This window comes from Novosphingobium sp. FKTRR1 (genome assembly GCF_020404405.1).
Lineage (GTDB): Bacteria > Pseudomonadota > Alphaproteobacteria > Sphingomonadales > Sphingomonadaceae > Novosphingobium.
In genome coordinates, this window is the sequence record NZ_JAIZDA010000010.1 from 1 (window position 1) to 113023 (window position 113023).

Annotated in this window: 107 protein-coding genes, 1 tRNA gene and 1 riboswitch; of the genes, 29 read left to right on the forward strand and 79 right to left on the reverse strand. The window is 64.0% G+C overall.

The features are described 5' to 3' along the window. Nucleotides 1-955: 955 nt before the first annotated feature. Together LDN95_RS11110 and LDN95_RS11115 are read right to left on the reverse strand one after the other, a co-directional pair. Complete coding sequence (locus LDN95_RS11110; protein ID WP_226017747.1) at nt 956-2383, reverse strand: oligosaccharide flippase family protein; 1428 nt, start codon at nt 2381-2383, stop codon at nt 956-958. Between the two features lie 102 nt (nt 2384-2485). Then, nucleotides 2486-3577, reverse strand: a complete 1092-nt coding sequence (locus LDN95_RS11115) for a glycosyltransferase family 1 protein (RefSeq protein WP_226017748.1) — start codon at nt 3575-3577, stop codon at nt 2486-2488. A 463-nt stretch (nt 3578-4040) separates the two neighbouring features. Between LDN95_RS11115 and LDN95_RS11120 the strand changes: the two genes are divergently transcribed. Continuing rightward, a complete protein-coding gene (locus tag LDN95_RS11120) occupies nt 4041-5222 on the forward strand; it encodes a glycosyltransferase family 1 protein (protein WP_226017749.1) in 1182 nt (393 codons plus the stop codon). Between the two features lie 951 nt (nt 5223-6173). On the opposite strand, the gene LDN95_RS11125 is transcribed toward LDN95_RS11120, so the two are convergent. The 13 genes from LDN95_RS11125 to rpsM form a co-directional block, all read right to left on the reverse strand. After that, nucleotides 6174-6935, reverse strand: coding sequence for a sugar transferase (locus tag LDN95_RS11125; RefSeq protein ID WP_226017750.1), 762 nt, complete (start codon nt 6933-6935; stop codon nt 6174-6176). Between the two features lie 134 nt (nt 6936-7069). Then, entirely contained in the window at nt 7070-7324 is a 255-nt protein-coding gene (locus tag LDN95_RS11130; protein ID WP_226017751.1) for a hypothetical protein, read from the reverse strand. 147 nt (nt 7325-7471) lie between these two features. Continuing rightward, a complete protein-coding gene (locus tag LDN95_RS11135; protein WP_226017875.1) occupies nt 7472-8266 on the reverse strand; it encodes an NUDIX domain-containing protein in 795 nt (264 codons plus the stop codon). A 354-nt stretch (nt 8267-8620) separates the two neighbouring features. Then, on the reverse strand, nt 8621-8947 hold the full coding sequence (grxD, locus tag LDN95_RS11140; RefSeq protein WP_226017752.1) for a Grx4 family monothiol glutaredoxin: 327 nt from the start codon (nt 8945-8947) through the stop codon (nt 8621-8623). Nucleotides 8948-8972: 25 nt separating this feature from the next. Next, nucleotides 8973-9206: a BolA/IbaG family iron-sulfur metabolism protein gene (locus LDN95_RS11145; RefSeq protein ID WP_226017753.1), complete on the reverse strand. Its 234-nt coding sequence runs from the start codon at nt 9204-9206 to the stop codon at nt 8973-8975. Continuing rightward, entirely contained in the window at nt 9206-9529 is a 324-nt protein-coding gene (locus LDN95_RS11150; RefSeq protein ID WP_226017754.1) for a DUF1476 domain-containing protein, read from the reverse strand. Before LDN95_RS11150 ends, LDN95_RS11145 begins: the two co-directional genes overlap by 1 nt. Before the next feature lie 101 nt (nt 9530-9630). Continuing rightward, nucleotides 9631-10353, reverse strand: a complete 723-nt coding sequence (locus LDN95_RS11155; protein ID WP_226017755.1) for a hypothetical protein — start codon at nt 10351-10353, stop codon at nt 9631-9633. Between the two features lie 96 nt (nt 10354-10449). Continuing rightward, on the reverse strand, nt 10450-12765 hold the full coding sequence (locus LDN95_RS11160; protein ID WP_226017756.1) for a prolyl oligopeptidase family protein: 2316 nt from the start codon (nt 12763-12765) through the stop codon (nt 10450-10452). A gap of 114 nt (nt 12766-12879) precedes the next feature. Beyond that, nucleotides 12880-15048, reverse strand: a complete 2169-nt coding sequence (locus tag LDN95_RS11165; RefSeq protein WP_226017757.1) for a prolyl oligopeptidase family protein — start codon at nt 15046-15048, stop codon at nt 12880-12882. Nucleotides 15049-15209: 161 nt separating this feature from the next. Next, nucleotides 15210-15635 (reverse strand): 50S ribosomal protein L17, encoded by a 426-nt coding sequence (gene rplQ / locus LDN95_RS11170; RefSeq protein WP_226017758.1) that lies wholly within the window; start codon nt 15633-15635, stop codon nt 15210-15212. Between the two features lie 113 nt (nt 15636-15748). After that, the gene (locus LDN95_RS11175; protein WP_226017759.1) at nt 15749-16813 is read right to left on the reverse strand and encodes a DNA-directed RNA polymerase subunit alpha; all 1065 of its coding nucleotides are present in this window, start codon (nt 16811-16813) and stop codon (nt 15749-15751) included. Between the two features lie 117 nt (nt 16814-16930). Then, complete coding sequence (gene rpsK, locus LDN95_RS11180; RefSeq protein ID WP_008065643.1) at nt 16931-17320, reverse strand: 30S ribosomal protein S11; 390 nt, start codon at nt 17318-17320, stop codon at nt 16931-16933. A gap of 54 nt (nt 17321-17374) precedes the next feature. Further along, on the reverse strand, nt 17375-17743 hold the full coding sequence (gene rpsM, locus LDN95_RS11185) for a 30S ribosomal protein S13 (protein WP_226017760.1): 369 nt from the start codon (nt 17741-17743) through the stop codon (nt 17375-17377). 382 nt (nt 17744-18125) lie between these two features. Here rpsM and LDN95_RS11190 point away from each other — a divergent pair, with 382 nt between their 5' ends. Beyond that, the gene (locus LDN95_RS11190) at nt 18126-19415 is read left to right on the forward strand and encodes an MFS transporter (protein WP_226017761.1); all 1290 of its coding nucleotides are present in this window, start codon (nt 18126-18128) and stop codon (nt 19413-19415) included. 190 nt (nt 19416-19605) lie between these two features. Then, nucleotides 19606-21537 carry a methyl-accepting chemotaxis protein gene (locus LDN95_RS11195; protein ID WP_226017762.1) on the forward strand — a complete coding sequence of 644 codons (1932 nt, stop codon included), beginning with the start codon at nt 19606-19608 and terminating at the stop codon, nt 21535-21537. 18 nt (nt 21538-21555) lie between these two features. On the opposite strand, the gene LDN95_RS11200 is transcribed toward LDN95_RS11195, so the two are convergent. The 4 genes from LDN95_RS11200 to rplO form a co-directional block, all read right to left on the reverse strand. Next, nucleotides 21556-22971: a hypothetical protein gene (locus LDN95_RS11200; RefSeq protein ID WP_226017763.1), complete on the reverse strand. Its 1416-nt coding sequence runs from the start codon at nt 22969-22971 to the stop codon at nt 21556-21558. Nucleotides 22972-23039: 68 nt separating this feature from the next. Then, nucleotides 23040-23684 carry an adenylate kinase gene (locus LDN95_RS11205; protein ID WP_226017764.1) on the reverse strand — a complete coding sequence of 215 codons (645 nt, stop codon included), beginning with the start codon at nt 23682-23684 and terminating at the stop codon, nt 23040-23042. Nucleotides 23685-23735: 51 nt separating this feature from the next. After that, nucleotides 23736-25103, reverse strand: a complete 1368-nt coding sequence (gene secY / locus LDN95_RS11210) for a preprotein translocase subunit SecY (protein WP_226017765.1) — start codon at nt 25101-25103, stop codon at nt 23736-23738. A gap of 134 nt (nt 25104-25237) precedes the next feature. Beyond that, complete coding sequence (rplO, locus tag LDN95_RS11215; RefSeq protein ID WP_226017766.1) at nt 25238-25720, reverse strand: 50S ribosomal protein L15; 483 nt, start codon at nt 25718-25720, stop codon at nt 25238-25240. A 186-nt stretch (nt 25721-25906) separates the two neighbouring features. Here rplO and LDN95_RS11220 point away from each other — a divergent pair, with 186 nt between their 5' ends. Then, the gene (locus tag LDN95_RS11220) at nt 25907-27478 is read left to right on the forward strand and encodes an oleate hydratase (RefSeq protein WP_226017767.1); all 1572 of its coding nucleotides are present in this window, start codon (nt 25907-25909) and stop codon (nt 27476-27478) included. Nucleotides 27479-27570: 92 nt separating this feature from the next. Here the strand turns inward: LDN95_RS11220 and rpmD are convergent, their stop codons facing one another. The 26 genes from rpmD to LDN95_RS11350 all read right to left on the reverse strand — a co-directional run bounded on the left by rpmD (nt 27571) and on the right by LDN95_RS11350 (nt 44687). After that, complete coding sequence (rpmD, locus tag LDN95_RS11225; protein ID WP_226017768.1) at nt 27571-27747, reverse strand: 50S ribosomal protein L30; 177 nt, start codon at nt 27745-27747, stop codon at nt 27571-27573. A gap of 5 nt (nt 27748-27752) precedes the next feature. Next, nucleotides 27753-28484, reverse strand: a complete 732-nt coding sequence (rpsE, locus tag LDN95_RS11230) for a 30S ribosomal protein S5 (RefSeq protein WP_226017769.1) — start codon at nt 28482-28484, stop codon at nt 27753-27755. Then, nucleotides 28485-28835, reverse strand: a complete 351-nt coding sequence (gene rplR, locus LDN95_RS11235) for a 50S ribosomal protein L18 (protein WP_226017770.1) — start codon at nt 28833-28835, stop codon at nt 28485-28487. Next, nucleotides 28835-29368 (reverse strand): 50S ribosomal protein L6, encoded by a 534-nt coding sequence (gene rplF, locus LDN95_RS11240; protein ID WP_226017771.1) that lies wholly within the window; start codon nt 29366-29368, stop codon nt 28835-28837. Before rplF ends, rplR begins: the two co-directional genes overlap by 1 nt. Next, nucleotides 29368-29763: a 30S ribosomal protein S8 gene (rpsH, locus tag LDN95_RS11245; RefSeq protein ID WP_226017772.1), complete on the reverse strand. Its 396-nt coding sequence runs from the start codon at nt 29761-29763 to the stop codon at nt 29368-29370. Before rpsH ends, rplF begins: the two co-directional genes overlap by 1 nt. Nucleotides 29764-29784: 21 nt before the next feature. Further along, on the reverse strand, nt 29785-30090 hold the full coding sequence (gene rpsN / locus LDN95_RS11250; RefSeq protein ID WP_226017773.1) for a 30S ribosomal protein S14: 306 nt from the start codon (nt 30088-30090) through the stop codon (nt 29785-29787). Nucleotides 30091-30119: 29 nt separating this feature from the next. Further along, nucleotides 30120-30698, reverse strand: coding sequence for a 50S ribosomal protein L5 (gene rplE / locus LDN95_RS11255; protein WP_226017774.1), 579 nt, complete (start codon nt 30696-30698; stop codon nt 30120-30122). Further along, complete coding sequence (gene rplX, locus LDN95_RS11260; RefSeq protein WP_226017775.1) at nt 30691-31008, reverse strand: 50S ribosomal protein L24; 318 nt, start codon at nt 31006-31008, stop codon at nt 30691-30693. The genes rplE and rplX overlap by 8 nt, the downstream gene beginning before the upstream one ends. After that, nucleotides 31008-31376, reverse strand: coding sequence for a 50S ribosomal protein L14 (gene rplN / locus LDN95_RS11265; RefSeq protein WP_225008631.1), 369 nt, complete (start codon nt 31374-31376; stop codon nt 31008-31010). Before rplN ends, rplX begins: the two co-directional genes overlap by 1 nt. 97 nt (nt 31377-31473) lie before the next feature. Continuing rightward, complete coding sequence (gene rpsQ / locus LDN95_RS11270) at nt 31474-31743, reverse strand: 30S ribosomal protein S17 (RefSeq protein WP_226017776.1); 270 nt, start codon at nt 31741-31743, stop codon at nt 31474-31476. A 10-nt stretch (nt 31744-31753) separates the two neighbouring features. Further along, nucleotides 31754-31957: a 50S ribosomal protein L29 gene (gene rpmC, locus LDN95_RS11275; RefSeq protein WP_226017777.1), complete on the reverse strand. Its 204-nt coding sequence runs from the start codon at nt 31955-31957 to the stop codon at nt 31754-31756. An 11-nt stretch (nt 31958-31968) separates the two neighbouring features. Further along, the gene (gene rplP, locus LDN95_RS11280) at nt 31969-32406 is read right to left on the reverse strand and encodes a 50S ribosomal protein L16 (protein WP_226017778.1); all 438 of its coding nucleotides are present in this window, start codon (nt 32404-32406) and stop codon (nt 31969-31971) included. A 3-nt stretch (nt 32407-32409) separates the two neighbouring features. Next, nucleotides 32410-33120, reverse strand: a complete 711-nt coding sequence (gene rpsC / locus LDN95_RS11285; protein WP_226017779.1) for a 30S ribosomal protein S3 — start codon at nt 33118-33120, stop codon at nt 32410-32412. Nucleotides 33121-33122: 2 nt separating this feature from the next. Further along, nucleotides 33123-33500 (reverse strand): 50S ribosomal protein L22, encoded by a 378-nt coding sequence (gene rplV / locus LDN95_RS11290; RefSeq protein ID WP_226017780.1) that lies wholly within the window; start codon nt 33498-33500, stop codon nt 33123-33125. After that, on the reverse strand, nt 33500-33778 hold the full coding sequence (rpsS, locus tag LDN95_RS11295; RefSeq protein WP_226017781.1) for a 30S ribosomal protein S19: 279 nt from the start codon (nt 33776-33778) through the stop codon (nt 33500-33502). The genes rplV and rpsS overlap by 1 nt, the downstream gene beginning before the upstream one ends. 6 nt (nt 33779-33784) lie before the next feature. Then, on the reverse strand, nt 33785-34621 hold the full coding sequence (gene rplB / locus LDN95_RS11300) for a 50S ribosomal protein L2 (protein WP_226017782.1): 837 nt from the start codon (nt 34619-34621) through the stop codon (nt 33785-33787). Nucleotides 34622-34634: 13 nt separating this feature from the next. Next, nucleotides 34635-34940 (reverse strand): 50S ribosomal protein L23, encoded by a 306-nt coding sequence (locus LDN95_RS11305; RefSeq protein ID WP_226017783.1) that lies wholly within the window; start codon nt 34938-34940, stop codon nt 34635-34637. Then, a complete protein-coding gene (rplD, locus tag LDN95_RS11310; protein ID WP_226017784.1) occupies nt 34933-35556 on the reverse strand; it encodes a 50S ribosomal protein L4 in 624 nt (207 codons plus the stop codon). Before rplD ends, LDN95_RS11305 begins: the two co-directional genes overlap by 8 nt. 3 nt (nt 35557-35559) lie before the next feature. Then, on the reverse strand, nt 35560-36288 hold the full coding sequence (rplC, locus tag LDN95_RS11315) for a 50S ribosomal protein L3 (RefSeq protein ID WP_226017785.1): 729 nt from the start codon (nt 36286-36288) through the stop codon (nt 35560-35562). Between the two features lie 276 nt (nt 36289-36564). Continuing rightward, nucleotides 36565-36876 (reverse strand): 30S ribosomal protein S10, encoded by a 312-nt coding sequence (gene rpsJ, locus LDN95_RS11320; RefSeq protein ID WP_226017786.1) that lies wholly within the window; start codon nt 36874-36876, stop codon nt 36565-36567. A 153-nt stretch (nt 36877-37029) separates the two neighbouring features. Further along, nucleotides 37030-38220, reverse strand: a complete 1191-nt coding sequence (gene tuf / locus LDN95_RS11325) for an elongation factor Tu (RefSeq protein ID WP_226017787.1) — start codon at nt 38218-38220, stop codon at nt 37030-37032. Between the two features lie 99 nt (nt 38221-38319). Continuing rightward, entirely contained in the window at nt 38320-40392 is a 2073-nt protein-coding gene (fusA, locus tag LDN95_RS11330; RefSeq protein WP_226017788.1) for an elongation factor G, read from the reverse strand. A gap of 103 nt (nt 40393-40495) precedes the next feature. Then, nucleotides 40496-40966 carry a 30S ribosomal protein S7 gene (gene rpsG / locus LDN95_RS11335; protein ID WP_226017789.1) on the reverse strand — a complete coding sequence of 157 codons (471 nt, stop codon included), beginning with the start codon at nt 40964-40966 and terminating at the stop codon, nt 40496-40498. Nucleotides 40967-41067: 101 nt separating this feature from the next. Further along, nucleotides 41068-41439 (reverse strand): 30S ribosomal protein S12, encoded by a 372-nt coding sequence (gene rpsL / locus LDN95_RS11340; RefSeq protein ID WP_010127208.1) that lies wholly within the window; start codon nt 41437-41439, stop codon nt 41068-41070. Between the two features lie 314 nt (nt 41440-41753). Beyond that, nucleotides 41754-42164, reverse strand: a complete 411-nt coding sequence (locus tag LDN95_RS11345) for a UrcA family protein (RefSeq protein WP_226017790.1) — start codon at nt 42162-42164, stop codon at nt 41754-41756. 222 nt (nt 42165-42386) lie between these two features. Then, nucleotides 42387-44687, reverse strand: coding sequence for a TonB-dependent receptor (locus tag LDN95_RS11350; protein WP_226017876.1), 2301 nt, complete (start codon nt 44685-44687; stop codon nt 42387-42389). Between the two features lie 220 nt (nt 44688-44907). Here LDN95_RS11350 and LDN95_RS11355 point away from each other — a divergent pair, with 220 nt between their 5' ends. Next, nucleotides 44908-45798 carry a kinase gene (locus tag LDN95_RS11355; RefSeq protein ID WP_370631681.1) on the forward strand — a complete coding sequence of 297 codons (891 nt, stop codon included), beginning with the start codon at nt 44908-44910 and terminating at the stop codon, nt 45796-45798. Nucleotides 45799-45855: 57 nt separating this feature from the next. On the opposite strand, the gene LDN95_RS11360 is transcribed toward LDN95_RS11355, so the two are convergent. The 3 genes from LDN95_RS11360 to LDN95_RS11370 all read right to left on the reverse strand — a co-directional run bounded on the left by LDN95_RS11360 (nt 45856) and on the right by LDN95_RS11370 (nt 47963). After that, nucleotides 45856-46257 carry a winged helix DNA-binding protein gene (locus LDN95_RS11360; RefSeq protein WP_226017791.1) on the reverse strand — a complete coding sequence of 134 codons (402 nt, stop codon included), beginning with the start codon at nt 46255-46257 and terminating at the stop codon, nt 45856-45858. Nucleotides 46258-46459: 202 nt separating this feature from the next. Continuing rightward, entirely contained in the window at nt 46460-46906 is a 447-nt protein-coding gene (locus tag LDN95_RS11365; protein WP_226017792.1) for a hypothetical protein, read from the reverse strand. A 283-nt stretch (nt 46907-47189) separates the two neighbouring features. Further along, nucleotides 47190-47963 (reverse strand): helix-turn-helix transcriptional regulator, encoded by a 774-nt coding sequence (locus LDN95_RS11370; RefSeq protein ID WP_226017793.1) that lies wholly within the window; start codon nt 47961-47963, stop codon nt 47190-47192. Nucleotides 47964-48475: 512 nt separating this feature from the next. Here LDN95_RS11370 and LDN95_RS23310 point away from each other — a divergent pair. The 8 genes from LDN95_RS23310 to LDN95_RS11410 all read left to right on the forward strand — a co-directional run bounded on the left by LDN95_RS23310 (nt 48476) and on the right by LDN95_RS11410 (nt 59675). Beyond that, nucleotides 48476-50158 (forward strand): histidine kinase, encoded by a 1683-nt coding sequence (locus LDN95_RS23310; RefSeq protein WP_226017794.1) that lies wholly within the window; start codon nt 48476-48478, stop codon nt 50156-50158. Beyond that, nucleotides 50155-50781, forward strand: coding sequence for a response regulator transcription factor (locus LDN95_RS11380; protein ID WP_226017795.1), 627 nt, complete (start codon nt 50155-50157; stop codon nt 50779-50781). The genes LDN95_RS23310 and LDN95_RS11380 overlap by 4 nt, the downstream gene beginning before the upstream one ends. Nucleotides 50782-50878: 97 nt before the next feature. Further along, nucleotides 50879-51250, forward strand: a complete 372-nt coding sequence (locus LDN95_RS11385; RefSeq protein ID WP_226017796.1) for a hypothetical protein — start codon at nt 50879-50881, stop codon at nt 51248-51250. 222 nt (nt 51251-51472) lie between these two features. Beyond that, a complete protein-coding gene (locus LDN95_RS11390) occupies nt 51473-53236 on the forward strand; it encodes a type I secretion system permease/ATPase (RefSeq protein WP_226017797.1) in 1764 nt (587 codons plus the stop codon). After that, entirely contained in the window at nt 53233-54594 is a 1362-nt protein-coding gene (locus LDN95_RS11395; RefSeq protein ID WP_226017798.1) for an HlyD family type I secretion periplasmic adaptor subunit, read from the forward strand. Before LDN95_RS11390 ends, LDN95_RS11395 begins: the two co-directional genes overlap by 4 nt. Nucleotides 54595-54607: 13 nt before the next feature. Then, a complete protein-coding gene (locus LDN95_RS11400; protein ID WP_226017799.1) occupies nt 54608-56425 on the forward strand; it encodes a TolC family protein in 1818 nt (605 codons plus the stop codon). A 123-nt stretch (nt 56426-56548) separates the two neighbouring features. Then, the gene (locus tag LDN95_RS11405) at nt 56549-58477 is read left to right on the forward strand and encodes a potassium transporter Kup (protein WP_226017800.1); all 1929 of its coding nucleotides are present in this window, start codon (nt 56549-56551) and stop codon (nt 58475-58477) included. Between the two features lie 91 nt (nt 58478-58568). After that, nucleotides 58569-59675: a CaiB/BaiF CoA-transferase family protein gene (locus LDN95_RS11410; protein ID WP_226017801.1), complete on the forward strand. Its 1107-nt coding sequence runs from the start codon at nt 58569-58571 to the stop codon at nt 59673-59675. Between the two features lie 9 nt (nt 59676-59684). Here the strand turns inward: LDN95_RS11410 and LDN95_RS11415 are convergent, their stop codons facing one another. Genes LDN95_RS11415 through modA form a run of 3 tightly spaced genes read right to left on the reverse strand, consistent with a single transcriptional unit; the run spans nt 59685 to nt 61769 of the window. Then, nucleotides 59685-60308, reverse strand: coding sequence for an ATP-binding cassette domain-containing protein (locus tag LDN95_RS11415; RefSeq protein WP_226017802.1), 624 nt, complete (start codon nt 60306-60308; stop codon nt 59685-59687). Then, complete coding sequence (gene modB / locus LDN95_RS11420) at nt 60298-61005, reverse strand: molybdate ABC transporter permease subunit (RefSeq protein ID WP_226017803.1); 708 nt, start codon at nt 61003-61005, stop codon at nt 60298-60300. The genes LDN95_RS11415 and modB overlap by 11 nt, the downstream gene beginning before the upstream one ends. Beyond that, on the reverse strand, nt 61005-61769 hold the full coding sequence (gene modA / locus LDN95_RS11425; protein WP_226017804.1) for a molybdate ABC transporter substrate-binding protein: 765 nt from the start codon (nt 61767-61769) through the stop codon (nt 61005-61007). The genes modB and modA overlap by 1 nt, the downstream gene beginning before the upstream one ends. A gap of 128 nt (nt 61770-61897) precedes the next feature. Here modA and LDN95_RS11430 point away from each other — a divergent pair, with 128 nt between their 5' ends. Further along, on the forward strand, nt 61898-62602 hold the full coding sequence (locus LDN95_RS11430) for a thioredoxin domain-containing protein (protein WP_226017805.1): 705 nt from the start codon (nt 61898-61900) through the stop codon (nt 62600-62602). Nucleotides 62603-62621: 19 nt separating this feature from the next. Here the strand turns inward: LDN95_RS11430 and uvrA are convergent, their stop codons facing one another. The 5 genes from uvrA to LDN95_RS11455 form a co-directional block, all read right to left on the reverse strand. After that, nucleotides 62622-65606 (reverse strand): excinuclease ABC subunit UvrA, encoded by a 2985-nt coding sequence (gene uvrA / locus LDN95_RS11435; protein ID WP_226017806.1) that lies wholly within the window; start codon nt 65604-65606, stop codon nt 62622-62624. A gap of 149 nt (nt 65607-65755) precedes the next feature. After that, nucleotides 65756-66505: an ABC transporter ATP-binding protein gene (locus tag LDN95_RS11440; protein ID WP_226017878.1), complete on the reverse strand. Its 750-nt coding sequence runs from the start codon at nt 66503-66505 to the stop codon at nt 65756-65758. Then, nucleotides 66505-67479: an iron ABC transporter permease gene (locus LDN95_RS11445; RefSeq protein WP_226017807.1), complete on the reverse strand. Its 975-nt coding sequence runs from the start codon at nt 67477-67479 to the stop codon at nt 66505-66507. Before LDN95_RS11445 ends, LDN95_RS11440 begins: the two co-directional genes overlap by 1 nt. Beyond that, complete coding sequence (locus LDN95_RS11450; protein WP_226017808.1) at nt 67476-68420, reverse strand: ABC transporter substrate-binding protein; 945 nt, start codon at nt 68418-68420, stop codon at nt 67476-67478. Before LDN95_RS11450 ends, LDN95_RS11445 begins: the two co-directional genes overlap by 4 nt. Further along, the gene (locus LDN95_RS11455; protein WP_226017809.1) at nt 68371-70281 is read right to left on the reverse strand and encodes a TonB-dependent siderophore receptor; all 1911 of its coding nucleotides are present in this window, start codon (nt 70279-70281) and stop codon (nt 68371-68373) included. The genes LDN95_RS11450 and LDN95_RS11455 overlap by 50 nt, the downstream gene beginning before the upstream one ends. A 107-nt stretch (nt 70282-70388) precedes the next feature. Then, a riboswitch (cobalamin riboswitch) is annotated at nt 70389-70591 on the reverse strand. 148 nt (nt 70592-70739) lie between these two features. Between LDN95_RS11455 and LDN95_RS11460 the strand changes: the two genes are divergently transcribed. From LDN95_RS11460 to lpdA, 6 genes are all read left to right on the forward strand, one after another. After that, nucleotides 70740-72131, forward strand: coding sequence for a cell wall hydrolase (locus LDN95_RS11460; RefSeq protein ID WP_226017810.1), 1392 nt, complete (start codon nt 70740-70742; stop codon nt 72129-72131). Nucleotides 72132-72312: 181 nt separating this feature from the next. Continuing rightward, nucleotides 72313-72615: a hypothetical protein gene (locus LDN95_RS11465; RefSeq protein WP_226017811.1), complete on the forward strand. Its 303-nt coding sequence runs from the start codon at nt 72313-72315 to the stop codon at nt 72613-72615. 333 nt (nt 72616-72948) lie between these two features. Continuing rightward, the gene (mdh, locus tag LDN95_RS11470) at nt 72949-73911 is read left to right on the forward strand and encodes a malate dehydrogenase (RefSeq protein WP_226017812.1); all 963 of its coding nucleotides are present in this window, start codon (nt 72949-72951) and stop codon (nt 73909-73911) included. Nucleotides 73912-74189: 278 nt separating this feature from the next. Next, nucleotides 74190-77030, forward strand: a complete 2841-nt coding sequence (locus LDN95_RS11475; protein WP_226017813.1) for a 2-oxoglutarate dehydrogenase E1 component — start codon at nt 74190-74192, stop codon at nt 77028-77030. A gap of 51 nt (nt 77031-77081) precedes the next feature. Further along, nucleotides 77082-78356 carry a 2-oxoglutarate dehydrogenase complex dihydrolipoyllysine-residue succinyltransferase gene (gene odhB, locus LDN95_RS11480; RefSeq protein WP_226017814.1) on the forward strand — a complete coding sequence of 425 codons (1275 nt, stop codon included), beginning with the start codon at nt 77082-77084 and terminating at the stop codon, nt 78354-78356. A 119-nt stretch (nt 78357-78475) separates the two neighbouring features. Further along, nucleotides 78476-79876: a dihydrolipoyl dehydrogenase gene (lpdA, locus tag LDN95_RS11485; protein WP_226017815.1), complete on the forward strand. Its 1401-nt coding sequence runs from the start codon at nt 78476-78478 to the stop codon at nt 79874-79876. Between the two features lie 83 nt (nt 79877-79959). On the opposite strand, the gene LDN95_RS11490 is transcribed toward lpdA, so the two are convergent. The 5 genes from LDN95_RS11490 to LDN95_RS11510 all read right to left on the reverse strand — a co-directional run bounded on the left by LDN95_RS11490 (nt 79960) and on the right by LDN95_RS11510 (nt 84892). Beyond that, nucleotides 79960-80286 carry a hypothetical protein gene (locus LDN95_RS11490; protein WP_226017816.1) on the reverse strand — a complete coding sequence of 109 codons (327 nt, stop codon included), beginning with the start codon at nt 80284-80286 and terminating at the stop codon, nt 79960-79962. Nucleotides 80287-80392: 106 nt separating this feature from the next. Further along, the gene (locus tag LDN95_RS11495) at nt 80393-80782 is read right to left on the reverse strand and encodes a hypothetical protein (protein ID WP_226017817.1); all 390 of its coding nucleotides are present in this window, start codon (nt 80780-80782) and stop codon (nt 80393-80395) included. Between the two features lie 67 nt (nt 80783-80849). Next, entirely contained in the window at nt 80850-82967 is a 2118-nt protein-coding gene (locus tag LDN95_RS11500; protein WP_226017818.1) for a molybdopterin cofactor-binding domain-containing protein, read from the reverse strand. Further along, nucleotides 82964-83437 (reverse strand): (2Fe-2S)-binding protein, encoded by a 474-nt coding sequence (locus LDN95_RS11505; RefSeq protein ID WP_226017819.1) that lies wholly within the window; start codon nt 83435-83437, stop codon nt 82964-82966. Before LDN95_RS11505 ends, LDN95_RS11500 begins: the two co-directional genes overlap by 4 nt. A gap of 102 nt (nt 83438-83539) precedes the next feature. Then, nucleotides 83540-84892: a glutamine synthetase family protein gene (locus LDN95_RS11510; protein WP_226017820.1), complete on the reverse strand. Its 1353-nt coding sequence runs from the start codon at nt 84890-84892 to the stop codon at nt 83540-83542. 266 nt (nt 84893-85158) lie between these two features. Here LDN95_RS11510 and LDN95_RS11515 point away from each other — a divergent pair, with 266 nt between their 5' ends. Both LDN95_RS11515 and LDN95_RS11520 read left to right on the forward strand, forming a co-directional pair. Continuing rightward, nucleotides 85159-87600: a TonB-dependent receptor gene (locus LDN95_RS11515; RefSeq protein ID WP_226017821.1), complete on the forward strand. Its 2442-nt coding sequence runs from the start codon at nt 85159-85161 to the stop codon at nt 87598-87600. Between the two features lie 136 nt (nt 87601-87736). Next, nucleotides 87737-87813 (forward strand) — tRNA-Met (locus LDN95_RS11520). Between the two features lie 236 nt (nt 87814-88049). Here LDN95_RS11520 and LDN95_RS11525 read toward each other — a convergent pair. From LDN95_RS11525 to LDN95_RS11540, 4 genes are all read right to left on the reverse strand, one after another. Then, nucleotides 88050-88568, reverse strand: a complete 519-nt coding sequence (locus tag LDN95_RS11525; protein ID WP_226017822.1) for a YbjN domain-containing protein — start codon at nt 88566-88568, stop codon at nt 88050-88052. A 127-nt stretch (nt 88569-88695) separates the two neighbouring features. Next, complete coding sequence (locus LDN95_RS11530; RefSeq protein WP_226017823.1) at nt 88696-90534, reverse strand: M2 family metallopeptidase; 1839 nt, start codon at nt 90532-90534, stop codon at nt 88696-88698. Between the two features lie 90 nt (nt 90535-90624). After that, entirely contained in the window at nt 90625-91383 is a 759-nt protein-coding gene (locus LDN95_RS11535; RefSeq protein WP_226017824.1) for an alpha/beta fold hydrolase, read from the reverse strand. Next, entirely contained in the window at nt 91383-92162 is a 780-nt protein-coding gene (locus tag LDN95_RS11540; protein ID WP_226017825.1) for a sulfite exporter TauE/SafE family protein, read from the reverse strand. The genes LDN95_RS11535 and LDN95_RS11540 overlap by 1 nt, the downstream gene beginning before the upstream one ends. 245 nt (nt 92163-92407) lie before the next feature. On the opposite strand from LDN95_RS11540, the gene LDN95_RS11545 reads away from it, so the two are divergent. After that, entirely contained in the window at nt 92408-93091 is a 684-nt protein-coding gene (locus LDN95_RS11545; protein WP_226017826.1) for a hypothetical protein, read from the forward strand. A gap of 202 nt (nt 93092-93293) precedes the next feature. Here the strand turns inward: LDN95_RS11545 and LDN95_RS11550 are convergent, their stop codons facing one another. The 10 genes from LDN95_RS11550 to LDN95_RS11595 form a co-directional block, all read right to left on the reverse strand. After that, nucleotides 93294-94319: an aspartate-semialdehyde dehydrogenase gene (locus LDN95_RS11550; RefSeq protein WP_226017827.1), complete on the reverse strand. Its 1026-nt coding sequence runs from the start codon at nt 94317-94319 to the stop codon at nt 93294-93296. Nucleotides 94320-94405: 86 nt separating this feature from the next. Beyond that, nucleotides 94406-95125, reverse strand: coding sequence for an MgtC/SapB family protein (locus LDN95_RS11555; RefSeq protein ID WP_226017828.1), 720 nt, complete (start codon nt 95123-95125; stop codon nt 94406-94408). Then, on the reverse strand, nt 95122-97470 hold the full coding sequence (locus tag LDN95_RS11560) for a S9 family peptidase (protein ID WP_226017829.1): 2349 nt from the start codon (nt 97468-97470) through the stop codon (nt 95122-95124). Before LDN95_RS11560 ends, LDN95_RS11555 begins: the two co-directional genes overlap by 4 nt. 141 nt (nt 97471-97611) lie before the next feature. Further along, the gene (gene rplS / locus LDN95_RS11565; RefSeq protein ID WP_226017830.1) at nt 97612-97992 is read right to left on the reverse strand and encodes a 50S ribosomal protein L19; all 381 of its coding nucleotides are present in this window, start codon (nt 97990-97992) and stop codon (nt 97612-97614) included. Nucleotides 97993-97994: 2 nt separating this feature from the next. Further along, nucleotides 97995-98735, reverse strand: a complete 741-nt coding sequence (trmD, locus tag LDN95_RS11570) for a tRNA (guanosine(37)-N1)-methyltransferase TrmD (RefSeq protein WP_226017831.1) — start codon at nt 98733-98735, stop codon at nt 97995-97997. After that, nucleotides 98732-99088 carry a hypothetical protein gene (locus tag LDN95_RS11575; RefSeq protein ID WP_226017832.1) on the reverse strand — a complete coding sequence of 119 codons (357 nt, stop codon included), beginning with the start codon at nt 99086-99088 and terminating at the stop codon, nt 98732-98734. The genes trmD and LDN95_RS11575 overlap by 4 nt, the downstream gene beginning before the upstream one ends. Next, complete coding sequence (locus LDN95_RS11580) at nt 99085-99465, reverse strand: type II toxin-antitoxin system VapC family toxin (RefSeq protein WP_226017833.1); 381 nt, start codon at nt 99463-99465, stop codon at nt 99085-99087. Before LDN95_RS11580 ends, LDN95_RS11575 begins: the two co-directional genes overlap by 4 nt. Further along, complete coding sequence (locus LDN95_RS11585) at nt 99462-99734, reverse strand: hypothetical protein (protein ID WP_226017834.1); 273 nt, start codon at nt 99732-99734, stop codon at nt 99462-99464. Before LDN95_RS11585 ends, LDN95_RS11580 begins: the two co-directional genes overlap by 4 nt. A gap of 47 nt (nt 99735-99781) precedes the next feature. Beyond that, nucleotides 99782-101314, reverse strand: a complete 1533-nt coding sequence (locus LDN95_RS11590) for a serine hydrolase (RefSeq protein ID WP_226017835.1) — start codon at nt 101312-101314, stop codon at nt 99782-99784. Nucleotides 101315-101393: 79 nt separating this feature from the next. After that, nucleotides 101394-102317, reverse strand: coding sequence for a LysR substrate-binding domain-containing protein (locus tag LDN95_RS11595; RefSeq protein ID WP_226017836.1), 924 nt, complete (start codon nt 102315-102317; stop codon nt 101394-101396). A gap of 100 nt (nt 102318-102417) precedes the next feature. Between LDN95_RS11595 and LDN95_RS11600 the strand changes: the two genes are divergently transcribed. Then, complete coding sequence (locus LDN95_RS11600) at nt 102418-102636, forward strand: hypothetical protein (RefSeq protein ID WP_226017837.1); 219 nt, start codon at nt 102418-102420, stop codon at nt 102634-102636. Here the strand turns inward: LDN95_RS11600 and rimM are convergent. From rimM to ffh, 3 genes are read right to left on the reverse strand one after another with little or no spacing between them, the layout of a single operon-like run. Continuing rightward, nucleotides 102621-103112 carry a ribosome maturation factor RimM gene (gene rimM, locus LDN95_RS11605; protein WP_226017838.1) on the reverse strand — a complete coding sequence of 164 codons (492 nt, stop codon included), beginning with the start codon at nt 103110-103112 and terminating at the stop codon, nt 102621-102623. The genes LDN95_RS11600 and rimM overlap by 16 nt on opposite strands. Nucleotides 103113-103123: 11 nt before the next feature. Further along, nucleotides 103124-103525, reverse strand: a complete 402-nt coding sequence (gene rpsP, locus LDN95_RS11610) for a 30S ribosomal protein S16 (RefSeq protein WP_226017839.1) — start codon at nt 103523-103525, stop codon at nt 103124-103126. Nucleotides 103526-103574: 49 nt separating this feature from the next. After that, nucleotides 103575-105077: a signal recognition particle protein gene (gene ffh, locus LDN95_RS11615; protein ID WP_226017840.1), complete on the reverse strand. Its 1503-nt coding sequence runs from the start codon at nt 105075-105077 to the stop codon at nt 103575-103577. Between the two features lie 420 nt (nt 105078-105497). Here ffh and LDN95_RS11620 point away from each other — a divergent pair, with 420 nt between their 5' ends. From LDN95_RS11620 to LDN95_RS11640, 5 genes are all read left to right on the forward strand, one after another. Beyond that, the gene (locus tag LDN95_RS11620; protein ID WP_226017841.1) at nt 105498-107192 is read left to right on the forward strand and encodes an EAL domain-containing protein; all 1695 of its coding nucleotides are present in this window, start codon (nt 105498-105500) and stop codon (nt 107190-107192) included. A gap of 83 nt (nt 107193-107275) precedes the next feature. After that, a complete protein-coding gene (gene dapF / locus LDN95_RS11625; protein ID WP_226017842.1) occupies nt 107276-108097 on the forward strand; it encodes a diaminopimelate epimerase in 822 nt (273 codons plus the stop codon). Then, on the forward strand, nt 108094-109302 hold the full coding sequence (locus tag LDN95_RS11630) for a MiaB/RimO family radical SAM methylthiotransferase (protein WP_226017843.1): 1209 nt from the start codon (nt 108094-108096) through the stop codon (nt 109300-109302). The genes dapF and LDN95_RS11630 overlap by 4 nt, the downstream gene beginning before the upstream one ends. Then, the gene (gene ftsY / locus LDN95_RS11635) at nt 109299-110225 is read left to right on the forward strand and encodes a signal recognition particle-docking protein FtsY (protein ID WP_226017844.1); all 927 of its coding nucleotides are present in this window, start codon (nt 109299-109301) and stop codon (nt 110223-110225) included. The genes LDN95_RS11630 and ftsY overlap by 4 nt, the downstream gene beginning before the upstream one ends. Next, a complete protein-coding gene (locus LDN95_RS11640; protein WP_226017845.1) occupies nt 110222-110911 on the forward strand; it encodes an inner membrane-spanning protein YciB in 690 nt (229 codons plus the stop codon). The genes ftsY and LDN95_RS11640 overlap by 4 nt, the downstream gene beginning before the upstream one ends. Before the next feature lie 41 nt (nt 110912-110952). Here LDN95_RS11640 and LDN95_RS11645 read toward each other — a convergent pair whose 3' ends face one another. Continuing rightward, the gene (locus LDN95_RS11645; RefSeq protein ID WP_226017879.1) at nt 110953-112833 is read right to left on the reverse strand and encodes a potassium transporter Kup; all 1881 of its coding nucleotides are present in this window, start codon (nt 112831-112833) and stop codon (nt 110953-110955) included. Nucleotides 112834-113023 lie beyond the last annotated feature (190 nt).

Consider the following 113023-nt stretch of genomic DNA (forward strand, 5'->3'; position numbering starts at 1 on the left):
CCCGCACCTTCCCGCATATGCTTGCGGCGAGCGGTATCAGTCCAGGGCATGTGCTTCCTCCATCGTCTCGACAACGACGCTGAATCACAACCTACTGATATCGCTCAACCACTTTTCGCTCGGGCTCTAACAACTCCGGATGCCGAAGTTCAGTCAGCCCGGCTCCATAGGTACGATCATCTCGAAACAGTTTTGTTGGCCGGGTGTGGCCATCCGGGCTTTCCGCAAGACATGCGCGACGAAAGATTTCATAGTAGCACGCCGGTTCGCGCACAGGACATTCAACGTATGCACGGCCCGATCGGTCCGCATGGCATGCGCTTGGTGATGTGTCTCGGCACCCGCCGTCGGGAGCAAAGAGGGCGTATCGAGCATAAGCATTGCTCCGATGGCGAGGTTTGCGCGCAAGTCCATCCGACAAACGGCATGACCACCGCGACCAGTCCACCCATTTTCGCTCAAGCCCGAGACATTCGATTGGCACCCAGCGTTGCCGAAGGGGGTGCGGTCATTGTCATCCGTGACTCGACCACCTTTGTCGCCCCGGCCCCTGGATACGTCAGCTTTGCACCATGGCCGGAAGAGGCGAAAGATCGCCGTGCGATCGCCCAATCTGCTGGGCGTCAATTCAGGACACTCCGGAGCGAGGCCACCACCAATTGCCATTAGTGACTGCGCAGCCTTCACCGCGAAGAGCGATTGAATCGACCGCAGGCCACATAGGTCAACCGCTTCCGCTATGGTAGCGCACTTGCCTTCAGGCACGCCAGCGAGACGCGGTTGGACATCATACGCATCGCCCGGATTGGCGCGGCAACCCGGGACAAGGCCAATCGTCGGATCCGCTCCGCAGCCAGCAAGGCGGCAACAGGCGGACATTCGAAAGGTGTGGGACGCTGCCGTGAACTACGACATGTCAATCCCGACGGGGCGGTTACCTCCGCGAAGGCACGGCTCAGCGCGATGTCCGATGGCCGGAAAGCACGATCAATGATCGGCCAAGTGTTGGCAGGACGATGACCACTGCCAGCCCCCAACCGACGATGGCGCAGCCGATTGCAAGGCCCAGATGAGGCAACGTTGCCAGCCCCGCCCCTGTTGCGCCAAGGATCAAACGCGCTGCCAGCACCGCCGCCACGCCACCCGAAAGTGGTAAAATCGCACACGTCAGCGGTTGATGTCCGCGCCTGCGGCCTAGCGAATCATTTTGCGGGCGCCGATCCAGCGCAGACCAAGCGAGCACAGCTGATGCCGCGATCGTGACCAGCGCCGAAACCATGGCGGCAGCCAGCGCTCCCCAGTTGACCACGAGCAAGGTCAAGCTGCCGCTGGCGACCGCAGCAGCGGTCTGGATCGCCAGAATGCGCCCCTGACGGTTGCTGATGACCAGCTCTGCGGTGGCGCCGACGCCGATCAACGAGGCCATGCGCGCAACGCAGAACACCGCGATGACCGGTCCGGCTGCCGCCCACGCGGGGCCGAGCAGAACCGGCGCGACCGCGTCCGCAGTCAACGCCAGCACCGCCAATGCGGGCCATGAGAGGGCCGCAAACGGTGCAAGAAGCCCGAGCCATGCCCGCCCACGATGTTCGCCTCGAGCGTGAGCGGCGGCGAGCGAGGTGGTCATCAGCAAACCGGCCGGCTGGTTGAACATGTCAGCCAAAGCCGTCACGATGCGATTGCCGACCCGATACAGGCCGGACGCGGCAGGCGAAAAGACCACGCCCAGCAGCAAGTCACCGCTGTAATTGGACAGAAATCCGACGATGACCGAACCGTAGCGACTGGCCGACCAGCCAAGCACTGCCGTCGTCTCGGCACGATCGGGCTTCACCAGGGTCACGCCCGGGCCCATCAGGCCATACAAGCCTGCGAGAAGTGCGAGGCGCAAGTAGACCTGAACGACCAGCGCCCACAATCCCTGACCTTCGAGCAACAGACCCGCCGCACCCGCTGCCGAGAGAATCTCCACCACGATGGTCACCCCATAGTAGCGACGCACCCGCCCCGAGCGCAAAAGCAGCGATTCCAACCAACCCGCCAATGCCGCGATGAGGTTCGAGGGCGCCAGCGCGAGCACGATGCCGCCGACACCCGCGCCATGGAACACGAAAGGACTGAGCACCCCGATCACACACAGCAGGATCAGCCAGACAAGTGCGACGATTAGGTTGGCGGCAAGGCAAGCGCTGGCCACTTGCCGGGTCCGCTCCAGCGGAGCCTTGAGCAGATACTCGAAAGGTCCGGTGTACAGCATCGTGCGCGCCAGGGTCAGTAGCGCCGCGCCGATGGCAAACACGCCAAAGTCGGCGGGCGAGAGCACCCTGGTCGCCAGCAGGGTGACTACAACCACCGCGCCCTGCCCACTTCCACGGGCGATCATGGCGATTGCGGCTGTCAAGCCGGCGCCACGCAAATCAGCCGCCTTGCCGACGACTTTGGACACTGCATTGGGGTGAAGGTTCGTGGATGTCATCGAAGTGGCTCACCTGCTGCGGGCGAGTTCGTTGAGCAGGGTAAGCAGGCGTTCGCCCGCCCCGACCCAAGTATATGCCGTCGCACGCTCCAGCCCGGCCGCAACCTGAGCCTGGCGCAACGCGGGGAAGGCCAGCGCGCGCAACTGACGCTGCCAATCCTTCGGATCGAAGGGATCGGCGTAAAGCGCGGCCACGTCGCAAACTTCCGGCAAGGCGCCGCAAGGGGCGACGATCACCGGGCAGCCGCACAGCATGGCTTCCACCGGGGGAAGGCCAAAACCCTCGGTAAGCGAGGGGAACAGCAGCGCCTGCGCTCCTTCATACAAGGCGCGCAGAACCCCATCGTCGCAGGGGCCGACAAAGACGGCATCATCTGGCGGATCGAGGTTGGCAGCTTCAAGTTCCGCGCGATCGGGGCCGATGATGACCAACCGCAGCGGAGCAAGCGCCCCTGCGGCGAAAGCGTCGAAAACGACGCGGTTGTTCTTGTAGGTCTTGATGCTGCCGAACAGGATCGCATAGCTGCTTTGGACAAGTCCGAGCCGCTGGAGCGCAACAGTATCGGCCTCAACCTCGCGGATATGGTCGGCACCATTGTGCAACACGTCGACCGGACGTTGGCCGGTTATGCCGAAAGCGCGCAATTCATCACGTGAAAAGGCCGAAACGGTCAGCACCCGTTCGCTGGTCCGCGCCATCAGCGGCGTGAGCAGACGGTAACCCAGACGCTGCCGAACGGGATAGGAGCTGTCCGACCGACAGAACTGCGCGTCGTGCAGCATGGTAACCTTCCGCCGGTGCGCGATCGGCGCAAGATTGGCGAGATTGACGAGGACCGCCCCCGCCGCCAGACGAGGCAAGCGCAATTGCTCCCACGCCTGGCTGACGCTGCGGTCATCCTCAACCACACGAATCCTGCGCAAGCCCGGCACGGCTTGGCCATATCCGCGCGGTACCACGATGCTGCAATCCAGCGGTGCTTCTTCAAAAGCGCTGGCGGCAAGCAGTTTGTCGACTTCGCGCACCAGCCGTCCAGCAACGCGGCGGACGCCATTGAGCGCGCCGACGCAGAACTTGCCGTTGAAAACGACACTGCGCATCTTCGTCATCTTTTGGCCCGTCATCCCTTCGCCCGCCGAAAGGCCGAAAGCGGCGCTCCATCGACTTGCTCTACCGCAGCGGTCGCCGTCGCAACCGGCATGGGCGCACGGTTTGAAGCGTCTTTCCGACGACCGGAATGCAGCATGACCATTCAACTCCCTGGATCGATGACCGCAACGTAACCATGCGACGGCCACCGTCCTACGCCGGTTGCGTCCGTTCCCGACCAAGTGGCAGCAGAAGCCTTCAGGGTTGCTGCTAAACTGCGCGGGCAATGCGGTTGCCGCATGCGCAAATGCTGCCTCCGCCGCTCCGCGCCAGGCCGGCCAAGGCCGTACCGGCTTGGTCGCCACATGGTTCAGGGCCTGACCTGACCGACCATCACAAGGGATCACGATGCCTGTTCTGTCTCCGCTTCTGTCCATTGCCCCCACCCCAACCGCGCCGCCTTCAACGCAGATCATGCCACTTCGCCGCACCCCGCGCGAAATCGTGATCAATGGCCGCTTCCTGACACAACCGGTCACCGGTGTGCAGCGGGTGGCGCGTGAAGTGGTGCGCGCGATGGACCATCTGATCGCCGAAGATCAGGTGCCTCTGCGCCTGCGGCTGGTTTGCGAAGCGGGCGCCGATGTCTCCGAACTGGACCTGCGCTCCACCATGGTTGAACGCACGGGCACCGGACCGCGCGGGCACCTTTGGGAGCAGGTGATATTGCCCGGAAGAGTGCGCGGCGGGCACTTGCTGTGCCTTGGCAATACCGCACCGATCAGGTCATTGCTGGCAAGCCACCCGACCACAGTGATGATCCACGATCTATCCTATCGGCAGTTTCCCGAGGCCTATCGGTATCGTTACCGTCTTGGCCACGGATTGATGCTGCCATTTCTGCTGCGGCGCGCCAGTGCGCTGCTGACCGTTTCCGAAACCGAGCGCGCCGTTCTGGGCAAGCTGCATCCCCCAGCCTTGCCGCGGATCAGGGTGGCTCAGAACGGTGGCTGGCGCGATGGCAGTGTGCAGCCCCGATCTGACTCTTCCGACGCCGGGTATGTTCTTTACGTCGGTTCACTGTCGTCGCGCAAAAATATCGACGGCGTCTTGGCGGTGGCGATCCGACTTGCGCGTGAGGATGGGGTGAGCACGCTGCTGGTGGGGGCATCGAGTGATATCCTCACGCCCATCGCGGCAAACGTACCTGACGATATCCGCGACAAGGTACGACTCGTCGGGCCGGTAACTGACCTTGCCGCGCTGGCGCAGCTGTATCGCGAGGCCGCCTGCTTGCTGTTTCCCTCGTTTTACGAAGCGAGTTCGCTGCCACCGGTCGAAGCCATGAACTTCGGCTGTCCCGTGGTCGTGTCGGCAATCCCCTCGATGACCGAACGGTGTGGCACTGCCGCGCTCTATTGCGATCCACATTCGATTGACGACATGGTGCAGGCTGTTCGTCAATGCATTCGGCACGATACGGGTATTGCAGAACAAATTTCTCGTGCTTATGATCGAGCGACGCGGTGGTCATGGCGAAGCCAGGCAGAGGCGGTGCTTGAGGCGCTGCTGATTGCCGAAGCCAAGGCAGATCATAGCGGGCGACGCGTCAATTCGGGTGAGACCAAGCTGTCTGCTCTGGCTACCGCGCCGTAAACCGAAAATAAAAACTCCGCCGGTTAAGGTGGGGAAACAGATCGAGAGGGTCGCACAGATGGCACGGCTTCGTTACTACGAAGAGACAACTGATTTGTCTTTTTCTGCAATCGATTCAGAAAGTAACTCCACGGCACGTGGCGTCATGATCGGCTTGGCGCTCAGCTAGGTGTTCTGGGTTGCTTTGGCAGTGATGTTGATCCGCTTCTGACCGGGCAGATCCGCTAAGCAGATGCGCCCGGATACCGGACTGTTTGCAGCCTGCCGGGGTTGGCACGCAATGCGGACCAGCTCTTGCTAGCGGACATTCAGCGGATCGCTTCCCATGCGCTAACACCGCGCGATTCTGGCAGATTGCGTGCGAATTGGGCCCAAAACACTTTGGCCCGATACACTTTGGCCCGATACTCAGGGCCTCATTCGTCGCTTCAGGCTACCCGGAGCTTAATCGGCTGCCGCTCCCTGCGACTGTCACGACTTGCCCTGATCCGGTCGAAGATGGCCGCGCCGCATCGATCCCCAACACAGCCATTCCCAATTGCCCAAAAGTGCATTCGTGCGAACGACACACGCCGCTTTGCACGCGGCCAACTGAACCGACAAGCCGATGCAATGGCAACCGGCGGCTTCACAATCGGATCACCGGTTCAAACGTCGTTCTGACCCGCGTCGCAGTAACACGGGTCGTGATGGCGGGTAGCGGACGGAGGTCGACAACCAGAGTGGCGCAATGGGCCGCCCTGATCGCGGCTGCCCACAATCGGTCGACGACCCCGCTCAGCCGGGCATTGCAAGCCGGCTTGGATCATACTTGAACAACATGGCGTAAGGCGGGAGCCGCTCCGCTCGCGGCAGCCGGATTGGGAACGATCGCTGCAACAGGAGAAGGGTGGCGGGCGCTCGCGAGCACACAGATCAAACCGCCCTGGCCAAACCGCGCAGGAATGCGCGTCAGCATGCCCCCTTGCCGCGCAAGACACTCGGCAATGTCAGCGCCAAAATCTTCAGATTGAGCCAAAACGAGCGGGACCGCGTATAAGCGACATCGAAAGCGACGCGCCGCCGATAGGATGTGTCCGCATTCCGTTGAACCTGCCACAAACCGGTCACGCCCGGTTTGACGCTGCAATACTGGGCGAAGTGGCGACCGTAGCGGGAAATCTCGGCTTCGACGATGGGCCTTGGGCCGACCAGGCTCATGTCGCCGCGCAAGATGTTGATCAGTTGCGGCAGTTCGTCGAGGCTGGAGCGGCGCAACAGCAAACCGACCATAGTGACGCGGGGATCGTTGCGCAGCTTCTGCGTGCGCGCCCACTCATCCCGCGCGACAGGATCGCTTTGCAACAGGGTCTGCAGCCGGGCGTCGGCGTCAGTCACCATTGTGCGGAACTTGAAACAGGGGAATGCGCGGCCCCCTTCGCCGATACGGCGATGGGCAAAGACGATCGGGCCAGAGCTGGTCACTTGGATGACGAAACCGATCAGTACCAGCAAAGGCAATGAAAGGATGAGCAAACCAGCCGCGATCGTGAGATCAAGCGCGCGGATTGCTCGCTCGGTTGCGGCCACTGTCCGTACGGACAAGACCCCCGGACGCACGGGACGGACAACCGGCACGCGCGGGCTCGCCGTGCTGGGCGCCGAGCTGTGCGCTGCCCCGTCAGGCCATGCCAACGCTGGCGTGAACGCCGACATGGACACCAGTTCGTTCATGATGTGGTTCTCCTTCGTGGCCGGAGCAAGTCCGGCTGTCAGCACGAAGGATGGAGCGACCGGCCGCGCCGGTCAGCGCAAGTTAGCCCCGGGACGGTTCGATAAGCCCTGGAGGATTGGCCCGCACCGTCGGTTCAGATGACCATTCTCACCGCAGCGAAGATCAACGCCCACAACGCCGACGACGCCACAAGCGGGAAACCGAGTCGGAACCAGCCAGGATAGCGATGCTCGTTCGGAGCCGCAGCAACGGCTTCGAACACCGCAAGCCCTGCTTGCAAGCCATGAACCGGAGACTCGACATAAGCATCATGCTGCCCCGCCAGCCGCGGTGCAGCATGTTCATCGAGGTCGGCAGCGGGCGGAAGACGGAACTGCGGCAGGGCCATCGGAATACCTCCGAAGCCAATCTATCTGCGACTCACTCAACCAAGGCCCAAGAGCAAATAGAAACGATTACTTAGTAATTGCCGCCAGCCCGATTCGCCCGATATTGCGGTGCAGCAATTCCTCGCACACCCTCGATGACAGGCAGGTCAGCCGCGAAACGCGCTTGAAAGCGGTTCGCCCCGCACCGGATACCCGGCATCGTCGCGGATCATCAACCACGACACGCCCTCGCGCTGTTCGATCCACGGCGTGATCGTGACGACCGGTGTGGCCAGTGCGTGCGCGCGTGCGCCCGCAAAGTCGGGAAACCGCGCGAGCCGTTCAAGGTTGCGACGCGTCGGGAAAATGACCTTGATCCGCCCGTCGTCGGCCATTTGCAGCGCTTCTTGGGCACTTGCCCAGAACAGATGCTGATTTTCGGTCGAATCGACGACCAGATCGACCGCGCCGGTGCCGAGATCGGCCAGATAGAACCGCGTGTCATAAATACGGGTTTCGCGCATCCGTGGCCACCACCGGGCAAACAGAACGAGATCATCGAACAGCGGCGTCCAAGCGAACTCGTCGAGCACCGGCGAAAGCGTGCCGGTTTCGAGCAGCCGTTGCCGCGCCGCTGCCGCGAGAGCCTCATTCACGGTGCCTTGAACACCGACGACCAGCCCGGTCTCTTCAAGCGTTTCGCGAATGGCAGCAATGCGCGCCGCTGCATCGTCCAGATCGAGCTGCGGAGCCAGCCGCGACGCCAGCGCCCGGTCTGCGTCATCGACGCGGCCACCGGGAAAGACGGTGGCACCACCGGCAAAGACCATGCTGCCCGATCGTTCGACCAGCAGCAATTGCGCAGGCCCGCCCGATGGATCGTTACGAAAAATGACGATTGTTGCGGCAGGTCGTGCTGCCGGCACATCGTCGTGCGGCGGGGAGGTTTCGTCTGACTGCATCGTCCGATCATGCGCTGCCCGATCGCGCTTGCCAAGCGTCTCGATCAACCGTCAGGTGTCGGAAGTCTTTACAACTCGCGCAAAGCTTCCGCCGCGCCGTAGCGCAGCGACCTTGCTATGCCGCCATATCCAGACCTTGGCACGGTTCATGCTTCGCTTTCGAAGTGCCGAATGTGTCCCGACACCGAGGCGGAACTGCAAATGGTCTCGCAGTTCCGCCTCTCCCGGGGACGGCCGCTTATCAGCCCCAAATGAGCCTCACTGCCAAAAGTCTGCGCGCGCGCCGCGGACAAGACATCGGGCGACCCCGCGCTTGGCGAGGCCGCCCGAACCTGAAATCGAACCCTGATCGGGTCAGCCAGCGGTCTTTACATCGGCATCGGTGATCAATTGCTGCAGCTCACCAGCCTGGAACATTTCCATCATGATGTCCGATCCGCCGACAAATTCGCCCTTCACATAAAGCTGGGGGATCGTCGGCCAGTCGGAAAACGCCTTGATACCCTGGCGGATTTCCATGTCCTGAAGCACGTCCACCGTCGCATATTCGACGCCGAGGTGCTCAAGGATCGCCACGGCCTTGCTGGAAAAGCCGCATTGCGGGAACAGCGGGGTTCCCTTCATGAACAGGACGACGTCGTTACCTTCGACGATTTCGGCGATGCGTTGGTGCGATGACATGGGATCAATGATTCCTTTCGACCACTCAGGTGGGAACGGCGGTGGTCAGTTGCAAGGCATGCAGCACCCCGCCCATGCGCCCACCCAGCGCCGCATAGACGGCCTTGTGCTGCGCCACCCGCGACATGCCGACAAAAGCGGGGGATACCACATGCGCGGCGTAATGATCGCCGTCGCCGGCAAGATCGGTGATGGTCACGTCGGCGTCGGGGAAGGCTGCCTTGATCATGCCTTCGATCTCGGCAGCGGCCATCGCCATCAGACTTCGCCCATCAACTGGCGGCGCGCTTCGACAGACTTGACCTCAAGCGCGCGACGGATGGCGGCATCGTCGATGTCGACCCCTGCCGAAACCAGATCGCCCAGCAATTTGCGCACCACGTCTTCGTCGCCCGCTTCCTCGAACTCGGCCTGCACGACCGAACGGGCATAGGACTCGGTCTCAGCTGCATCGAGGCCCATCTGCTCGGCCGCCCATTGTCCCAACAACTTGTTGCGCCGCGCCTGAACACGAAAGACGGTTTCCTGATCATGCGCGAACTTGGCTTCTTCGGCGCGTTCCCGGTCATCGAACATGGTCATGGCGAGTGGTCCTGTTAAGCTGCTTTTCCCAGCGGATAGAAGCCCCATCGCGCCATCGCAAGGGGCGAATCGAAACGGCCCGCGCGAAATGCGCCAGTACTTCAGTAACCGTTGACCGGACCGTCATCATTGTCGAATGCGCGCCCCAGGCCGGTTGCCGTCGGCCGCGCATCGTCGGGCGAACCATAGGCGCCCGGACCCGCTGTGCTCCGCCCGTCTTGCGCTGAAACGGTCAGGTCGGTGACGCGGCCCGATTGATCGACATTGCAGATGAACGGGTTGCCGGTGTCAAGATTGCCCCGCACGCGATAGCCGTCACCCTGCCGCGCGGCATCCCAGATCTGGTCCAGCCCACCCCGGTCGCGCGCCCGCGCGGCACATGCCTCGACCGCATTGTCCAACCCGCGATCATGTGCGCCCGGCGTCCAGCCATAGTTGCCAGTGGCAGGCGGCACAGCATCCCAGCGCGCATCGCGGTCCTGCCAGGAAGGTCCGGAATAGGCAGACCCCGCCCAGGAAGGCTGGTCTTGCGGATAGGGTGGCGGCGCAGAGGCGGCTGTTGCCTCGTCCCGCTTGTTCTTGTTGGCGATGGAAGTGGCTATGGCCGCAATGCCACCGATCACCAGCAACCCGGCGATCACTTCGCCGGCATCGGGGCCACGGTCATGCCGTTCATGATAGGGATGGCCATTGCCCCAACCCCCGCCCCAACCGCCGGGATGGGCTTGCACGGCGATGGGGGCGCCGATCATCGCCGCAGCGGCGACAAGCCCGACCAACCACCGTCCGCCCGATCGTCCCTGTGCGTGCACTGTGTTGTCCATGATGCCGTCCTGTCGCTGACCGGATGTCCGATGCGTTAGGTCAAATCTGCACCCGTCCCGCTTTCGCGCGGCTGAATGGCGCGACGTCTGGCAGCGTCAGCGAAGGTCGAGCCCGGTCCAGTACGCCAGGAAAGCGAGAACATCAGCGCCCCCGGCAATCACTTTGTCCACCGGCTTGCCCGAGCCGTGGCCGGCATCCTGCTCCACCCGCAGCAAGTGCGGGCGTTCACCGACCGGCGCGGCCTGGAGCGCCGCCACGTACTTGAAGCTGTGTCCCGGCACCACGCGATCATCGGTGTCGGCGGTGGTCACCAGTATCGCCGGATAAAGCCCGGCATGGATGTTGTGATAGGGCGAATAGGCGCGCAGCACCTTCCAGTCCGCTTCGTGCGCCGGATTGCCATAGTCCTGCGTCCAGAACCGCCCTTGCGTGAAGCGGTCGAAGCGCAACATGTCCATGACCCCGACATCGGGATTGGCCGCGGCGAACAAATCTGGGCGTTGGTTGATGACTGCGCCGACCATCATTCCGCCGTTCGAGCCGCCCTGAATGGCCAGTCCGCCCTTTGGCGTAATACCTTCGCGGATCAGGAATTCGCCCGCCGCGATGAAATCGTCAAAGCTGTTCTGCTTCTTGTCGAGCCGCCCGGCATCGTACCAAGCGCGACCGAACTCCCCCCCTCCACGAATGTTCGCCAACGCAAAGGCGCCACCTGCCTCAAGCCACGCCATCCGCACCGGTGAGTAAGCCGGGGTCAGCGCCACGTCGAACCCGCCATAACCGTACAACAAAGTCGGCGCAGCCATGCCCGCGCGCGCAAGAGAGCGCTTGCGCACGATGTAGATCGGCACTTGCGTGCCATCCTTCGAAGGATACGTGCGCTGTTCGATCAGGTAGTCCTGCGGATCAAAGCCCAGCTTCGGCTGCGCGAACGGGGTCGTCTCACCAGTGCGCATGTCCATGCGGAACACGGCGGGCGGCTGGTTGAAGCTGGAGAATTGGTAGAAGCTTTCAGGATCGCCCGGTTTGCCGCCAAAGCCGCTGGCCGAACCGATCGAATTGATGGTGATCGAGCGGGCTGGACGCCCTTTCAGGTCGGTGACCACCGCCACCGCCGCGCCGTCCCGAAGGTAGGAAAGCACCAGACGATCGCCAACGATCCGCCCGCCTTCAAGCGCCTGCGTGCGTTCGGGAATGACCACCTTGATCGACGGATCGGGGCCAAGATCGACCTGCACCAGCCGATAATTGGGCGCCCCCTGATTGGTGATGAACCACAGCCGATCGCCGATGCCATCAACCAGCTTCCAGTCATCGGCCAGCTCGGCCACCAGCGGCAACACGCGCCATCCGTCGCGCCCTGCGCCTCTACGCAAGTCGATCAGGTGCACCGCCCGGCGCGGCAACGTGCTGTCCTCGGTCAGGATGACCGCCCAGCGCCCGTCCGACGTCACCGCCGCCTTGTGCGCCCAGTCGCGATGATCGGGCGTAGCGTAGACCAGTTGATCCTGCGACTGTGGCGTGCCCACGCGGTGAAACCACACCGCCTTGTCGAAAGCCGGTGCCTGCAACCCGGCGTCGTCGGCGGGTGCCGGATAACGCGAATAGAGGAAGCCCTCCTCCCCCACCCAGCCGATCAGCGTATCGTTGGCCCAGCGCAAGCGTTCGTCAAGGACGCGGCCGGAACCGACCTCGACCACGCGAATGGTGCGCCAGTCGCTGCCCGCCGCCTGCTGGGTGTAAGCGAGATAGCGCCCGCGCGGTGACGGCACCCAGCCATCGAGCGCCACCGTGCCGCCCTCTGCCCAGCTGTCGGGATCGAGCAGCATCCGCCCCGCCCCATCCAGTCCATCACGGACGTACAGCGCCGACTGGTTCTGCAAGCCTGAATTGTACAGATAGAAATAGCTGCGACCGGCCTTGCGTGGCAGACTGAACCGCTCGTAATCGAACAGCCGCCGGATGCGTGCGGACAACGCGTCACGACCCGGCAGCTGCGCAAGGTAGGCACCGCTCACCGCGTTCTGGTTCGCCACCCAGCGGGCAACTTCGTCGCTGCGGCGTACATCGCCTTCCAACCAGCGATAGGGGTCGGCAACACGTTGCCCGAACGCCTGTTCGACCACCTGCTCGCTGCGTGTGAATGGATAGGCCGGGGTCGGCAGAACCAGTCTGGACGTGGCTGAAACGGCATTGACCGCACCGGCTGCAGCAACAGGCGGCAGGACCAACCGGGGAAGGTCGGCAGACGATGCGGAAGCGGCAACCGCCGCTGCGGCGACTTCGACTTCGCCATCATCGCCACGCGCAGTAGCCCCCTGCGGCAGCAGCGCACAAACCGCCATTGCCGCCAACAGCATACGGGCGTGCGACTTGGCACGCTTCCAGATCGATCCTTCCCGCATCATCATATCGTTATCGGTTCGTCATGTAGCACAATGACGACAAGGCTTGCGAGAAATTAACATGGCAAATCATTATTTTGCGACGCACAACACCCTGCTTCGCAGGCGCACCACGTCAGTTCAGGGGCGCGGTTGCAAACCCGTCCAATGCGCCAGAAATGCTTGCACGTCAGCCGCTTCCTCGATCACTTTCGCAATCGGTTTGCCCGATCCATGGCCGGCGCGCGTCTCGATACGGATCAGGTGTGGCTTGCTGCCGATCGCCGCAGCTTGCAATGCAGCAGTGTACTTGAAGCTGTGGCCGGGTACGACACGGTCATCGGTATCGGCGGTCGTCACCAGAATGGCCGGGTAGTCCCTGCCCGAACGGACGTTGTGGTACGGCGAATAGGCCTTCAGCACCCGCCAGTCGGCCTCCTTTTCAGGATAGCCGTAGTCGTCCACCCAATAGCGCCCGGCGGTGAAGCGGTCGAAGCGCAGCATGTCCATCACGCCGACGCCGGGATTGGCGGCCGCGAACAAATCGGGCCGCTGGTTCGTGACGGCACCGATCAGCAGCCCGCCGTTGGACGCGCCCTCGATTGCCAGACCGTTGGCAGGCGTCACACCGTTGGCCTTGAGCCATTCGCCCGCCGCGATGAAATCGTCGAACACGTTCTGCTTGCGCGCGCGCCGCCCGGCATCGTGCCAGGCATCACCATATTCGCCTCCGCCGCGCAAGTTGGCCACGGCATAGGCGCCGCCGCTTTCCAGCCAAGCCATCGTCGTCGGCGAAAACCACGGGTTCAATGAAACGTTGAACCCGCCATAGCCATAGAGGATCGTCGGCACCGGGCCAGACGCGTCCTTGCGCCGCACCACGAAAAGCGGGATCTTCGTCCCGTCCTTCGACGCAAAGAACTGCTGCTCGATACGGTAGTCCGCCGGATCGAACGTCAACTTGACCGGCTGCCAGATGTTTGTGGCCGCCGTCGCGGGGTCAAGCCGCAGGATCGTGACTGGCGTGGTGAAGCTGGTGAACGACAGGAAGCCGGTTGCCTGTCCGGCATGGCCGCTAACGCCCTGCACCGAACCGAGCCCCGGCAAGGCCACACTGCCCGCCGGCTTGCCATCGAGCGTGAACAGGCGCAGGTCGCTGCGCGCATCGTGGAGATAACTTGCCACTATGCGGTCGCCGACGATGGTCGCGCTTTCCAGATTGTCGCTCGCTTGCGCCACCACGGTGGTGAACTGCGGCTTAGGCCCGGTCAGATCGACCCGTACGATCTTCTTGAGCGGGGCATCCTGACCCGACACGAACCACAGTACATCACCAAGACCGTCGATCAGATCCCATTGTGCGGTCCGATCAGGAACAAGCGCGGTAACGGGGCCGACTTTGCCGCCAGCGATCCGTGCGATGTGCACCGCGTTGACCGGATCGGTCCCTTCGTTGCTGCCGATCACCACCCAGCGGCCGTCCGAAGTCACTTGCGCGCCGTGGCCCAGCTTGGGCGCTTCGGGCGTCGCATAGACCTGCACGTCCGCGCTTTGCGGTGTACCAAGGCGATGCAGCCACACCGTCTGGTTGTAGTTCAGCGCCTGGAACGCCTCGCCCGCCTTGGGTTCGGCAAAGCGCGAATAGATCACCGCGTCGTTGCCGACCCAGTAGAGCCCCGAGAACTTCACCCACTTGATCTCGTCCGCCAACGCCGCACCATCGGCGCTGCGGACAAACTTGATCGTCCGCCAGTCAGAGCCGCCATCCTGCACACTGTAAGCCACGGTCGCGCCATCGTCCGACGGCGCCCAGGCATCCAATGCCGTCGCCCCGTCCTTGGCCCAACTGGCCGGATCGAGCAGCACACGCCCTTTGGCACCTGCGGGTGCGTCGGCATCGCCCACGAGCAATTGCGACTGGTTGAGCAAACCGCTGTTCCAACGGTAGAACACCCGATTTCCACGCTGTTCAGGCAGGCTGAAACGTTCGTAGTCGATCAGTGCCTTGAGCCGCTTCTCGAAAGCGGGCCGCTCGGGCAATTGCTTTAGGTAGGCATCGGTGAAACTGCTTTGCGCCTTCACCCAATCGGCCACTTTGCCATCGGTGCGGACGTCAGCCTCAAGCCAGCGCCAGGGATCGACCACAGTTTCACCGAACGGGTGTTCGACCACCGGTGCTTGCGGGCTGGCCGGGTAGGCGCCGAGCGCCGATGCATTGCTGGTCACCACGGGCTCCTGAGCATGAACGGGAATTGCGCAAGCAAGCGCGATGGCCAGACCGGTAAGCGAAACTTGAGTGAAGCAGCGCATGGGACAAGCCTTTTGAAGCGGAATGCCGCCGTTCTTGAAGCGCCGAAGCCCCGCTGACAAGTGCCTCAAATCCGGATGGTTCGTGTGGTAGCTGGACGCGAAACGGGCGGCACCTTGCGGCGCCGCCCGTTGCTTGTGTTCCTGACGAAACGCAGCGCCGATCAGGCGGCTTCGTATTCGTCCTCATCGGCGGTCTGCACCGGACCCGAATCCTGACCCTTGGCCGCAGTGTCGCGGTCGACCAGTTCGATCACCGCAATCGGAGCGGCGTCAGAGGCGCGGTAACCGGCCTTGACGATGCGGGTATAGCCGCCTTCACGATCGGCATAGCGCGCTGCGAGCGTTTCGAAGAGCTTCTTTTCCTGCGTTTCGTCGAGCAGACGCGCATGGGCCAGACGGCGGTTCGAAAGGCCGCCCTTCTTGGCAAGCGTGATCAGCTTTTCGACGTAGGGACGCAGTTCGCGCGCCTTGGGCAGGGTGGTGGTGATCTGCTCGTGCTTGATCAGCGCGGCCGACAGGTTGCGCAGCAGCGCAATACGGTGGGCCGAGGTACGACCCAGCTTACGCTGGCCGAGTTTATGACGCATGTTTTCATCCTTCGTTCGTAGGGGGGCCGTATCAGGTACCCCGATCCAGGCGGCAGTTGGGGTCGCCGCCTAACACCCGAAAGGGGGCGCGCCGTAGCACGCCCCCCAAAGGTTCAGCCGAGCAGCTCTTGTTCGAGCTTCTTGGCCATTTCCTCGATGTTTTCCGGCGGCCAGCCGGGGATGTCCATGCCAAGGCGCAGGCCCATGGACGAAAGGACTTCCTTGATCTCGTTGAGCGACTTGCGGCCGAAGTTCGGCGTGCGCAGCATCTCGGCTTCGGTCTTCTGGACCAGATCGCCGATGTAGATGATGTTGTCGTTCTTGAGGCAGTTGGCCGAACGCACCGACAGCTCCAACTCGTCGACCTTCTTGAGCAGGTAACGGTTGAGTTGGTTGGCGTCGCTCTCTTCCGGCGCATGGGTGGCAACGCCGCCCGCAGCAACCGCAACATGCCCGGTCGGCAACTGGTCGTCGAAGTGGACGAACAGGCTCAGCTGGTCCTGCAGGATACGTGCGGCATAGGCCACCGCGTCCTCGGGAGTCACCGTACCGTCGGTCTCGACGGTCAGGTTGAGCTTGTCGTAGTCCAGTTCCTGACCGATGCGAGCATTGTCGATCTTGTAGGAAACCTGGCGCACCGGCGAGTAGAGCGAGTCGATCGGGATGAGGCCGATAGGCGCGTCAATCGGACGGTTGGCCACGGCGGGGACATAGCCCTTGCCGGTGTCGGCGGTCAGTTCCATGTTGAAGGTCGCGCCTTCATCAAGGTGACAGATCACCAGATCCTTGTTCATGACCTCGATGTCGCCGGTCACGGCGATATCGCCGGCCTTGACTTCGCCCGGACCCGTTGCCGAAAGCTGGAGGCGCTTGGGGCCTTCGCCCTGCATGCGCAGCGCGATCTGCTTGACGTTGAGCACGATGTCGGTGACGTCTTCACGCACACCGGCCAGCGACGAGAATTCGTGCAGCACGTTTTCGATCTTGATCGAAGTCACCGCCGCACCTTGCAGCGAAGACAGCAGCACGCGACGAAGCGCGTTACCCAGAGTCAGACCGAAGCCACGCTCAAGCGGCTCGGCAACAAAAGTCGCCCGCCGCTTGGGGTCGGTGCCGGGCTTGATCTCGAGGGTGTTGGGCTTCTTCAGTTCCTGCCAGTTCTTGATGTTGACAGTCATGGAATTCCCCTGGGGTTAGAATCGGGTGCCGGTCGCCGGCAAGAGGGTCGCCGCGACCGGTCGAGTCTTGGGCGAACCGGAGCGGTGGTACCGCCGCCCCGGACGCCGTAAGGCAGGTTAGACGCGGCGACGCTTCGAAGGCCGCACACCGTTGTGCGGGATCGGCGTGACGTCGCGAATGGCAGTGATGGTGAAGCCCACCGCCTGCAGCGCACGAAGCGCGCTTTCACGGCCCGAACCCGGGCCCTTCACTTCGACTTCCAGCGTGCGCACGCCGTGTTCGGCAGCCTTCTTGCCGGCGTCGTCAGCGGCAACCTGCGCCGCATAAGGCGTCGACTTGCGGCTGCCCTTGAAGCCCATCATGCCGGCCGACGACCACGAAATGGCGTTGCCCTGTGCATCGGTGATGGTGATCATGGTGTTATTGAAGCTGGCATTGACGTGCGCGACACCACTAGTGATGTTCTTGCGCTCCCGCCGCTTGATACGCTGAGGTTCGCGTGCCATTGTCTTGAAATCCTGTCGAGAAACCGTTGGAAGATCTGCGTGTTACGCGCGATCTTACTTCTTCTTGCCGGCGATCGGCTTGGCCTTGCCCTTGCGCGTACGCGCATTGGTGTGGGTCCGCTGACCACGCACCGGCAGGCCCTTGCGGTGACGCAGGCCGCGGTAGCAGGCCAGGTCCATCAGGCGCTTGATGTTCATCGCGGTTTCGCGACGCAGGTCGCCCTCCACGGTATGATCGGCGTCAATCGCTTCACGGATCTGCAGGACTTCGGCGTCCGAAAGATCCTGAACGCGGCGGCTCTGGTCGATGCCGAGCTTTTCCGCGATCTGCTTGGCCTTGAACGGGCCGATACCGTGAATGTAGGTAAGCGCGATGATCACGCGCTTGTTGGTGGGGATGTTGACCCCGGCAATACGAGCCACTTGCTTCTCCGTTCAGCTCCACAGGATCAGGCACAACGGCCAAACCCTATCTCATAGCGAGACACACGAACGCCAAAAAAGGTCAGCAATCACCCAGTGCAACAGGTTGCGCCGGTATGCCGTATCCCTTTCGGTTTCGTGTGAAAGGCGCGCATAGGTCGATTCGCAAATGGCGTCAACCGAAAAGCAATACTGAAATGGAGCCGTTCCCCTATCGAAGGGTCGGCTCATACAGGGCGCGGATCTTCCATACACCATTGTGGAGCTATCGTCAAAGCTGCCAAGGCGCTTGCTCGTCCGCCTTTTTCCCCGCGTCGCTTGCCGCGAACGCTTCGGCTGCTAGGTCTGCAACTGCGCAGGGTCTGGCGGGGGAGACGGGGCAATGACGGGGTTTACATACCAGCAAGAGCGCGCGCTTGTCCGCAAGATCGCCTGGCGGACCCTGCCCCTGATCCTCCTGAGCTATTTCGTGGCGTTTGTCGATCGCGCCAACATTAGCTTCGCCGCAGCCAGCATGAACGCCGAACTGGGGTTCAGCGAAACCGTCTACGGCATCGGCGCCTCCGTCTTTTTTCTGGGCTACGCGCTGCTTGAAGTGCCCTCGAACCTGATGCTGTCACGGTTTGGCGCGCGGCGTTGGCTGGCCCGGATCATGCTGTCATGGGGGGTCATTTCCGCAGCGACAGCCTTCATCCACACGCCCGGGCAATTCTATCTGATGCGCTTTGCGTTGGGCGTTGCAGAGGCCGGGTTCTATCCGGGCGTGGTGCTCTACGTCTCAACCTGGTTTCCGGGCGAGCATCGGGCATGGGCGGTCAGTCGTTTCTACATCGCGCTGCCACTGGCTTTCGTGGCGATGGGCGCGTTGGCCGCGCCGCTGCTGGCGCTGCACGGATGGCTTGGCCTGCACGGCTGGCAATGGTTGCTGGTGGCTGAGGGCGTGCCGTCGATCCTGCTGGCGCTGATTCTGCTTGCCGCCCTGCCAGAGCGGCCTGACACTGTACGCTGGCTGGATGATCGCGAGCGAGACTGGCTGGAGCAACGTCTGGCGCTGGAGACCGCACCGGGCGACGAAACCCCTCAGACCCTTGCCCGCGCGCTGTTCAACCCGTTCGTGCTCGCGCTCGGGCTGGCCAATGGCCTCAACTTCATGGCGATCAATTCGATCACTTTTGCCGGTCCGAAATTGCTGGCGCACGCCACCGGATTGGGTGTTGCCGAAGTGGGCCGGGTCGTCTCCGCTGGAGGCATCGCCATTGCGATCGGCCTGCTGGGGGTCGGCTTGCTGGCCGGGCGCACCGTTTCGCGGACGCTGTTGGCCTATGCCTGTCTGGTGCTGGCGAGTGCGGTGGCGCTGGCTGTCTTGCGAACCGGCGGCTCGCCTGCCACCGCGGTCGGCGGCTACATCGCGTTCAACGCGGCGGCGCAGACCGCCGGGATGTTGCCGCTGGCCGTGGTCAGCCGGTTGGTCCCGCTGGCAGACCGCCCAGCCGCGCTCGCCATGGCCAACACCATCAGCCAGGGCGGGTCGTTCTTTGGACCGATGCTGTGGGGCTATGCCGCCGACGCGACGGGCGGCTACGGATTGGGACTCATCCTGTTGCTGCCGATGGCGCTGGGGTCGGCATCGGTCGCGCTGCTCGCGCGCCGCGCGGTCCTCAAGCGTGCCTGATGCCGCGCCGAAGGCCCCCTGCCCAATCATTACCGTGCACGGGCTGACGGTTAGGCATAATTCCAGAGCCACGTCTTAGGCAGATCCTTGGCATGACCGCCTAGCTTCCGAGGCAGACTTGCGGAAAGTACGCTTGCGCCCGGTGGACCGGTGCCGGTGCTTTGCGCGGTCGCCGCAGGAGAATATGCCGGTGCTTGCCAACAAGACCAAGTCGATCGCGCAACGTTTCCGCTTTGCCATGGGCACCGTCGCGACGATCACTTTCGCCCAAATTCTGCTGGCGATCTTCCTCCAGTACGAATTGTACGAGGTATCCCGACAGCAAGGCGTGATGGCCAACGTTCAGCGCGACCAGTCCTACGCCGACATGAAGCACGACGGTTCGGAAAGCGACCTGTTCCGCGTGATCGCTGCCGCGCAGCGTCACGATGCCGGTGCTGTGCAAAAGGAGATGGCCAACCTCAAGGATGACGCGCAGGCGATCGACACATCCTACGCCAGAGTGTTCGGACAGACTTATGACGCCAAACTTCAAGCAGCCGTCGATATCGTTCGGCCGGTCAAGGAAGCCTATATCGTCGCGCTGAACGATGCTGCCCGGCAGGCCACCGAGCATCCCGAAACCACCACCAGCGCGCCCAAGGCATTCACCGAAACCTTCGATCATTTTGCCGACGTGCAGGACAATCTTGTCGCCGCAATCAAGGCATCGGCTGACGATCTTGCAGCCGATGCCCAAATGCTGCTGATTATCAGCGCAGTCGTTACCCTGATTGCGATCGGTTCGGTCGGCGCGGCACTCGTCTGGGCGGTGCGCAGCATGGAGCGCACGGTCGTCCATCCGATCGAGGATTTGACCGGCACGCTGAGCGCCATGGCCAATGGCGACTATGACCGGCCAATTCACGGCGACCCGCAAGGTGACGAAGTGCAGCAGATTTATTGCACTGCCGCTGTATTCCGCGAAACCGCACTGGCCAAGCGCGCCGATGATGCCGCGCAGGCCGCCGTTGTTGCCGCACTGGCCAAGGCTCTGGACGAACTGGCGTCACAAAATCTCGAATACAGGATCGAGGACGAGTTCCCCCCGCGCTACGAACAGTTGCGCGACAATTTCAACCAGACGCTTGCCGCCTTGGCCCGCGCGATCGGATCGGTGCGCATCAGTGCCAGCAGCCTGACACAGACGATCAACGAGATTCGCAGCGCTTCGGATGATCTGGCCAACCGCAACGCGCAGCAAGCCGCGACGCTTGAGGAAACAACGGCGGCGATGAAACAGGTCACCGCAGGCGTGCAGGAAACGGCACGCGGCGCCGCCGACGTGCGTCGTCAGGTCACCGATACCCACGACGAGGCGACCAAGGGTGGCAGCGTCGTATCACGCGCGGTTCAGGCGATGGCGGCGATCGAGAGTTCCGCCAACGAAATCAGCCAGATCATCGGCGTAATCGATGGCATTGCGTTCCAGACCAACCTGTTGGCGCTGAACGCGGGGGTCGAAGCAGCCCGTGCGGGGGAAGCCGGCAAAGGGTTCGCCGTCGTCGCCACCGAAGTGCGCGCGCTGGCGCAACGCTCGGCCGATGCAGCCAAGGATATCAAAGCATTGATTTCGGCCTCTGCCGAGCAGGTGTCACAAGGCGTCGCGCTGGTGCATCAAACCGGCGATGTGCTTGGCACGATTTTGGGCCGCGTCGGTGACATCAACCAGGTCATCACCGAAATCGCGACCAGCGCCGACATGCAGGCCGAGACACTCGGGCAGGTCAACTCGTCGGTTGGCGAGATCGATCGCGTTACCCAGCAGAATGCCGCGATGGTTGAACAGACCACCGCTGCGACCCGCGAACTGGCGAACGAGGCCACGCAACTGTCAAGACTGGTCAGCGCCTTCCGCACACGCGATAAGGCCAGTCGTCCTGTCGCTGGCGGAAGCGGGATGCGCAGGCATTCGCTGGGCACCAGCAGCGTGGCCGCAGCCTCGCCAATCAAGGCTTCCAGTGCACCCGACAGGCTGCCCACGCCTGAAGTCGAAGCGCCTGTTGCCCGCAAGGCGCCGCCGCCGGTATCCGGAAATCTTGCACTTTCGCCTAGCGGTGGCGACGACTGGAGCGAGTTCTAAGCCCAAGCTTTTGCCCGCTCAGGGCGGACCGCCGAGCGCCGCGTCGAACGCCGCATTGGCGTCCTCACGCTCCTTGTCCTCAACGTTCTTGCGGTTGGGCAATGGCTTCTTTGCAGGCTTGGCGCCGGACTTTGCCCCCTGCTTGGCGATCTGCTTGGCGATCGACTGGGGCGACTTGGGTGTGGCTGGCACGGCTGCCGGTGCTTCGCTATCCGCATCGATGTCGGGGTTTGGTGCTGCGACCGGCCTCGCCACGACAGGCTTGGAGGCGATGGCCGCAGAGCCCGACTTTGCCTTCGTCGCGGCTGTGGCCCCCGCTCCCTTGCGCAACGATGGAGCCTTGGGCGGAGGCGGCGCTTGTGCGGCAACAGGCTCGGCCACGACCTGCTGCAACACAGCATCATCGTTGGCTCCCGAAGCCTCGGTTGGAGCAGGCTTCGCAACTTTCGCCGCGGCCTGACGCGTTCGGCTCTTGGCGTTCCTGGTCGCCGCGACCGTTTTTGCCGACCCTTGCGGCTTTGTCACGCTATCATCGGGTGCGGCAACGCGCAGTACTTCGCTCGGAGCTGCGGGTCCGACCGGCGCAGGCTGTTCTGCCACTGCCGCCCGACTTGGCCCTGTGGCACGCGGTAGGCTCCACACCCGCCCGGAGCGAGGAGCAAGGCCGGGCGCACCGCGTGTCTCTTCGATCGGTAGCGGATTGCTTGCAGATTGCGACGCCGCCTTGCGCCCACTCGCGCGCGGCTCGGCCGATTGGTCGGCAGTCCCCTTGCCCGCTTCTTCCGCAGAAGCCGCAGCGGCCACCGCCGTCACCGCTTCCGGAGCGCGTACCACTGGCTCACCCGCCTCCAGCACCGCAGGCCCCAGCACTTTGGCAAGGCTTGCCATCTGTTCGGCCATCACGCGGTCGACGGAAACGGCCATGGCCGGCGCTTCATAGCGCATGAAACCGCCCACGACATATTCCCACAGGATGCGCGATCCCTTTTCGGTGGGTTTGATCGTGATTGTCAGCGTGGCGTTGACCGCCTCGCTTTGCAACGGCCCCAGCGCACCCGACATCCGCAGTCCGCGGCCAGCTTCGGCATAGAGCACGCGCATGTGCACAACCCCGCCCACGGAACCCCCGCGCGGCGAATCAGCCTTGGCGGGCAGCTTCTCGCAAAAGCAGCCGCCGGGCACGGGATCGATGCTGAGGTTCTTGGCCGAACCGGAAAAAGTGTGTTCGTCCGACCACCAGCCCGCCGGCGCGATCAGCGCGCGCCAGGCATCCGCTGGAGAAGCCGTCACTTCGACGGCATTGCGCGAGACAAAGCCGTTGTCGGCGCTTGCCACCACGTCGGCCTGCGCCGAACCGGCCACCGCGAACGAACCACCGGCCAGCAGGATGGCAAATGCACGAGCACCCGCAACACCAAGGTTCCGCGCGCGCATGATCAACCTCCTACAAACGATGGGCATACGAGCCCTGCCGACACGATGCCGGCAGGAACCGCGTGCTCTTACGCGAGAATGCCCTCGATTGCAGCAGTTACGTCGTCCATATCGGCCATGCCGTCCACCCTTGAGACGATCCCGCGTGGTTCGTAGATCGGCAGGATCGGCGCCGTCTTGGCACGGTATTCGGCCATGCGCGTGCGCACGGTTTCGGCGTTGTCGTCGGGACGACGCTTGAACTCGTGACCACCGCACTTGTCACAGGTGCCTTCGACGGCGGGCTTCTCGAACACGTCGTGATAGCCCTTGCCGCAGGTGGCGCAGGTGTAACGGCCGGTGATCCGCTCGACCAGTGCGTCCTCGTTCACGTCCAGCTCGATCACATGGTCAAGCTGACGCCCCCGCGCGGAGAGGATCGAATCAAGCGATTCGGCCTGCGCGGCGGTCCGGGGGTAGCCATCGAAAATCGCACCCTGCGTGGGCGGCAGCGCGTCGAGTTCCTCACCGATCAGCGCCGAGACGATCTCGTCAGAAACAAGCTGCCCTGCATCCATCACCGCCTTGGCCTGCACCCCGACAGGCGTTCCGGCCTTCACCGCGGCGCGTAGCATGTCGCCCGTCGACAACTGCTTGAAGCCGTGCTTTTCGACCAGTCGTTGTGCCTGCGTGCCCTTGCCAGCGCCGGGCGGTCCCAACAGGATGATATTCACTCTGGCATTCCCCCTTGTATTATGCGCTTGTTCAGCGGCCTTGAGCGGCCGTCAGCGCAAGCGACCCTTCAGCTTTGCCTTCTTGATCAGGTCGCCATACTGGTGCGCCAGCAGGTGCGACTGGATCTGGGTTATCGTGTCGACCGTGACATTGACCACGATCAGCAGGCTGGTGCCACCAAAGAACACCGTGCCCATACCCGTTTGGCTCATGATCCACTCGGGCACAACACAGACTATGGTAATATAGGCAGCGCCCAGAACCGTGATCCGCGTCAGCACGTAATCGAGATAAGTCGCGGTATTCTTGCCCGGCCGGATGCCCGGGATGAAGCCACCATTCTTCTTGAGATTGTCGGCGGTCTCTTCCGGATTGAACACCACTGCGGTGTAGAAAAAGCTGAAGAAGATGATGCCTGCCGCGTAAAGGAACATATACAGCGGCTTGCCGTGCCCAAGGTACTGGTTGAGCGAGATGATGATCTGCCCGGTCGTGGTGTCGGGTGAGACCGACTTGCCCGCGAACTGGGTAATCGTCAGCGGCAGCAGCAGCAGCGAGCTGGCAAAGATCGGCGGAATGACGCCCGCCGTGTTCAGCTTGAGCGGCAAGTGGCTGCGATCGGCCGCCATCATCCCGCGCTGTGTCGCGCGCTTGGGATACTGGATCAGCAATCGCCGCGTCGCCCGCTCGAAGAAGCAGATGAACACCACCACGCCAACGATCAGCAGCAGAACGCCGGCAATCACGAACGGGCTCAGCGCGCCGGTACGGCCCTGTTCGAACAGGTTGCCGATGAACTTGGGCATCTGCGCCACGATACCGGCCATGATGATCAGCGAAACACCGTTGCCGATGCCGCGGCTGGTGATCTGCTCACCCAGCCACAACAGGAACATGGTGCCACCGATCAGGCTGATCACCGCGCCAACCTTGAACAGCAGGCCGGGATTGACCACCGCCTGCAGCCCGGCGCTGGCGCCATAGCTCTCAAGCCCGGTGGCCAGGAACCAGCCCTGCATCGCGGTCAGGAACACCGCGCCATAGCGGGTGTACTGGTTCATCTTCTTGCGACCGCTTTCGCCTTCCTTTTTCAGCGCGGCAAGCGCCGGATGGAGCGAGGCGGCAAGCTGCACCACGATCGAGGCGGTGATGTAAGGCATCACGCCAAGCGCGATCAGGCTCATCCGCTGCAGCGAACCACCGGAAAACGTGTTGAAGATGTCGAGAATGCCGCCCTGGGTCTGCTTGTACAGCGACTCGAGGATCAGCGGGTTGACGCCCGGCAACGGCACGAAGCTGAGGAACCGGAACACGATGAGCGCACCCACGGTGAACCAGATCCGGTTCTTGAGCTCGGTGGCCTTCGAGAAGTTGGCCAGACTGAGGTTGCTGGCGATGTTATCGGCGCGTGATGCCATTGTCGGGTTCAAAGCCTTGCTGGGGCGCGCGGAACCCGAAAGCTCCTCACGCCGCTCCCTTCATAGGGCTGCCCATATAGTGCGGGCGCGGGGATGCAAGAACCCCGCGCCCGTCACATACGCAAAAAAGTGTTTCAGGCCGCAGCCGGAACCTTGGGCGCGATCACTTCGACGGTGCCGCCGAGCGCTTCGACAGCCGCCACGGCGCCCTTCGAGGCACCGGCAACCTTGAAGGTCAACTTGGTGGTCAGTTCACCCTTGGCCAGCAGACGCACGCCGTCCTTGCCGCCACGGGCAAGCCCCGCAGCCTGCAGCGCAGCATGATCGATCACGGCATCGACGTCGATCTTGCCGTTGTCGATCGCCTTCTGGATCAGGCCCAGGTTGGCTTCGGCAAAATCCTTCGAGAAGATGTTGTTGAAGCCGCGCTTCGGGATACGCATGTGCAGCGGCATCTGGCCGCCTTCGAAGCCGTTGACGCTGACGCCCGAACGCGCCTTGGCACCCTTCTGGCCGCGGCCAGCAGTCTTGCCCTTGCCCGAGCCGATGCCCCGGCCCACGCGCATACGGCCCTTGCGGGCGCCATTGTTGTCGGAAAGTTCGTTGAGCTTGGTCATGTGTGCACTCGCTTTCGCTTTGAGTCGCGCTAATGGAAGCGCGGCCCATAGGCGAAGCGGCAAGCAATGTCACGCCCCGGACTTGCTGCTCATCACTCACGCGCCAAATTGCGTAGTTTCCGAGCCTCCGCTGCGCTTGACCCGGCCTGATAGGTACCGTCCCCTCACAACAAGGACGGCCCTCCCATGAGCAAGTACACCTTCGTCGGCAGCGGCATAGCCTCGCTCGCCGGTGCCGCGATTCTCATCCGCGATGCAGCCGTCGCTGGCAAGGACATCGTGATCCTTGAAGAAAGTCTGCAGACCGGCGGCGCGTTCGATGCCCACGGCGATGCGCAAGCCGGCTATTTCATGAGCGGCAGCCGCATGTTCGAGGCAAAGTACTTGTGCACGTTCGACTTGCTCGATTCGATCCCGTCGATCACCGATCCGTCAATCTCGGTCACCGAGGAGACCAACCGCGCTGTTGCCAAATTGCCGTGGGACAACAAGGTCAGGCTCGTGAATCGCGATGGCAGCGTGCCCGATGCGCACACGCTGGGTTTTACCGAACATGACCGGGTCGATCTGGTCAAATTGATCGGCGAGCCCGAGAGTCTGCTCGACGACAAGCGGATCACCGACTGCTTCCAGCCCCACTTCTTCGAAACCAACTTCTGGATGGAATGGTGCACGCTGTTTGCGTTCGAGCCGTGGCACAGCGCAATCGAGTTCCGTCGCTATCTGCGCCGGTTCGTCCACCACTTCTCGACCATCGACGTTCAGCACGACATCTATCGCACGATCTACAACCAGTATGACAGCATCATCATGCCGCTGATCGCCTGGCTCAAGGATCGCGGTGTGCAGGTCCACCACGGCGTCCGGGTCGAAGACATGGCCTTCGCTTCGGGCAGCGACGCCATCACGGTCACCAGCATCGCGACACTGGGCGCCGACGGCCCGGCCACGATCGCGGTCGCACCCGATGATCTGGTGTTCGTCACCAACGGCTCGATGACTGCCGACAAGGCGTTCGGTTCGATGACCGTGGCCCCCGGACTTGATGGATCAAACCACGCTGGCGCTTGGAACTTGTGGGAGAAACTTGCGGAGGGACGCCCGGCATTCGGAAATCCTGCGGCATTCAACGGCAACATCGCCGAAAGTTCTTGGATATCCTTCACCGTCACGGTCAGCGACCCACTGTTCCTGCAACTGATGGAGCGGTTCAGTGGCAGCGCTGCGGGGACCGGCGGACTGATCACGTTCAAGCAGTCAAGCTGGCTGCTGACACTCTCGATCTTCCATCAGCCGTTCTTCCCCGACCAACCAGAAGGCGTAGCGGTGTGGTGGGGTTATGGACTGTTCCATGATCGCCCCGGCGATTACGTGAACAAGCCGCTGATCGAATGCAACGGAACCGAAATCCTGACCGAAGTGCTCGGCCACCTGCACTTCAGCGCTCCGGATCAGGCGGCGGCGCTGGCGGCATCGAACTGTATTCCTTGCGCCATGCCCTATATCACCAGCCAGTTCATGGTCCGCAAGCAAGGCGATCGCCCGCTGGTCGTGCCGGCCGGATCGACCAATCTGGCATTCCTCGGCCAATTTGCCGAACAGCCGGACGATGTCGTGTTCACGGTCGAATACTCAATCCGTTCGGCAATGACGGCGGTCTATACCCTGCTCAAGCTGAACAAGACCCCTCCCCCGGTCTATAAGGGCCTGTACAGCCCACAGGTCATCGTCGACGCGATCCGGACGCTGCATCGGTAAGATCGACGTTCAGTGATATTCCCTGCGCCAAACGAAAAACCCCCGGCATCGCTGCCGGGGGTTTTCGTTTGAGTCCGCAAGGGAAGCAGTGATCAGGCGACCACTTCGACCATGTGCGGCAGCTTGGCAATCGCACCGCGCACTTCGGCGGTGTCTTCCACCTCGACGATGCGGTTCATCTTGCCCAGACCCAGACCGATCAGAATCTTCTTCTGATGTTCCGGGCGACGGATCGGCGAACCGATCTGCTTGATCTTGATCGTTGCCATGTCGCTTACTCCACGATGGCCGCGGCTTCGGCTTCCGCCTCAACCACGGTAGCGCCGCCGCGACCGAGCAGGTCGGCAACCTTCTTGCCACGACGCTGGGCAACCGACTTCGGCGAAGTCTGGTCGGTCAGCGCGTCGAAGGTGGCGCGGATCATGTTGTAGGGGTTCGAGCTGCCGACCGACTTGGTCACGACGTCATGAACACCCAGGCTTTCAAAGACGGCGCGCATCGGGCCACCGGCGATGATGCCGGTACCGGCCGGAGCCGAACGCACGTTGACCTTGCCCGCGCCGAAACGGCCCTTGCCGTCATGGTGCAGGGTGCGGCCTTCCTTAAGCGGCACGCGGACCATGGTCTTCTTTGCAGAAGCCGTAGCCTTGGTGATCGCTTCGGGCACTTCGCGAGCCTTGCCGTGGCCGAAGCCGACGCGACCCTTGCCGTCACCGACAACGACCAGCGCCGCAAAGCCGAAGCGCTTGCCGCCCTTCACGGTCTTGCTGACGCGGTTGATGTGGACGAGCTTTTCAATCAGCTCCTCACCACCATCCTCGTCGTTGTTGCCACGACCGCGACGGTCGTCACGACGGCCACCACGGTTGCCGCCACGATCACGATCGCCGCCGCCACGGTTGCCACCGCCACGGTTGCCGCGACCACGGCCTTGGCCTTCGCGCTGCTCGCCGCCGGTGGCTTCCACCGCGGCGACTACGCCTTCCACGTTGGTTTCGTCAGCCATTTAGAACTCCAGGCCGCCTTCGCGGGCAGCGTCAGCCAGCGCCTTGACGCGGCCATGGAACAGGAAGCCGCCGCGATCGAACACGACGGTGGTGATGCCGGCAGCCTTGGCCTTCTCGGCAATTTCCTTGCCGACCTGAACCGCAGCATCGACGTTGGCGCCAATGGACTTCTGGCCCTTTACCAGCGTCGAAGCGGCGGCCAGCGTGTGGCCTCCGGCATCGTCGATGATCTGGGCATAGATGTGGCGACCCGAGCGGTGAACCGACAGACGGGGACGACCACCCGAGCGCGCCTTGAGCGCAGTGCGGACGCGGCGACGGCGGCGTTCGAAGAGGGACAGCTTGGCCATTACTTCTTCTTCCCTTCCTTCCGGAAGATGAACTCGCCGCGGTACTTGATGCCCTTGCCCTTGTAGGGTTCGGGCTTGCGCCAGCGACGGATCTCGGCCGCTACCTGGCCGACCTTCTGCTTGTCGATACCGGAAATGTGAACGGTGGTGTTGTCAGGCGTCTTGATCTCGATGCCAGCAGGCACCGGGAAGTCGACGTCATGGCTGTAACCGAGCTGCAGCTTCAGGTTGGTGCCCTGAGCGTTCGCACGGTAACCCACACCGGTGATTTCGAGGGTCTTGGTATAGCCCTCGGTCACGCCGGTGATCAGGTTCGACACCAGGGTACGCTGCATGCCCCAGAAGGCACGCGCCGCCTTGGTGGCGTTCGCCGGCTTCACCACGATGGTGTCGCCCTCGACGGTGTAGCTGATTTCCTCGCGCAGACCGAGCGTGAGGGAGCCCTTGGGGCCCTTCACGGTCAGAATGCCGTTCGCGATATCCGCGGTGACGCCACTGGGGATCGCCACCGGCTTCTTGCCGATGCGGCTCATCAGAACACCTCCGCGAGCACTTCGCCACCGACGTTCGCAGCGCGTGCTTCGGCATCCGAGAGCACGCCCTTGGGCGTCGAGACGATCGAGATGCCAAGCCCGTTACGCACCACCGGAAGTTCCTTGGAACCCGAATAGACGCGGCGGCCCGGCTTGGAAACGCGGGCTACGTGCTTGATCGCGGGCTGGCCTTCGAAATACTTGAGTTCGATGCGCAGCAGCGGATGAATGCCCGTGGTGTCCTCGGAAAAGCCACGGATGTAGCCTTCACGCTGGAGCACTTCGAGAACGTGTGAACGCAGCTTGGAAGCGGGCGAAAGGACGGTGTCCTTCTTTGCCTGCTGCCCGTTGCGGATGCGGGTGAGCATGTCACCCAGCGGATCGGTCAATGCCATCGCCTATAATCCTCCAGGCCCTTACCAGCTCGACTTCGTCACGCCGGGCACGAGCCCCTTGTTGGCGAGATCGCGCAGCTCGATGCGGCACAGACCGAACTTGCGGTAGTACCCACGCGGGCGGCCGGTGGTGTTGCAACGGTTGCGAACGCGGGTCGGGTTCGCATTGCGGGGCAGTTCTGCCATCTTCAGGCGCGCGATGAGGCGCTCGGTTTCGTCGAGCGATTCATCAGCGGCCGTGGCCTTGAGCGCGGCAAACTTCGCGGCGTACTTCACCACGAGCTTCTTGCGGCGCTCGTTCTTGTTGATCGAACTCAGTTTCGCCATGGACTTAAGCTCTTTCTTCTATCCTGGACTCAGGCAGCCTGCTTCTGCTCGGCGTCCTGCGGGAAGGGGAAACCGAACAGGCGCAGCAGCTCGCGCGCCTCGTCGTCGGTCTTGGCGGAGGTGGTCACGATGATGTCGAGCCCGCGCACCTTGTCGATCTGGTCGTAGCTGATCTCCGGAAAGATGATCTGCTCCTTCAGGCCGACGGCATAGTTGCCACGGCCGTCGAACGACTTGGGGTTGAGGCCACGAAAGTCGCGGATGCGGGGCATCGCGATCGTGATCAGACGATCCAGAAATTCATACATGCGTTCGCGGCGCAAGGTGACCTTGCAACCGATGGGCATGCCTTCACGCAGCTTGAACTGCGCGATCGACTTCTTCGCCTTGGTGATCACCGGCTTCTGGCCAGCAATCAGTTCCATTTCGGCGGCAGCGGTCGTGACCTTCTTCTTGTCCTGGCTCGCTTCGCCCACGCCCATGTTGAGCGTGATTTTTTCGATCCGGGGGATCTCAAGCGCGTTCTTGTAGCCGAACTTTTCCTGCATCGCCTTGGCGATGTCGGCTTCGTACTTGGCCTTGAGGCGCGGAGTGTACTTGTCAGCCATCGATCGTTTCCCCCGACTTGACGGCCACACGGACCTTCTTGCCGTCGCGGACTTCGAAACGGACGCGGGTTGCCTTGCCATCAGCGCCGGCAAACGCGACCTTCGAGATGTGCAGCGGAGCCTCGAAGCGGTCGAGACCGCCCTGGGGGTTCTGCTGGCTGGGCTTGCGGTGACGGGTCGCGATGTTCACGCCCTGCACGACAACCTTCTCCACCTTGGGGAGAACGGAAACGACAGTGCCGGTGCGGCCCTTGTCCTTGCCCGAAAGGACGATCACGTTGTCGCCCTTCTTGATCTTAGCGGAAGCCATTACAGCACCTCCGGCGCAAGGCTGATGATCTTCATGAAGCCCTTGCCGCGCAGTTCGCGCACCACGGGGCCGAAGATACGCGTGCCGATGGGCTCTTCGTTCTTGCCGACGAGCACAGCAGCATTGCTGTCGAAGCGGATCACGCTGCCATCAGCGCGACGTACATCCTTGCGGGTACGCACGATGACGGCGCGGTGAACGTCGCCCTTCTTGACGCGAGCACGCGGCTGCGCTTCCTTCACCGACACCACGATGATGTCGCCGACGCCGGCAAAACGACGCTTCGAGCCACCCAGCACCTTGATGCACTGGACGCGCTTGGCGCCGCTGTTGTCCGCCACGTCGAGATTGGATTGCATCTGGATCATTGATCCGGTTCCTTCTCACTGGCTTGCCGGAACCAGTCCGGCAGTTCCAAAACTTGTCGATCTCGCTGGATCAGAGGCCCGCAGGCCTCCGCACCAATCAGACGTCCGCTTCGACCGCCGCCGTCTTACCGGCGAGCACGCGATCCACCACTTCCCACGTCTTGAGCTTCGAGTGGGGCGCGCTTTCCTGAATGCGCACCGTCTCGCCGGTCTTGTAGGTATTGGCTTCGTCGTGCGCGTGATACTTCTTCGAGCGACGGATGATCTTCCCGTACATCGGGTGCTTCACCTTACGCTCGACCTTCACGACCACGGTCTTGTCAGTCTTGTCGGAGACCACGGTCCCGATCAGAATTCGCTTGGGCATGGTGCTCTCCTTACGCCTTGGCAGTCCGGGAACGCTCGGTCTGCAGCGTCTTGATGCGAGCGATGTCGCGGCGCACTTCCTGGATGCGCGCCGGACGTTCCAGTTGGTTTGTAGCCGCCTGGAAACGCAGGTTAAATTGTTCGCGCTTCAGTTCAGCGAGATCAGCAGAGAGCTGGTCGTCGCTCTTGACGCGAAGGTCTTCGAACTTGGCCATCGTGTCTCTCCTCAATCTTCGCTGACAAGGTGCGAGGTGTCGCCGAGGCGCGCCACGACCTTCGTCTTGATCGGAAGCTTCATCGCCGCACGGCTGAAAGCTTCAGCGGCGAGCGGACCGGGAACGCCGTCCAGTTCGAACAGGATCTTGCCCGGCTTGACGCGAGCAGCCCAGTATTCGACCGAACCCTTGCCCTTGCCCTGACGGACTTCGGCAGGCTTCTTGGTCACCGGCAGATCCGGGAAAATCCGGATCCACAGACGGCCCTGACGGCGGATGTGACGCGTGATCGCGCGGCGGGCCGCTTCGATCTGACGAGCCGTAACGCGCTCCGGTTCCATGGCCTTGAGGCCATAGGTGCCGAAGTTGAGGTCCGTGCCGCCCTTGGCGTTACCATGAAGGCGGCCCTTGAACGACTTGCGGAACTTGGTCTTTTTCGGTTGCAGCATGGCTTAGTTCCTGCGGTCATCGCGCGCGGGGCGCACGCCCGAGGTCTGCGCCTCAAGCATGAGCCGATCCTGCGCGAGCGGGTCATGACCGAGGATCTCACCCTTGAAGATCCAGGTCTTGATGCCGATCACACCGTATGCGGTGTGCGCTTCAGCTTCGGCGTAGTCGATGTTGGCGCGCAGCGTGTGCAGGGGCACACGGCCTTCGCGATACCATTCGACGCGGGCGATTTCTGCACCACCGAGACGGCCGCCGCAGGTGATCTTGATGCCTTCGGCACCAAGACGCAGCGCCGACTGAACGGCACGCTTCATCGCGCGGCGGAAGGCAACACGGCGGACCAGCTGGTCGGCGATGCCCTGGGCGACAAGCTTCGAATCGATTTCCGGCTTGCGGATTTCGACGATGTTCAGCTTGACGTCGCTGCCGGTGAGCGTGGCAAGCTTGCTGCGGAGCTTTTCGATGTCCGCACCCTTCTTGCCGATGATCACACCGGGACGGGCCGCATAGATCGAGATGCGGCACAGCTTGGCCGGACGCTCGATCACCACCTTCGAGATCGCTGCCTGCGGCAGGTTCTCGATGATGTACTTGCGGATCGTCAGATCCTCGCGCAGCAGCTTTTCATAGCTGCGGCCCTCGGCGTACCAGCGGCTGTCCCAGGTACGGTTGATCTGCAGACGCAGACCGATGGGGTTGCTCTTGTGACCCATGATCAGGCCTCCTCGACTTCGCGAACGACGATCCGCAGCCGGCTGAACGGCTTGAGGATCCGGGTCGACTTGCCACGACCACGCGTGTGGAAGCGCTTCATCGTGATCGACTTGCCGACCGAAGCTTCGGCAACGACCAGTGCGTCGACGTCCAGGTTGTGGTTGTTTTCCGCGTTGGCGATCGCCGAAGCGAGCACCTTGCGAGCATCAACCGCCATCGCCTTCTTCGAGAAAGCGAGGATGTTCATGGCCTCTTCGGCCGTCTTGCCGCGAATGAGAGCGGCGACAAGGTTGAGCTTCTGGGCCGAACCACGGATCGTGGTGCCAACCGACAGGGCTTCCTTGTCACCGACGCGACGGGGAGCAGCAGGCTTGCTCATCAGCGCTTGCCCTTCTTGTCAGCGGCGTGGCCGGGGAACGTGCGCGTGGGCGCAAATTCACCAAGCTTATGGCCGACCATCTCTTCATTGACAGAGACGGGGATGAACTTGTGTCCGTTGTAGACGCTGAAGGTCAGCCCAACGAACTGCGGAATGATGGTCGAACGACGCGACCAAGTCTTGATCGGAGCCGCGCGGGAGCCTGCATCCTGGGCCACTTCGGCCTTCTTCAGGAGGTGCAGGTCGACGAAGGGGCCCTTCCAGACGGAACGTGCCATGGGGTCTTACCTCTTCTTCTTCGCGTGGCGCGAACGAATGATGAACTTGTCCGTCGACTTGTTGTGACGGGTGCGCGCGCCCTTGGTCGGCTTGCCCCACGGGGTAACCGGGTGACGACCGCCCGAAGTCCGACCTTCACCACCACCGTGCGGGTGATCGACCGGGTTCTTGGCGACGCCGCGGGTAAGCGGACGACGACCAAGCCAACGGTTGCGACCAGCCTTGGCGAGGTTCTGGTTGGAGTTGTCGGGGTTCGACACGGCGCCAACGGTGCCCATGCAATCGCCGCGCAGGTAACGCTGTTCGCCCGAGTTCAGGCGAACGATCACCTGCCCACGGTCACGACCGACGAGCTGCACGTAAGTCCCGGCAGAACGGGCGATCTGCCCGCCCTTGCCCGGCTTCATCTCCACGTTGTGGATGATGGTGCCGACCGGGATCTGCGACAGCAGCATGGCGTTGCCGGGCTTCACGTCGGTCTTTTCACCGGCGATGACCACGTCACCGACAGCAAGACGCTGCGGAGCCAGGATGTAGGCCTGCTCACCGTCCTCGTACTTGACGAGAGCGATGAACGCCGTGCGGTTGGGATCGTATTCCAGCCGCTCGACGGTTGCGGGCACGTTCCACTTGCGGCGCTTGAAGTCGACGAAGCGATACTTCTGCTTGTGACCGCCCGCGATACCGCGGCTGGTGACGTGGCCCTTGTTGTTACGACCGCCGGTCTTCGACTTGCCTTCGGTCAAGGCCTTGACAGGCTTGCCCTTCCACAGCGACGACTTGTCGACGAGGACCAGGCCGCGGCGTGCGGGGCTGGTCGGGTTATAGGTTTTGAGTGCCATGATCGGTGCCGCCTCAGATACCGCTGGTCACGTCGATCGACTGGCCGGGAGCCAGCGTGACGACGGCCTTCTTGACGTCGGAGCGCTTGTAGGGCTTGCCCTTCCAGCGCTTGGTCTTGCCCTTCTGCGTCAAGGTGTTCACCGCAGTGACCTTGACGTTGAAGAGCGCTTCGACCGCGGCCTTGATCTCCGGCTTGGTCGCCTTGTCGGCAACCTTGAAGACAACCGCGTTGTGCTCGCTCAGCAGCGTCGCCTTTTCGGTGATGTGGGGAGCCACGATCACGTCATAGTGACGCGTGTCGATTGCGTCCTTAGCCATGGAAACGCGCCTCCAGCTTTTCGACAGCTGCGCGCGTCAGCACCAGCGTGTCATGCTTCAGGATGTCATAGACGTTGGCACCGATCGCCGGCAGGACGTTGATGCCGATGAGGTTGCGCGCGGCGCGGGCAAAGCCCTCGTTCACGTGCTCACCATCGACCACCAGCACCTTCTTGCCGAAACCCGCCTTGGCGAGCGTGCCGGCCAGAACCTTGGTCTTGCCTTCGCCGATGTCGAGACTGTCGATCACGACAAGGCCCTTCTGAGCCTTGGCCGAAAGCGCCATCTTGAGACCGAGCGCGCGGATCTTCTTGTTCAGCGAAACGTGGAAGTCACGGACGCGGGGTCCGTGCGCCTTGCCACCACCGATGAAGATCGGGGCCTTGCGATCGCCGTGACGGGCGGTACCGCCGCCCTTCTGGTTGCCGAACTTCTTGCCGGTGCGAGCAACATCCGAACGCTCGCGAGCGCCCCGAGCCGTGCCACGGCGATTTTCGAGCTGCCAGGTGACAACGCGGTGGAGGATGTCTGCGCGCGGTTCGAGACCGAACACGGCATCCGAAAGCTCGACGTCGCCAACGGCGCTGCCATCGAGATTGAGGACCTGAACCTTCACGACTTAGCCCTCCTGACCTTCGGCCGCTTCAGGAGCGATACCGTCGTTGGTGTTGGCAGCCTGCTTGAGGCCGGCGGGATAGGGCGCTTCAGCGTGGCGATCGATCTTGACCGCGTCACGAACCAGCAGCCAGCCGTTCTTCGCGCCCGGGACCGAGCCCTTGACGAAGATCAGGCCGCGTGCGTCGTCGGTACGGACAACTTCGAGGTTCTGCTGGGTGCGCTGGCGATCGCCCTGGTGGCCTGCCATCTTCTTGTTCTTGAAGACGCGACCCGGATCCTGGCGGTTACCGGTCGAACCGTGGGCACGGTGCGAGATCGAAACACCGTGGGTGGCGCGCATACCGCCGAAACCCCAGCGCTTCATCGCACCCGAAAAGCCCTTGCCCTGGGTGTGACCGGTGATGTCGACGTACTGGCCAGCGACAAAGTGCGAGGCAGCGATCGAGGCGCCAACCTCAAGCACCGCGTCGTCGGCGACGCGAAACTCGGCCACTTCCATCTTCAGCGGAACTTCCGCCTTGGCGAAGTGCTCACGCTGCGGCTTGGCAACGTTCTTTTGCTTGGCTGCGCCCGCACCGAGCTGAACCGCGACGTAACCGTCACGATCTTCCGTGCGAACCGAAACCACCTGGCAATCTTCAAGCGAAAGGACGGTGACCGGCACGTGCCGTCCGTCGTCCTGGAAAAGCCGGGTCATCCCGACCTTCTTCGCGATCACGCCGGTGCGCATGATCCATACTCCTTAAAACACAGAGGCCTGCGAAGGCCCATCCCCCGCAGGCGTGTTCAGCCCGATATGTGAAACGTGCCCCCGCCGGGCTGAATGCCCTCTGCCGAAGCAGAAAGGCGGACGGGGGACGCTTGCCCGGCCAAGTGCCACTCAAAGAGCGGCGAGAGCCGGAGGTATCCCTTTGTCGCGGTGGAAAAATCCACCAAGTCGGTCAAAACCGAAAGGAACTTTGGGTCCGAAAACCCGAAAACCGTTGCGTCTGGATCGAGGCCTTAATCAGGCCAGCTTGATCTCGACGTTCACGCCGGCTGCGAGGTCGAGCTTCATCAGCGCGTCAACCGTGGCGGCGTTGGGCTGCACAATGTCGAGCAACCGCTTGTAGGTGCGAACTTCGAACTGCTCGCGCGACTTCTTGTCGACGTGCGGACCGCGGTTCACGGTAAACTTCTCGATACGCGTCGGAAGCGGAATCGGACCCCGGATCAGCGCGCCGGTGCGGCGGGCGGTGTCCGCAATTTCTCCAGTGGCCTGGTCAAGTACACGATGATCGAAGGCCTTAAGGCGAATGCGGATATTCTGGGCGTCCATGTCCGTTTACCGATGCGAAAGAGCTAAAACAAAAACCAGCCGGACCACCCTCTCACCTGTACCCTGTAAGCCAAAGGCCAGGGAAAGCGGGCCGACTGATCAGAAAACCGGCCGGCGGGAAGAGCGAATCTCCCCGCCGGTGCGCGGCCTATATTACTTTGTGATCGTGCTGACAACCCCCGAACCGACAGTCCGGCCACCTTCGCGAATTGCGAAGCGCAGACCCGGATCCATCGCGATCGGAGCGATCAGCTTGACCGACAGGGTCAGGTTGTCGCCCGGCATCACCATCTCGGTGCCCTCGGGGAGCACGACTTCGCCGGTGACGTCGGTGGTGCGGAAGTAGAACTGCGGGCGGTAGTTGGCGAAGAACGGCGTGTGACGGCCACCTTCATCCTTCGACAGCACATAGACCTCTGCCGAGAACTCGGTGTGCGGCTTGACCGTACCGGGCTTGCAGAGCACCTGACCGCGCTCGACTTCTTCACGCTTGATGCCACGGATCAGCGCACCGACGTTGTCGCCGGCTTCACCCTGATCGAGCAGCTTGCGGAACATTTCGACGCCGGTCACGACGGTCTTCTGCGTGTCCTTCAGACCGACGATCTCGACTTCTTCGCCAACCTTGACGATGCCGGTTTCGATACGGCCGGTCACAACCGTACCGCGACCCGAGATCGAGAACACGTCTTCGACGGGCATCAGGAACGGCTTGTCGGTCGGACGGGGCGGCTGCGGAATGTAGCTGTCGACGGCAGCCATCAGTTCCTTGATCGAGTTCTTGCCGATGTTGTCATCGCGACCTTCGAGAGCGGCCAGAGCCGAACCCTTGACGATCGGAATGTCATCGCCCGGGAAGTCGTACGACGACAGCAGTTCGCGAACTTCCAGTTCGACGAGCTCGAGGATTTCCTCGTCGTCGACCTGGTCGACCTTGTTCATGTACACGACCAGAGCAGGCACGCCGACCTGGCGAGCGAGCAGGATGTGTTCGCGGGTCTGCGGCATCGGACCGTCAGCAGCGTTCACGACCAAGATCGCGCCGTCCATCTGGGCGGCACCGGTGATCATGTTCTTCACATAGTCAGCGTGACCCGGGCAGTCGACGTGCGCATAGTGACGGTTTTCGGTTTCGTATTCGACGTGCGCGGTCGAGATGGTGATGCCGCGCTCACGCTCTTCCGGCGCCTTGTCGATGTTTGCGTAGTCGGTGAACGTCGCGCCGCCGGTTTCAGCGAGCACCTTGGTGATCGCCGCCGTCAGCGTGGTCTTGCCATGGTCGACGTGACCGATGGTGCCGATGTTGCAGTGCGGCTTGGTCCGCTCAAACTTAGCCTTAGCCATTGCTCAAACCTTCTTTTCAATAAATGTTGATTGCTCTTGGAGGCGGCACCAGCCGGACTCGCCGAAAATCAGGCGCCGCCCCTAGCCCGAACGCGTGGTTCAGGCAAGCTTCTCCTTGACTTCGGCTGCGACGTTTGCCGGAACCTCGTCGTAATGCGAGAAAAACATGGAGTAGTTTGCCCGGCCCTGCGTGAACGAGCGCAGCTGGTTGACGTAGCCGAACATGTTGGCCAGCGGCACCATGGCCTCGACAACCTGGGCGTTGCCGCGGCTGTCGGTACCCTGGATCTGACCACGGCGGCTGTTCATGTCGCCGATCACGTCACCAAGGTATTCCTCAGGCGACACCACCTCGACCTTCATGATCGGTTCGAGCAGCTTGATGCCAGCCTTTTGTGCGACTTCACGCATGGCACCGCGGGCGGCGATTTCGAAGGCCAGGGCCGACGAGTCGACGTCGTGGTACGCACCGTCGTAAAGCAGGACTTCGAAGTCGATGATCGGGAACCCAATCAGCGAGCCGGTTTCTGCGGTTTCGCGGAAACCCTTTTCGATCGCGGGGATATATTCCTTCGGAATGTTACCGCCCTTGATCTCGTCCTTGAAGACGAAGCCGGTGCCGCGCTCACCCGGAGTGACCTTGACCTTCACGCGACCGAACTGGCCGGTACCACCCGACTGCTTCTTGTGCGTGTAGTCGATGTCCACCGGCTTGGCGAGGTATTCGCGATACGCCACCTGCGGCGCACCGACGTTGGCCTCGACCTTGAATTCGCGGCGCATGCGATCGACGATGATGTCGAGGTGAAGCTCGCCCATCCCCTTGATGATCGTCTGGCCCGATTCGTGGTCGGTCGACACGCGGAAGCTGGGGTCTTCGGCAGACAGGCGATTGAGCGCGACGCCCATCTTTTCCTGGTCAGCCTTGGTCTTGGGCTCCACCGACAATTCGATGACCGGCTCGGGGAATTCCATGCGTTCGAGCACAATCGGGAACCGTTCGGCGCACAGCGTGTCGCCGGTGGTGGTTTCCTTCATGCCGGCCAGCGCGATGATGTCGCCGGCGAATGCCTCGTCAACGTCCTTACGGTCGTTGGCGTGCATTTCGAGCATGCGCCCGACCTTTTCCTTCTTGTCCTTGACCGAATTCAGGTACGTGCCCTTGGTCAGCGTGCCCGAATAGATGCGGATGAAGGTGAGCGAGCCCACGAACGGATCGTTCATGACCTTGAACGCCAGCGCGCTGAACGGCGCTGCGTCTTCGGGAGGACGGCTGTCCTTCTCGTCGCTGTCCATCTTGACGCCCTGGACGTCCTCGATGTCGAGCGGCGAAGGCAGGTAGTCGACCACGGCGTCGAGCAGGGGCTGAACGCCCTTGTTCTTGAACGCCGAACCGCAGACCACCGGCACGAAGGCATGGCCCAGCGTACCCTTGCGGATCAGCTTCTTCAGCGTATCGACGTCGGGCTCGTTGCCTTCGAGATAGGCTTCCATCGCATCGTCGTCCTGCTCAACGGCAAGCTCGATCAGATCGCTGCGATAGATGGCGGCTTCGTCGGCCAGGTCAGCCGGGATTTCTTCGTAGAAGAATTCGGCGCCGAGCGATTCGTCCTTCCAGATGATCGCACGGTTGTGGACCAAATCGACCAGACCCTTCAGCTCGGCTTCGATCCCGATCGGGATGTAAAGCACGGCAGGCTTGGCACCGAGGCGGTCGATGATCGACTGTACGCAGTACTTGAAGTTGGCGCCGGTGCGGTCGAGCTTGTTGATGAAGCACATGCGCGGAACGCCGTACTTGTCAGCCTGACGCCACACGGTTTCCGACTGCGGCTCAACGCCGGCCACGCCGTCGAAGCAGGCAACCGCACCGTCGAGCACGCGCAGCGAGCGTTCGACTTCGATGGTGAAGTCGACGTGCCCGGGGGTGTCGATGATATTGATGCGGTGGTCCTTCCAGAAGCAGGTCGTCGCGGCCGACGTGATCGTGATGCCGCGTTCCTGTTCCTGCTCCATCCAGTCCATCGTCGCGGCGCCGTCATGGACTTCGCCGATCTTGTAGGACTTGCCGGTGTAATAGAGGATGCGCTCGGTCGTCGTCGTCTTGCCGGCGTCGATATGCGCCATGATGCCGATGTTCCGGTACATCGAAAGCGGATGGCTGCGGGCCATGGGAAGAGTTCCTTGGTGCGGGGGAGCCAGATTGCGGTCCGGCTCGCCCCATATGGTTACTTACGTGACCGTTTAAAGACTGCCACGTTACCGACCTAGGCGATTACCAGCGGTAATGGCTGAAGGCGCGGTTGGCGTCGGCCATGCGGTGGGTGTCTTCACGCTTCTTGACCGCGTTGCCACGGTTGTTGGCAGCGTCGAGCAGTTCCGCCGAAAGACGCGCAGCCATGGTGGTTTCGCTGCGGTTGCGCGCAGCGGTGATCAGCCAGCGGATGGCCAGAGCCTGGGCGCGCTCGGGGCGGACTTCGACAGGCACCTGATACGTGGCACCACCGACGCGGCGCGAACGCACTTCGATCTGCGGCTTCACGTTGTTCAGCGCATCATGGAACAGTTGCAGCGGATCGGCCTTGGCGCGGGTCTGCATGGTTTCCATGGCACCGTAGACGATGCTTTCGGCCACAGACTTCTTACCATCGAGCATGAGGTTGTTCATGAACTTCGACAGAACCTGATCACCGAACTTCGGATCCGGCAGGATTTCCCGCTTTTCCGGACGACGACGACGAGACATCTTGTATTCCTTCTAATCAGGGCAGCGCGAGCACCAGCCCTTTTCCTGAAAGACCATTCGGGCAGGCGGCAGGGTAAACACCCCTCACCAGCCCGGCATGATCACTTCGGACGCTTGGCGCCGTACTTCGAGCGGCTCTGCTTGCGATCCTTGACACCCTGGGTATCGAGCACGCCGCGCAGAACGTGGTAACGCACGCCGGGAAGGTCGCGAACGCGGCCGCCACGGATCAGAACGACCGAGTGTTCTTGCAGGTTGTGGCCTTCGCCGGGGATGTACGAGATGACTTCGCGCTGGTTGGTCAGGCGGATCTTGGCCACCTTGCGAAGCGCCGAGTTCGGCTTCTTCGGGGTGGTGGTGTAAACGCGGGTGCAAACGCCGCGCTTCTGCGGGTTCTGCTCCATCGCAGGGACCTTGCTCTTGGCCTTCTGCGGTTCGCGACCCTTGCGGATCAGCTGGTTGATAGTGGGCATGAAGGACTCTTCACCTTGTCTTGAAGGTGATGCACCGCAGGCAAAGAGTACCGGGCAACTCACACACAAGGCGGGCGGGCAGCCCACGGAAGGGGCCAAACCGGCGCAACGCGCATGAACCGAAACGCTCCACCCGCGCCGCAGCACCGGGTTACTTTGACGGATTATACAGGCAAGCCTGCACGCACCGGCAATGTTCAGCTCGACTCCGCCACCGGACAAACCGGTATCGGAAGATGCGCGCCCCTAATCGGAATTGCCTCCGCCGTCAACAAGCGAAGCCGATTGCAAGGCCAAGGCCCCGCATTTGCGCCTTAGCGGGCGGGTGCAACCAGTCGCAACATGGCGAGCGGCCGCTCTGCACCAGCCTTGTTCAATACCGTGTCGGCCTGATCGCGCACATGCGATTCGCACTTGCGCGCACCGGCATTGTAAAAGCCCGGCAGATCGCCTTCATCCCCGGTCACGCTGCACAGCTGGCTGGCAGCCCAGGCGACGCGGTGCTCTGCGGCGGAACGACCACCTGCAGTAGTGAGATCGAGGTCGGTGAAGCTGACCTTGGTGGAATAGCGACCTTGCCGGTCAGGACCATAAACCACCGTTCGGCCATCCTGATGACCATTGCCGACGACGGCAATCTGGGCATCGGCGCTCTTGGGCGACTGCGCGAACGCAGCCCCCGGAAAAAGCGCGAGACACACGGCAGCAAGAGCGATGCGGTTCATGGTCGTCTCTCCTTCTCGTGCCGGGCCGATTGATGCCGGTCCGGTTTGTTGCAATTTGATGACATAGTGTCATTTAAATGAAACAAAGCGCAAGAGGTTTCCGCCCTGCGTAATTTTTCCGTCATGAATGAACTGCTTGGCCACGCGATCAAACGACCGCGTCCGCGCGTTTGCGGGGTGCCGGCGCTTCGAAATGCAGGCGAGATGCGGGTGACCGGGCCGCTATTGCCGGGCGCGGAAGGTCAACCCGAACATGCGCGGGTCGCTCGGCGTGCCAAGGATCAGGCCCGAATTGCCCGCCTGTATGGTCAGGTTCTGGATGTAGTTGGCGTTGAACAGGTTGCGTGCGAACACCGCCACCTCGATCCCTGAATCGAGCCGATAGCCGATGCTGGCGTTGGTCAGATTGTACCTGTCGATCCAGGTGTATCGGGACAGCGAGGGGTCGCCGTAGTACCCACCTCGCCAGTTGCTGTCGGCATGCAGGACCAGTGCGCCCTTGCCCACCGGTATCGTCCAGTCGCCACCCAGCGACTCGGTCCAGCGCGGAAGTCCCGCCAGCCGCCTTCCGGTCAGATCGCAGGCAGTGGTGGCGCTGGTCTGCACTTCCAGCGGGCAAGGCCCCGCAGGATAGTCGCTGTAAGTGCCCTTGGCATAGGCCAGCGCGCCCGTCAGGACGAGATCACCCAGCCGCAGCGCCGCATCGGCTTCCACGCCCTTCACCGTCACTTCGGGAATGTTCGACAAGTATCCGCGCAAGGCCACCGTCTGGCTGGAATCGACGATGGTCGCCTGGAAATTGGCCACTATGGAGCGATAGGCCGCCAGATTGAACGTCAACCGGTGGTCTAGCGCCTGCGCCTTGACCCCGAACTCGAACGTCTCGTGGCGTTCGGGCTTGATCACCGCAGTCGCCAGCACCGGGCTGTTTGCGGCATCGAGCGGCAGGCCCGACATGTTGATCCCGCCCGACTTGAAGCCGCGCGCATAGCTGCCATAGGCCATAACGCTGTCCGTCGCCTGCCACGCCAGATTGGCACGGCCCGACAGGCTGCCGTCGCTGTCATGCGCGGTATAGGACTGCGGACGGAGCACCGACAGCTTCGCGTTGTTCAAGGCCGTGCTGCTGGTCGCAATCCCGCCCGACACGGTGGTGTCGTACGCACCGTCCTTCACCTCTTGCGTATAGCGCAAGCCGCCGGTCAGCGTCAGCCGTGGTACGATCCGCCAGTTGGCCTCGGCAAACGCGGCATAGCTGTCGGTGACGAAACGGGTGTCACCGCTCTGGCCATAGCCATCGAGCAGATTGGCCGGCACCAGTGTGGCATTGGCCCCGGTGGTCTTTCCGATCAGCCACGGCGCGGCATAGGCACCATAGATCGAGATCGGATGACCGACCAGCTTTTGCCGGAAGTAGTAGAGCCCGGCGACGTAACTCAGTGTGTGCTCGCCGTTGGATGCGATGCGCAGTTCCTGACTGTACTGATCCTGTCGTGAAGGGATGTGCTGGCTCAACTGGATCGGCAGGCCGGTGTAGTCGCGATCGTTGGCGGCATCCCAGTTCCAGAACCGCCAGGCGCTGATCGAGGTGATCGTGGCACCCCCGACATTCCAGTCGGCGGTGCCGCTGATACCGCCTTCATTGGTGTTCACGCCCAGATCGGCATCGATATCGGTCAACCGATCATAGGGATTGGTGCTGGGCGGCGCATAGTGTGCTGCGGCCGCCATCGCAGCGTACTGGCGCGAGGCCGGGCGCAGGCTGGTTCCGACACGCAGATAGACTTGCGTGCAGCAGTTGCTGTCGAAGTTGGCGTAATCGGCAATCAGCCGGAAACGGAAACTGCTCGAAGGCTGCAACAGCAACTGGCCGCGAACCGCCTGATTGTCGATGCCGTTGTGATCCCGCCCGCTGACCACGTTGTGAATCACCCCGTCGCGCCGGGTGGCCAGTCCCGACAGGCGATAGGCGACTGTATCGCCGATCAGCGCGCCGGTGGCCGAAGCCTTGGCCTGCAGGAAGTTGCGCTCGCCATAGCTCACTTCCTCGCTCGCCCCGGCGGTGAAGCTGGGCGTGCGGCTGACGATGTTGATCGCACCTGCCGTGGTATTCTTGCCAAACAAGGTGCCTTGCGGTCCGCGCAGCACCTCGATCCGGTCTATATCGCTGAAATCGAAAGCCGCCGTCGCCGGGCGCGCATGATAGACGCCGTCGACATAGAACCCGACGCCCGGCTCCAGCCCGTCGTTCGCCTGGCTTACCGCAACCACGCTCGACCCCAGCCCGCGTATGGTGAAGGCGGTGTTGCGCGGATTGGCCGAAGAGTAGTTCAGCGCCGGAACCAGCGTGGTCAGCGCCTGCGTGTTGATGGTGTATGACCGATCGAGCAAGTCGCCGCTGACCACCGAAATGGCGGCGGGAACCTTCTGCGCGTCCTCTGGACGATGGCGCGCCGTAACGATGATCGGGCCATCGATCGCCGCTGCTGCGGTGTCCGGGGCCGCTTGTGCCTGGACAGGCATAGCCGCCAGCCCTGCCCCCAGAATGGAGTTGACCAGCGTGCCGCGAAAGATTGCGCGCATTATGTTCCCCCGATGATGCAAATGGTGCGAGACGAATCGCTATATACGATCATATATAGCCAAGCCCTCGGGTCGCAAGTCCACGCCCCATCCCCACCCCCATGGCCTTGCGCCCGAGGGCAACAGACGCCACTCTGCCGCTGGCCCGACTGGAGTGCAGATGGTGGTGACAGGATCGGCCAACATGCAGTGCGTGGCCGCAGTAACGGCGCTGATTGCAGATGCGCTCGCCGGTTCGCCGCAGCGCTTGCTGGTGATCGGCATCGCGGGTGCGCAAGGCTCGGGCAAGTCGACGCTTGCCGGGGCAGTTGCCGCGCGCCTGAACGCGCAAGGAACCGCTACAGCGGCACTATCGCTCGACGACCTTTACCTTACCCGCAGCGAACGGCTGGAACTGGCCGCGCGCGAGCATCCGTTGCTGGCAACACGCGGCGTGCCCGGCACCCATGATGCGGCACTGGGTCTGGCCACGATCGCCGCGCTCGAACGGGGCGAAGCGGTGCCCCTGCCGCGCTTCGACAAGGCGCGCGATGACCGTCGGCCTGCCGATGACTGGCCGCTCGCGCACCCGCGAACGCAAGTTCTGTTGTTCGAGGGCTGGTGCATCGGTGCTAGGCCGCAAACCCCATCCGAGCTTGCATTGCCGGCCAACAAATTGGAAGCCGACGAGGACCGGGACGGGCGCTGGCGGGGCTATGCCAATGCCGCGCTCGCCGGTGACTATGCGCGGCTTTTCGCGCGAATCGACCGGCTCGTGTTGTTGGCTGCTCCGGGGTTCGAGGTCGTCGCGCGCTGGCGGGGCGAACAGGAAGCCGCCTTGCGCGCTGCAAGCGTTTCAGCCGCGCCCACGGCATCGGACACGGATGGATCGGCGGAGACGCGAGGGCTGCTCGATGCTGCCCAGTTGCGCCGCTTCATCGCCCATTATGAGCGGATCACCCGCGCGATGCTGGCCGAAATGCCATCACGCGCGGACTTGCTGATCCGGCTTGGCGCCAACCGCGAGGTGCTGGCGATCACCGGCAGGCAGGGGCGCCTGCCGTTCGCATGACGGCGGCATGATGGCCGCATGACGGCCGAGGGCCTGCCCCTCGGCCGCACCCCATGCCTATTCCGCCGCGTGGAGGAACGGGCTGGGCATGACAATCTGCGCGCTGGCACCGTCAGGAATGACCCGCCGTAACGACGCAAGCATGCCAAGCAGGAAGCCGTCCATCGCCTCCAATCCGCGCTCGGTCAGATAGACGAACGTGCGCCGCCCGTCGCGGCCATCGTCCTCGCGCGCCACAAGTCCGCGCGACTCGAGAATGCGCAGCCAGCGCAGCGCAGTGGTCGGCGGCACATCGGCGCCGATACACGCGCTGGTAGTGGGGACGCGGCGTCCTTCGCGCGTGGCGGCATAAAGATCGAGCAGGATGTCCCAGGTCGGCTCGCCGAACAAGTCGGACGACAGATGCCGCCCACGCCGCCGCCGGGCGACATAGAGTTCGCGCGCCAGCGCGACGGTCACAGAATGTTGTGCATCGCCCACTGTCGAACCACCGCCATCACCTTGCGCACAAGCTTTGGAGCGCGCGCGCCGACCGCTACCAGTCGTCGGCGTCGATGCAAACACCTCGGACTCCACGCAGTCTTGCTCTGCAGACTGGGGTACGGGCACAGATCGCAAATGCCGTACGGTCATCCTTGGACTCCTTGGTTGTGGATGGCCGTCAATCGAGCCTCCATGCGTGGTAACGTCCCGCCCGCTGACGGCGTTGAATATGGGCAACAGTCCCCAGCGCGAGGGCCAGAACCTGCAGCAAGAACGGCAATTGGGTGATCGTCCAGTAGGCCTTGCGCACCATCTGGCCGTCGATGGACTTCGCAAGATGCCCTGTGAGCACGACACCTTGAGCAGCGCAGGCCAAAAGCGGCCAGCCGCGATTGGCGCGCAAGGCGACCCACAAAAGCGTGACGAACGCCCATATGTCGATCACCGCATGGCCAGGATTGACCGAAAACCATTCGACATTGCCGAATGCGGCGTGATTTCCGGCATCCAGCGCAAACGTTGCAAAAAGAATCCCCGCAACCAGCCGCTCCGGCTCGTCGCCCTTGCGAACGGCGAGCAACACCGACACCAGCAGCAAGATGCGCGAAAGCCAGACGATCAGCATCGCTCATCGCCACCGTCCGCAGCATGCGCCCATCAAGCTCATGCTGCGCGGATTGGGGGTTTGCTTGCGACGCGGTGCAGGTCGCTCCACGTCAGCGCCTGCCGAGGTTTGGTCAGTCACCGCAAAGCTTCCAGGCCGATGAACGGCGCAGCGTTGGCCAAGCGCATCTGTGCGGCATCCCCCGTCATCCCTGTCGCCGCCTCAATGTCGCCACTTCAACCTCCAAACCGCAGAATGCCCCCCGACACCCGCGTATGCTTGATCGAAATTGCTGGCAGACCGATCAGCGCCCACTCATGTCCGACAACTGCGCGATCATCGCGAGGCTGCCCAGCATGATCAGGATCAGGGACGCAGCGATAAGCGCGATCGCGCTCAGTCGCACCAGCGTGCCGTTCGGTCCGTCAAACAATTCCGGGAGGACACGATGGTATTGCCCAGTCGAGATACCCGCTTCTGCCCGCTCCATTGGCAACGGACCTTTGCGGCCATCCTGTGGGGGCTGTGTTCCCGTCGGGGGCGCCACCATGTCTTCCTGAGTTCCGACCTGCCCGGCGCTTGCTGCCTCCACGATACGGGATAACCCATATACGGATCGTTCGTATATCGCCTGATCAGATTGAATCGGCTGCAAAACTTCACGCTCGGCCAGCAGCCGCCGATAGACCTGGGCCACTTCTCCACGCGTCGCCACGTTCAGTTTGGCGCGCGCGAACATGATGCGCTGATCTACGGTATGTGGCGAAATTCCGAGCAGCCGGGAAATCTCTTTCGATGTCCGGTGTTCGATGAGCAGATCGAGCACTTCACGCTGTTTTGCCGTGAGTGATTCGAGCAGGCTTGGCGATGACTCCTCCCGAGTATCGGCCGGCGGAGGAGCGAGCGCCAGGACTTCTTCCGGCCCGCTAAGCTGCCGGGCCGCAGCCGGCTGGATCTTGCCTCCCGGCGGAAGCGAAGACTCCTGCCTTCGCAGGATTCGCCAGCGACCGGACTGGCTGAGACTGATCGACAACCAATCGAGTTTGGCGTCGTTCGGTTTCCTCACCCTGCGCGTCATTCGCCCTGCCGCACATCTTGCCGCACGCCTTGCGGCAACCCTTGCCCGGCACAAGACGGGCGGCGCGGGCGGCGGCTTAGCGGGCTTCACAGATGGATTGCCAGAAACTTGCCGACTTGGAAGGCTCAGGCCCAAGCTATTCGGACCGAAGGCGCTCAGAGAAGCCGAATCAACACCCTGACCGTCGGAATCCGACGCTTCCACGATGCCGACAGCCCGCCGGCCCGACGCCGCAGCCGTCGGCCTCCCATCATTTGCAGCAACCATTTTGCCCCCCAGAAACCGTTTGCGGTTTCCGCCCAATTCACACCATCATCTCCGGCCCAAGGGGATGATGGCATCGCTACCCGTTTTTTAGATGCTGCCACTATCTTTCAGCAACTCAGGCAAGAATGGTCCAATCCGGCGATGATCGCAAGAGGGATGATCGAACACCACCATTTCGGCGGGAAGCCATGCCGCGGTAGACCGCGTTCGGCAGTGGGCGCTTTGCAGGCAAGGAGGCCTGGCACGTGACCGAAACCATGACCGAGAAGAAACCCGAATCGGGTCGGCGCAAATTCAACCGCAAAAGCGGACGGGTTCTGGCGACAAGCCGGGTACTGATCGCCGTCGCATTCCTGCTGGCGCTTGCGCTGGATCCGACTCAACCGGCCAGAAATCCTCATCTTTGCTATGGATTCCTGATCGGCTATCTTGCGTGGTCGCTGCTGCTCATGGCGATCGCCTGGTGCAGTTGGTGGCACGACTTCCGCCTGGCGGGCATCGTCCACGTGACCGACATCGCCTCGTTTCTGGCCGCCGTCTATTTCACCGAAACCAGCAACGGGGAATTCATCAGCCCGTTCACGGCGTTCGCGGTGTTCCTGCTGATCAATGCGACGATCAGGTGGGGTTGGAACGGGATTGTCGGCACGGCGCTGATATTGCTGCTGTCGAACGGGTTGGCCGCCGCTTTCCTGGTCGCATACGGATATGATGTGGACCCATACCGCTTCGCGCGGCGCCAGACTTACATGGTACTGCTCTCGATCATGCTCACTTGGCTGGGTTCCGATCGACGCGGCCGGCCCCCGCTTGCCCTGCCCGAGCCGCCCGGCATTCCGGGCGAGCGCCGCGTACAGGTTATGAGCGGCGCTTTGGCCTATGCCCGCCACTCCATCGGGGCCGGCGGGGCGGCAATCGCTTTGGCGCAGGACGAGGAACCGTGGGTCGATGTGATGCGCGACGACGACGGTGCCGTGATCCACACAAGGATCGGCCCCGGCCCGTTGGCCGACAGCCTTGCCAGCCGGGATTGCGCCGCGACCCTGTTCGACCGGCGGCGTGGCCGCGCGATCGTGGCCCGCACGGATAGCCGCCACGAAACACGTAAGGGGCTGGTCGAAATCGGTCTGGCCGCCCATTGCAACGTCGACACGGGACTTCTGGTCCCGATCTGCTCTGCGGCCGGTAAAGGAGTGCTGTTGCTTTGGGACATCGCCGACGTATGCGTCGATGATCTTGGTGAAGCGACCGGACTGGCGCGCGAGATCGGCCTCGCGCTTGATCGCGAGGAAATGGCCGCCTTGGCGCAGTCAGCGGCGGTTGCGGGCGTCCGCAATGCGCTTGCGCGGGACTTGCATGACAGCGTGGCGCAGTTCCTGGCCGGAACCCAGTTCCGCCTGGAAGCCCTGCGCCGCTGGCTGCGAGAGGGGCGTGACCCCGACCCCGAAATAATCGCGATGAAGGATGCCTTGCGCCATGAACAGGGCCAACTGCGCGCGATGATCGAGCGCTTGCGGCTTGGCGAAAGTGGCGATCGCGGCACCGACCTTGTTGCCGAACTGGCCGCGCTGACCGATGAACTGGGCCACCACTGGCGCATCATCACGAAGCTTGACGCGACGCCCGGCCAGCTCGTCGCACCGATCGCTCTGACTTACGAATTGCGTCAGGTCGTGCGCGAAGCGGTAGCCAACGCCGTCCGCCACGGTGGCTGCAGTCAGGTCTCCGTCGCGGTGACGCGCGATGAACGCGATGCCCTGCGCCTATCGATCAGTGACGATGGCCGCGGATTTTCCGACGAATGTGCGAAAATGCGCCCGCGCTCGATCAGCGAGCGTGTCGAGGCACTGGGCGGACGTCTCCAAATTTGCCATGGACATCCCGGCGCACGACTTGAAATCCAAATTCCGGTAAGGCTGACGACATGATCGGGGTATTAGTGGCAGATGATCACGGTTTCATCCGTGCAGGCGTCACAGCGGTCTTGCGCGGCACGCCGTTCGGAGTCGTGGCTGGCGCCGCCAGTGGCGAGGAAACCCTTGCCGCCATCGCCAGCAACGACCCCCAGATTGTGCTGCTCGACATCAACATGCCTGGCATCAATGGTGTCGCCGCGCTCGAAATGTTGCGTAGTCAGGGGGACGAACGGCCGGTCGTGGTGCTGACTGCTGGCCTGACCGACCGCCAGTTGATTGCGGTCATGCGCGCCGGCGTCAGCGGCATCGTCTCGAAGGAAGGCGCTGAGGATGAATTGCTCGACGTGCTCGAAAAAGTCCACGCCGGACAAAAGGTGATTGCACCAGAGTACTTGCAACGCGCGCTCGATCTATCGCTCCAGCCTGAGGACAAAGGGCCGCTTGACCGGCTCAACCCGCGCGAACGCAGAATCGCCCGGCTGGTCGCGCGCGGCATGCGCAATCGCGATATCGGCCAGGAATTGAACATCGGCGAAGGCACGGTGAAAGTGTACTTGCACGCGATGTATCAGAAACTGGGCATCGAAAATCGCACCGAACTGGCGCTGCTGGCGGTCAGCGATCCGGCGAACTGATCGATGCGGCGCGCTTTCGACGCGCCGCGCTACGCAGTGTTACGTTACGGGCACTCCCCGGATTGCCGCACGTGCTGTCGGCAGCGATTATCGGGACATGGCCCTCACCAATGCCGAACGCCAACGCCGCTATCGCCAACGCCTGAAGGCGCGCGCCTCGGGTGCCGCCTTGGTCGACCAGACCCGCGATGCGGTGAACCGCGCGATCGACGCGCTTTGGGCATTCCACCAGCGACCTGGCCCAAGCGGCGTCCGCTGGGCCGATGTCGATGGCTGCTTCACGCTTGAACTCTATCGCGCGGAACTGGAGCGCAGCCCCGGCAACCTGCTGCAAGCGTGCCGGGCATTTCTGCCTGATTTCGCGGGACTGAGCGCCGCCGAAGCAAAGGCCATCACGCAGGTCATCGAACTGTCGGACGCACTTCGACTGGCACCGCCACGCCTGATACCGCTGGCAAATGCGGCTTGAATGTTAGGCGGCGTGCGCTGATGCGCTGGTGCGCTGATGCGCTTGGCTCAACCTGACCGCATTCGGACATAATAGTCCATTCCTGCCTGTAATAGATCAAGAACCGTAACAATTCCTGCGTAGCGCCGCTTGACTGCTTTGCCAAACCCCATGAACTGGGTGGGTGCAGAGTTGACCGGGCTTGCTGGCCCAATTTTGATCTCCGGGGGGAGTTTCGCGCGCGTGGACCGTCAGTTGTTCAAGGTATTCCTGCAGCGCTATCGGGGCAACCTCGTGTTGGTCGGAGTGGCCAGCACTTTGCTGAACCTTCTGGTTTTTTCCGGATCGGCCTACATGATGCTGGTCTATGACTCGGTCTTGCCAAGCCGCAGCATCCCCACCCTCATCGGTCTGTTCGCCATGCTGGTGCTGCTTTACGCATTCCAGTCGGTGTTTGAGGCGATCCGCAGCGAAGCGATGCTCGGTGTCGCCAACGGCGTACACGATGACCTGTTCTCCGCGGTCCACTACGCCACCGTCAGCCGCCCGCTGCGCAGCGGCCCCGATCGCGGAGACGGGCTGCAATTCACCCGTGACCTTGATGCGATCCACACTTTCCTTGCCGGGCAAGGTCCGGTCGCGCTGATCGATCTGCCGTGGGTGATCGTGTTCATGCTGGTGCTGTTCGCGCTGCACTGGTGGCTCGGCCTCACCGCGCTGGCCGGCTCGCTGATCATGGCAGCGCTGGCGATCTGGTCGAACCGGCGCACGCAGGAAGGGTCGAAGGAGATCGCCACGATCACCGGGCGTCGCTCGGCCGCAGCCCTGTCGGAAATCCGCTTTGCCGAATCGGCGTTGGCCATGGGGATGCAGGACCGCCTAGTCGCGCGCACGTCGGCGTGGGAAGATGACTTCATCGCGGCCCAATCGTTCCTGTCGCGCACGGTGTCGCGGCTTGGCGGAGCCAGCCGGTCGTTTCGTATGCTCCTGCAATCGCTGATCCTCACAGTCGGGGCACTGCTGGTGATCGACGGCAAGGCAAGCGGCGGCGTCATCCTTGCCTCATCGGTGCTGTCGGGCCGCGCACTGTCGCCGATCGATATGGCTATCGCTAACTGGCGGGGCATGGTTGCAGCCCGTTCGGGCTGGGGTCGCGTGGTTCAGGCCATCGGCATCTACCGTAAGCCGCCCCCGCGCACCGTCACGCTTGCGCGGCCCAGTAACGAGATATCGATCCGCGAGCTATGGATGAACCCGCCCGGGGCGCAGCGCTTCACCCTGCAGGGCGTCACGCTTTCGCTGACCCCGGGACAGGCGCTGGCCGTGATCGGGCCGAGCGCTGCGGGCAAAACGACGCTGGTCCGTGCCATCCTCGGCATCTGGAAGCCCGCGCGCGGCGAAGTGCGGCTCGACGGCGCTACGCTTGACCAGTGGGACGCAGAAACACTCGGCAGCTACTTTGGCTATGTCCCCCAGACAGTCGACCTCGTCGATGGCTCGATCGGCCAGAACATCGCCCGCTTCGATCCCGATGCGACGTCGGAACAAGTCATCGCCGCTGCCCGCGGGGCTGGCATGCACGAAGCGATCCTCGCGCTGCCCGATGGTTATGAAACGCAAGTGTCGGGCGGCGGCGTCGAGTTGTCGGCTGGGCAGCGCCAGCGCATCGGCCTCGCCCGCGCATTGTACGGCGATCCGTTTTTGCTCGTGCTCGATGAAGCCAACTCCAACCTCGATGCAACCGGCGATGCGGCCCTGGCCGACGCGGTCAACGGCGTGAAGGCGCGCGGTGGCATCGTCATCATGATCACCCACCGGCCCGCAACACTTGGCCCAGCCACACACTTGGCCGTGATCAACAGCGGCCGCCTCGCCGACTTTGGCGAAAAGGATGCCGTGCTCAAGCGCCTGCACGGGGCGGAGCCGCCGCGCATTGTCAAGGAAGGCCAGCCGAGCGCTGCAGCCGATGGGCAGGGCCGCGCGACCTCTGAAGGAACCGAGGCATGAGCAGCAACGCCATCGTACCGACCGCGGATCAGGCCAAGGCCCTGCTGCCGCATCTGTGGGACGATCCCGCGCAAAAGACGCATGCCGCCACGCCGCGACTGCTACGCCGGCTGCTGCAGGCGGTCGTCGGCTTTTTCGGGGTTCTGGTCGTGCTGGCTGCCATTGTGCCGATCGGCGGCGCAGTCATTGGTGCGGGCCAGGTCGGCGTCGAATCGCGGGTCAAGCGGATTGCTCACCCGAACGGGGGCGTGATCAAGGAAATCCTGGTTCACAACGGCGAACATGTTGAGGCCGGGCAACTCCTGATGCGGCTTGATGACAATGTCACCGGTGCCGACGCGCAATATTCCAACCTGACGGTCGAGCAGTTGCTGGCGCAGAAAGCACGGCTGGAAGCCGAGCGTCTTGGCGTCGGCGGCATCGCCTTCCCCTCGGAATTGACAGGCGCGGACAGCGATACCGCGCGCAAGGCGATGGCGGACGAACAGCACTTGTTCGGGATGCGCCAGCGTGAGGAGGCGGACATCAAGGCGCAGCTTGCTGCACGGATCAACCAGTACCAGCAAGAGATCAAGGGTCTGGAATCGCAAATCCACGCCATGCAGGCGCAGCGCAAGCTGATCGAACCCGAGCGTCAGGGGGTCAAGGAATTGTGGGACAAGCAACTGGTCACGATCAACCGGCTGAACCAGCTTGAGCGGACTGCGGTCGACATGGAAGGCTCGATCGGTTCGCTCCAGTCGCAGATCGCCCAGACCCGCGCCAAGATCACCGAGGCGCAGGAACAGGCGATTCAGACCACCCAGACCCGGCGTGTGCAGGCGGGCAACGATCTGGCACAGGTCAACACCGCGCTCAACCAGCAGCAGATGCGCTCGATCGCTGCGGTCGATGGCAAGACCCGAAGCGAAATCCGTGCGCCTTATTCGGGCACGATCGAAAAGATCGCCTTCTCAGCTGTCGGAGACGTGGTGCGGCCTGCCGAACCGATCATGGAAATCGTGCCCGACCATGATGCGATGGTGGTCGAAGCGATGGTCAGCCCGACCGACATCGATCAGGTCGTACGCGGGTTGAACGCCCGCGTGCGGTTCTCGTCGTTCAACCGCGCCACCACGCCCGAAATCCCCGGCAAGGTCGTCTATCTGGCGACCGACCGGACGGAAAACGCCGAGTCACACCAAAGCTTCTACATGGTTCGGATCGAAGTGGATCAGGCAGCGGTCAAGCGCGAAGGCATGACCTTGCGCAGCGGTATGCCCGCCGAAGTCTATATCGAAACCGGCAACCGCTCGCTTATCTCCTATGTCACCAAGCCGTTGCGCGATCAGTTCATGCGCGCGTTCCGCGACAATTGAGCGATCGAGCCCGATGACCAATTCCTCCCAGCCAGCAGGGCGCACGGTGTTCGCGCGAAGCCTGATTATCTCTGTCGGCCTGAGCTTGCTCGCGGTGCCATGTGCGCCACTGATGGCCGACGCGCCCGGAGGCAAGACTCCGGCACTGCCCGAAACGACCATGCCTCGTCCGCAGCCCGTCCGGGAAAGCAGCGTAAGTGGCTACGTCACAACTGCGCGATCGATGGCAGAAGCGCAGGCACCTACTCCGCTCGGTCCACCTGCCCCGGCAGACGAAGGAACTGGCGAGCGGGATTATCTTGGGGGCGATGCGGATGAGCGCGTTCAGATCCGACCGGCGCTGCCTTCCGATACCCCAGCCGATATCGTGGCACGCGCCGATGCTGCGGTTCCGGTCACCGAATTGGCTGATGCCCTCAGACTGGCTTACTGGACTTCGCCAAGCGTTCTGGCGCAACGTGCGACCTTGCAACAATACGGTTACCGACAGGCAGAGGTCCGCGCCGAGTATGGGCCAAAGCTCGATTACCAGTTGACCCATGGCTGGCAACGCGACGATAGCGAGCCGACGTTTCTGCAACGCCGCCTCGGCTCGTCCAGGAACACAATCATCGGGGGCTGGAGCTCGAGCGCCGCTGCGATCCTGACCCAGCCACTCTATACTTTCGGCCGCAATTTCTCTCAGGAACGTGCGGCCAGCGCGCAGCGGGCCTATCAGATCCAGTTGGTGCGTTCGAACGAGCAGCAGGCGCTGCTGGATGCGGTGTCCGCCTATGTCGGCGTTCTGCGGGACCGCGCAGGCGTCGGGATCGCGACCGACAACCTGCAGGCACTGCAACGCGAACTGGGTGACAATCAGGCGCGGTTGAAGGTACGCGAGGTCACCGCGACCGATCTTGAGCAGGTGCTCACCCGCTATGAGCTTGGCCGCGCGCAACTATATAGTGCCCAACGCGACGCAGCATCGAGCGAGGCCAACTTCGTCCAGCGGGTCGGCGCTCCGGCCGGGGCGCTGGTGACGCCACCCGAGTTTTCGCTGCCGGTGCAGTCGCTCGAAGAAGCCTACGCATTTGCTGAAGTGCACAGCCCCATCCTTTTGGCTGCGCACGAGCGCGAGAAGGTTTCGCGGGCCGGGGTTTCCGCTGCCAAGGCCGACCTCATGCCGCGGCTGGACTTGCGCGCCAGCGCCACGCGCGGCAGCCTCAGCGCTTACGACAACTATGCCCACTACAACGAGGAAAAGGCCGAAATCATCCTGTCCGGCCCGATCTTCGAAAGCGGTTTGCGACAGGCAAAGGTGGCCGAAGCGCAAGCCGCCAATGACAGCGACTGGCGGTTAATAGATGCTGCGCTGCGCGAAAGCCGATCGGGTCTGGCACAAGCATGGAACGACTGGCTGGCGCAAAGTGCCGGGATCGACCGACTGGCGGCTTCGGTCGCCTCGGCCCAACGCGCGTATGACGGCGCGGTTCTGCAGGAGCGCGCCGGACAGTTCACCACGCTGGACGTGTTGCAACTGCTGCGCGAGTTGCTGTCGGTGCGGAGCAGCTACACCAGCGCAGTCGCAAACGCCTACATCGCCAAGGCCAGGCTGTTGGCGCTTATGGGAGCGCTTGAGCCGGGCTGGGTACTGCCCGGTGAGGCACGTTATGATGCCGAAGGCCGCAGCGCTCGTGCCGCGGGGAAGGGCAATACGCCCGTGGTGACAACCGTCATCCGCGCGATCGACGGGCTTGATCGCGCGGTTCCGGCCAATCGGGTGGCACGCGATCCGGGTAGCCGGTTCGAGCCGGATGCGGTCAGGTTGTCCGAACCGGCGCCGCCCAAGTGAACCGTGGGGGAAAGGCACCCGGTCGGCCGATCGGCAATTCGGCCATCGACCCAGCATGGCGCTTTGGCGCAGAACCCATAAAAACGCTGGCGAAGGGCGTTAAGGAAGCGTAGCGGCGCGCCCATGACAGCCCTTTCGACCGCGATTTCGCACGATGGCTCACCCGATTCGAGCCAACCGGATGACGGCCTCCATCATGGTGACAGCCTGAGCACGTTGGCCGTCGGCGCGATCGGCGTGGTATTCGGCGATATCGGCACCAGTCCGCTCTATTCGCTGAAGGAAACTTTCATCGGCCATCACCGGCTGCCGGTCGACACGCCGCATATATTCGGCGTGCTGTCGCTGGTATTCTGGACGATGATGCTGATCGTCACGGTCAAGTACGTGTTCGTGATCCTGCATGCCGACAACAAGGGCGAAGGCGGCAGTCTGGCACTGCTGGCCCTGCTCGGTCGCAAACTGGGCGAGACCCGCTGGAGCCACTTCACGATCCTGCTCGGGATCATCGCCACCGCGCTGTTCTATGGCGACGCGATCATCACCCCGGCCATGTCGGTCCTCTCGGCAGTCGAAGGGCTTGAGGTCGTCCACCCCGCGTTCGAGGAAGTGGTGCTGCCAATCTCGATCGCGATTCTGATCGGACTGTTCGCGATTCAGGCACGTGGCACGGCAGCGGTGGGCAAGCTGTTCGGACCGATCATGCTGATCTACTTCGCGGTCATCGCGGCGCTGGGGATCAGCGGCATTGTCCGCGCGCCGCAAGTGCTTTGGTCCTTGAACCCATGGTATGCGCTCAATTTCTTCCTGCTTGACCCGGCATTGGCCTTCCTCGCGCTGGGCAGCGTGGTGCTGTCGGTGACCGGGGCCGAGGCACTCTATGCCGATATGGGCCACTTCGGCCGCAAGGCGATCACGATCGCATGGCTATGGGTCGCATTTCCCTGCTTGCTGCTCAACTACCTGGGGCAGGCCGGAACGCTGATGGTGCAGCCCGAACTGGTCGAAAACCCGTTCTTCCTGATGGCGCCCGAATGGGGCCGCCTGCCGCTGGTGATTCTGGCCACAATGGCCACGATCATCGCAAGCCAAGCGGTCATCTCCGGTGCCTATTCGGTCAGCCAGCAGGCGATCCAGCTTGGCTTCCTGCCGCGCATCCGCATCCTGCACACCAGCGCCAAGGCCGCCGGGCAGATCTATGTGCCGCTCGTCAACTGGGCGCTGCTGGTGCTCGTCGTGCTGCTGGTGTTGGGCTTCAAGTCCTCGTCCAACCTTGCTTCGGCCTATGGCATTGCCGTTACCGGCACGATGTTCATCTCCGCCTGTATGTTGGGGGTGCTGACCTTTGCCGTGTGGAAGTGGCCGCCGGTGCTGGCCACCGCGATGACCGGGGTGTTCCTGCTGGTCGATGGCGCATACTTTGCCAGCAATATGACCAAGATCCCCGACGGCGGCTGGTTCCCGCTACTGGTTGCAGCAATCGTGTTCGTGATGCTGACGACCTGGGCCACAGGACGGCGCATCCTGCGCGAACGGCTGGCCGAAGATTCGATGCCGTTCGACTTGTTCCTCAACTCGGTATGCGACAAAGTCCGCCGCGTTTCGGGTACTTCGGTGTTCCTCGCCTCCACGGCTGAGGGCATTCCCCCGGCGCTGCTCCACAACCTCAAGCACAATCATGTTCTGCATGACCGCGTCGTGGTGCTGACCGTCGTTACTGAAGGCGTGCCCCATGTGCGGCCCGAAACCCGACGCGAGGTCGAGGATCTGGGGCATGGTTTTTATCGCATGGTCATCCATATCGGCTTCATGGACGAAGCCAACGTGCCAGCCGAACTTGCCGCCGAAGACCGGGCGGGTGGTCCGTTCAAGCCCATGGAAACCAGCTACTTCCTCGCCCGCCAGACGCTGATCGCCTCTAAGCGGCCCGGCATGGCGATCTGGCGCGAAAAGCTGTTCGCATGGATGGTGCGCAACGCCGAAAGCGCGATGCAGTTCTTCAAACTGCCGACAAACCGCGTGATCGAACTGGGCAGCCAGTTGGAGATCTGACGCCCGCACGGGTCAATCCAAGGCCGATTTAATCGTGCGCTTGAATTGAAATCCCTTCCCGGCCATGGTTTCCCGCGATGGGAGACCTTGCATGAAACTGTCCGGAATCCGGGTGCTTGACCTGTCGAGCTACATTCCCGGCCCCTACCTGACGATGGCCATGGCCGATCATGGGGCAACCGTGGTCAAGGTCGAGGCACCCGGCGGCGACCATACCCGGCACATCGGCCTGAAGGACGGACCCGACACGGTATACTTCCGCAACTTCAACCGCGGCAAGCACAGCATCGTCCTGAACCTGAAGGATACGGCAGACCATGCCGCCTTCCTGCGGCTGGCGGACGAGGCCGACGTGCTCGTGGAATCGAACCGGCCCGGCGTCGCGGCGCGGCTGGGCATTGATCATGCCACCTTGGCCGCGCGCAATCCCCGCCTGATCACTTGCGCGATCAGCGCGTTTGGTCAGGATGGGCCGCGTTCGGGGCGCGCCGCACATGATCTGGCGCTGGAAGCCTTGACCGGCGTATTGGGCGCCAATCAGGGGAACGACGGTCAACCGGCCATGCCCGCGCTGCCATTGTCCGACTATTTGTCGGCGCTGAACGGGCTTTCGGCGGTGTTGATGGCACTTTATGCGCGCGAGCGTACCGGGCGCGGCGATTTCATCGATATTTCCATGCAGGAAGCGTTGCTGTCAGCCACCGCCAACGTACTTGGCCCAACGCTGGCCGAGAGCCGACAGCCCGTCATCGGGCACGAGCGCACCACCGGTGGAGCGGCGTTCTATCGCTGGTACGCCTGCAGCGATGGCGAGAAGTTGGCGCTGGCTGGGCAAGAGCCCAAGTTCATCGCGGCATTGTTGGGCCATCTCGGGCGGTCGGAACTTGTCCCGCTGTGCGACGCGCCAGGACCGCACCAGCAACCGGTGGTCGATACACTGGCCGCGTTCTTTGCCAGCCACACACTGGCGGAAGCGGGGGCGCTGCTCGACCGGATCGATGTATGCTGGGGTCGGGTCAACACCTATCCGCAAGCGCTTGAGGATGAACAGATCGCGGCGCGCGGCTTTGTGCTGACCGATGACCTCGGTCGGCGTCATCTAGGGCCGCCGATCCGCTTTGCCGATGAACCCGCGCGCGTCACCTTGCGTGCGCCAGCTCTGGGCGAGCATCAGGATCTGGCCCGCAAAGGCTGGTGACGGTGATGCTCAATCGAGTGCAATCACCGTATCGGCCAGTCGCGCAACATCTTCGGCCGAATGGGTCACCAGCAAGACCGGAAGCGCGAGATCACGGCGGATGCGGTCGATCACCTCGGCGATCGTGGCGCGGCGGGGCGCATCGACTGCGCTGAGCGGCTCATCCATCAACAGGAAGCGTGGCCCCGCCAGCAAAGCGCGGCCGATCGCTACGCGCTGTGCCTCGCCGCCCGATAGCGTGGACGGTTTGCGGTCCAGCAGTTCGCCAAGGCCAAGGAACGCGCAAGCCTCGGCCAGCGTCAGGAAGCGGCGCTTGTTCGGCGCCAGACGCTCGCCGAACTGCAGGTTTGCCCGCACGGTGAGGTGTGGGAACAAGCGATAATCCTGAAAGACGTAGCCGCAAGCGCGGCGCTCGGGCGGGTGATCGATCGCACCATTGCTGTCGAACAAAGCCACTCCACCCACCGTCACGTGGCCGGCGCGCGGACGTAACAGGCCTGCAATTGCATCGAGCGTGCTGGTCTTGCCTACGCCCGATGGCCCGACCAGCGCGGTCACGCCGGGGCCGCTGGTGAACGCAATACGGCGTTCCCACGTGCCGCGACGCAAGGTGACGGCCACGTCAAAGGACATGTCGGCTCTGACCTGCAGTGCCCATCCGCTGCGACAGCGCTTCGGATGCCACCAGCGCGACAAGCGAAAGTGCGACCGACACCAGCGCCAGCCGCGTTACCGTGGCATCGCCTCCCGGCACTTGCAGCGCGGCATAGATTGCCAGCGGCAAGGTCTGCGTTTCGCCCGGAATGTTCGACACGAACGTGATCGTGGCGCCGAATTCTCCCAGCGAGCGGGCAAACCCCAACACCGCCCCGGCCAGCACGCCGGGCAGCGCCAGCGGCAGCGTGATCGTGGCGAACGTGCGCCAAGGCCCAGCTCCCAACGTCCGCGCCGCTGCCTCAAGACGGGGATCGACCGCCTCGAGCGACAACCGGATCGCGCGGACCATCAGCGGCAGTGCCATCACCGCTGCCGCCAACGCCGCACCGGTCCAGCGGAACAACAGCGTCATCCCGAACAGGCGCTCCAGCGGCGCGCCAAGCAGGCCATGCGGCGCGAAGGCCACCAGCAACAGCCAACCCATCACGACCGGCGGCAGCACGAGCGGCAGGTGGATCAGCGCGTCGACCACGACCTTCCCCGGAAAACGCGCGCGCGCCAGCACCCACGCCAGCGCGAACGCGACCGGCAGCGTGCCCAACACCGCCACAATGCCGACTTTGGCCGACAACGCGACGATCTGCCACTCATCGACGGACAACCATGCGCCCATCAGCGTGTCGTGAAGCCAAAGCGATGGAAGATCGCGCGTGCCTCGGGCGAGAGCAGGAACCGGCGGAACGGCTCGGCATCGGGCGCGCTGGCACTCGTCAACCGGGCCAGCGGGTAGACGATCCGCGCATGGCTTTGCGGCGGGAACACACCGATCACCCGCACGCCGGGCTCGGCCCGCGCATCGGTGGCATAGACAATGCCCAATGGCGCGGCACCGCGCGAGACCAGCGCCAGCGCCGCGCGCACGTTCTCGGCACGCGCAAGCTGTCCGGAAACCAGCGGCCAGACCTTCAAGGCAATCAGGGCCTGCTTGCCATAGCGACCTGCCGGGACGGTATCCGGGTCCGCCATGGCCAGCCTGCCGTTCGGGCCCAGCGCCCTCGCCAATGCAAAACCGGGGCGGGGATCAAGCCGCAAAGTGCTGTTCGCCGGAGCCACCAACACCAGCGCGTTGCCGACCAGATCGGCGCGGCTGGCCGGGACGATCAACCGCGCGCGGGCCAGCTCGTTCATCCAATCCTCGTCAGCCGAGATGAACAAGTCAGCCGGCGCCCCTGCCAGCGCTTGCCGGGCCAGCGCCGAACTGGCCGCAAACGACAGCACCGGCCTTGGATGATGACGGGCGGCCCACACATCCGCCACGGCATTGAGCGATTCCTGCAAGCTCGCCGCCGCCAGCACGAGCGGCCCGCGTGTCTGCGCCTGCGCCGACGAAAGGGGAGCGAACAGCAACAGAAGCCATGCAAGGAACAGTCTGGTCATGCTGGCTGTATAACGTCGGGAACAGCCAAAGCGCAACCAAGGCGCGACCAAGCCTCAACGAGGGCATTGCCGTGACACGATGCAGTCAGCGGTTGCAATGCGACGCACGGCATGGAACGTCTGATTGCATGATCCATCTGCATCGTATCGCCCGTGCCGCGCTGACCCTGTTCGCGCTCACGCTGTTCTCGCCAGCCGCCCCCGCGCTTGCCGCCGACACCCCTGACAGCGGTTGGCGCGTGGCAACGCATGTTGCCCCCGCCGATGCGAGTGACCGCGTCCACGGATCGCCCACCGCCAATCTCAGCGTGATCATCTGGCTCGACCCCGAATGCCCGTACTGCAAGACGCTGGGTGCGATGCCGCAACGCGTGGTCGATGATCTGGGGACCGGGGTCAATCTGGTGGTGCGGTTGTTTCCCTTGCCGTTCCACGGGCAGGCCGCCGTGCAAGGCTCGCTGGCGTCGCTGTGCGTCGGCGATCAGGCGGGACCGGATGGCTATTACCGCTTTCTGGATGGCTGGCTCGCAGCAACCCAAGGCAACGGTCGGGGTCTGCCGGGCGCTTCGGGGCACGACGACCCGCTCGGCTTGCTCGCCGCCCAATCGGGTGCGCGGGACACGTCGGCGCTGGTTTCCTGTATCGGCAATCAGGACACTGGCCGCAGGCTGGTGCAGCAGATGCAGGCGGCCGAAGTTGCCGGCGTTCAGGGCACCCCCGCCATCGCCATCCGCGACAACCGCAATGGCCACACAATCATGGAGGACGGCGCGATTGCCGAGGCAGACTTGCGCCGCGCCATCGCCTTCCTGAGCAGCCAGGGCGCGGACTGATCCCCGCGCCCTTCGCGCTTCACTGCTTGAGCAGCGGTTTCAGGTAGTGTCCGGTGAAGCTGGCGGGGTTCTTCGCCACTTGTTCGGGCGTGCCTTCGGCCACCAGTTCACCGCCGCGCACCCCGCCTTCGGGACCGAGATCAAGGATCCAGTCGGCGGTCTTGATGACATCGAGGTTGTGTTCGATCACCACCACCGAGTTGCCCTGTTCAACCAGCCGGTGCAGCACTTCCAGCAGCTTGCGAACGTCCTCGAAATGCAGACCGGTGGTCGGCTCATCGAGGATGTAGAGCGTTTGCCCGGTCGAGCGGCGCGCCAGTTCCTTGGCCAGCTTGACCCGCTGCGCCTCGCCGCCCGATAGCGTGGTCGCCTGCTGGCCGACCTTGATGTAGCCCAGACCGACTTCGGCGAGCATGTGCATCCGCTCGCGGATCGGTGGCACCGCCTTGAAGAATTCGACCGCATCCTCGATCGTCATGTCGAGCACATCGGCGATCGAGTGGCCCTTGAACTTCACGTCGAGCGTTTCGCGATTGTACCGCTTGCCGCCGCACTCCTCGCACGTGACATAGACGTCGGGCAGGAAATGCATCTCGATCTTGATCAGGCCGTCGCCCTGACAGACCTCGCAGCGCCCGCCTTTGACGTTGAAGCTGAACCGCCCCGGCTTGTACCCGCGCGCTGCGGATTCGGGCAGCCCGGCAAACCAGTCACGGATCAGTGTGAACGAGCCGGTGTACGTGGCCGGGTTGGAGCGCGGGGTGCGACCGATCGGCGACTGGTCGATCTCGATCACCTTATCGCAATTTTCCAGCCCGCGAATGGCATCGTGCGCGCCCGCCACCACGCGCGCGCCGTTGAGCACCCGCGCCGCCCCGGCCTGCAAGGTGTCGATGGTCAGCGACGACTTGCCCGAGCCTGACACGCCGGTGATGCAGCAGAACGTACCCAGCGGGATCTTGGCCGTCACGTTCTTGAGGTTGTTGGCGCGCGCGCCTTCGATCACGATCTTCTTGCCGTTGCCCTTCCGCCGCTTGGCAGGAACCTCGATCCGCCTTGCACCGGTCAGGTATTGGCCGGTCAGGCTGTTGGGATTGCCCAGAATGTCGGCAAGCGTTCCTTGCGCCACGATCTCCCCGCCATGGATGCCCGCGCCCGGCCCCAGATCGAGAATATGGTCGGCGGTGCGGATCGCATCCTCGTCATGCTCGACCACGATCACGGTATTGCCCAGATCGCGCAGCCGCTTGAGCGTTTCGAGCAGCCGGTCGTTGTCGCGCTGGTGCAACCCGATCGACGGCTCATCGAGCACGTAGAGCACGCCCGAAAGCCCCGACCCGATCTGGCTGGCCAGACGGATGCGCTGCGATTCACCGCCCGACAAAGTGCCCGAGGTGCGGTCGAGGTTGAGGTAATCGAGCCCGACATTGTTGAGGAAGCCAAGTCGCTCGTTGATTTCCTTGAGGATTGCCTTGGCGATCTGGCTTTGCTGGTTGGTCAGTTGCGCATCGAGCGCCCCGTACCACTCCACTGCTGCCGCAACCGACAGGCACGTCACGCTCGATATATCGCGCCCGGCGACTTTCACCGACAGCGCCTCTGGCTTGAGCCGCGCACCGTTGCAGGTCTCGCATGGCTGGGCGGTCTGGTACTTGCCCAGTTCCTCCTTCATCCACGCGCTTTCGGTCTGCAACAGGCGCCGGTTGAGGTTGCCGATCACCCCCTCGAACGCCTTTTGCACGGTGTAGCTCTTCTTGCCGTCGACGAAGGTCAGCGGCACCGCCTTGCCACCGGTGCCGTAGAGAATGACCAGCTTGATCTCACCCGGCAGCGCTTCCCACGCGGTATCGAGCTTGAACCCGTAATGCGCCGCCAGACTGGCCAGAACCTGCATGTAATAAGGGCTGGGCGGGTTGGACTTGGCCCACGGAACGATCGCGCCCTGCTTCAGGCTGAGGTTCTCGTTCGGCACCACCAGTTGCGGATCGAACAGCAGCTTTTCGCCCAGTCCGTCGCACGCCGGGCACGCACCTTGCGGCGCGTTGAACGAGAACAGCCGGGGTTCGAGCGCATCGAGCGTGAACCCGCTGACCGGGCAGGCAAACTTTTCGGAAAAGACGATACGGTTGGCGGGCAGGCCGGTCTTTTTCATGCCGGCCTTTTTTGCCGCACTTTTGCCGGCATCCACCCCGTTCGCCTCAAGCGAAGTCGACAGATCACTTGCGGGTGCCACGACTTCGCTCGGCGCGTGTGGCGCGGAGGGTTGCAGTTCCGCCACCGTCGAATCCGCCAGATCGATGTAGACCAGCCCGTCAGCCAGCTTGAGCGCCTGTTCGAAGCTGTCGGCAAGGCGGGTCTGGATGCCGTCGCGCACCGCGATGCGATCGACCACGACTTCAAGATCGTGCTTGAGCTTCTTGTCGAGCGCGGGCGCGTCCTCGATCGCATAGACTTCGCCATCGATGCGGACGCGGGTGTAGCCCGCCTTCTGCCATTCGGCCAGTTCCTTGCGGTATTCGCCCTTGCGACCCCGCACCACCGGAGCCAGCAGGAACGCGCGCGTCCCTTCGGGCAGCGTCATCACCCGGTCGACCATCTGGCTGACGGTTTGCGCGGTGATCGGCAAGCCGGTGGCGGGCGAATAGGGAATGCCCACCCGCGCCCACAGCAGGCGCATGTAGTCGTAGATCTCGGTCACCGTCGCCACGGTCGAGCGCGGGTTGCGGCTGGTCGTCTTCTGCTCGATCGAGATGGCCGGAGACAGCCCGTCGATATGCTCGACATCGGGCTTCTGCATCATTTCGAGGAACTGGCGGGCATAAGCCGAAAGGCTTTCGACATAGCGCCGCTGCCCTTCGGCATAGATCGTGTCGAACGCCAGGCTCGACTTGCCCGAGCCGGAAAGCCCGGTGATGACGATCAGACTGTCGCGCGGCAGATCGACGTCGAAACCCTTGAGGTTATGCTCACGCGCGCCGCGAATGGAGATTTGCGATAAGGACATGGGACGGCGGTGTTCCAGATTTGTTCGATTCCCGCAAGCCCGTGTGCGGGACCTTTTGCGCAAGTGGGGAAGCCCGCCCCCACCCGCAAGGTGGAACTTGGGGCGAGCGGTCCGGCAGCGTGCCTTCCGCGCGACGATCCTTCAGCGGATCATGCCTCCCCGACCGCCAACGCCCTTGCACCAGGTTCGCCCAGCCATTGCGCGTCGACGCCCCAGACCATGCGGATCAAGCCAGCAGTCAGCGCCTGTTCGGGCGGGCCCTGCGCCACAACGACGCCATGGTCGAGCACGATTACCGCATCGGCGTGGTTCATAGCCTGCGCCAGATCGTGGAGCACGACCAACACGCCGCGCCCCTCGTCATGTGCCAGTGCGCGCAGCCGCAGCAGCAGCGCGCGGGCTTGCGCCATGTCGAGACTGGCGACCGGCTCATCGGCCAGTATCCAGTGCGGTTCGCCCGCCAGCACGCGCGCCAGCAAGGCGCGGGCGCGCTCACCTCCCGACAATGTATGCACCGCGCGATCGGCAAGGTGGGTCAGGTCCAGCGCTTTCAGCGCTGCCGCGACGGCCTGTTCATCCACTGCCAGGCCTGCCCGATGCGGCAGGCGCCCCAGTCCGGCCAGCGTGCGGACCGACAGGTTCCACGCCACTTCGGCGCTTTGCGGCAGATAGCCGATGATCCGGGCACGGTCGCGCGCGCTCCATCGCGCCAGCAGCCTGCCATCGAGCCGCACGGCGTTGGTCCCCCTGCCCGGCAGCAGTCCGGCCATGGCGGTCAGCAGCGTGGACTTGCCCGCCCCGTTGCAACCAAGGATGGCGGTGACCCGGCCCGGCTCCGGGGCAAAGTCCACCTCGTGCAGCCGGTTGCGGACGAACAGGGCGCGCGCTTCCAGTTGCATCATGCGATCTCGCGCCGCAGCTGCACCAGCAACCGCAGAAAGAAGGGTGCGCCGATCAGGCTCAGCGCGATGCCCAGTCGCAATTCGCCGCCTTGCAGCGGCACCAGACGGCACAGCGCATCGGCCACCACGACCAGCAAAGCACCCGCCAGCGCGCTCGGCGCGATCAGCGCGGAAGGGCGCTGGTCGGTCCATGGGCGCACCAGATGCGGCACCACCAGTCCGACAAAGCCGACGATGCCCGCCACCGCCACCCCGCCGCCGACCACCAGCCCGACGCCCGCGATCATCAGCGCCTGCAACCGCCCGTGGCGCACGCCAAGCGAGCGGGCCGCCGCCTCGCCCAGCGTCAGCGCATCGAGCGCAGGCCCGGCCAGCACGAGCAGCGCAAGCCCGGCCAGCGTCAGCGGTGTGGCGATGGCCACTTCGTGCCAGCCGCGATCGGCCAATGCGCCCATCAGCCAGGTCACAATCTCGCTCATCGCAAAGGGATTGGGCGACAGGCTGATGGCAAGGCTGGTCAGCGCGCCGGCCAGACTGGCGATCATCATCCCCGCCAGCGTGAACAGGGCCAGTCCGCCCTCACGCCCGGCGATCAGCGCCAGCAAGGCCATGCCCAGCGCCGCGCCGCCCAGCGCGAAGGCAGGGAGAAGGAACTCTTGCGCGGCATAGCCGGTGAACAACGACAGGACCGCGCCAAGCGCCGCCATCGGTGCGACGCCGAACAGTCCGGGGTCGGCCAGCGGGTTGCGCAAATAGCCCTGCATCGCGGCACCCGCTCCGCCAAGCCCTGCGCCCAGCACCGCCGCCAGCAGTGTGCGCGGCAGGCGCAGTTCCATCAGGATCGGCACGGCATGGCGCACCGGCGAGCCCAGCGGGTCGATCCACACCTGCCCCGCCATCAGCGCCAGTGGCACGGCCAGCAACAGCAACAGCAACAGCAACAGGGCGAGATTGCCGTTCAATCGGCTCATTGCGACCCTGCGTCATAAGCGCGGCGCACTTGTGCAAGCTGCGCGGCGGCGCGGATGATCGTCGGGCCGCCGCAATAGAGCAGTCCAGGGGCAAAGCGGGCGCGGCGTGTTCCGGTCAGGTGGGCCAGCGCCGGATGCGCCAGCGCGCGGTCGGCCCCGGCCGTGATGACCAATTGCGGCGGATCGGCCAGCACGCGCTCCAGCGGCAGTTGCTGCCCCTGACCAAGCCCGCGCGCGGCGGCAAAGTTGGCAAGCCCTGCATGACGCATAAGGTCAGCGATCAAGGTGGCATCGCCGGGCACGATCCCCCCCGGCTCCCACATCAGCGTGGCGACCGGCGGTGAGCCCGGCGTGGGCTTGGCTGCAGCAAGCGCCGCGTCGATCCGTGCCACCAGCGCCGCACCGCGTTCGGGATGCCCGGCCAGCGCCGCCAGCCGCAGTACTTGCGCGCGGGCATCGGGCACGTTGGCGGCCATACCGAAGGTTTCCAGTCGCAGCCCCAGCCGTCGATAGGCCGCAGCGGTTGCCGGATCGATGAAACTGCCATCGACGACCAGATCGGGCCGCAGCGCCAGCACTTCCTCGACCGTGCCACGGGTAAAGGCAAAGCGCCGCGCCACCGCCGGATCGAGCGATGAGGCGCGCGGATCGGCGCTGTAGTGCGACAGCGCCAGCACTTGCGACCGGTCGGCGACTTCGGCCAGAATCGCGTCGGTACAGGGGTTCAGCGAGACGATAGTGGGGCGCGAGTGGGCAACCTTGGCTTGCGGAACCTCGGCCTGAGACTGTGGGGCGCAACCGCTTTGCAACGGACAGATCGCCAGCAGGGAGAGGGCCAGCAGCCCCCTCCCCTTGCCCCGCCGATGCCGGGCGCGCGTGGCGTGTGGCGGGTTAATAGCGCACCCGCAGACCACCGAACGCGGCGCGGCCCCAAGTGCCATAGCCCGCCGCCGTCGGACGGTTCTGATCGAGCAGGTTCTCGACCCGGCCATAGACTTCCACGCCCTTGGCCACCGGCAGGCTCGCCCGCAGCGCCAGCAGTACGCCGGGCTGCAGACGCACGGTGTTCGCGGCGTTGTCATAGCTGGCCGAGCGAACCGTGACATCAGCCCCGAGCGCAAGATCGCGCAGCGGCGTCGTCCAGTCGAGCGTGGTCGTCAGGCTGTGGTGGGGGCGGCGCGCCAGATCCTTGCCGAAGGTCGCCGCGCCGGGCGTGCGGTTGGTCGCCTCAAGATACGTGTAGACCACGGCCGCCTTGACAGTTTCGACCGGCTTCACCGTCAATTCCGCTTCAACGCCTTGCGCGCGAGCCTTGCCGACGTTGTCATAGAAGCCATAGCGGCCATCGTTGCACAGGGCATTGCTGACCGAGAAGCACGAGACATAGCCGATCTGGTTGCGCGTATCGCGGCGGAACAGCGTGGTGGTGGCGTGTACCAAACCGTTGCTGCTCGCCCACTCGATCCCCGCGTCATAGCTGCGCGAACGTTCGGGCACGAGCGCGCCGTTGCCGTAATCACTGAACAGTTGATACAGGGTCGGCGCCTTGAACCCCTCGCCATAGCTGGCGCGCAGGCGCAGGCCTTGCGCCACCGCGACCGAGCCGTTGGCCCCGAACGTCCAGTTGGTACCGAAGCGGCTGTGATCGTCCACGCGCGCGCCAGCGGCAAGCAAGGCGGTGCCGTTGTCCCAGGTCAGCAGCGCATGACCGCTGGTCAGTCGTGCGCGCTGGCGGGCGTCATACGTCGACTGAAAGCGCGTCCATTCGCTGTCGGCCCCGACATTGAGCGACAGATTTTGCGGCAACGGCACGTGCGCGGACAAGTCGGCCCGTTCGCTATAGCCGCGATAGCCGTACTGCACGTCGCTGCCATAGGTCGGGTCGTAATAGTCGCGCGCTGTCTGGGCGTGGGCATAGCCTGCGTCGACCGTCAGGCCACCGTCGCGGTACTGCACCCCGGCGCGTCCCGAGAACTGGCGCGTGATCTGGTATTCGGGCGTATCGCCGAATGTGTAAGTCGGGGCAGGATAGCCATCGATATCGGTGTGCGTATCGGCATAGCGGCCGGTAGCAACCAGCGACAGCGTGTCGGTCAGCGCATAGCGTCCCTTGCCGCCGACGCGCCATTGGCGGAACCCGTCGCCCTCGGTGCCGGAAGCGGCGGACGAAACGCCGTCGGTGCCCGCCAGCCCGGCGCTGAGCGTCAGCGCATAGCGTTCCTGCTTGATCCCCGCTGCTGCATCCCCTGCATAGCTGCCGTGCGATCCGGCTTCGGCGCTGGCGCGGACGCCGTTGAGGTCGGCGCTGCTGACAGCGATCACGCCGCCGATCGCCGCGCTGCCCCAGACCACCGAGTTCGAGCCGCGCAGCACGTCGATCCGGTCGATCCCGCCCGGCGTCAGCGTGCCGAAGTCGAACCCGCCCGAAGGGCCGGACACGTCCTCCACCCGCAAGCCGTCGACCAGCACGAGCACCTGCTCGCTGTCCGACCCGCGCAGGCGCACGCCGGTGAACGCGCCGGGGCCGCCGTTGCGGCTGAGCGACAGGCCGGGAACGAGCGCGAGCGCGCGGGTGATGTCGAGGCCCTGCACGCGGTCGAGATCGGCGGCAGTCACCACCGTGACGGGCTGGCCGGCCTTGTCGACGCTCAGCGCGCTGCCGGTGGCAAGGACGGTGATTGCTTCTGGACGGATCGTGTCGGAAATCAGAACGCTGTCGGTCGTTTCAGCCAGCGCGGGACTGGCAAAGGCAGTCAGAACGGTGGCGGACAGGACTGTGGCGGCAAGCAAAATGGACTTCATGCGTCAAACTCCCGGCCCATGGACGTTTGCCGTCCATGGCGAGAGGGTGCGCGGGGCCTTAGCTGGCACGCACCATCACGCATACGCCCGGTACACCCCGCCCGGCCGCGGAACGACCACACACCGGCAGGTTTCCTGGCTCGCCCGGGTCATCGCTCCCTGCCCGCCTTCCCAGCTTGCGCCAGTGGCATATGGACAGGGCGCTATCGGGCACAGTTGCGGGGGCAGCTTCGGTCAAGGTCCGATTGGCGGACTTCTCCGAATTCCCTCTTAGCCCCCGTTAAGGGGCACCGGTGGCGTCGGGAGGGTCGTTAGCGCCGCCTGCACCATCGGGCAAGCCCCTGCTTCCGCTCGCAATCGGCGCGGGGTACGGTTAACCGCCCAGCAACCCTGTGTGCCGTAGCGGGACGGGACGGAATGGCTGGATGCACCCGATGCGGGCCTGCGCTAGCGCAATCATGAACAGGAGCGCGCGTAAGGATCCGATGCCGCTGGAAATCGCCTATCGACCGGTCATCCTGCCGCCGCACCTCGTGCGTGATGCGGCAGGAATAACCGCGCCCGGCGAGATCACATCAAGCGACTCGCTGTCTCTTGCTCCGCAGCAGGATCAGCGGCAGCCCCTGCCCTTGGCCGATCCCTTTGCCCCGCGTGAATTCACCGCGCGCATCCGCACGCGCGACGTGGTGTCGGTACGCCGAATGCTCAACCGCGCCTCGATCTGGCGGCAGCGTTTGGGCGGCGTGGCGGCCATCGGCGCGCTGGCGCTGGTGCTGGGTGTGATCGGCTGGGGCAATCCCGGCGGGATCGATGCCGCCGCCGCACACGAACGCATCGCGGGCTTGCAGCCATTTGAACAACCCGGCGACAGCTTTCCCGGATCGGCGTTCTATTATCTTTCGCCGCAAGACACCGGCCTGCTCAGCCCCGATGCGGCCGAAGCGGCGTGGAAGCGCAACCTCGCCACGATCCACGGTGACGATGCGCCCGCCCCGGTGCCCGATGCTTCGGGCGCGTTCGACAATCCCACCGCGCGCCCCCTGTTCCTGCGCGGCAGCGGACAGGACCAGTGGCGCGCGCTGCAATGCCTGACTGCCGCGATCTATTACGAAGCTGCCAGCGAACCTGACGGCGGCCAGCGAGCGGTGGCGCAAGTCGTGCTCAACCGTGTCAGCCATCCGGCGTTCCCCAAGACGGTGTGCGGCGTGGTCTATCAGGGGTCGGAGCGGCCCGGCTGCCAGTTCAGCTTTGCCTGCGACGGCGCGCTGGCCCGCGCGCCGGTTCGCCAGTTCTGGGACCGCGCGCGGCGCGTGGCGGAACAGGCGCTGGCGGGCTTCGTCTATGCCCCGGTCGGCCTTGCCACGCATTACCACACCACCGCCGTGCATCCCTATTGGGCCGACAGCCTGCGCTTTGTCGGCACGATCGGCGCGCACCGCTTCTATAGCTGGACTGGACGCGCCGGACGCGCCGACAGCTTTGCCGTGGCCTACAGCGGTGGCGAGCCGCTGGCCGCACCGCATCCCCGCACCTGGACCCCGGCCATAGCCGATATTGCCGATCCGGTTGCGCTGGAGCAGGCGTTCGAGGCCGGGCGTATCGCGGCCCTGCGCCAGACGCAGGCCAGCGGCAGCCCAAGCAGTACCCTGATGTCCGGTGCCGCCTTCGGCCAGCAACCTTTACCCCATGCCGTCGGCCCGGCGTATGCGCCGCAATGGCAGCAACGGGGCGGCGATGCGGCCTTGCGCGCGCCGGCCTCGCCCGAGGCGGCCAAGAGCGGTTCGGGCGCCCCGCTCGCCAACCCGGCGTTCGAGAACGCGGGCAAATGGATCGCTCAGCCTGGCGGATGAACCAGCGCAACATAGTGAATCAACGCGCTATTCCCCCCACATCGTTATCCGGCTCTTTACTGTAACGCCTCATAGGGTGTTCACGCAGACGGGCCTAATGCGGTTTCCGACGAGGTCGGCTGCGTCGGACCCTTGTGCCAGCACGCAGGTCCGGTGCCCGACCGCAAGGAAGGATCTGTCGATGCTGCGTTTCGCCCCCCGCTATGGAATCGTGTCGCCCTGCCTCGTGCGGCCGACGCGCGGATGGCAATTGCGCGCGGTCAACGACAACGCCAACCGCCGCGCCGCGCCCGCCCACTGGACCGGCGACGATGCCATGCTCGAAGCCGCCTTGCGCCTGTTCGGCAGCCACGGCCTGTCGGCCGCCGCCCATGCCGCGGCGAGCGCAGACAGTGCGCAGGCGGCCGGTGACTTCGAAAAAGCGCGCTGGTGGATCGGGGTCAGCCGCCTGCTGGATGGTCGCGCCCGGCGGGTGCAGCGCTGAGTCGTCAAGCCGCGTAACTTTGCAAATCTAAACCACGTCGGCGATGGATCGAACCCATTACCCAAACACCCCGGCCACGCCCACGCTGCAAACGGCGACCGTTTGCCGTTGGGGACTTCGCGCGGCAAAGCCTTGCCGGACCGCCCTTGATATTGCGAACTGTTATCAAATAAACCCGGATTTCTGCGGTTTTTGCGCCTTGCAATCGTCATTTTACAGGCCTACGGACCCTGAGCCGCCCGATCCCTTCCCGTCACGCGGGGCGCGAGGAGGAGTGCCGACGGCGGTAGCTTGACCTCTTGTCCCGCGACTTACGGGAAAGGACCGTAGAGCATGGCTCGCAAGAAGATCGCGCTGATCGGCGCCGGCAACATCGGTGGCACGCTCGCACACCTCGCCGCCCAGAAGGAACTGGGCGACATCGTCCTGTTCGACGTCGTGGAAGGCGTGCCCCAGGGCAAGGCGCTCGACCTGTCGCAGTGCGGCCCGGTCGAAGGATTCGATGCCAAGATCACTGGCTCGAACGATTACAAGGACATCGCTGGCGCAGACGTGATCATCGTCACCGCCGGTGTCGCCCGCAAGCCGGGGATGAGCCGCGATGACCTGCTCGGCATCAACCTCAAGGTGATGAAGGCTGTCGGCGAAGGCATTCGCGACAACGCGCCCGACGCATTCGTCATCTGCATCACCAACCCGCTCGACGCGATGGTCTGGGCACTGCGCGAGTTCTCCGGCCTGCCGACCCACAAGGTCGTCGGCATGGCAGGCGTGCTCGACTCGGCCCGCTTCAGCCACTTCATCGCCGATGAGTTCGACGTCTCGGTCAAGGACGTGAACACGTTCGTGCTCGGTGGCCATGGCGACACGATGGTTCCCGTCGTCCGCTACTCGACGGTCAACGGCATCCCCGTGCCCGACCTGATCAAGATGGGCCTGTCGACGCAGGAAAAGATCGACGCGATCGTGCAGCGCACCCGTTCGGGCGGCGGCGAGATCGTGGCGCTGCTCAAGACCGGGTCGGCGTTCTATGCGCCCGCCACCTCGGGCATCGCGATGGCCGAAGCGTATTTGCGCGACCAGAAGCGCATCTTGCCCTGCGCGGCTTATGTCGATGGCCAGTACGGCGTTGACGGCCTCTACGTCGGCGTGCCGGTGCTGATCGGCGCAGGCGGCGTGGAAAAGGTGATCGAGATCGAGCTGGACGAAGCCGACAAGGCCGGCCTCAAGGTCTCGGTCGATGCGGTCAAGGAACTGCTGGTGGCGTGCAAGGGCATCGACCCCTCGCTCGCCTGATCGGGTCGGAACCGGTGACGGAGCGTTCTGCTTCGCTTCGCCGGTTCCCCCCTGCGAACGGATCGCTCCGCCGCCGCTTGCCCCGGTTCAGCTTGGGTCAACGTGGACGGGACCAACGGAGCGGCCCGTTTGCAAGAACCGCGTAAGTGCGCAGGCAGCAGCGGTTCCGCGTGGTTAAGAATTGGCGAGTATGTTCGCCACCTCGGGAAAGTACCCCTTGCGCCATCTTGCGCAAGGTTTCCGAAGCCCCACCCTCCCCGGGGGCAAAGGAGTGAATGATGGGTCACGACGTGCACGAGTTCGAGCTGGATCTGCTTCAGGAAGGTCCGCAAGCTGGTCCATCATGGGCTTCGCCACGTTGGCCGGTGACCGACGCCGCATCGGGCGACGATCTCACCCGTGCGCTCGACCCGATGGCGTTGAAGCTGGAAATCGCCAAGGCGGCCAAGAAGGGCGGCGCGCCCGCGCTTGATGAAGCCGCGCTGGAACAGGCCGCCGCCGATTCGATCCGGGCAATGCTGCTCATCCGCACATATCGCGTGCGCGGCCACCTTGCCGCCGACCTCGACCCGCTGGGGCTGGCGCGGCAGGATCTGCCCGCCGATCTTTCGCCCGAGTATCACGGCATCATCGGCGCCGCGCTCGACCGCAAGGTTTACCTTGGCGGCGTGCTTGGCCTGCAATGGTCGACCCCGCGCGAAATCGTGGCGATCCTGCGCAAGAACTATTGCGGCAAGGTCGGCCTTGAATTCATGCACATCTCCGATGTCGAGGAACGCAAGTTCCTGCAGGACCGGATCGAAGGTGGCGACAAGTCGATCGACTTCACGCCCGAGGGCAAGAAGGCCATCCTTGCCGCCGTGATCCGCGGCGAACAGTACGAAAAGTTCCTTGGCCGCAAGTACGTCGGCACCAAGCGTTTCGGCCTTGATGGCGGCGAATCGATGATCCCCGCGCTCGAAGCCGTGATCAAGTACGGCGGCTCGAAGGGCGTGCGCGAGATCATCTACGGCATGGCCCACCGTGGCCGCCTGAACATCCTCGCCAACGTGATGGCCAAGCCCTATCGCGTGATCTTCCACGAGTTCTCGGGCGGCACCGCCAATCCCGAAGACGTGGGCGGTTCGGGCGACGTGAAGTATCACCTCGGCACCAGTACCGACCGCGAATTCGATGGCATCAAGGTGCACATGAGCTTGCAGCCCAACCCCAGCCACCTGGAAACGGTGGACCCGGTCGTGCTGGGCAAGGCGCGCGCGCAGCAGGTGTTCCGCGACGATATCGGCAAGGGCAAGCACAAGCAGGTGCTGCCCGTACTGATCCACGGCGACGCCGCGTTTGCCGGGCAAGGCATCGTCTGGGAATGCTTCGGCTTTTCGGGGGTGAAGGGCTACAACACCGGCGGTTGCATCCACTTCATCATCAACAACCAGATCGGCTTCACCACCAGCCCGCAATTCTCGCGCGGGTCGCCCTATCCGTCCGACGTCGCCAAGGGTGTGCAGGCGCCGATCATCCACATCAACGGCGATGATCCCGAAGCGGTGACCTTTGCCTGCAAGCTGGCGGTCGATTACCGCCAGACCTTCGGCCGCGACGTGGTGGTCGACATGTGGTGCTATCGCCGCTTTGGCCACAACGAAGGCGACGAGCCCGGCTTCACCCAGCCGCTGATGTACGCCAAGATCCGTCAGCATCCGCCGATCTCCACGCTCTATGCCAGCCGCCTGACCGAACAGGGCGTGATCGACAAGAACTGGAAGGGCGAAAGCGAGGACCGGTTCGTCGCCACGCTCGAGGCAGAGTTCGAAGCGGCCAAGAGCTACAAGGCCAACGAGGCCGACTGGTTCGGTGGCCGCTGGTCGGGGCTGAACAAGCCCGCCGACCCGGTAACCGCCCGCCGCAACGTGCCCACCGGCATCGACCAGAAGCTGTTCGACAGCCTTGGCCGCGTGCTGACCACCGTTCCCGAAGGACTGACCATCCACAAGACGCTGGGCCGCGTCGTCGATGCCAAGCGCGAGATGTTCGCAACGTCCAAGGGCTTTGACTGGGCAACCGCCGAGGCGCTCGCCTATGGCAGTCTGGTCACCGAAGGCTTCAACGTGCGCCTGTCGGGGCAGGATTCGGGGCGTGGCACGTTCAGCCAGCGCCACGCCGTGTGGGTCGATCAAACCGACGAGCACAAGTACGTTCCGCTCGCCACGCTGCCGCACGGCCGCTTCGAGGTGCACGACAGCCCGCTGTCGGAATACGGCGTGCTCGGCTTCGAATATGGCTATGCCAGCGCCGATCCCAAGACGCTGGTGCTGTGGGAAGCGCAGTTCGGCGACTTTGCCAACGGCGCGCAGATCGTCATCGACCAGTACATTGCCGCGTCGGAAGCCAAATGGCTGCGCGCCAACGGCCTCGTGATGCTGCTGCCGCACGGCTATGAAGGGCAGGGTCCGGAACACTCCTCGGCCCGGCTCGAGCGCTATTTGCAACTGTGCGCCGAAGACAACCTGCAGGTGTGCAACATCACCAGCCCGGCCAACTATTTCCACGTCCTGCGCCGGCAGATGCACCGTCCGTTCCGCAAGCCGCTGATCATCATGACTCCCAAGAGCCTGCTGCGCCACGCGCTGGCCAAGTCGGTGGCTTCGGACTTCATCGGCGAAGGCCACTTCCAGCGCATCCTGTCTGACACCAACGGCGCGGCCGATGCCGACACCCGCCGCGTGGTGTTGTGCAGCGGCAAGGTTGCCTATGACCTGATCGAGGCGCGCGATGCCGCTGGCCTGACCGACACCCAGATCATCCGCCTTGAACAGCTCTACCCCTTCCCGGGTGAGCCGCTGGCACTGCGTCTGGCGCGCATGCCGCAGCTTGAAGATGTGGTGTGGTGCCAGGAAGAGCCCAAGAACAACGGCGCCTGGTTCTTTGTCGAACCACTGATCGAGGAATCGCTCAAGGCCGCCAAGGCGAAGGTTCACCGTTCCCGTTATGCCGGTCGCTCCGCGTCGGCCTCTCCCGCCACCGGGCTTGCCAAGCGCCATGCTGCCGAACAGGCCGCGCTGGTCAGCAACGCCCTTGCCCTCTCTGTCCGTGGCGAGATCCGCCGCAAGAAGAAAGCCTGAGCCACCGTTACCGGGCGCAGGCCCCCCATTCTTCCCAAGGAAACCGCTAACATGTCCATCGAAGTCAAGGTTCCGACGCTGGGTGAAAGCGTCAGCGAAGCGACCGTCGGCCAATGGCTGAAGAAGCCCGGCGATGCAGTTGCCGCCGATGAACCGATCGTCAGTCTCGAAACCGACAAAGTCGCGGTCGATGTACCTGCGCCTGCCGCCGGCATTCTGGGCCAGTTGATCGTCAAGGAAGGCGACACGGTTCTGGTCGGTGCGCTGATCGCATTGATCGAGAGCGCTGGCTCTGCCGCTGCGGCGGCTCCCGCCGCTACGCCTGCACCTGCTCCAGCCGCTCCCGCCGCTGCAGCGCCCGCCCCGGTGGCTTCGGCTCCCGCTCCTGCACCTGCCGCCGCTGCACCCGCCGCCATCGGTGACACCGATGCGATCGCGCTGTCGCCCGCGGTGCGCCGCGCGGTGCTGGAATACGGGATCGATCCGGCAACGGTGAAGGGTACCGGCAAGGACGGTCGCCTGACCAAGGAAGACGTGCTCGCCGCCGCCACCGCCAAGCAGGGCGCTCCGGCTGCTCCAGCCGCTGTCGCCGCACCTGCCGCTGCTCCCGTAGCTGCAGTCGCCGGGCGGAACGAGGAGCGCGTCAAGATGACGCGTTTGCGCCAGACCATCGCCAAGCGGCTCAAGAGCGCGCAGGAAACCGCCGCACTGCTGACCACGTTCAACGACGTGGACATGACGGCGGTGATGGAAGCGCGCGCCAAGTACAAGGACGTGTTCGAAAAGAAGCACGGCATCAAGCTTGGCCTGATGAGCTTCTTTGCCAAGGCTTCGGTGCTGGCGCTCAAGGACATTCCCTCGGTCAACGCGCAGATGCAGGGCGACGAGATCGTCTACTTCGATTACGTCGACATTTCGGTCGCGGTTTCGGCTCCCAACGGGCTGGTCGTGCCGGTGGTGCGCGATGTCGACAAGCTGTCGTTCGCAGGCATTGAAAAGGCGATTGCCGAATACGGCAAGAAGGCGCGCGAAGGCACGCTGACGATGGCCGACATGGCCGGCGGCACTTTCACCATCTCCAACGGCGGCGTGTTCGGAGGGCTGATGTCCACCCCGATCATCAACCCCCCGCAGTCCGCCGTGCTCGGCCTGCACCGCATCGAGGACCGCCCGGTGGTCCGCAACGGCGAGATCGTGATCCGTCCGATGATGTATCTCGCGCTCAGCTACGACCATCGCATCATTGACGGACGCGAGGCGGTTACCGCACTCAAGACCATCAAGGAAGCGATCGAGGATCCCACCCGGTTGCTGATCGATCTTTGATCTGATGGTGTGCAGCATCCTTCGACAAGCTCAGGATGAGCCGGGGTTGTTGGTGAATTGAATGCCAAGTCCGCTCACCCTGAGCCTGTCGAGGGGTGCCAGCGCAACGGAGGCCGAACATGGCTGAATACGATTACGACGTTCTTGTCATCGGCGCCGGTCCTGGCGGCTATGTCGCGGCGATCCGGGCTGCGCAACTCGGCCTCAAGACCGCCTGCGCCGAAGGGCGCGAGACGCTCGGCGGCACCTGCCTCAACGTCGGCTGCATTCCCAGCAAGGCCTTGCTGCACGGCTCGGAACTGTACGACCACGCCGCCAACGGTACGATGGCGGGCTATGGCATCAAGACCGGCCCGGTAGAACTCGACCTTGAAGCCATGCTCGCGCAAAAGACGGACTCGGTGAAGAGCCTGACCGGCGGCATCGAGTTCCTGTTCAAGAAGAACAAGGTTACCTGGTTGAAGGGGTATGCCGCGTTCGAGGACGCGCACACCGTCACCGTCGCGGGCCAGAAGGTCACCGCCAAGAACATCGTGATCGCCACCGGCTCCAGCGTCACACCGCTGCCCGGCGTGACCGTGGACAACGATGCGGGCGTGATCGTCGACAGCACCGGCGCGCTGTCGCTGAAGAAGGTGCCCGACCACCTCGTCGTCATCGGCGGCGGTGTGATCGGGTTGGAACTCGGTTCGGTCTGGCGTCGTCTGGGCGCCAAGGTCACCGTTGTCGAATTCCTCGACCAGTTGCTGCCCGGCATGGATGGCGACGTGCGCAAGGAAGCCGCCAAGATCTTCAAGAAGCAGGGCCTCGACCTGAAGCTCGGCACCAAGGTGACCGGCGTTGCGGTCGATGGCGGCAAGGCGACGCTCACCGTCGAACCATCCAAGGGTGGCGAGGCAGCCACCATCGAGGCCGATTGTGTGCTGGTGGCCATTGGCCGCCGTCCGCATACCGACGGTCTCGGCCTCGACAAGATCGGGCTTGCCGTGAATGCACGCGGCCAGATCGAAACCGACCACGACTTTGCCACCAAGGTCGATGGCGTGTGGGCGATCGGCGATGTGGTTCCGGGCCCGATGCTGGCGCACAAGGCCGAGGACGAAGGCATTGCCGTGGCTGAAAACATCGCTGGGCTTACCGGCATCGTCAACCACGCGGTCATCCCCGGCGTCGTCTACACCGCACCCGAATTCGCCGGTGTCGGGCTGACCGAGGAAGCCGCCCGCGAACTGGGCGAAATCAAGGTGTCCAAGTTCCCGATGCTGGCCAACAGCCGCGCCAAGACCAACCATGAGCCCGACGGCTTCGTCAAGGTCATCGCCGATGCCAAGACCGACCGCGTGCTGGGCGTCTGGGCGATCGCCTCGGTGGCCGGCACGATGATCGCCGAAGCCGCGCTGGCCATGGAATTCGGCGCGACCAGCGAGGACATCGCCTATACCTGCCACGCGCACCCGACGCATTCCGAGGCGCTCAAGGAAGCCGCCATGGGCGTGCGCGGCAAGGCCATCCACATCTGACACCAACCGGGCTCGCCCCCCAACCACCAGCCACAGGGCCGTCCGGACCGCCGGGCGGCCCTTCTTGCGTTGGCAATCGCGTTTCAGAACGGCAACTTCACCCCGACCATGATGCGGTTTGACGGCGTTCCACCGACCATGCGCTGATCGGTGTGAATGTCGGCGACCACGCCATTGCCCAAAGCCATGCGCGCCATCGGCGGAGTTGGCTGGGCAAAAGTCTGCGGCAAGGGTTGCAGGCGATAGCGCTTCTGGTCGGTGGCACAGACCACGATCTCGCCCGCGCTGTCATCGCCGCAAGCCGGAGCGGGCGGAACGGTCGGTCGCACCCGCGCCAGATCGAACGTCCGCACGTCCGCGGGCAAGGCTGGTTGAACAATCGCGGGGGGATCGACTGCTGGCACGATCATTCCCCACTCATGTTGCAACGACATTCGCCTTGTTTCGCAACACTATGGCCGCACCAAGGCACGCAGGGACGGCGCCGGGTCGTCCATCGCTGCGATTGACGGGGTTTCAATCGGGGCGGCGCGGGGTGATCGCATGAAACAGCCCGGCCGATACCGCGATGCCGACGAGCGTCGCCACAAGATCCTGCGTGTCGAACACCAGCCGGTTGTTCAACATTTGCACGAATTCCCAGCCGCACAGCCCGGCTCCGCTGATCGCGGCGCAGACAAGGAAACGCAACCGCAGCGCGACAAAGTCGTCACCGCGTTGTCGGTCTGTCCAGACGCTCAACAGCACGAAGCTGATCGAGATGGCGGCGGCGAAGTTGGGAGCGACCCCGCGCAGATAGGTGCCGACGGGGCCAAAATGCCAGTGGTGGTCGCGCACCCAGTGGACCGACGACAGGAGCGCCAGTGCCGCTATCCCGACAAGTCCGTACCGTGTTGATAGGCGCATCGCTGACACCTCGGCACTTTCGCCCGGCTCGGGCGGCGGGAGGGGAAGATCCCCCTCCCCTTATCTCTCAAACGCTCTCCAGCGCCTTTTGCAGAGGCAGCGTACGCAGCCGCTTGCCGGTGGCGGCGAACACCGCGTTGGCCAGCGCCGGGAAGATCACCGCGCACGGTGGTTCACCCATGCCGCCTGGCTTTTCAGTGCTGGTGATCAGCGTGGTCTCGATGCGCGGCGCTTCGTTCATGCGCAGAACGCGGTAGTCGTGGAAGTTCGATTGTTCGGCCGCACCGCCGTTGAAGGTGACTTCGCCGAACAGCGCTGCCGAGCCGCCGAACAGCACGCCGCTGTCGATCTGCGCGCGGATGCCCGAGGGGTTGATCGCCTGCCCGCAATCGACCGCGACGGTGACCTTCTTCACGACGATCTGCTTGTCCGCCCCCACCGAGACTTGCGCCACGGCCGCCATGTACGTGTCCCAGTTGTGGATCACCGCCACGCCAAGACCTGTGCCAGCCGGTTGCTTCGTGTTCCAGTCCGACAGCGCGCGGACGGTTTCGAGCGCGTGGCGCGCGCGCGGATCGGTGATCAGCGCCAGACGGTATTCGATGGCATCGCGGCCCAGTTCGTGCGCCAGTTCGTCGACCAGCGATTCCACCGCAAAAGCGGTACGCAATGGCCCCACGCCGCGCCACCAGCTGGTCGGCACCAGACTTTCGGCCTGCTGGAAGGTGACCTTGCGCGCGGGCACTTCATAGAGCGGCGCGGTCAGACCATCGACCACATCGTCATCGACACCCTTGAAGGCGGGCCCCATCAGCCGCGCCATGATCGACGAGCCCGCGATCTTGTGCTCCCACGCGACCGGCTTGCCTTCGGCATCGAGCGCGACGTTGAAGCGATCGGCATAGGCCGGGCGGTACCAGTCGTGCGCGATGTCCTCCTCGCGCGACCAGATAAGTTTGACCGGCCATGGCACCTTCGCAGCAAGTTGGACCGCGCGTTCGACCATGTCGGTTTCCAGTCGCCGCCCGAAGCCGCCGCCCATCAGGCGGTTGTGGACGGTAACCTTGTCGAGCGCGAAGCCGAGCGCCTTGGCTGCAGCATCGCGCGCGACCGAAGGAACTTGCGTGCCGGTCCACACCGTACAGGCGCCATCCTTGACTTGCGCCACGCAATTGGCGGGTTCCATCGTCGCGTGGGCAAGGAAGGCCTGATGGTATTCGGCCGAGAACGTGCGCTTGGCCCCGGCCCGCGCCTTGGCCAGATCGCCGTTGTCGACGGCGGCGAAGCCGGGCTTTTCGAGCGCAGCGGCCACCGCGCCGGTGATCTGCGCGTGAGTGGTCGCCTTGTGCGCCGCGTCGGCGGTCCAGGTGGGCGCTGCGGCGGCGATCCCCTGTTTTGCGGCCCAGGTGTTGTCGGCCACGACATAGAGCGCGTCGGACACCTTCACCACCGCGACCACGCCGGGCACGGCCTTGGCGGCCGCCTCATTTGCGGTGGCGAGCGTGCCGCCGAATACCGGCGACTGGACGATGGCGGCAAACTTCATTCCAGGCACGATCACGTCAATGCCGAATTCGGCCTTTCCGCGCGCCTTGGCCGCACCATCAAGTCGGCGATGCGGCTTGCCGATGACCTTGTAGTCGCTGGCCCCCAGCACCGGCGCCTCAGTCGGCAGTGGCGCTGCGGCGGCGGCAGTGACCAGCGCGGCATAGGGCAGCACTTTGCCGCTGGCCTGATGCACCACCGCGCCGTTGAACGCGTGGCAATCGGCTGCCGAAACCTTCCACTGCGCGGCAGCCGCCTGCACCAGCGCCGCCCGCGCTTTGGCGCCGGCTTCGCGCAAGGGCTGCCACAGTTCGCGGATCGAAGTGGAACCGCCGGTTTCCTGACTGATCGGCGCAAAGCGCTCCTTGTCGCCATCGGCCAATGTGACCACCACATCGGCGGGGGCCACGGCAAGCTCCTCGGCAGCGATCATCGTCACGGCGGTCAGGATGCCCTGCCCCATCTCGGTCTTGGGCAAGGCCAGCGTGACTTTGCCATCAAGGCCCACGCCGAGCCAGGTGTTGGCGGCCAGCGCCTTTGCCGCTGGCGTGGCAGCGTGCGTGGCAAGTACCGGCACGGCAAGCGCCCCGGCCGCGAGCGACGATCCAGCGATGAACTGGCGACGACTGGCGCGCATCATGCCTTCTCCCCGGCATGCAGGGCGGCTGCCCGGTGAATGGCGGTGCGGATGCGCGGATAGGTGCCGCAGCGACAGATGTTGCCCGCCATACCGGCATCGATCGCGGCATCATCAGGCTTGGGATTGTCCTTGAGCAGCGAGGCTGCAGCGACGATCTGGCCGGGCTGGCAGTATCCGCACTGAACGACATCGACTTCGTCCCATGCGGTGACCAGTGCCTTGCCCAAGGGCTGTTCGGTCAGCCCTTCGATCGTGGTGATCGCCTTGCCCTGCGCATCGCCCGCTGGCGTCTGGCACGAGAAAGCGCGGGTTCCGTCGATCAGCACGCTGCACGCGCCGCACAGGCCCGCCGCGCACCCGAACTTGGTTCCGGTCATCTGCGCCACATCGCGCAACAGCCACAGCAGCGGCATTTCCGCCGGGACATCGAAGCTGGCAGGCTTGCCATTGATCGTCAGTGTCACGGCCATCGCCGGAATTCCCCCAATTATACGTTTGCCGCATGTTGTCGCGGCGCAAACCGTCAAGTCAAGCTAGCCTGCCCGGCAAGCGCCAACAAGGGCGCGGCGCCCTTAGAGCAAGCCCAGATACGTATCGTACTCGAAGCGGTCGATATGGCCAAGGAAAGCCGCGCGGTCCTGCCGCTTGCAGGCGACATAGATGTCGCGAAAACGCGCGCCGAAGATCGCCTCGGCAAAGATCGAACTGGCGAAGCGGTCGATCGCCACACCCCATTCGACCGGCAGCGCAGCCCCGGCGCCGGGGTTGGTCGGATCTTGCGGCGGTGGCGGCGCCACTCCGGCCTCGATACCCTCCAGCATGGCGCCGAGCATCGCGGCGGTCGCGATGTAGGCGTTTGCATCGGCTCCCGAAATGCGGTGTTCGATGCGGGTGGAACGAGCGTCGGAATTGATCACGCGCACCGCTGCCGAGCGGTCATCCACGCCCCAGCCCGCAGACACCGGCGCATGGGCATCAGGCCGGAAGCGCCGGAACGAATTGAAGTTGGGCGCAAAGGCCAGCATCGTTTCGGGCATCGCCCCAAGCAGGCCGGTTACGGCATGGAGCAGCAGATCGCTTGGCCCGCCCTCGGGCTTGCCCAACACGTTGCGCCCCTTGGTGTCGAGCACGCTGGCATGGATGTGCATGCCACTGCCCGAGGCATCGCCATAAGGCTTGGCCATGAACGTGGCCCCCAGTCCGTGGACCTTGGCCAGCGTGCGCACCACGCGGCGCATCAGCATGACGTCATCGGCGGCGGCCAGCGCGTCGGCGCGGTGCAGCAGGTTGAGTTCGAACTGGCCGGGTCCGGCCTCGCTGATTACCCCGTCGGCGGGAATGCCCAGCGCCGCTGCGGCATCGAATACCGCATCGAAGAACGGTGCATGTTCGGCCAGTGCCGAGGTGGACAGCGTGTCGTTGCGCCGCATGTTGCCATCGGGCGGCACCGGCACGCCATTTTCGAGCCGGTAGAGATAGAATTCCAGCTCCATCGCCACCACCGGGGTCAACCCTCTGGCAGAATAACGCGCCAGGACTCGTTCCAGCGCGCCGCGCGGGTCGGACACCACCGGGTTGCCATCAGGATCGCGCATCGTCAGCAAGGCCTGGCCCACGCCATCACCCAGCCACGGCATGGCGGCAAAACGGCCGGGCACGGCGTAGCACAAGGCGTCGGGATCGCCGGTGCCGAATGCCAGCCCCGCATCCGCCACGTCGCAACCCCACGCATCTTGCGCGAAGACCGAGATCGGGACCGGCAGACCCTTGGCATCGAGCGAGCCCGCCTTGTCGCGCGCCAGCCATTTGCCCTTTGCGGCGCCGGCAATGTCGAACACGAACGCTTCGACGCGGGTGATCGCGGTGTGCCTCCCCAGCCACGCGGACAGGGATTGCTGATGCGGCGCGAGAGCATGATTGGTCATATCTGTGATCCCATAATGGATGGACCCGCCCGCTGTCCAGTCCGCGCCAAAACGGAGCTTGAATAAGGACGGCTCCTCAGGGATGGTCTTGGTCGGCATAGATCACAGACGTTGCAACAATGCATCATCCCCGCGTCGTCACGAGGCGCAAAGCAGGAAGGCGTTTGACAATCCGGGAGGGAGAGGCAGTTTGTTGCATACATCGTCTGTGATCGCCGATCAGACCGGCTGAGACCGCAGCGACAAGAACCAATGGGGTTGGCAGAATGAAGCGTTCAAAAAAATCGACAGGCCGCAACTGGTTGCTTTCCGGCACGGCGTCTTGCCTTGCCATGCTGGCCCCGGTTGCCGCCATTGCGCAGGAGGCAGCCCCAGCCCCCGCGCCTGCCTCGGGCGATCAGGTTGCCGCCGGTGCGGATGCGCAGCAAGGCCTTGGCGAGATCGTGGTCACCGCCACCCGTCGTTCCGAAAGCATCCAGAAGGTGCCGATCAGCCTTCAGGCGTTGACGCCCGAAAAACTGGAACAGCGGCAGGTCAACAGCTTCTCCGACTATGTCACGCTGCTGCCCAGCGTCAGCTACGCATCGCTCGGGCCGGGCCGCTCGGACCTGTTCTTCCGCGGGATCGCCGTGGATGGCGGCCAGCTTTCGACCGCAGGCACCTATCTTGACGACATTCCGCTGACCACCGCCGGGCGCATGCCCGAAATCCACGTCTATGACATGGCCCGAGTCGAGGCGCTGTCCGGCCCGCAGGGTACGCTGTTCGGCTCAAGCTCGCTGTCTGGCACGCTGCGACTGATCACCAACAAGCCGGATTTCAGCAAGTTCTCTGCCGGCTATGACGTCGAGGCGAACAAGTATGGCAAGGGCGATGCCGGCCATATGGAGGAAGGCTTCGTCAACGTGCCACTGGCCGACAATCTGGCGGTGCGGCTGGTCGGCTTCTATCGCCACGATGGCGGTTACATCGACAACACGGCGGGTTCGCACACCTACCAGCTTGGCGATGATGATCCATCAACGTCGATCACCATTACCAACAAGGACATGGTCAAGGACAACTACAATCCGGTGACCGAGTACGGCGGCCGCGCTGCGCTGGCCTGGCAACCGGCGCCCGATTGGACGGTCTCGCCGCAGTTCGTCTATCAGTACCTGAACGCGCAAGGCGGCTTCAATTACGACCCGCGCGTGGGCGATCTCAAGGTTCATGACTTCCATGAAACCTACAACAAGGACGAATGGTATCAGGCGGCGCTGACCGTGACCGGCAAGATCGCCGATTTCGATGTCGTGTCGTCGACCGGATACTTCAAGCGGCGGATCAAGAATGCCAACGACTACACTTATTACACGGTGTTCTATGACAGTCAGGGTCCGGGTTATGAAGCCTATCTCCAGTTCCGCAACAAGGCGGGCAACCTGATCGATCCGACCCAGCAATATTTCGGCAACAACACCAACCGCAAGTTCACGCAGGAACTGCGTATCTCCGTGCCGAAGTCGTGGCCCTTCAGCCTGACGGTGGGCGGCTTCTATCAATGGCAGAAAAACGAGTTCAACGAGGACTACTACATCCCCGGCCTGCACGATGCGACCAACGTGGATGGCGGAACCTCGTACTTGCGGCGCGATGCGTTCTACCTCACCGAAGTTGACCGCATCTTCAAGGACTACGCGTTGTTTGCCGAAGGCACCTACGAAGTGGTGCCGCATGTGAAGGTGACCGGCGGCATCCGCCTGTTCCGGGCAAAGAACGAAAGCCACGGCTTCGAAGGGGTGCAAAGCACCGCTTTGGCGGCCGGCTGCACAACTCCGTTCACCGGACCGCGCGTGACCACGTGCGACAACGTCACCGTGGCCAATCCCTACAACGAATCGGGCGAAACGCACAAAGTCAGCGTCGCGTGGCAGGTGGCGTCGGACAAGATGGTCTATGCCACGTACTCGACCGGTTTCCGCCCCGGTGGCAGCAACACGATCGCGCCCGATCACCCCTACAAGGCGGACCGGCTGACCAACTTCGAGCTTGGCTTCAAGACCGCGTGGGGACCGAACTTCCGCTTCAACCTCGCCGCCTATTATGAAAAGTGGAAGGGCATCCAGTATTCGGTCGTGCCATCCGGCTTCCAGGGCAACGGCCTTACCCTCAACGCCGGCGACGGCCGGGTCTATGGCGTCGAAGCTGACTTCGACTGGCGGTTGGGTCCGCTCTCGATCTCGGGCTCGGGCGCGTACAACGACGCGGCGCTTTCCAGCGATTTCTGCAACCTGACCGGACCGGGAAGCACCGAGCAGTTCGCCGCATGCACGGGCGAGCCGGACAAGATTGCGGCGGCCAACGGCACCCGCCTACCGCGCCAGCCCAAGTTCAAGGGCACGATGGTCGCGCGCTATGGCTTCAGCCTCGGCAGCCTCGACTCTTTCGTTCAGGCCGCCGCCAACCACCAGTCGAGCAGCACGTCGAACCTCGACACGTTCAAGAACAGCCTGCTGGGCGATACTCCGGGCTTTTCCAGCTTCGACTTCTCGGCCGGCGTGTCCAAGGCCAACTGGAATGCCGAGATCTTCCTGCAGAACGCCTTCGACAAGCGTGGGCAGCTCTCGAAGAACACCTTCTGCGCGATCGAGGTCTGTTCGGGATCGAGCCGCACCCTGCCGATCAAGCCGCAATTCTTCGGCATCCGCTTCGGCCAGAAGTTCTAAGTAGCGTTGAACCCACAGGGGGGCGCAAAACCGCCTTGACCATGCGCCCCCCCAAGTCTATGCGCGCCACCTGCCCTGCAACGGCTCGTCCGTTCTGCAGGGTCTGGCGCAGCGGCATGGCCGCAGCCTAAGGAATGGCGGAGTAGCTCAGCCGGTTAGAGCAGCGGAATCATAATCCGCGTGTCGGGGGTTCGAGTCCCTCCTCCGCTACCATCCCTGTCCGGAAAATGTCGGCGAGCGGTTCGGTCCGCGTCATCTCGCGTTTGCGGGATCAAGCGATTGGTTTCCCAATCCGCATTCGGCTGCGCGGGACAATAGGTTGAACCTGCAAGCGGCGCGGGGCTACCGAAAACTGCCTTTCGTGTTCCGCCCCAGACCTGCCCAAGCAGGTCGCGAACGCACTGCCGCATTGTTGCGGCAAGGCTCGGACTGCGACCTGACGGCCGCCATCAGCGCGAGGCGCTGGCCAGTCTCGGCTGGTGGCCGGGGGCGAACACTTGTCCACCGATGGTGTCGAGCGCCAGGCGATAGCTCTTGAGCACCAATCCGAACACTTGCGGATCGATCCCGCTGCCGGTGATCACGTCCCAAGTGACGCTGACCGTCTTGTCATCCGCCACCGATACCGCGCCGAAGCGGTTATCGCGCACGAAAGCGGCGGCTTGTGCTGCGCCAAACGGGCGTTCGGGCATGAATCCGGTGGCAAATTGCAGCGACTGGCAGGATTCGTGGGTGATTTCGTTGCAATCGTAGAACACGACTTGCGTCGACCAGCCACCGATGCTGGCCTGAATCAACGGATCGCCGCTTTCGTCATGGGTCAACGCCGCTTCATGTCCTGCTGCCTGCAAGGCGGCAACGATCCCCTCAGGGCGGCTTGCCGAAATCGAATCGGCGTATGCGGTCGCGGGCAACATCAGCGCAAAGGGCGCAATTGTCCGGAAAAGGGCGGAAATCGCCAACTTCATCCCGAGCATCCTCTCAACAGTTTTATTTATTGAGTGGATGCTCTCACAAATGAGTTGGGGGTGCAAGGCCGTAGATTCCGGCCCTGCACCCCCACTTTGGATTCACTCTTGTTGTGCAGTGCAGCGATTACCAGCCGCAGGAACGGCCCTTGTTCTGCGTTTCCAGCCACTTCTGCAATGGTGCGAAGTAACGGACCAGCGAAGCGCCGCTTATCTGGCGGCTACCGGTAAACGCTTCGAGCGCATCGGGCCACGGCTTTGACGCGCCCATGCTGAGCATCGCATCAAGCTTCTGACCCACCGCCTTGTTGCCATAGAAGCTGCAACGGTGCAGCGGCCCGGTCCATCCGGCCTGCTTGCACGCCGCTTCGTAGAACTGGAACTTGAGCACGCCCGCCAGGAAATAGCGGGTGTAGGGCACCACCGCCGGCACATGGAACTTGGCGCCGGGATCGAAGGCATCGGCACCACGCTCGACCGGCGGCACGATGCCCTGATACTGGCGACGCAGATCGTTCCACGCGGCCTCATAGCCCTCGGGCTTGACCTTGCCGCTGAACACGCCCCAGCGCCAGCGATCGACCAGCAGGCCAAACGGCAGGAACGCCACCTGGTTGAGCGCCTGACGCAGCAGCAGACCGGTGTCCTTGTCCGGTCCCGGCACCTTGGCGCGATCGAGCAGGCCGATCTGGACGAGGTATTCGGGCGTGATCGACAGCGCCATGGTATCGCCGATCGCTTCGTGGAAGCCATCGTTGGCGCCTTCCATGTACCAGCGCGAAGGCTGGTTGCTGTAGGCGCGCTGATAGTAGTTGTGGCCCAGTTCGTGGTGGATCGTCACGAAGTCGTCGGAATTGACCTTGGTGCACATCTTGATGCGCAAGTCCGACTTGTTGTCGATATCCCAAGCCGAGGCGTGGCACACCACTTCGCGATCGCGCGGCTTGGTGATCTGCGCGCGTTCCCAGAAGGTTGCGGGCAACGGCGCAAAGCCGAGCGAGGAATAGAAGCCCTCGCCTGCCTTGACCATCTTGACCGGGTCATAGCCCTTGGCGGTCAAAAGATCGCCGATGTCATAGCCAAGATCGCCCGCACCGGCCGGAGCCACCACGTCATAGATGTTGCCCCAGCTCTGCCCCCACATGTTGCCAAGCAAGTCACCACGGATCGGGCCGGACTTGCCCTGCACGGCATCGCCGTACTTCGCGTTCAGCTTTGCGCGGGTATAGCAGTGCAGTTGCAGGTACAGCGGCTTGACCTCGCCCCAGATCTTGTCGGTCAAGGTGGCGAAGGCATCCGGGTCCATGTCGTAGTTCGAACGCCACTGCGCCCCCACATCGGCAAAGCCCAGTTCGCGCGCGCCCTGATTGGCGATCTCGACCATGCGCACGTAGTCGGCCTTCATCGGCTTGCCGACGGCGTCGTGCCACGAAATCCACATCTCGCGCGTTTCATCGGGGTTGCGGCTGGTGCCCATCGCGGCCTCGATGTCGCTGCCGTTGATCGGCTGGCCCTTCAAAGTGCCCTTGCCCTTGCCGTAAAGGCCCTGAATGCGCGCCTGCAGCCGCGCGAATTCGGCGCCCAGGGCAGGATCGGCGGGCACCGGGCTGGTGATGCCGGTGCGGATCATCACCAGCTTTCGCTGCACTTCGGGCGAAAGACCGGGAACCTTTGCATAACCGGCCGCTTGCGTCGCCAGTTCGACCTGCAGCGCGCTCATCGCCGCGTTGGTATCGGCGGCCAGCGATTCGGTATCATCGGTTATGTAGGTTTCAGCGATCCATTCGTTGCGCCCGGCGATCACGGTCTGGTCGAAGTATGCCTTGTCAGCCTTGGCCAGCCAGGCATCGACCGTAGCGGGGGTGACAGGCGAAGAAGCTGGCCCTGTCGGGGCTGCATCGGCGGCAAAGGCGGGCTGGGCCAGCATGGCAAGGGCCAGCGCAAGCAGCGAAGCACGGGTGTTCATCGGGGGCATCCTCATGGCTCATGGCGGCGGGACGGCGCGAAGTCGGCCGTTCGCGGATGAACGCTCTGGTGCCGCGCCCGATACCTCAGGTCAAGCCGGACTGGTCAAGAACGAAACCAGTTCAGCCCCCATGGCGGGTTCGGTGACGCTGCTCATGTGCGTGCCAGGGATCGTGGCCCGGCGCGCATCGGGCAGCGCAGCGGCCAGCCGGTCGGCAGAACCGTTGTCGTTGTCCTTGTCACCGCACAGCACCAGCGTCGGCATCGTCAGCGCGCCAAGGTCGGCCGGATCGGTGTCAGCCATTGTCCCCAGCAGCAACCGCGCGGCCTGATGGTCGATCTTCATCGTCTTGAGGAACTGCTGCGCCATGTAGGCGGGATCGCCAACGCGGATCGTGCCGAAGCGGTCGATCACGTCGATGAAGAAATCCTGCCGCCCGGACCAGCCTGCCAGCCCTTCCAGCCCCATGCCCGCCAGCACCAGCCTGCGCGGACGCAAGCCTGCGACCACCCCGCGCGCAGACGTGCGCGAACCGAGCGAGAAGCCGACCAGATCGTAGTCATCAAGCGCAAGGCGATCGACCAGCGCTTCAAGGTCGCGGGCCAGGACGTCGGGCGGATAGGCGGCGGGATCGTGCGGCGCGGCGCTTTGCCCATGGACGCGCAGATCGGGCATCAGGCAGGCGAACCCGGCATTAGCCAACTGCGCGGCGGTGCCATACTTGATCCAGTTGACCTCTGCCGAGGAAAACAGCCCGTGCAGCAGAATTACAGGGCGTCCGGTGCCCAGCCGGTGCAGTGCCAACTGCGCGCCGCCGAAGCCTTCGTAGAATGTCGTCGATACCTGCATCAGCTCAGCAACTTGATCCCGGAGATGAACAGCACCGCCGCCAGTGCCGGGCGCAGGATATGATCGGGTGAGCGTGTCGACAACAGGCTTCCGGCAACCACACCGGGAACCGATCCGAGCAGCAGGCTGCCCAGCAACAGCAGATCGACATCGCCGATCACCCAGTGCCCCATGCCCGCCACCAGCGTCAGCGGCACGGCGTGGGCAATGTCGCTGCCGACGATGCGCGATACCCGCAGTGCCGGATAGAGCATCAACAGCGCCGTAACACCGATGGCCCCTGCCCCGACCGACGACATCGTCACCGCCACGCCCAGCGCCGCGCCAAGCGCGATCGTCGGGATCAGCGACTTGCCATCGTCCAGCCGCTCCTGCCGCTTGGCCAGCAGCGCCAGTTGCTTCTGGAACAAGGTGGCGAACGCGGTGACAATCAACATGCCGCCCAGGACGAGCAGCATCGTGTGGCTGGCTTCCTTCGGCGGCTTGCCGAATTGCGAGATCGCCAGCAGCGTGATCACCGCCGCTGGCACGCTGCCCGAAGCCAACCTGCGCACGATCTTCCAGTCGACAGTCGCCTTCCAGCCGTGGACCAGCGACCCTGCGATCTTGGTGGACGAGGCAAACAACAGGTCGGTGCCTACCGCCGTCGTCGGGTTGACGCCGAACAACAGCACGAGCAGTGGCGTCATCAGCGAGCCACCGCCAACGCCGGTCAGGCCGACCAGAAAGCCGACGAGCAGACCGGCAACCGCGTGCAGAATGTCGAAATGCTCGGGCATCGTTGTTCCTGTCTGGGCGCCCGCGACGTGCGGTACCGGTATTCCCACGGCATCGGCTTACTGGCCAGCGCCATGCCAAGGCAACCTCCCCACGCACAATCTCTATTTTTGAACTTGGGATTCTTTCTTTCAATGCGCGGGGCAGCCGCATCAGACACATTTTTTCCACTTGGCCGGAACCGGACACGGGCTGCGGCGTATCTGAGCGAGGACACAGGGGGCTGTTCCGCCCCCGGAGACACCAAATGACGCACTCCAAGACCCTTGCCGCGCTGCTGGCCGCAGGTGCGATGACGCTGGCTCTTGCCAGCCCCGCGCAGGCCGCAGGCAAGGCAGAGCGCGCGCGTCAGGCGATCGCGGCGGCTCATGCCAAAATCGACACCGCCAACCAGCTTGGCACCGCCGAAGTCCAGCCGGGCGAGACCGCGCGGGCCAAGGCCAGCCTTGCCAAGGCCGAGGAAGACCTTGCCGCCGGTCGCAAGGAAGATGCGATTGCCGAGGCGATCGAGGCCAGCCGACTGGCCGATACCGCGATCGGCACGCTGCAAAAGCATGACGCCATCGCCAAGGTCCGCAGCGAAAACGCGGTCGATGCAGCGCATCAGGAAGCCACCGCAGCAACGGCACGGGCAAGCGTTGCCGAAGCTTCTGCCGCCTCATCCGCCGCAGACGCCGCAACAGCACGCGACGCCGCCACGGCCGCAGCCATCAGTGCTGCTGCCACACCCCCTGCGCCTGCAAAGATCGAGACGGTGGTCACCACGCAAAGCAACACCGCGCCGGTTGCCGCTGCCAGCGTGACCACCACGGCCGTCCACAAGACCAAGGCCAAGGTCAAGGTCACTCACCACAGGATCGTCCACCGCAAGTCGGCACACAAGCCGGCAGCAGCCGCCACCACCACGACAACAACGACGATCACCCCATGAACAACTGACCAGTTTGCCCGCGCGTCGGCCCCAGTCCCTCCCTTTGGTGGGGACGGCGCGCAGAACTCACCGCGTTTCCTCCCCCGCCCCCACCCCCCAAGGAAACGCGGCAGCCCCGGCATCATGTATGCCGGGGCTGACTTTTTTGCCTTAAATGGGGCGGGATTTGCCGACAGGGAAAGCCCCGCCGGGAACCGTCGGATCAGCCCTTCTTGAGATGGCGACGGCCGAGCAACTCGGCGATCTGCACGGCGTTGAGTGCCGCACCCTTGCGCAAGTTGTCGGACACGCACCACAGCGCCAGTCCGTTCTCGACGGTCGGGTCTTCGCGCACGCGCGACACATACGTGGCGAAATCGCCAACGCATTCGATCGGCGTGACGTATCCACCGTCCTCGCGCTTGTCGACAAGCATCACGCCGGGCGCTTCACGCAGGACGTTCTGCGCTTCGATCGCACTGATCTCGTTCTCGAACTCGACATGCAGCGCTTCGGAATGGCCGACGAACACCGGCACGCGCACGCAAGTGGCCACGACCTTGATCTTGGGATCGAGGATCTTCTTGGTTTCGACCACCATCTTCCATTCTTCCTTGGTGAAGCCGTCATCCAGGAAGGTGTCGATGTGCGGGATCACGTTGAACGCGATCTGCTTGGTGAACTTGCGCGGCGCCACCGGGTCGCCGACGAAGATCGCGCGGCTCTGCTCGAACAGTTCGTCCATGCCTTCCTTGCCCGCGCCCGACACGGACTGATAGGTCGACACGACGACGCGCGTGATCGTGGCCTTGTCGTGCAAGGGCTTGAGCGCGACGACCATCTGCGCGGTCGAGCAATTGGGGTTGGCGATGATGTTCTTGCGCTTGTAGCCATCGATCGCGTCGGGGTTCACTTCGGGCACGATCAGCGGCACGTCGGGGTCCATGCGGTACAGCGACGAGTTGTCGATCACCACGCAACCGGCCGCAGCAGCCTTGGGCGCATAGATCGCGGTCGGGCCAGAGCCTGCGGCGAACAGCGCGATATCCCAGCCGGTGAAGTCGAAATGCTCGATGTTCTTGACCTTGACCATGCGGCCGGTCTCACCGAACTCGATCTCGACACCTTGCGAGCGGGCCGAAGCGACCGCCGCCAGCTCGTCGATCGGGAATTCCCGCTCGGCCAGGATGTTGAGCATTTCGCGCCCGACATTGCCGGTCGCGCCGACCACTACCACCCGGTAACCCATTGCAACTACTCCTGTTCAATCGCTTGCAGGCCCAGCGGCCCGAAATTTGCGGTATTCAAATCGGATTTGTCGAACGCCTCACCCCATCAATCCCGCGCGGCTGAGCGCCAGGTGGCATAAAGCACGGTATCATTGGCACCCAACGCATCGACGAACTGGTCGAGTTCATCGCTGTCGACGTTGGTGACCATCAAATGCGCATCGATTTCGACCTTGCCGCCTGCTTGTTCGCGCGTGGTGATTTCCGCAACCGGCAATTTGGCCTCGGCAAGGCGTTCTTCAAGCATGTCGGCCAGCGCGCCTGCATGCCCCTGCCCGACGATGGTGACGGTATAGCTCGCCTCGAGCACCCGCCCGGCCACCGGAATGCGGTTGATCACGTCGACCAGCGGGCGCAGGATCGTGTTGGCCCCCAGCACGCAGGCGGTCAGCAGCGCAGCTTCGGCCAGCAGATCGCTGCCCGCGATCGCCCCCACCGCGGCCGAGCACCACAGCGTCGCAGCCGTGTTCAGCCCGCGCACGTTGGTGCCTTCCTTCATGATCACCCCCGCGCCGAGGAACCCTATCCCCGAGACGACATAGGCGATCACCCGGATCGATTCGACATCGCCACCAAGCCTGCGGCCAAGGTCGACGAACGCCGATGCGCCGATGGCCACCAGCGCATTGGTTCGCAACCCCGCCGTGCGCTGGCGGTATTGCCGTTCAGCACCGATCAGGGTGCCAAACGCGAACGCCGCCAGATAGGACACGACCGTATCGGCGAACGATGCCGCCTGAAAGGTTTCGAACAGGCGTAAGGTCATCCCCCGCCACCTTGGCCCGGAGCCCTGCCGCCACCCGGCACACCATGCGCATCCAGAAAGCGGAACACGGTTTCATACAGATGTTTGCTGATCTTCGGCCCACCGATGGCATGGGTCTGGCCGGGATAGAGCATCATCTCGAAAGGCACCGCTTCTGCCTGCAACTTGGCGATGAGCGCGGTCGAGTTGTCGAACACCACGTTGTCATCGCTCATTCCATGGATCAGCAGCAGCGGATCGGCGATCTTGCCGGCATCAGCCAGCGCGCCCGACTTGGCATAGACCTCTGGCACCTGGCGCGGATCGCCCAGATAACGCTCGGTGTAAGTCGTGTCGTACAAGTCCCACTTCGTCACCGGCGCCACCGCGATCCCGGCGGCAACCGCCCCGGGCCGCGCCTCCAGCATCTTGAGCGTCATGTATCCGCCATAGGACCAGCCGAACGTCGCCACTCGCGCCGGATCGACGAACGGCAATTTCTTGAGATAGTCGATCCCGGCCAGTTGGTCCGCCACCTCGACAGTGCCCATCGCGTGCCAGATCTGGCTTTCGAAGGCGGTGCCGCGATTGTCCGAACCGCGATTGTCGATGGCAAACCAGATGTAGCCTTTGTCCACCACCGCCTGCGGCAGCGGCCCGTGCCAGGCGCGCTTGACCACCTGCATGTGCGGCCCGCCGTAATGATAGGTGAACACCGGATAGCGCTTGCCCGGCTCAAGCGGCGGCGTCAGCATCATCCAGTGCAGATCGCTGCCGTCCGCCGCCTTGATCGTGCCGTACTGCGCGCGGACGTGCCCGGCCATGTAGGGCGCATAGGGATGTTCGCCCTCGACGCGGTTTTCCTCAATCCACGCCACGCGCTTGCCCGCGACATCGGCCAGATAGCTTTGCGGCGGTTGCGTGTCGGAACTGCGCGTCACGATCATCGCCTGCGCCTTGGCATCCATCGTCGCCGCGTTGTCAAAGCCTGCGTCGGTCAGCCGCTCCACTTGCTCGGGATGCGCCAGATCAAGCGCATAGACCTGACCGGTCAGCGGATCGTCGCGGTTGGCGGCAAAGAACACGCGACCCGCCTTTTGGTCGACGCCGACCAGCGCGATCACTTCCCAAGCGCCACGGGTCAATTGCTGCCATTTGCCCTTGGCAAAGCGGTAAAGGTGGCCGTGCCGGTCGCGCTCGGACCACCACACCAGGCTGCCGTCCTTCAGGAAGCGATAGCTGTGCGACAGGTTGATCCAGTTGCGCGGCCCCGCCTTTTCGCTGAACAGCACATGCGATGCGCCCGTGGCCGGATCGACCGCCAGCATGTCGAGCTGCGTCTGCGCCCGGTTCAGCCGCTGGACGTAAAGCGTGGCCCCATCGGGCGCCCAGTCGACACGGGCGAGGTAGATGTCCTTGTCAGGGCCCAGATCGACCTGCACTTTGCCGCTGCCATCGGCCTTGACCACCCACAGTGAGGCCTCGACATTGGCCGTGCCCGCAGCCGGATAGCGTTGCTGATACGTCGATGTGCCCGCCCCGCCGATCGACGTGCGGGTGACCACGCCGACTTGCGCTTCGTCAAAGCGTTCGACCGCCAGCCGCGTCTCGTCCGGGGCCCACCAGAAGCCGACCTGCCGGTCCATTTCCTCTTGCGCGGCGAACTCGGCCTCGCCCCAATGCACGGTCTCGCTCGCCTCGACCGGGGTGATCGGCTGCGCCGGTGCATCGAGCGGACCGACCCACAGCCGCCGGTCGCGGACATAGGCGATGCGCCCGCCCTTTGGCCCCAGCGCGGGATTGAGCACGCCGCCATCGGTACCCGGAACCGCGCTTGCGCCGGGAATGGCACTGGCCTTGCCATCAAGCCCGGCCAGGAACAGCTCGCCATCCAGCGGCACCAGCACCGACTTGCCGTCGGCCGCCCAATCGTACGACACGATGCCCTTCAGGTCGCCGATGCGCTGGCGTTCGCGCTGCATCTTCTCGGCCTCGGACAGCGCCCGTCCGCTCGACAGCGCCTTGGAATCGACCAGCATGCGCCAGTTGCCCGCCTGCCGGTCAAAGCCCCACAGATCATAGCGCTCGCGCTCGTCCGCTCGGTTGCGCAACTGGGTCAACCAGGTGCCATCGGGCGAAAGCCGCACACCGCGCGGGCTGGACCCGTTGATCGCCGGGCTGGCGAAGACGCGCTCGAGCGACAAGGCAGTGGTCGCTTGGGGGGCATGGGGCTGAGGCACGGCCTGATCCTTCGCTGGGGCACCGGACGGCCCGGTGGTCTGCGGTTCAGCGCAAAGCCGCGAAGGCACGAGCGCGGGCATAGTCAGCAGCAGGGCCGCTGTCAGGAAGCGGTGGGGCGTTCGCATGCGCGGGCTCCGTAGTGGCTGGGATCGGGACAGCAGGGAGGAGGATGGCGGGCAGCAAAAAGGGCGCCCTGGCTGGCTGCCAGGACGCCCTTCTGTACGGTTTGACCCGTCTTGTCGGCGGTGGGCTTGTGCCCGTCCTGATCAACCAGCCTTATCGGTCTTGGTAATCTTGCGCTCGGCAATACGCGCCGATTTGCCGGTACGACCACGCAGGTAGTACAGCTTGGCACGACGCACGACGCCGCGGCGAACCACGGTGATCGAATCGATGTTCGGCGAATACAGCGGGAACACGCGCTCCACGCCTTCACCGAACGACATCTTGCGCACGGTGAAGTTGGAACCCAGACCACGGTTCGAACGCGCGATAACCACGCCTTCGTAGGCCTGAACGCGGGTGCGCTCGCCTTCGACCACGCGCACGCCAACGCGCACGGTGTCGCCCGCACGGAAGTCGGGGATTTCCTTCTTCGCCTTGTATTCGGCGATGGCTTCAGCTTCAAGCTGCTGAATCAGGTTCATTTTCAATCGTCCTGCACGTCTCGTTGCGCGCCAGAGGCAGACTGGACCCGAACGCCGGTGTGGCGCTCCCAAAGGTCCGGCCTGCGTGACCGGGTATCGACTTCCGAACGGCGTTTCCGCCACTCCGCGATTTTTCCATGATCCCCCGATCGCAACACTTCAGGGATCAATCGCCCTTCCCACTCAGCGGGTCGGGTGTAGTGGGGATATTCCAGCAAGCCGTTCTCGAACGACTCTTCGGTCCCACTTGAAGCCGCGCCCATTACGCCGGGAAGCAGGCGAATGCAAGCATCCAGCAACATCAGCGCCGCACATTCCCCGCCCGACAGCACGATGTCGCCCACCGACACTTCCTCGACCTGCCGGCCCTCGAAGATGCGCTCGTCAAATCCTTCGAACCGCCCGCATAGCACGATCACGCCGGGGCCAGCCGCCAGCTCGCGCACCCGCTGCTGCGTCAGCGGACGCCCGCGCGGAGTCATCGCGATGACGGGGCGATCTGCGAGGTTCTGGCGCGCAAAATCCACCGCCTTGGCCAGCACGTCGACGCGCAGCACCATCCCCGCGCCGCCGCCTGCGGGCGTGTCGTCCACGGTACGGTGCTTGTCGATCGCGAAGTCGCGGATCTGCACCGCATCCATCGACCACTTGCCCTGCTCCAGCGCACGGCCCGCCAAGCTGACGCCAAGGGGGCCGGGAAACATTTCAGGGTACAAGGTGAGGACGGTTGCAGTGAAGGTCATTCTGAAGGTGCTGCCAAGCTGGATTTGATCGGGCGACGAGCCAGAGCTAAACCGGCTCGCGCTGTCAATGAACCAATCACGGCAAACAAACCAGCAAGCACGAGCCAGATGGTGCTGAGATCAGCGTTGAACGAGCAGGCGTCGATGCCGCATTGTTCCGTCTGCGTCAGCAGCGCTTCACTATAAATGTAAACGCAAAACATGCCGAGAAGGGCTGGCGCCGGAATACAGGACCAACCCACAATTTTGATAGATGACCAGGCAGGCTTCCCTAAGCCGAGGCCATAGCCTGCTGCGGCTGGCCATATGCACACGATCACAAAAATCATCATTGGAACGATCAGAGCACTCATCCCACCGTCCAATTCTCGACCTTCAACCCCTGCACATCGGCGAAATCGGCTTCATTGTTCGTCACCACCGTTGCGCCGATGCTGAGCGCATGGGCCGCAAGCAGACGGTCGAAGCGGGCGTGCTTGAAAGGCAGGCGGGCGTATTCTCGCGCGGCGGCCTCGTCAAAGGGCAGGATCGGCACGACCGATACGAAATCCTCGATGACGTCGCGATCAGGCGGATGGCCGAGGTTCACTCCCATCACGATCTCGGCGAAGCATACTGCTGAAATACCCACCTCACCCGGATCGCACTCCGCCAGCCGCCCTCGCAGAGCGGGGTGGGTTCCAAGCATGGCGTAGATCGAACAATCGGTATCGAGCAGATATGCAATCATTTGGTCGCATTCGCCGCGCGCGCGGCGATGGTGCTGGGTCGTTCATCGAAATCGCGCCGTCCGGGAACCTTCAGCCCCTTCGCCTTGCCCCAGAACTTACTGACGTCGAGCTTTGCCTTCGCCTGTGGCTTGGGGCGGATCAGCAAGTCGCCGCTGTCATCCCGAGCGACGATCCACTCCTGATCGGGCTCCACCCCGAGCGCCGCCGGGATGCGAATGGCGACCGAGTTGCCCGACTTGAAGCTCTTGGCTATGTATTCCCGACCCATGACGGACTCCGTATATACATCGCGTATATACACTACGCGCGTTCACTTCAATCCTTCCCCTCCACCGCAAAGCGCAGCGCCTGCACCGTCACCGGCCGCGTCGGTGCGAGCAGCAGTTCACCATGCACCGTGCCGCTGGAACAGACCCATGTGAACGCGCCCGTCAGCGCCCCGCCCGGCACGATCGGCGCGGCAGTGTCGCACGTGCCCGCCTTCGCCTTCGCCTCGGCCAGAGCCTTGCTCCAGTTGGCCTCGGTGCGGTCCATGGCGAAGTTCATCGCAACCTTGCCCGCCAGCGGGGCCACGCCGCCTTGCGCCCACACGGTGCGGGTCAGCCCATAGAACGCGGCGAGATCGCTTGAGACGGGCACCGCAGGCCGCTTGACGAGCCCTTTGGCCAGCAACAGCGCCGCTGTGTCCCACGTCGCGGGGGACGGACCGGAATAAGTGCGGTTGGTCAGCGCGAACAGGCCGACGCCGAACTCGGGCAGCAGCAGAACGTGGCTGCCATAGCCGGGAAAGCCGCCACCGTGGTTCATGGTGAGGCCGAACTCGCAATCCTGCACCACGCGCCAGCCCATGCCATAGGCGAGCGCGCCGGGACACGCCGCTCCGCCGCTCGATCCGGGCCGGTGGTTGACCGACTGGAAGTTCAGCCCTTGCGCCACTTGCCGCACGGTGGCGCGCCTGACCGGGCCGGTATCGGCTCCATCGCGCGGCGGCCATGCCGACAGCACGAAGCCGACCCATTTGGCATAATCGGTGGCGCTCACCTCAAGCCCGCCCATCGCGTTGAACGCGCCGTCCTTCATCGTCGGCTCCAGCGCCCAAGCATCGTTTTCCCAGCGGTAGCCGATGGCGCGCTTGTCTTGCGGGTGAGCGAACACGTCAAACCCGCTGGCAGTCATCCCCAGCGGGCCGAGCAGCGTCTTGCCGACGTAATCGGTATAGGGCGCGCCAGTAACGTTGGCGATCACCCGGCCAAGGATGGCAAAGCCAAGGTTCGAATATTCGTAACTCATTTCGGGCGCACGGGTGAACGGCACGCCGGCGGCAAGCAGTTTGGTGAAGTCCTCCTGCGGCAGCACCTGCTGGCGATCGCCCCACGGGTCGTCGGTCACGAACCCGCCCACGTGGTGGAGCAGATCGCCGACGGTGATCTTCGGGCTGTCGGTGGTGGGATACGTCCAGCCGCGCATTTCGGGCACGTACTTTTCCGCCGGATCGTCGAGCGCCAGCAGCCCCTTGTCGCGCAAGCTCAGGATCGACAGCGCGGTGAAGGCCTTGGTCATCGAGGCGATGCGGAACAGGCTGTCGGGTGTGACCGGGCGCCTGGTCGTCAAATCCTGTACGCCCAGCCCCTTGACCAGCACCAGGTTCCCGCCGCTGACCAAGCCATAGACCATGCCCGGCACGTGGTTTTCGGCCATCCACTTGGTGAAGATCGCGTCGATCTCGGGCGTGGCAGCATGGAGCGCGGCGGGAGCGACGGCGACCGGCTCCACCGCAGCTTGCGCCTGCACCACAGTTGGCGCGACTATCGCGGCCAGAAGCAGCATTCCACCTGTCAACGCACGCATCATCCATCCTCCGCCCATTCGATTGTGATGTATTGTGGCGGACCGAAGCGCGCTTGCCCAGCAGCGCGCGGCATCCTTTTCACGCAGGCTCGATCCAGGCTTCGGGCGGAGCGGCGCCGCGCGCACGCTCGGTCGCGAGTTCGGCGAACAACCATTCGCGGAAACGTTCGATCTTGCGCACCGCGCTGCGCCCTTCGGGCCGGACCAACCACAGCGAACCGGACGAGAAGTGGCAGGTCGGGAACGGCTGGACCAGCCGTCCCGAAGCGATCTCGTCGCGCCAGAACATCGGGGTCATCAGCGCGATGCCGAAACCGGCACCGGCCAGCCGCGCCTCTTCGACCTGACTGTCGAGCGCGATGCCCGATTGCGTTGCGGCCGGCGCGGCCACGCCCGACGCCTTGAACCAGCCCGCCCACCATTTGTCTTCGGGTGCAAGCCGCTGCACCCGCAACAGATCCTCGGGCCGCTCGATGGCATGGGCGCGCACGAACTCGGGCGAGCAGATCGGCGTGACATGATAGCGCATCAGGAATTCGCGGGTCACGCCGGGCCACGGCCCCACGCCAGAGCGGATCGCCACATCAATGCCATCCCGGTCGAAATCGGCCAGATTGCTGCTGGTGACCAGCCGCAGCGCCAGATCGGGCATGGCAAGCTGAAACCGGCCGATCCGCATGGCCAGCCAGGTGCCCCCGAACGAAGGGATCGTGCTGATCGCCAGCACGCCGCTGTCGTCGGCGCGCAACCCGGCAAAGGCCGTGGCCAGATCGTTCAGCGCTGCCGACACCGCTGGCGCCAGGCGCCGTCCCGCATCGGACAGGCGCACGCGGCCACGTTCGCGCATGAACAGCGCCTGGCCGACGCGATCTTCCAATTGACGCACCTGATAGCTGACGGCTGCCTGTGTCATGCCCAGCTCTTCGGCGGCGCGCGAAAAGTTTTCTAACCTTGCCGCAGCTTCGAACACGCGCACGGCTGAGAGAGGCGGCAGGGTGGGCATGCCCGAATGATAAGGCAGCCTTATACCCTTGGCCAGTCGTTTTGTTGGCCGGAACGCGCGAATCACGGCATCATTGCGCCATCAATCCCGGAGACACACGATGATGGATGAAGCCTGGACCCGCCACTGGGTCGCAGCGCGCGACGCTGCACGCGTCGCCCGCGCCGAACACCTTGCCGAGGCTGCCCGCAAGGGGACGCCCGCTCCATCGCTATGGGGTGATTTGCGCGCGTTGGTGCGCGATCTGATCAATCCGCCGACAAGCCGCCAGCCCAAGCCCGCGTGCGGCGAGCCGGAAAACTGTCAGTCTGCAGCGTAAGCCGCTTCGACGATCAGTCGTTCATCATTCCAGTCGGGCACGGCTTCGGGGCGCATCGGCACCATGAAGCGTTTGCCATCGGGCTTGCGGATCTCGATCACGTCGCCCGCTCCGAAGTTGTCGACCGCGATGCATTCGCCCAGCACCTCGGCCGTGGTGGAGATCACTGGCAGGCCGATCAGGTCGGCGTGATAGTACTCGCCCTCGGCCAGGGCAGGCAAAGCAGAGCGCGGCACGGTCAAGGCCGTGCCGCGCAATTTTTCGGCCGCCGTGCGGTCGGGCACTTCGGCAAAGCGGGCGATCGCGCCGCCCTTGCCGTCATCGCGCAACGACTGCACGGTCAGGGTGCCGTCGTTGAACGCGCGATAACGCTTCAACGCCGACACCCCTTCGCCAAACAGCTTGAGCCGCACGTCGCCGCCCACGCCATGCGCGCCGGATATGGCCGCCAGCGTGACCGGACGATCGTGCGCCACCTTCAAAAGCCTCAGGCTTCGGCGGTGGCGGCAGCTTCGGCGGGTGCCGCTGCTTCGGCAGCAGCTTCAGCGGCCGCAGCAGCCTTGGCAGCCTTGTCCTCGGCGCGTTCCTTGGCCTTCTTGCCGGGCACGCCAGCGTTCGGGTTGTAGGTTACGGCGCGTTCCTTGATCCCGGCCTTGTCGAGCAGACGGGCAACGCGGTCGGTCGGCTGTGCGCCGACGCCCAGCCAGTAGCGGACGCGGTCTTCGACCAGACGCACGCGATCGGTGGCGTCCTTGGCGAGCAGCGGGTTGTAGGTGCCAACCTGTTCCAGATACTTGCCGTCACGCGGAGCGCGGCTGTTGGACACGACGATCTTGTAATAAGGGCGCTTCTTGGAACCGCCGCGCGACAGACGCAGAGAAACAGACATCAAACGTACCTTTCTGTAAATATTTCAAAACCAAACCAATATTCAAAAATCACTTGCGCTTGAGCAGGTCGCCCAGATTGGACGGCATGCCGCCGCCCAGACCCGGCAGCGAACCAAGCCCGCCGCCTGCGCCGCCGCCCAGACCGCCCATGCCACCGCCAAGACCACCGGGCCCCATCTGCTGGTCCAGACCCGGCATCGCGCCGCCAAGGCCGCCCTTGCCGAACAGACCGGCCAGCCCCTTGAGCCCGCCCATCTTGCGGATTTGCTTCATGGCCTTGGCCATTTCCTGATGCATCTTGATCAGCTTGTTGACGTCCTGCACTTGCGTGCCCGAACCCTTGGCAATGCGGATCTTGCGCTTGGCGTTGAGCAGTTCGGGGCGCGTGCGCTCCTGCGGGGTCATCGAGCCGATGATGGCATCCATATGCAACAGCACCCGGTCATCCATCCCCGACTGCGCCATGGCCTGCTTGGCCTTTTTCATTCCCGGCATCAGCCCGGCGAGAGCGCCAAGGCCGCCCATCCGCTGCATCTGCTGCAACTGGGTGCGCAAGTCGGTCATGTCGAACTGGCCCTTGGCCATCCGCGCGGCGAGCTTTTCAGCCTCGTCCGCCTGAACCGTCGCCGCCGCCTTTTCGACGATGGAAACGATGTCGCCCATGCCCAGGATGCGACCGGCCACGCGCTCGGGATGGAACGGCTCGATCGCGTCGAGCTTTTCGCCGGTCCCGGCAAACTTGATCGGCTTGCCGGTGACCGCGCGCATCGACAGCGCCGCACCGCCGCGCGCATCGCCGTCCATCCGGGTCAGCACCACGCCGGTCAGATCGACCTGCCCGGCAAAATTCTGCGCAACGTTGACCGCGTCCTGCCCGGTCAGCGAATCGACCACCAGCAGCGTTTCGCGCGGGGTCGAGATGGCGGCGACCGCCTTCATCTCGTCCATCAGCGCCTGATCGACGTGCAGGCGACCTGCGGTATCGAGCATCAGCACGTCGACCGCCTGAAGCTTGGCCGCATTGAGCGCGCGCGTGGCGATCTCGACCGGGTGCTGCCCGACGATGATCGGCAGCGTGGCAACGCCGGCCTGCTCGCCAAGCACCTTCAACTGTTCCTGCGCCGCCGGACGATTGACGTCGAGCGAGGCCATCAGGACTTTCTTGCCCTGCTTTTCCTTCAGCAGCTTGGCGATCTTGGCGGTGCTGGTGGTCTTGCCCGAACCCTGCAGGCCGACCATCATGATCACCACCGGCGGGGTTGCCGCCAGATCAAGCTCGGCCGTGCCGCCGCCGAGCATTTCGATCAGCGCGTCGTTGACGATCTTGACGACCTGCTGCCCGGGTGTGACCGAGCGCAGCACCGACTGGCCGACCGCCTGTTCGGTCACGCCATCGACAAAGCGACGGACCACTGGCAGCGCGACGTCGGCTTCCAGCAGGGCGATGCGCACTTCGCGCATGGCCGCGCGCACGTCGTCTTCCTGCAGCGCACCGCGACCGCGCAGACGGTCAAAGACCCCGCTCAGCCGGTCGGAAAGACTGTCGAACACGCACGAACTCCTGCTACCTGCCAACTTCTGCCGCCCCGAAAGGGACCAAAACGCCGAAAACGCCGGTGGGCGAAACCTCGCCGACCAGCGTTTGGCGTCCATGACAGATGCCGACTGCTACGATGCCAGGCGGTGCACCCGATCAGGTGCCGAATCCGCATGACCCAGCGCGCTTAGACTCATCACCGCCAAAACGCAAGCTTGGCGGGCAACCCGCCGGCCAACGGACGCGCATCGCGACGCATTGGTGCCAAAATGGTGACGGTTTTGACTGATGACGCGCGATTTAACGAATCTTTCAGTGCAAGACCCTATGTCGAAAATACAGAAGCAGCGAAAGTCGTGGCCAAACCAATGCCTGATGGCCGATCCAAACACCGCACCATTGCTCCGCAAGCGATGCATCCTGCACTCAGTGTAGTGGAACGGGCTGCCCCCGGTCCTGACGTGGTGGGCATCGGCATCGTGATTGCAACGCTTATACTGTTCGTCGGCACCGGGTCGACAGTACTTACCCGCATTGTCCGCGGCTATCTGTACGGTGAAGCCAATGGCGATCTGCTGTTGGGTAACGCATTGATCCTGAACATCGCCTTGCTGATCTTGGGGTGGCGGCGCTATGCCGACCTCTCGCACGAAGTCTTGACCCGGCGCATTGCCGAGGCGGAAGCCCGCAAGCTGGCGCATACCGACGCGCTGACCGGTTGCCTCAATCGCCGCAGCATCGACGGGGCGATCGAGGCGCTGGCCCACCACGCCGCCATGACCGGCAAGGAACTGGTCGTGGCCGTCATTGATCTTGACCGCTTCAAGCGGTCGAACGACGCGCACGGCCATCAGGTCGGCGATGCCCTGCTGGTGGAAACCGCGCGGCGGCTTGCCGGCTTGCTGCCTAAGGGTTCGTTGCTGGGCCGCATGGGTGGCGACGAATTCGTCACGGCCACGATCCTTGCCCCGGCAAGCGCGGCGGCGGGCGGCGCGGACACCAACGGGTCGGACCCGGATGAGCTGGGCAAAGCCATCGCCGAAGGCCTAGGGCAGCCGATCGACACGCACGGCATCAGGGTTCCGGTGTCCGCCTCGATCGGGTTGGCCCGCGCCATTCCCGAAAACGGCAAATCCGTTGCGCGGCTGGTGCAGGACTTGCTGCACCGCGCCGATCTGGCGATGTATCAGGCCAAGCGCAACGGCCGCGATCGCTTTTGCTGGTTCGATCCCACGATGGAAAACGAACTGCAGTATCGCGCCAATCTTGAACAGGCGCTGCGCGACGGGATCGCGCTGGGCGAGTTCGTGCCGTTCTACGAACGACAGGTCGACATCGAGAGCGGCGACCTGATCGGTTTCGAGATGCTGGCGCGGTGGCAATCGCCGGTCCACGGACTGGTGATGCCCGACGTGTTCATTCCGATCGCCGAGGATCTGGGTCTGATCGCCGAACTTTCCGAACGGCTGATCCGTCAGGCGCTGGCCGATGCGCGGTCGTGGCCGGATCATCTGGTACTGGCAGTCAACATCTCGCCGCGCCAGTTGCGCGATCCGTGGTTTTCGCAAAGATTGCTCAAGCTGTTGCTCGAAGCGGGCTTTCCGCCGTCGCGGCTGGATGTCGAGATCACCGAAAGCTGCCTGCACGAAAACATCGGGGTCGTCCGCACGCTGATCACCTCGCTGCGCAATCAGGGCGTCAAGATCTCGCTCGACGATTTCGGCACCGGCTATTCCAGCATCGCACAATTGCGCAGCCTGCCGTTCGACCGCATCAAGATCGACCGTAGCTTCGTGACAAGCATGGGCGACAACCGCGACAGCGACACGATCGTTTCGGCCATCGCCTCGCTGGGACAGGGGCTGGGCCTGCCGATCACTGCCGAGGGCGTGGAAACCGAACCGGTGCGGGCAATGCTGTGTCGCATGGGCCTGTTGCGCGGTCAGGGCTACCTTTACGGCACCCCGGTATGCGCTGCCGATGTGGGACGCGATCTTGTCGCCATGGGGTTTTCGCCGCCAGTTGCCGCACCGCTGCACGCCGCTTCAAGCAATGGCGTCATCGCCGACGAAAGCGCCAGCAACGATCACGCTGAAGGAAGCATCAGGACACGCGCCGCGCTCGGTTGAGCCACCGCTGGAACCTGTTTTCGCGACGGCGCCGCAGTGCACAGGCGGTTGCGGTTCGTCCTCAGGCCGCCTAGATCGCGGCGATGCCTATTCCCTTCCGCAAGATGCATGGCCTTGGCAACGATTTCGTGGTCATCGATGCCCGCGCCACGCCGCTATCCATGACCACGCGCCGCGCAGCAGCGCTGGCCGACCGGTACACCGGCATCGGTTGCGACCAGTTGATCGTGCTTGAACCGTCCGATCAGGCCGACGTGCGCATGCGCATCTTCAACACCGATGGCAGCGAAGTGGAAGCTTGCGGCAATGCCAGCCGCGCGGTCGGCCTGCTGCTGGCCGATGAGCGTGGTGGCAGCACGCGCATCGAAACGCTGGGCGGGTTGATCCACGCGCTGGCCACTGCTGAAGGGGTGACCGTCGACATGGGCGTGCCCCGGTTCGACTGGAAGGACATCCCCCTCGCCTATGCCATGGATACGCTGCACCTGCCGGTCGGCTGGGAAGACCTGAACGGCCCGGTTGCCGTCAACGTCGGCAACCCGCATGTGATCTTCTTCGTACCCGATGCCGATGCAATCGATCTTGCCCGGCTGGGGCCGCTGATCGAAAACGATCCGTTGTTCCCGGCGCGCATCAACGTCAACGTCGCCAGCCTGATCGGCCCCGACCACTTGCGCCTGCACGTATGGGAGCGCGGCGTCGGACTGACCCGCGCGTGCGGCACCGGCGCGTGCGCGACCGCGATCGGCGCGATGCGGCGCAAACTGGTGGGCCGCACAGTGCGCGTCGATCTGCCCGGCGGGCCGTTGAGCATCGCCTGGACCGCCGACGACCGCATTCTGATGACCGGCCCGGCGCAAACCAGCTTTGTCGGCAGCTTTGTGGATGCGGACTACCCGGCGTGAGCGATGCAGCCGCCTCCGATCGCGTGGTGACGCTGGGCTGTCGGCTGAATCTGGCCGAGAGCGAGGCGATCCGTGCCATGGTCGCCGGGGCAGAGCAGCAGACCGTCGTCGTCAATTCCTGCGCAGTGACCGCCGAAGCGGTGCGCCAGTCGCGGCGCGCGGTGCGGCGGCTGCGGCGCGACCACCCGGCTGCCCGGCTGGTGGTCACCGGATGCGCGGCAACGATCGACCCCACCGCCTTTGCCGCAATGGCCGAGGTCGATGCCGTGGTCACAAATCCAGCCAAGCTGACCCCGGCAAGCTGGCAGACCGATGGACCGGGCCGGGTACTTCCGACTTCCGCCACTGCCTCTGGGCGCCACACCCGCGCGTTCGTGCCGGTGCAGACCGGGTGCGATCATGCCTGCACCTTCTGCATCATCCCGCAGGGACGCGGCGCCAGTGTGTCGACCCCGATTGCGGACGTGCTGCGCACCGTGGAGCGCCATCTGGCGCTGGGCGTGGGCGAAGTGGTGCTGACCGGCGTCGACGTGACCGGCTGGGGCGCCGACTTGCCCGATGCGCCGCGCCTTGGCGCACTGGTCGCCGCGATCCTGCGCGAATTTCCGGGCCTTGACCGCCTGCGCCTGTCGTCGCTCGACGGGGTTGAGATCGACGAGGCGCTGTTCGAACTCGTCACCGCAGAGCCGCGCGTGATGCCCCACATCCACCTGTCGCTGCAGTCGGGTGACGATATGGTGCTCAAGCGGATGAGGCGCCGCCATTCGCGCGCGCAGGCGGTGGCGCTGGTCGAGCGGTTGAAGGCCAGACGACCGGAGATCGCCATCGGCGCAGACCTGATTGCGGGCTTTCCCACCGAAAGCGCCCAGATGCACGCCAACAATGTGGCGCTGGTGCGCGATTGCATGATCGTCCACGGCCACGTCTTTCCCTATTCCCCGCGCCCCGGCACCCCGGCCGCGCGGATGCCGCAAGTCGATCCGCCGCTTGTGCGCCAACGCGCCGCCGACGTACGCGCCGCCGTGGCCGATGAACGCGCGGGCTGGCTGCAATCGTTGCTGGGCAAACCGCGCAAGGTGCTTGCCGAACGCGACGGCACCGGCCATGCGCCGGACTTTGCCCCTTACCGCCTGCCGCCCGGTGCCGCGCCGGGCGCTGTGCTGACGATCACCCCCACCCGGATCAGCGAAGGATTGCTGGCATGAGTACCGAAAGCTGGTCCGAGCGCCTTCTCGGCGGCTTGCGCAAGACATCGGAGCGACTGGCCGGCAACCTCGCCGGGCTTGGTGGCACCACGCGCCTGACCGACGAACAGCTTGACGAGATCGAGGATGCGCTGATCCTGTCAGACCTCGGTCCGCGCGCGGCCGCCCGCATCTGCGAGCGGTTGCGCAGCGCCCGGTTCGACGAGGGACTGGACGACTTGCGCCTGCGCGAAGCGGTGGCCGACGAGATCGCCGCGATCCTGCGGCCGGTGGCCAAGCCGCTCGATATCGTCGCCTTCCCGCGCCCGCAGGTCATTCTGGTGATCGGGGTCAACGGTTCGGGCAAGACCACGACCATCGCCAAGCTGGCACACCTGTTTCAGGAACAGGACTATTCGGTGATGCTGGCGGCGGGTGATACCTTTCGCGCAGCCGCCATCGGCCAGTTGCAGGTCTGGGCCGACCGGCTGGGCATCGATGTCGTCACCGGACCCGAAGGCGGCGATCCCGCCTCGATCGTGTTCGACGCGGTCAAGCGCGCCACCGACACCGGCATCGACGTGCTGATCGTCGACACGGCAGGGCGCCTGCACAACAAACGCGAACTGATGGACGAACTGGCCAAGGTGCGCCGCGTGCTGGGTCGGCTGAACCCAGAAGCGCCGCACGACGTGGTGCTGGTGCTCGATGCCACCAATGGCCAGAACGCGCTGCAACAGATCGAGATTTTCCGCGAGGTAGCGGGTGTTTCGGGCCTGATCATGACCAAGCTCGACGGCACCGCGCGCGGCGGCGTGCTGGTGGCGGCGGCCGAGCAGTACGGCCTGCCGATCCATGCCATCGGCGTGGGTGAAAAGATCGACGACTTGCGCCCCTTCGACCCCGATCTGGTGGCCAAAGTCATTGCCGGAGTGTTCCAGTGAGCGAAGCCCAAGCACCTGCACCCGCCCCCGCTCCCGCCCCCGCTCCCGGCAGCCCCAAGCCCGGCGCATCGTGGATCAACCTTGCGGTCGATTACGGTCCGCTGCTGGTGTTCTTCGTCGCCTATCGCCTGTTCAGCCCAAAGGATGCGGGCGACGCAGGACTTGGCGCGGTGGTGGCGGTGACCAAGGGGACGGTCGCCTTCATGGCCGCCACGGTGCTGGCGCTGATCGTATCCAAGTGGCGGCTGGGCAAGATCTCGCCGATGCTGTGGCTGTCGTCCGCGCTGATCCTCGGCTTTGGCGCGTTGACCGTGTTTCTGGGCGATCCGTTCTGGATTCAGGTGAAGCCGACCGCAATCTACCTGGTGTTCGCCGCCGTGCTGTTCGGCGGGTTGTGGCGCGGCAAGGCAGTGCTGCGCACGCTGCTGCAAAGCGCGTTCGACGGCCTGTCCGACGAAGGCTGGATGAAACTGTCGCGGAACTGGGCGTTCTTCTTCCTGTTCCTCGCCGTGCTGAACGAAGTGCTGCGCCACACGCTCAGCTTTGACGGCTGGTTGCAGGCCAAGTTGTGGGGCGTCACCAGCCTGTCGTTCCTGTTCACATTCGCACAGATACCGATGCTGTTGCGCCATGGGCTGGGCGATGAAGCCAAGGCCGAAGTGGAAAGCGAAACGCCGCAGGGTTGATTGCCGCGTTCCCAAAAGCCCGATGGCAGCACCGGCCAAGCTCAGATCTTCATCTGGCTGCCCAGTTCGACCACGCGGTTGGTCGGCAGTTTGAAGAACACCATGGCGCTGGTCGCGTTGCGCAGCATCCATGAGAACAGTTTTTCGCGCCAGATTGCCATGCCCGGCGTGTCCGATGGCAGCAGCGTCTGGCGCGACAGGAAGAAGCTGGTGCGCATCATGTCGAACGGTGCGCCGCACATCGCCACATCGCGCAGGGCAAGCGGCACGTCGGTATCCTCAAGGAAGCCGAAGCGCAGCGTCAGGCGGTAGAAGCCATTGCCGAAATCCTTGACCAGCGCACGCTTGGCCGGATCGACTGCGGGCATGTCCTCGATCTGCACGGTCATGATGACCACGCGTTCGTGCAACACCTTGTTGTGCTTGATGTTGTGCAGCAGCGCCGAGGGAACGCCGGTCATGCTCGAAGCCATGAACACCGCCGTGCCGGGCACCCGCGTGGCGCTGGAATGCGCGGACTTGGTGAACACCTCCAGCGGCAGCGCGGCCGAAGCCATGTGCGCGCGCATCAACTGGCGGCCCCGGCTCCACGTGGTCAGCAGCGTGAAGATGGCCAGCCCCATCAGCAACGGCACCCAGCCGCCTTCGGGGATTTTGGTCAGGTTTGCGCCGAGGTAGCCCGCGTCGATGAAGAAGAACAGGCCGAGCAGCGGCACCGCCACAATCGGCTTCCACTGCCACAGCCGCAGCAGCACGACCGCCAGCAACACGTTGTCGATCAGCATCGCGCCGGTCACCGCGATGCCATAAGTCGCGGTCAGGTTGGACGAGCTCTTGAACACCAGCACCAGCAGAATGACCGCGACCATCAGCGTCGAATTGATCATCGGGATGAAGATTTGCCCCGCTGCCGCGCTGGTGTGGCGGATCGCCATGCGCGGCACCAGACCAAGCTGGATTGCCTGCTGCGTCACCGAGAACGTGCCCGAGATGACCGCCTGGCTGGCGATGATCGCGGCCAGGCTGGCGATCACCAGCAACGGCCACTGGAACCATTGCGGGGCCAGATAGAAGAACGGGCTGGCCTTGGCTGCAGGCGTACTTAGCAGCAGCGCCGCCTGCCCCAGATAGTTGAGCACCAGCGCCGGCAAGACCAGAAAAGCCCAGCCCAGCCGGATCGGCTTGCGCCCGAAATGGCCCATGTCGGCATAGAGCGCCTCAGCCCCGGTCACCGCCAGCACGGCCGCGCCCATCGCCACGAACCCGCGCCACGGATCGGCGGTGAACATCGCCACGGCATGCAGCGGATTGAGCGCGCCGATCACTTGCGGTTGGTTGGCGATGCCGGCCAGCCCCAGTCCGGCGATGGTCAGGAAATAGACCAGCATGATCGGGCCGAAGAACGCCGCCACGCGCTCGGTCCCGCGCGCCTGAAACAGGAACAGCCCGATCAGGATCAGCACCACCAGCGGCACGACCGCCACATGCAGTTCGGGCTGATAGACCGCGATACCCTCGATCGCGCCGAGCACCGAAATCGCCGGAGTGATCATGGCATCGCCATAGAACAGCGCCGTGGCGAACACGCCTAGCAGTACCACGCCCTTGCCCCAGCGACGCCCCGCGCCTTGCTGGTTGATCAGCGCCAGCAGCGCCAGACTGCCGCCTTCGCCCTTGTTGTCGGCACGCATCATCACGGTCAGGTACTTGAGCGTCACGATGATCATCATCGACCAGAACATCAGGCTGACGATGCCGAAGATGTGCAGCCGGTCGAGCGGCAGCGGATGATGCCCGGCAAACGTGTCGCGCATGGCGTAAAGCGGGCTGGTGCCGATATCGCCGAACACCACGCCCAGCGCACCGATCGCCAGCTTGGGCAGGCCACTGGAACGCTCGGCCACGCCCGCGCTCGTCGGCATGCCCCCGGCGCCACGAAGCGCGGCACTTTGCGGTGCAGATTCCGGAAGGGAACTGTCAGACATGGGAAACTTTCAAGCCACGTGCCCCCCGGGCCGGTGTCGCGGACGCCTTTGCCGCGATGCCGGCATTATCAGGCCGGCGCGCGCCCTTAGCACCGCCCGAAAGACGCTGCAACGCCCTCGCTTGGTG

Excerpts from the sequence above, each read along its gene's own strand:
- tuf (WP_226017787.1), bottom strand. The coding sequence starts at position 38,220 with ATGGCTAAGGCTAAGTTTGAGCGGACCAAGCCGCACTGCAACATCGGC.
- LDN95_RS11150 (WP_226017754.1), bottom strand. The coding sequence starts at position 9,529 with ATGACCATGTTCGATGACCGGGAACGCGCCGAAGAAGCCAAGTTCGCG.
- LDN95_RS11510 (WP_226017820.1), bottom strand. The coding sequence starts at position 84,892 with ATGACCAATCATGCTCTCGCGCCGCATCAGCAATCCCTGTCCGCGTGG.
- rplP (WP_226017778.1), bottom strand. The coding sequence starts at position 32,406 with ATGCTGCAACCGAAAAAGACCAAGTTCCGCAAGTCGTTCAAGGGCCGC.
- rplC (WP_226017785.1), bottom strand. The coding sequence starts at position 36,288 with ATGCGCACCGGCGTGATCGCGAAGAAGGTCGGGATGACCCGGCTTTTC.
- mdh (WP_226017812.1), top strand. The coding sequence starts at position 72,949 with ATGGCTCGCAAGAAGATCGCGCTGATCGGCGCCGGCAACATCGGTGGC.
- LDN95_RS11400 (WP_226017799.1), top strand. The coding sequence starts at position 54,608 with ATGACCAATTCCTCCCAGCCAGCAGGGCGCACGGTGTTCGCGCGAAGC.
- LDN95_RS11580 (WP_226017833.1), bottom strand. The coding sequence starts at position 99,465 with ATGATTGCATATCTGCTCGATACCGATTGTTCGATCTACGCCATGCTT.
- LDN95_RS11550 (WP_226017827.1), bottom strand. The coding sequence starts at position 94,319 with ATGGGTTACCGGGTGGTAGTGGTCGGCGCGACCGGCAATGTCGGGCGC.
- LDN95_RS11585 (WP_226017834.1), bottom strand. The coding sequence starts at position 99,734 with ATGGGTCGGGAATACATAGCCAAGAGCTTCAAGTCGGGCAACTCGGTC.
- LDN95_RS11145 (WP_226017753.1), bottom strand. The coding sequence starts at position 9,206 with ATGGCGATGGCCGCTGCCGAGATCGAAGGCATGATCAAGGCAGCCTTC.
- LDN95_RS11560 (WP_226017829.1), bottom strand. The coding sequence starts at position 97,470 with ATGCGAACGCCCCACCGCTTCCTGACAGCGGCCCTGCTGCTGACTATG.
- LDN95_RS11490 (WP_226017816.1), bottom strand. The coding sequence starts at position 80,286 with ATGATCGTGCCAGCAGTCGATCCCCCCGCGATTGTTCAACCAGCCTTG.
- rpsG (WP_226017789.1), bottom strand. The coding sequence starts at position 40,966 with ATGTCTCGTCGTCGTCGTCCGGAAAAGCGGGAAATCCTGCCGGATCCG.
- rpsE (WP_226017769.1), bottom strand. The coding sequence starts at position 28,484 with ATGGCTGACGAAACCAACGTGGAAGGCGTAGTCGCCGCGGTGGAAGCC.
- LDN95_RS11305 (WP_226017783.1), bottom strand. The coding sequence starts at position 34,940 with ATGGCTAAGGACGCAATCGACACGCGTCACTATGACGTGATCGTGGCT.
- rplV (WP_226017780.1), bottom strand. The coding sequence starts at position 33,500 with ATGAGCAAGCCTGCTGCTCCCCGTCGCGTCGGTGACAAGGAAGCCCTG.
- rpsH (WP_226017772.1), bottom strand. The coding sequence starts at position 29,763 with ATGGCATTGACCGATCCGCTGGGTGACATGCTCACCCGCATCCGCAAC.
- LDN95_RS11535 (WP_226017824.1), bottom strand. The coding sequence starts at position 91,383 with ATGCAGGTATCGACGACATTCTACGAAGGCTTCGGCGGCGCGCAGTTG.
- rplE (WP_226017774.1), bottom strand. The coding sequence starts at position 30,698 with ATGGCTGACAAGTACACTCCGCGCCTCAAGGCCAAGTACGAAGCCGAC.
- odhB (WP_226017814.1), top strand. The coding sequence starts at position 77,082 with ATGTCCATCGAAGTCAAGGTTCCGACGCTGGGTGAAAGCGTCAGCGAA.
- rpsN (WP_226017773.1), bottom strand. The coding sequence starts at position 30,090 with ATGGCGAAACTGAGTTCGATCAACAAGAACGAGCGCCGCAAGAAGCTC.
- LDN95_RS11365 (WP_226017792.1), bottom strand. The coding sequence starts at position 46,906 with ATGCTGATCGTCTGGCTTTCGCGCATCTTGCTGCTGGTGTCGGTGTTG.
- rplR (WP_226017770.1), bottom strand. The coding sequence starts at position 28,835 with ATGGCCAAGCTGTCCCTCTTCGAACGCCGCCGTCGCCGCGTCCGCACT.
- LDN95_RS11455 (WP_226017809.1), bottom strand. The coding sequence starts at position 70,281 with ATGAAGTCCATTTTGCTTGCCGCCACAGTCCTGTCCGCCACCGTTCTG.
- LDN95_RS11380 (WP_226017795.1), top strand. The coding sequence starts at position 50,155 with ATGATCGGGGTATTAGTGGCAGATGATCACGGTTTCATCCGTGCAGGC.
- rplB (WP_226017782.1), bottom strand. The coding sequence starts at position 34,621 with ATGGCACTCAAAACCTATAACCCGACCAGCCCCGCACGCCGCGGCCTG.
- LDN95_RS11465 (WP_226017811.1), top strand. The coding sequence starts at position 72,313 with ATGCTGCGTTTCGCCCCCCGCTATGGAATCGTGTCGCCCTGCCTCGTG.
- LDN95_RS11110 (WP_226017747.1), bottom strand. The coding sequence starts at position 2,383 with ATGATCGCCCGTGGAAGTGGGCAGGGCGCGGTGGTTGTAGTCACCCTG.
- LDN95_RS11500 (WP_226017818.1), bottom strand. The coding sequence starts at position 82,967 with ATGATGCGCGCCAGTCGTCGCCAGTTCATCGCTGGATCGTCGCTCGCG.
- LDN95_RS11590 (WP_226017835.1), bottom strand. The coding sequence starts at position 101,314 with ATGCGTGCGTTGACAGGTGGAATGCTGCTTCTGGCCGCGATAGTCGCG.
- LDN95_RS11450 (WP_226017808.1), bottom strand. The coding sequence starts at position 68,420 with ATGGCACTTGGGGCCGCGCCGCGTTCGGTGGTCTGCGGGTGCGCTATT.
- LDN95_RS11600 (WP_226017837.1), top strand. The coding sequence starts at position 102,418 with ATGATGGATGAAGCCTGGACCCGCCACTGGGTCGCAGCGCGCGACGCT.
- rpsJ (WP_226017786.1), bottom strand. The coding sequence starts at position 36,876 with ATGGACGCCCAGAATATCCGCATTCGCCTTAAGGCCTTCGATCATCGT.
- LDN95_RS11405 (WP_226017800.1), top strand. The coding sequence starts at position 56,549 with ATGACAGCCCTTTCGACCGCGATTTCGCACGATGGCTCACCCGATTCG.
- LDN95_RS11155 (WP_226017755.1), bottom strand. The coding sequence starts at position 10,353 with ATGGACAACACAGTGCACGCACAGGGACGATCGGGCGGACGGTGGTTG.
- LDN95_RS11475 (WP_226017813.1), top strand. The coding sequence starts at position 74,190 with ATGGGTCACGACGTGCACGAGTTCGAGCTGGATCTGCTTCAGGAAGGT.
- rplS (WP_226017830.1), bottom strand. The coding sequence starts at position 97,992 with ATGAACCTGATTCAGCAGCTTGAAGCTGAAGCCATCGCCGAATACAAG.
- LDN95_RS11355 (WP_370631681.1), top strand. The coding sequence starts at position 44,908 with ATGGTGGTGACAGGATCGGCCAACATGCAGTGCGTGGCCGCAGTAACG.
- LDN95_RS11525 (WP_226017822.1), bottom strand. The coding sequence starts at position 88,568 with ATGAAGTTGGCGATTTCCGCCCTTTTCCGGACAATTGCGCCCTTTGCG.
- LDN95_RS11445 (WP_226017807.1), bottom strand. The coding sequence starts at position 67,479 with ATGAGCCGATTGAACGGCAATCTCGCCCTGTTGCTGTTGCTGTTGCTG.
- LDN95_RS11505 (WP_226017819.1), bottom strand. The coding sequence starts at position 83,437 with ATGGCCGTGACACTGACGATCAATGGCAAGCCTGCCAGCTTCGATGTC.
- rpsK (WP_008065643.1), bottom strand. The coding sequence starts at position 17,320 with ATGGCACGCGAACCTCAGCGTATCAAGCGGCGGGAGCGCAAGAACATC.
- LDN95_RS11345 (WP_226017790.1), bottom strand. The coding sequence starts at position 42,164 with ATGAACCGCATCGCTCTTGCTGCCGTGTGTCTCGCGCTTTTTCCGGGG.
- LDN95_RS11545 (WP_226017826.1), top strand. The coding sequence starts at position 92,408 with ATGACGCACTCCAAGACCCTTGCCGCGCTGCTGGCCGCAGGTGCGATG.
- LDN95_RS11175 (WP_226017759.1), bottom strand. The coding sequence starts at position 16,813 with ATGACTGTCAACATCAAGAACTGGCAGGAACTGAAGAAGCCCAACACC.
- LDN95_RS11370 (WP_226017793.1), bottom strand. The coding sequence starts at position 47,963 with ATGACGCGCAGGGTGAGGAAACCGAACGACGCCAAACTCGATTGGTTG.
- LDN95_RS11555 (WP_226017828.1), bottom strand. The coding sequence starts at position 95,125 with ATGACCTTACGCCTGTTCGAAACCTTTCAGGCGGCATCGTTCGCCGAT.
- grxD (WP_226017752.1), bottom strand. The coding sequence starts at position 8,947 with ATGTCATCGCACCAACGCATCGCCGAAATCGTCGAAGGTAACGACGTC.
- LDN95_RS11415 (WP_226017802.1), bottom strand. The coding sequence starts at position 60,308 with ATGTCCTTTGACGTGGCCGTCACCTTGCGTCGCGGCACGTGGGAACGC.
- LDN95_RS11190 (WP_226017761.1), top strand. The coding sequence starts at position 18,126 with ATGACGGGGTTTACATACCAGCAAGAGCGCGCGCTTGTCCGCAAGATC.
- rpsP (WP_226017839.1), bottom strand. The coding sequence starts at position 103,525 with ATGTCTGTTTCTCTGCGTCTGTCGCGCGGCGGTTCCAAGAAGCGCCCT.
- modB (WP_226017803.1), bottom strand. The coding sequence starts at position 61,005 with ATGGGCGCATGGTTGTCCGTCGATGAGTGGCAGATCGTCGCGTTGTCG.
- LDN95_RS11395 (WP_226017798.1), top strand. The coding sequence starts at position 53,233 with ATGAGCAGCAACGCCATCGTACCGACCGCGGATCAGGCCAAGGCCCTG.
- LDN95_RS11160 (WP_226017756.1), bottom strand. The coding sequence starts at position 12,765 with ATGATGATGCGGGAAGGATCGATCTGGAAGCGTGCCAAGTCGCACGCC.
- fusA (WP_226017788.1), bottom strand. The coding sequence starts at position 40,392 with ATGGCCCGCAGCCATCCGCTTTCGATGTACCGGAACATCGGCATCATG.
- LDN95_RS11120 (WP_226017749.1), top strand. The coding sequence starts at position 4,041 with ATGCCACTTCGCCGCACCCCGCGCGAAATCGTGATCAATGGCCGCTTC.
- lpdA (WP_226017815.1), top strand. The coding sequence starts at position 78,476 with ATGGCTGAATACGATTACGACGTTCTTGTCATCGGCGCCGGTCCTGGC.
- LDN95_RS11440 (WP_226017878.1), bottom strand. The coding sequence starts at position 66,505 with ATGCAACTGGAAGCGCGCGCCCTGTTCGTCCGCAACCGGCTGCACGAG.
- LDN95_RS11165 (WP_226017757.1), bottom strand. The coding sequence starts at position 15,048 with ATGCGCTGCTTCACTCAAGTTTCGCTTACCGGTCTGGCCATCGCGCTT.
- dapF (WP_226017842.1), top strand. The coding sequence starts at position 107,276 with ATGCCTATTCCCTTCCGCAAGATGCATGGCCTTGGCAACGATTTCGTG.
- LDN95_RS11430 (WP_226017805.1), top strand. The coding sequence starts at position 61,898 with ATGATCCATCTGCATCGTATCGCCCGTGCCGCGCTGACCCTGTTCGCG.
- LDN95_RS11595 (WP_226017836.1), bottom strand. The coding sequence starts at position 102,317 with ATGCCCACCCTGCCGCCTCTCTCAGCCGTGCGCGTGTTCGAAGCTGCG.
- rplO (WP_226017766.1), bottom strand. The coding sequence starts at position 25,720 with ATGACCAAGCTCAACGAACTTTCCGACAACAATGGCGCCCGCAAGGGC.
- LDN95_RS11220 (WP_226017767.1), top strand. The coding sequence starts at position 25,907 with ATGAGCAAGTACACCTTCGTCGGCAGCGGCATAGCCTCGCTCGCCGGT.
- rplN (WP_225008631.1), bottom strand. The coding sequence starts at position 31,376 with ATGATCCAGATGCAATCCAATCTCGACGTGGCGGACAACAGCGGCGCC.
- uvrA (WP_226017806.1), bottom strand. The coding sequence starts at position 65,606 with ATGTCCTTATCGCAAATCTCCATTCGCGGCGCGCGTGAGCATAACCTC.
- LDN95_RS11115 (WP_226017748.1), bottom strand. The coding sequence starts at position 3,577 with ATGCGCAGTGTCGTTTTCAACGGCAAGTTCTGCGTCGGCGCGCTCAAT.
- rpsC (WP_226017779.1), bottom strand. The coding sequence starts at position 33,120 with ATGGGTCACAAGAGCAACCCCATCGGTCTGCGTCTGCAGATCAACCGT.
- rplX (WP_226017775.1), bottom strand. The coding sequence starts at position 31,008 with ATGGCTTCCGCTAAGATCAAGAAGGGCGACAACGTGATCGTCCTTTCG.
- LDN95_RS11530 (WP_226017823.1), bottom strand. The coding sequence starts at position 90,534 with ATGAACACCCGTGCTTCGCTGCTTGCGCTGGCCCTTGCCATGCTGGCC.
- LDN95_RS11495 (WP_226017817.1), bottom strand. The coding sequence starts at position 80,782 with ATGCGCCTATCAACACGGTACGGACTTGTCGGGATAGCGGCACTGGCG.
- rpmD (WP_226017768.1), bottom strand. The coding sequence starts at position 27,747 with ATGGCAACGATCAAGATCAAGCAGATCGGTTCGCCGATCCGTCGCCCG.
- LDN95_RS11350 (WP_226017876.1), bottom strand. The coding sequence starts at position 44,687 with ATGCCTGTCCAGGCACAAGCGGCCCCGGACACCGCAGCAGCGGCGATC.
- LDN95_RS11575 (WP_226017832.1), bottom strand. The coding sequence starts at position 99,088 with ATGAGTGCTCTGATCGTTCCAATGATGATTTTTGTGATCGTGTGCATA.
- rpsL (WP_010127208.1), bottom strand. The coding sequence starts at position 41,439 with ATGCCCACTATCAACCAGCTGATCCGCAAGGGTCGCGAACCGCAGAAG.
- rplF (WP_226017771.1), bottom strand. The coding sequence starts at position 29,368 with ATGAGCCGCATCGGCAAGAAGCCGGTGGCGATCCCCAGTGGCGTCACC.
- LDN95_RS11130 (WP_226017751.1), bottom strand. The coding sequence starts at position 7,324 with ATGGCCCTGCCGCAGTTCCGTCTTCCGCCCGCTGCCGACCTCGATGAA.
- rpsS (WP_226017781.1), bottom strand. The coding sequence starts at position 33,778 with ATGGCACGTTCCGTCTGGAAGGGCCCCTTCGTCGACCTGCACCTCCTG.
- LDN95_RS11515 (WP_226017821.1), top strand. The coding sequence starts at position 85,159 with ATGAAGCGTTCAAAAAAATCGACAGGCCGCAACTGGTTGCTTTCCGGC.
- LDN95_RS11460 (WP_226017810.1), top strand. The coding sequence starts at position 70,740 with ATGAACAGGAGCGCGCGTAAGGATCCGATGCCGCTGGAAATCGCCTAT.
- LDN95_RS11135 (WP_226017875.1), bottom strand. The coding sequence starts at position 8,266 with ATGCAGTCAGACGAAACCTCCCCGCCGCACGACGATGTGCCGGCAGCA.
- LDN95_RS11200 (WP_226017763.1), bottom strand. The coding sequence starts at position 22,971 with ATGCGCGCGCGGAACCTTGGTGTTGCGGGTGCTCGTGCATTTGCCATC.
- trmD (WP_226017831.1), bottom strand. The coding sequence starts at position 98,735 with ATGACCTTCACTGCAACCGTCCTCACCTTGTACCCTGAAATGTTTCCC.
- LDN95_RS11125 (WP_226017750.1), bottom strand. The coding sequence starts at position 6,935 with ATGAACGAACTGGTGTCCATGTCGGCGTTCACGCCAGCGTTGGCATGG.
- rpmC (WP_226017777.1), bottom strand. The coding sequence starts at position 31,957 with ATGGCCAAGTTCGAAGACCTTCGCGTCAAGAGCGACGACCAGCTCTCT.
- LDN95_RS11385 (WP_226017796.1), top strand. The coding sequence starts at position 50,879 with ATGGCCCTCACCAATGCCGAACGCCAACGCCGCTATCGCCAACGCCTG.
- LDN95_RS11540 (WP_226017825.1), bottom strand. The coding sequence starts at position 92,162 with ATGCCCGAGCATTTCGACATTCTGCACGCGGTTGCCGGTCTGCTCGTC.
- LDN95_RS11410 (WP_226017801.1), top strand. The coding sequence starts at position 58,569 with ATGAAACTGTCCGGAATCCGGGTGCTTGACCTGTCGAGCTACATTCCC.
- ftsY (WP_226017844.1), top strand. The coding sequence starts at position 109,299 with ATGAGTACCGAAAGCTGGTCCGAGCGCCTTCTCGGCGGCTTGCGCAAG.
- rplQ (WP_226017758.1), bottom strand. The coding sequence starts at position 15,635 with ATGCGTCATAAACTCGGCCAGCGTAAGCTGGGTCGTACCTCGGCCCAC.
- secY (WP_226017765.1), bottom strand. The coding sequence starts at position 25,103 with ATGGCATCACGCGCCGATAACATCGCCAGCAACCTCAGTCTGGCCAAC.
- rpsQ (WP_226017776.1), bottom strand. The coding sequence starts at position 31,743 with ATGCCCAAGCGAATTCTGATCGGGACCGTGGTCTCCGACAAGACTGAC.
- LDN95_RS11645 (WP_226017879.1), bottom strand. The coding sequence starts at position 112,833 with ATGCCGACGAGCGCGGGCGTGGCCGAGCGTTCCAGTGGCCTGCCCAAG.
- modA (WP_226017804.1), bottom strand. The coding sequence starts at position 61,769 with ATGACCAGACTGTTCCTTGCATGGCTTCTGTTGCTGTTCGCTCCCCTT.